The 89073-nt window shown below is 62.6% G+C and carries 67 protein-coding genes and 3 tRNA genes; 21 read left to right on the forward strand and 49 right to left on the reverse strand.

Annotated features, from left to right (window positions below):
* Positions 1 to 560 precede the first annotated feature (560 nt).
* On the forward strand, positions 561 to 5993 hold the full coding sequence (locus AC6R19_RS16505; protein ID WP_500580953.1) for an RHS repeat-associated core domain-containing protein: 5433 nt from the start codon (positions 561 to 563) through the stop codon (positions 5991 to 5993).
* Entirely contained in the window at positions 5965 to 6366 is a 402-nt protein-coding gene (locus AC6R19_RS16510; RefSeq protein WP_500580954.1) for a DUF6984 family protein, read from the forward strand. The genes AC6R19_RS16505 and AC6R19_RS16510 overlap by 29 nt, the downstream gene beginning before the upstream one ends.
* Before the next feature lie 293 nt (positions 6367 to 6659).
* On the opposite strand, the gene AC6R19_RS16515 is transcribed toward AC6R19_RS16510, so the two are convergent.
* The 16 genes from AC6R19_RS16515 to AC6R19_RS16590 form a co-directional block, all read right to left on the reverse strand.
* Positions 6660 to 8870 (reverse strand): response regulator, encoded by a 2211-nt coding sequence (locus AC6R19_RS16515; RefSeq protein ID WP_500580955.1) that lies wholly within the window; start codon positions 8868 to 8870, stop codon positions 6660 to 6662.
* Positions 8871 to 8900: 30 nt separating this feature from the next.
* Positions 8901 to 9104, reverse strand: coding sequence for a DUF2788 domain-containing protein (locus tag AC6R19_RS16520; RefSeq protein ID WP_500580956.1), 204 nt, complete (start codon positions 9102 to 9104; stop codon positions 8901 to 8903).
* A 161-nt stretch (positions 9105 to 9265) separates the two neighbouring features.
* Positions 9266 to 9535, reverse strand: a complete 270-nt coding sequence (locus tag AC6R19_RS16525) for an acetyltransferase (protein ID WP_500580957.1) — start codon at positions 9533 to 9535, stop codon at positions 9266 to 9268.
* A 215-nt stretch (positions 9536 to 9750) separates the two neighbouring features.
* Positions 9751 to 10236: a type II secretion system protein M gene (locus AC6R19_RS16530; RefSeq protein WP_500580958.1), complete on the reverse strand. Its 486-nt coding sequence runs from the start codon at positions 10234 to 10236 to the stop codon at positions 9751 to 9753.
* A 72-nt stretch (positions 10237 to 10308) separates the two neighbouring features.
* Positions 10309 to 11673 carry a type II secretion system protein GspL gene (gene gspL, locus AC6R19_RS16535; protein ID WP_500580959.1) on the reverse strand — a complete coding sequence of 455 codons (1365 nt, stop codon included), beginning with the start codon at positions 11671 to 11673 and terminating at the stop codon, positions 10309 to 10311.
* 18 nt (positions 11674 to 11691) lie between these two features.
* Positions 11692 to 12675 (reverse strand): type II secretion system minor pseudopilin GspK, encoded by a 984-nt coding sequence (gene gspK, locus AC6R19_RS16540; RefSeq protein ID WP_500580960.1) that lies wholly within the window; start codon positions 12673 to 12675, stop codon positions 11692 to 11694.
* On the reverse strand, positions 12668 to 13489 hold the full coding sequence (gspJ, locus tag AC6R19_RS16545) for a type II secretion system minor pseudopilin GspJ (RefSeq protein ID WP_500580961.1): 822 nt from the start codon (positions 13487 to 13489) through the stop codon (positions 12668 to 12670). The genes gspK and gspJ overlap by 8 nt, the downstream gene beginning before the upstream one ends.
* 149 nt (positions 13490 to 13638) lie before the next feature.
* Positions 13639 to 14052, reverse strand: a complete 414-nt coding sequence (gene gspI, locus AC6R19_RS16550; protein ID WP_500580962.1) for a type II secretion system minor pseudopilin GspI — start codon at positions 14050 to 14052, stop codon at positions 13639 to 13641.
* 157 nt (positions 14053 to 14209) lie between these two features.
* Positions 14210 to 14857 (reverse strand): type II secretion system minor pseudopilin GspH, encoded by a 648-nt coding sequence (gspH, locus tag AC6R19_RS16555; protein WP_500580963.1) that lies wholly within the window; start codon positions 14855 to 14857, stop codon positions 14210 to 14212.
* A 170-nt stretch (positions 14858 to 15027) separates the two neighbouring features.
* Complete coding sequence (gene gspG / locus AC6R19_RS16560; RefSeq protein WP_500580964.1) at positions 15028 to 15456, reverse strand: type II secretion system major pseudopilin GspG; 429 nt, start codon at positions 15454 to 15456, stop codon at positions 15028 to 15030.
* Between the two features lie 47 nt (positions 15457 to 15503).
* Positions 15504 to 16721, reverse strand: coding sequence for a type II secretion system inner membrane protein GspF (gene gspF, locus AC6R19_RS16565; RefSeq protein ID WP_500580965.1), 1218 nt, complete (start codon positions 16719 to 16721; stop codon positions 15504 to 15506).
* A gap of 2 nt (positions 16722 to 16723) precedes the next feature.
* Positions 16724 to 18208 carry a type II secretion system ATPase GspE gene (gene gspE / locus AC6R19_RS16570; RefSeq protein WP_500580966.1) on the reverse strand — a complete coding sequence of 495 codons (1485 nt, stop codon included), beginning with the start codon at positions 18206 to 18208 and terminating at the stop codon, positions 16724 to 16726.
* Complete coding sequence (gspD, locus tag AC6R19_RS16575; RefSeq protein WP_500580967.1) at positions 18208 to 20199, reverse strand: type II secretion system secretin GspD; 1992 nt, start codon at positions 20197 to 20199, stop codon at positions 18208 to 18210. Before gspD ends, gspE begins: the two co-directional genes overlap by 1 nt.
* Positions 20200 to 20261: 62 nt before the next feature.
* Positions 20262 to 20945, reverse strand: a complete 684-nt coding sequence (locus AC6R19_RS16580; protein WP_500580968.1) for a type II secretion system protein N — start codon at positions 20943 to 20945, stop codon at positions 20262 to 20264.
* A 229-nt stretch (positions 20946 to 21174) separates the two neighbouring features.
* Positions 21175 to 22104: an electron transfer flavoprotein subunit alpha/FixB family protein gene (locus AC6R19_RS16585; RefSeq protein ID WP_500580969.1), complete on the reverse strand. Its 930-nt coding sequence runs from the start codon at positions 22102 to 22104 to the stop codon at positions 21175 to 21177.
* Positions 22104 to 22853 carry an electron transfer flavoprotein subunit beta/FixA family protein gene (locus tag AC6R19_RS16590; RefSeq protein ID WP_500580970.1) on the reverse strand — a complete coding sequence of 250 codons (750 nt, stop codon included), beginning with the start codon at positions 22851 to 22853 and terminating at the stop codon, positions 22104 to 22106. Before AC6R19_RS16590 ends, AC6R19_RS16585 begins: the two co-directional genes overlap by 1 nt.
* 475 nt (positions 22854 to 23328) lie before the next feature.
* On the opposite strand from AC6R19_RS16590, the gene AC6R19_RS16595 reads away from it, so the two are divergent.
* The gene (locus AC6R19_RS16595) at positions 23329 to 24951 is read left to right on the forward strand and encodes an electron transfer flavoprotein-ubiquinone oxidoreductase (RefSeq protein ID WP_500581016.1); all 1623 of its coding nucleotides are present in this window, start codon (positions 23329 to 23331) and stop codon (positions 24949 to 24951) included.
* Between the two features lie 234 nt (positions 24952 to 25185).
* Complete coding sequence (locus tag AC6R19_RS16600) at positions 25186 to 25833, forward strand: cysteine hydrolase family protein (RefSeq protein WP_500580971.1); 648 nt, start codon at positions 25186 to 25188, stop codon at positions 25831 to 25833.
* Positions 25834 to 25936: 103 nt separating this feature from the next.
* On the opposite strand, the gene AC6R19_RS16605 is transcribed toward AC6R19_RS16600, so the two are convergent.
* From AC6R19_RS16605 to AC6R19_RS16620, 4 genes are all read right to left on the reverse strand, one after another.
* A complete protein-coding gene (locus tag AC6R19_RS16605) occupies positions 25937 to 28567 on the reverse strand; it encodes a TonB-dependent receptor domain-containing protein (RefSeq protein WP_500581017.1) in 2631 nt (876 codons plus the stop codon).
* 199 nt (positions 28568 to 28766) lie between these two features.
* The gene (locus AC6R19_RS16610) at positions 28767 to 30422 is read right to left on the reverse strand and encodes a beta-helix domain-containing protein (protein ID WP_500580972.1); all 1656 of its coding nucleotides are present in this window, start codon (positions 30420 to 30422) and stop codon (positions 28767 to 28769) included.
* Between the two features lie 420 nt (positions 30423 to 30842).
* Entirely contained in the window at positions 30843 to 31397 is a 555-nt protein-coding gene (locus AC6R19_RS16615) for a DUF1285 domain-containing protein (RefSeq protein WP_500580973.1), read from the reverse strand.
* A 30-nt stretch (positions 31398 to 31427) separates the two neighbouring features.
* Complete coding sequence (locus tag AC6R19_RS16620; RefSeq protein WP_500580974.1) at positions 31428 to 32111, reverse strand: TetR/AcrR family transcriptional regulator; 684 nt, start codon at positions 32109 to 32111, stop codon at positions 31428 to 31430.
* Between the two features lie 351 nt (positions 32112 to 32462).
* On the opposite strand from AC6R19_RS16620, the gene AC6R19_RS16625 reads away from it, so the two are divergent.
* Positions 32463 to 34925: a M9 family metallopeptidase gene (locus AC6R19_RS16625; protein WP_500580975.1), complete on the forward strand. Its 2463-nt coding sequence runs from the start codon at positions 32463 to 32465 to the stop codon at positions 34923 to 34925.
* Between the two features lie 107 nt (positions 34926 to 35032).
* On the opposite strand, the gene AC6R19_RS16630 is transcribed toward AC6R19_RS16625, so the two are convergent.
* Entirely contained in the window at positions 35033 to 37984 is a 2952-nt protein-coding gene (locus AC6R19_RS16630) for a TonB-dependent receptor (RefSeq protein ID WP_500580976.1), read from the reverse strand.
* A 130-nt stretch (positions 37985 to 38114) separates the two neighbouring features.
* Between AC6R19_RS16630 and AC6R19_RS16635 the strand changes: the two genes are divergently transcribed.
* The 4 genes from AC6R19_RS16635 (at position 38115) to AC6R19_RS16650 (ending at position 42845) form a co-directional block, all read left to right on the forward strand.
* A complete protein-coding gene (locus tag AC6R19_RS16635) occupies positions 38115 to 39470 on the forward strand; it encodes an MFS transporter (protein WP_500580977.1) in 1356 nt (451 codons plus the stop codon).
* Entirely contained in the window at positions 39467 to 40549 is a 1083-nt protein-coding gene (locus AC6R19_RS16640) for a M24 family metallopeptidase (protein ID WP_500580978.1), read from the forward strand. Before AC6R19_RS16635 ends, AC6R19_RS16640 begins: the two co-directional genes overlap by 4 nt.
* A gap of 76 nt (positions 40550 to 40625) precedes the next feature.
* Positions 40626 to 41933: a S28 family serine protease gene (locus tag AC6R19_RS16645; RefSeq protein WP_500580979.1), complete on the forward strand. Its 1308-nt coding sequence runs from the start codon at positions 40626 to 40628 to the stop codon at positions 41931 to 41933.
* Between the two features lie 48 nt (positions 41934 to 41981).
* On the forward strand, positions 41982 to 42845 hold the full coding sequence (locus AC6R19_RS16650) for a peptidylprolyl isomerase (RefSeq protein ID WP_500580980.1): 864 nt from the start codon (positions 41982 to 41984) through the stop codon (positions 42843 to 42845).
* Between the two features lie 323 nt (positions 42846 to 43168).
* Here the strand turns inward: AC6R19_RS16650 and AC6R19_RS16655 are convergent, their stop codons facing one another.
* From AC6R19_RS16655 to pepQ, 6 genes are all read right to left on the reverse strand, one after another.
* On the reverse strand, positions 43169 to 44545 hold the full coding sequence (locus AC6R19_RS16655) for a DUF3526 domain-containing protein (RefSeq protein ID WP_500580981.1): 1377 nt from the start codon (positions 44543 to 44545) through the stop codon (positions 43169 to 43171).
* Positions 44542 to 45948: an ABC transporter permease gene (locus AC6R19_RS16660; RefSeq protein ID WP_500580982.1), complete on the reverse strand. Its 1407-nt coding sequence runs from the start codon at positions 45946 to 45948 to the stop codon at positions 44542 to 44544. Before AC6R19_RS16660 ends, AC6R19_RS16655 begins: the two co-directional genes overlap by 4 nt.
* A gap of 2 nt (positions 45949 to 45950) precedes the next feature.
* A complete protein-coding gene (locus AC6R19_RS16665; protein ID WP_500580983.1) occupies positions 45951 to 47963 on the reverse strand; it encodes a TonB-dependent receptor in 2013 nt (670 codons plus the stop codon).
* Position 47964: 1 nt separating this feature from the next.
* On the reverse strand, positions 47965 to 48690 hold the full coding sequence (locus tag AC6R19_RS16670; RefSeq protein WP_500580984.1) for an ABC transporter ATP-binding protein: 726 nt from the start codon (positions 48688 to 48690) through the stop codon (positions 47965 to 47967).
* Positions 48691 to 49019: 329 nt separating this feature from the next.
* Positions 49020 to 50264: an NAD(P)/FAD-dependent oxidoreductase gene (locus tag AC6R19_RS16675; protein ID WP_500580985.1), complete on the reverse strand. Its 1245-nt coding sequence runs from the start codon at positions 50262 to 50264 to the stop codon at positions 49020 to 49022.
* Complete coding sequence (pepQ, locus tag AC6R19_RS16680; RefSeq protein WP_500580986.1) at positions 50261 to 51619, reverse strand: Xaa-Pro dipeptidase; 1359 nt, start codon at positions 51617 to 51619, stop codon at positions 50261 to 50263. Before pepQ ends, AC6R19_RS16675 begins: the two co-directional genes overlap by 4 nt.
* Before the next feature lie 148 nt (positions 51620 to 51767).
* Between pepQ and AC6R19_RS16685 the strand changes: the two genes are divergently transcribed.
* From AC6R19_RS16685 to AC6R19_RS16695, 3 genes are all read left to right on the forward strand, one after another.
* Positions 51768 to 52667 (forward strand): dihydrodipicolinate synthase family protein, encoded by a 900-nt coding sequence (locus tag AC6R19_RS16685; protein WP_500580987.1) that lies wholly within the window; start codon positions 51768 to 51770, stop codon positions 52665 to 52667.
* Positions 52668 to 52783: 116 nt separating this feature from the next.
* Positions 52784 to 54361: an aldehyde dehydrogenase (NADP(+)) gene (locus tag AC6R19_RS16690; RefSeq protein ID WP_500580988.1), complete on the forward strand. Its 1578-nt coding sequence runs from the start codon at positions 52784 to 52786 to the stop codon at positions 54359 to 54361.
* Between the two features lie 80 nt (positions 54362 to 54441).
* Positions 54442 to 55383 (forward strand): 4-hydroxyproline epimerase, encoded by a 942-nt coding sequence (locus tag AC6R19_RS16695; protein WP_500580989.1) that lies wholly within the window; start codon positions 54442 to 54444, stop codon positions 55381 to 55383.
* 143 nt (positions 55384 to 55526) lie between these two features.
* On the opposite strand, the gene AC6R19_RS16700 is transcribed toward AC6R19_RS16695, so the two are convergent.
* Positions 55527 to 56402 carry a GntR family transcriptional regulator gene (locus AC6R19_RS16700; protein ID WP_500580990.1) on the reverse strand — a complete coding sequence of 292 codons (876 nt, stop codon included), beginning with the start codon at positions 56400 to 56402 and terminating at the stop codon, positions 55527 to 55529.
* 97 nt (positions 56403 to 56499) lie between these two features.
* On the opposite strand from AC6R19_RS16700, the gene AC6R19_RS16705 reads away from it, so the two are divergent.
* From AC6R19_RS16705 to AC6R19_RS16730, 6 genes are all read left to right on the forward strand, one after another.
* Positions 56500 to 57345 carry an acyl-CoA thioesterase gene (locus AC6R19_RS16705; protein WP_500580991.1) on the forward strand — a complete coding sequence of 282 codons (846 nt, stop codon included), beginning with the start codon at positions 56500 to 56502 and terminating at the stop codon, positions 57343 to 57345.
* Positions 57346 to 57415: 70 nt separating this feature from the next.
* A tRNA-Pro gene (locus tag AC6R19_RS16710) sits at positions 57416 to 57492 on the forward strand.
* A gap of 117 nt (positions 57493 to 57609) precedes the next feature.
* Positions 57610 to 58839, forward strand: a complete 1230-nt coding sequence (locus tag AC6R19_RS16715; RefSeq protein ID WP_500580992.1) for a hypothetical protein — start codon at positions 57610 to 57612, stop codon at positions 58837 to 58839.
* A gap of 611 nt (positions 58840 to 59450) precedes the next feature.
* A tRNA-Cys gene (locus tag AC6R19_RS16720) sits at positions 59451 to 59524 on the forward strand.
* Between the two features lie 99 nt (positions 59525 to 59623).
* A tRNA-Leu gene (locus AC6R19_RS16725) sits at positions 59624 to 59710 on the forward strand.
* 456 nt (positions 59711 to 60166) lie between these two features.
* A complete protein-coding gene (locus AC6R19_RS16730) occupies positions 60167 to 60364 on the forward strand; it encodes a hypothetical protein (protein WP_500580993.1) in 198 nt (65 codons plus the stop codon).
* Between the two features lie 108 nt (positions 60365 to 60472).
* On the opposite strand, the gene pgsA is transcribed toward AC6R19_RS16730, so the two are convergent.
* From pgsA to AC6R19_RS16795, 13 genes are all read right to left on the reverse strand, one after another.
* Positions 60473 to 61042 (reverse strand): CDP-diacylglycerol--glycerol-3-phosphate 3-phosphatidyltransferase, encoded by a 570-nt coding sequence (gene pgsA / locus AC6R19_RS16735; RefSeq protein ID WP_500580994.1) that lies wholly within the window; start codon positions 61040 to 61042, stop codon positions 60473 to 60475.
* A 172-nt stretch (positions 61043 to 61214) separates the two neighbouring features.
* Complete coding sequence (uvrC, locus tag AC6R19_RS16740; RefSeq protein WP_500580995.1) at positions 61215 to 63044, reverse strand: excinuclease ABC subunit UvrC; 1830 nt, start codon at positions 63042 to 63044, stop codon at positions 61215 to 61217.
* Positions 63045 to 63147: 103 nt separating this feature from the next.
* On the reverse strand, positions 63148 to 63801 hold the full coding sequence (uvrY, locus tag AC6R19_RS16745) for a UvrY/SirA/GacA family response regulator transcription factor (protein WP_500580996.1): 654 nt from the start codon (positions 63799 to 63801) through the stop codon (positions 63148 to 63150).
* A gap of 221 nt (positions 63802 to 64022) precedes the next feature.
* Positions 64023 to 64670, reverse strand: coding sequence for an alpha-ketoglutarate-dependent dioxygenase AlkB family protein (locus AC6R19_RS16750; protein WP_500580997.1), 648 nt, complete (start codon positions 64668 to 64670; stop codon positions 64023 to 64025).
* A gap of 58 nt (positions 64671 to 64728) precedes the next feature.
* Complete coding sequence (murB, locus tag AC6R19_RS16755; RefSeq protein ID WP_500580998.1) at positions 64729 to 65745, reverse strand: UDP-N-acetylmuramate dehydrogenase; 1017 nt, start codon at positions 65743 to 65745, stop codon at positions 64729 to 64731.
* A 139-nt stretch (positions 65746 to 65884) separates the two neighbouring features.
* Positions 65885 to 66652, reverse strand: a complete 768-nt coding sequence (gene kdsB / locus AC6R19_RS16760; protein ID WP_500580999.1) for a 3-deoxy-manno-octulosonate cytidylyltransferase — start codon at positions 66650 to 66652, stop codon at positions 65885 to 65887.
* Positions 66649 to 67677, reverse strand: coding sequence for a tetraacyldisaccharide 4'-kinase (gene lpxK, locus AC6R19_RS16765; RefSeq protein WP_500581000.1), 1029 nt, complete (start codon positions 67675 to 67677; stop codon positions 66649 to 66651). The genes kdsB and lpxK overlap by 4 nt, the downstream gene beginning before the upstream one ends.
* Positions 67678 to 67688: 11 nt before the next feature.
* On the reverse strand, positions 67689 to 69518 hold the full coding sequence (gene msbA, locus AC6R19_RS16770; protein ID WP_500581001.1) for a lipid A export permease/ATP-binding protein MsbA: 1830 nt from the start codon (positions 69516 to 69518) through the stop codon (positions 67689 to 67691).
* Positions 69519 to 69698: 180 nt separating this feature from the next.
* The gene (locus AC6R19_RS16775) at positions 69699 to 70118 is read right to left on the reverse strand and encodes an ExbD/TolR family protein (protein WP_500581002.1); all 420 of its coding nucleotides are present in this window, start codon (positions 70116 to 70118) and stop codon (positions 69699 to 69701) included.
* A 14-nt stretch (positions 70119 to 70132) separates the two neighbouring features.
* Positions 70133 to 70753 carry a MotA/TolQ/ExbB proton channel family protein gene (locus AC6R19_RS16780; protein ID WP_500581003.1) on the reverse strand — a complete coding sequence of 207 codons (621 nt, stop codon included), beginning with the start codon at positions 70751 to 70753 and terminating at the stop codon, positions 70133 to 70135.
* Between the two features lie 253 nt (positions 70754 to 71006).
* Positions 71007 to 71771 carry a hypothetical protein gene (locus AC6R19_RS16785; RefSeq protein ID WP_500581004.1) on the reverse strand — a complete coding sequence of 255 codons (765 nt, stop codon included), beginning with the start codon at positions 71769 to 71771 and terminating at the stop codon, positions 71007 to 71009.
* Positions 71772 to 71864: 93 nt separating this feature from the next.
* Positions 71865 to 72677, reverse strand: a complete 813-nt coding sequence (locus AC6R19_RS16790; protein ID WP_500581005.1) for a hypothetical protein — start codon at positions 72675 to 72677, stop codon at positions 71865 to 71867.
* 188 nt (positions 72678 to 72865) lie between these two features.
* On the reverse strand, positions 72866 to 75280 hold the full coding sequence (locus AC6R19_RS16795; RefSeq protein ID WP_500581006.1) for a DNA internalization-related competence protein ComEC/Rec2: 2415 nt from the start codon (positions 75278 to 75280) through the stop codon (positions 72866 to 72868).
* Positions 75281 to 75597: 317 nt separating this feature from the next.
* Between AC6R19_RS16795 and AC6R19_RS16800 the strand changes: the two genes are divergently transcribed.
* On the forward strand, positions 75598 to 76542 hold the full coding sequence (locus tag AC6R19_RS16800; RefSeq protein ID WP_500581007.1) for a porin: 945 nt from the start codon (positions 75598 to 75600) through the stop codon (positions 76540 to 76542).
* A gap of 193 nt (positions 76543 to 76735) precedes the next feature.
* Here AC6R19_RS16800 and AC6R19_RS16805 read toward each other — a convergent pair whose 3' ends face one another.
* On the reverse strand, positions 76736 to 78220 hold the full coding sequence (locus tag AC6R19_RS16805; protein ID WP_500581008.1) for a bifunctional 2-methylcitrate dehydratase/aconitate hydratase: 1485 nt from the start codon (positions 78218 to 78220) through the stop codon (positions 76736 to 76738).
* 313 nt (positions 78221 to 78533) lie between these two features.
* On the opposite strand from AC6R19_RS16805, the gene AC6R19_RS16810 reads away from it, so the two are divergent.
* A complete protein-coding gene (locus AC6R19_RS16810; RefSeq protein ID WP_500581009.1) occupies positions 78534 to 79130 on the forward strand; it encodes a cytochrome P460 family protein in 597 nt (198 codons plus the stop codon).
* Positions 79131 to 79252: 122 nt separating this feature from the next.
* Here the strand turns inward: AC6R19_RS16810 and AC6R19_RS16815 are convergent, their stop codons facing one another.
* The 3 genes from AC6R19_RS16815 to AC6R19_RS16825 form a co-directional block, all read right to left on the reverse strand.
* Complete coding sequence (locus tag AC6R19_RS16815) at positions 79253 to 80188, reverse strand: lipocalin-like domain-containing protein (protein ID WP_500581010.1); 936 nt, start codon at positions 80186 to 80188, stop codon at positions 79253 to 79255.
* A 256-nt stretch (positions 80189 to 80444) separates the two neighbouring features.
* Entirely contained in the window at positions 80445 to 82829 is a 2385-nt protein-coding gene (locus AC6R19_RS16820; protein ID WP_500581011.1) for an FtsX-like permease family protein, read from the reverse strand.
* Positions 82805 to 83491 carry an ABC transporter ATP-binding protein gene (locus AC6R19_RS16825; protein ID WP_500581012.1) on the reverse strand — a complete coding sequence of 229 codons (687 nt, stop codon included), beginning with the start codon at positions 83489 to 83491 and terminating at the stop codon, positions 82805 to 82807. The genes AC6R19_RS16820 and AC6R19_RS16825 overlap by 25 nt, the downstream gene beginning before the upstream one ends.
* A gap of 188 nt (positions 83492 to 83679) precedes the next feature.
* On the opposite strand from AC6R19_RS16825, the gene AC6R19_RS16830 reads away from it, so the two are divergent.
* Positions 83680 to 83868 (forward strand): ribbon-helix-helix domain-containing protein, encoded by a 189-nt coding sequence (locus AC6R19_RS16830; protein WP_500581013.1) that lies wholly within the window; start codon positions 83680 to 83682, stop codon positions 83866 to 83868.
* 217 nt (positions 83869 to 84085) lie between these two features.
* Here AC6R19_RS16830 and AC6R19_RS16835 read toward each other — a convergent pair whose 3' ends face one another.
* The 4 genes from AC6R19_RS16835 to AC6R19_RS16850 all read right to left on the reverse strand — a co-directional run bounded on the left by AC6R19_RS16835 (position 84086) and on the right by AC6R19_RS16850 (position 88960).
* Positions 84086 to 85171 (reverse strand): linear amide C-N hydrolase, encoded by a 1086-nt coding sequence (locus tag AC6R19_RS16835; RefSeq protein ID WP_500581018.1) that lies wholly within the window; start codon positions 85169 to 85171, stop codon positions 84086 to 84088.
* Between the two features lie 201 nt (positions 85172 to 85372).
* Positions 85373 to 86218 (reverse strand): PA4780 family RIO1-like protein kinase, encoded by an 846-nt coding sequence (locus AC6R19_RS16840; protein ID WP_500581014.1) that lies wholly within the window; start codon positions 86216 to 86218, stop codon positions 85373 to 85375.
* Positions 86219 to 86260: 42 nt separating this feature from the next.
* Positions 86261 to 87184: a M14 family metallopeptidase gene (locus tag AC6R19_RS16845; protein ID WP_500581015.1), complete on the reverse strand. Its 924-nt coding sequence runs from the start codon at positions 87182 to 87184 to the stop codon at positions 86261 to 86263.
* A 36-nt stretch (positions 87185 to 87220) separates the two neighbouring features.
* Positions 87221 to 88960: a DNA polymerase II gene (locus AC6R19_RS16850; protein ID WP_500581019.1), complete on the reverse strand. Its 1740-nt coding sequence runs from the start codon at positions 88958 to 88960 to the stop codon at positions 87221 to 87223.
* Positions 88961 to 89073: the final 113 nt, after the last annotated feature.

An 89073-nucleotide genomic window follows, 5' to 3' on the forward strand; every position in this document is an offset into this window, starting at 1 on the left:
GCCCTCACGCAGCGCCTTGACAGCGGCATCCATATCGAACGTAGGTTTGGTCATGAGTCATCTCTTTTTTGCGTATGGTAAAGAAATGACACAGAATTCTGAACACTACCGGCGCCTCCAGCACGCCGCCCAAGATCACCGGCTATCAGCTGTGGCAGTGCAAAGGCACTTGCACCAGCAGTGCGGGAACCTGGAGCCGGGTTTATTCCGCGGCCAACACCAGCACCCGCTCGAAAACCATTCCCTCTACCAATAGCGCGGACAAGCTGGCCAACGGCAAATACCGCTACCGCGCACGCTCCTATGTAACCGTGGGCGGCGCTACTAACTACAGTGACTTACGCTATTCCTCCTATATCACCGTTAACCGCAGTCCGGATGAGGTCACCAACTTCACCCAGCCCGGCTCCGGCACACAGACGACAAATTTCCAGGTAGCCTGGTCCGGGGTCAGTGGTGCCTTTGACCCAGTGACAAGGAATGAGCTGCAATGCAGTATCAACGGCGGCAGTTTCACCTATTCGACCTGCGGCAACAGCAATTTGGGCACGAAAACGTCAATGCCAGTTTCATTGCCCGAGGGCACCGAAGGCGAATACAAGTTCCGCGCCCGGGCCTGTAACGGCCAGGGCTGCGGCCCCTGGACCCGGGCGGCTTACCAGAAGACCGTCCCGGTCAATATCCCACTCTCCCCGCCCGGCACACCTTCATTCACCAACCTGCCCAAAGACAGCGCATTCGGCGATTACGATATCAAATGGACCACTCCGTCCGGTGTGGTTACTTCCTACGAACTGAAACGGGAATGCAAGACGGGCACCGCGACCTGCGGCCAGAGCGGTTGGCACATTATCCCCTTGGCCAATCCCCTGGACAAAACCTATGCGGCCCGCGGTGACGCTGCGGACCAGTACCGCTACCAACTGCGCGCCTGCAACGATGATGCCTGTTCCGGTTGGCTGGCCAGTGATTGGATCGATGTACACAACCTGGACGGTATCCTGCCCGCGGTGTCCCTGGCCGCCGCGAGCAAGCCCGGGAAGATGGCCTACAACACCGACGTCACCCAACAGGGCGATGCGGTGATTGCCATTCCCGTGCAGGCGGCTCCCGGGGTCAACGGACTGGTGCCGGATATCGGTATCCACTACTCCGGCGCCCGCTATCGCGAGCGCAACAACCAGGTATTGCCGGAGGATATCCTCGGCTACGGCTGGCGCCTGAGCGGCTTCGGGGAAATCCGCCGCTGCGTGATCGACCGCCCTAATACCGACAGCATCCAGCTGGACAGTTCCGACTCCCTGTGCCTGAACGGTGAGCCACTGGTGCTGGTATCCGGCAGCTACTGGGGAGCCGGCTCCCGCTATCGCACCCGCCGGTCGCGGTTCCACCTGATCGAATTGAAGGAAAACGCCGAGGGCAAGCAATGGTTCCGGGTGTCCGCGCCGGACGGCCGCGTGCAGGAGTACGGCAACACCCCGGACAGCCGCCTCCGGGTGGGCACCTCGGTACACTTCGGCTGGAGCCTGAGCAAGGTCACCGATGCCTTCGGCAACACCATCGATTACAAGTACCACCGGGATACCGTGGAGGGTATCAACTATCCGCTGGAGGTCACCTATGGCAATGCCGGCGATGCGAAGATCACCTTCGAGTACGGCACCCGCAGCGACGCGCCGCCGCAGCCGTTGGGACCGGACGAGATACAGCAGGAGCAGCTGGTGCTGCTGCACCATATCAATGTCTCCCTGGACGGCAGGCTGCTGCGCGAATACCGCCTGATCTCCGAGGACGAAGGGGAAATCGACAACTACCGCCGCCTGAAGGCCGTGCAGCTGTGCGGCTACGATGAAAACGGTCTCAACCCGGACTGCCTGAACCCGCTGGAATTCGCCTGGATGGAGCCAGACGTCAGTAATCCAGACATCGATTTCGATACTGGCATAGGCCAAGTCACCGACAGCTTGGGTAAGAGCACACAATTTATTCATACGCTGATCCGCAACGGCTCGGATGACGGTCTCTTCCGTGAGCGCCCCTTCGGCGAAGGGATACAGCCTGCAGATGCCAGTCCACTGGAAGCGGAAAACGGAAATTACCGCTGGGTGGTTGCTACACTCCGGCGTTCTAATGGTCGCGCCGACGGCTGGCACGAAACCGCTTACAGCTATCAGGGCACCGGCCTGATCAGTGACAAACGCCGGGGCTTCCTGGGTTACTACGCCCAGAAAGTGCACGATCTCGAATCCGGCATCGTAACCTACCGCCAGTTCCGCCTGGACTTCCCCCACTTCGGCCAAGTGGCGCGGATTCAGCAGTATCAGGGCAGCTACCCCGTGCACAACCAGGTGCTGACCAAGCAGCAGTTCCGCTACGGCGATATCGCCCTCTCCACCGGCGCGGATACCAGCCATTATCCGGTGCTGCTGGAAAGCCTGGAAACCGTCTATGAGCAGAATCAGGTGCTGGGCTACACCTTCACCGGGAACAGCTACAGCCAGCGGGACTACGGCGCGGGTGCCGGCGCCCTGATCGATGGCGCAGTCCAGACCCGCAAAACCGCCACCAGTGCCACCGCCCCCGGCAGCCAGAGCTTCTGGGGCGAAGTGAAGCCCGCCAGTGTCAGTGGTGTGCTGCGCAGCACCGAAACCGTCACCAGCTTCACCAACCGCACCGGCACCTGGCTGATCGGCTTTGTCTTCGGCAAGGAGGTGCGCCACTACGATGGCAATACCGACATTACCGCGGACCGGGTACAGACAATGGCGGCTAGCCCTCATCCAAGCAGCAACAAGGTGGCGAGCCGGACCCTGTTCCCCAGTGATTCCGACTACGAACTGACCATCAGCTACCAGTACGACAGCGACGGCAACCTGACCCACGAGACCACCAGAGGCGCCAATATCGTCACCCGTAGCGCTTCGGCCAGCAATTATATCGACAGGCGCTACCCCGGCACCCTGACCAACGCCCTGGGCCAAGCTATTGCCATCACCTATGATCCCCGCTTCGGGGTCGAGAAGACGGTCACCGACGCCAATCACCGGACGACGACCATCACCTATGACCCTTTCGGCCGCGAAACCGACCGCACCAATCCGGACGGCATCACCTTCAGTACCGATTACGGCTTCTGCCTCGCTGGCACCTGCCCGGTCTACGGCGAGCAACTGGTGGCCTACCGGGCCAGCACCAGCTCCCCGATCACGCCCACAACGGATCGCTACTACGACCTGCTGGGCCGGCTGATCCAGGAAGATACGGAGTCCTTCGACGGCAGTACCGTCTCCCGCCGCGAATACAACTACGACCTCCGGGGCCGCCTCTACCTGGAGACTGCCCCTTTCTTCGACGGAGACTACAAGCCGCTCACCACTTATCAGTACGACCTGCGCAATCGCGTGGAACAGGTGGACAGGCCCGACGGCAGCCAGCAGCGTATCCACTACACTGCCCTGCCCGGCAGCCATCAGGTGAAAGTGCGCATAGAGGAAGACGTGCTGGACAGCGGCGGCGTCGTGCGCCAGACCCAGGTCAAGGAAAACCTGTACAGCCTCACCGGCGACCTGGTCGAGACCAGCGATGCAGTGGGTACCGCCCAGCAGGTCGCCACCCGGTACACCCACGACGGCAGCGGCCTGGTGCAATCGGTAACGGTCGATAACGACCCTGCCACCGAATCCACCTTCCTGTATGACAACGCCGGCAACCGCTACAGCCTCACCGACCCCAACCTGGGGACCGTGATCACCGCCTACGACGCCCTCGGCCAGCTCCTGGGCCAGACCGACAACAAGGGCCAGACCATCAGCTACCAGTACGACAAACTGGGCCGCCTGGTCGAACAGGCGGACGCGGACGGCACCGCGACCTGGGAATACGACCCCGTCAACGCCATCGGCGGCCTCGCCAGCCGCAGCTACACCGAAGACGGCACCCAGGTGTTCAGCGAAACCTATAGCTACAACGGCGCCGGCAAGCTGCAATCCACCGATACCATCCTGGTCGCCGGCGGCCTCAGCAAAACCTATGTGCACGGCTATGGCTACGACACCAGCGGCCGCCTCAGCCGGGTCACCTACCCCGGCGGTGCCGAGGCCCACTACCAGTACAACCCCCAGGGCTACCTCTGGAAAATCACCGACGGCGCCAGCCCCCTCAAAATTTTCGACACCGTCAACGCCCTCGGCCAGGCAGAACAGGAAGTCTACGGCAACGGCGTCGTCACCAACCGCACCTACGACCCGGCCACCGGCCGCCTGGAAACCCTGGTCACCGGCGGCGGCAATATTCAGGACAATGCCTACCGCTGGCGCTCCAACGGCACCCTGGAAAGCCGCCGGGTCTACAACGGCGGCGCCCTGGAGAAAGAGGAGGCCTTCGACTACGATCCCCTCAACCGCCTGACCAGCGCCCAGACCTGGCTCAATGGCGGCAGCCAGCGCACACTCAGTACCCAGTACGACAAACTGGGCAACATCCTCAGCAAAGTCTCCAGCCACCAGGCGGATACCGACGTCACCGGCTATCAGTACGGTGAATTCGGCAATGCCGGACCCAACGCAGTGAGCAATGTTACGATCAGTGGTGTTGCCCATACCCTGCACTACGACGCCAACGGCGCCATTACCCGCTACGACGCGGCCAGCGGTGACGACAAGTGGATCACCTGGAACGCCCGCCAGCTGCCCATTGAAATCACCGTCGGCAGCAGCCAGGCCACCGCAACCCCCAGCGCCCGCGACCGTTTCCGCTACGGCCCCAACGGACAACGCTACTACCGCGAGACCAGTTGGTGGGACGGAGACGCGCAGACACTCAGGACCGAGAAAGCCTTTATCGTCGGTAACTACCAGGACCTGCTGCCCGCCAACGACCCGGATTACCAGCGCATCCAGAAGGCCACCATCGACAGCAATATCGTTCACATAGCGGCCACCGATCACACCGGCATCACCGTCAATATCCTGGAATACCTGCACCGGGATCACCTGGGCTCCATTGAAAAGGTCACCGACGAAAGCGGCGCTCTCTTGCTCGATACTGCCTTCGAACCCTACGGTGCGCGGAGAAAAGGGGACTGGAGCGGTGAACTGAGCGAGCAGGAAATCCAGGACCTGATCAGCGGACAGGGCCTGACCACCAGGAGAGGCTTCACCGGCCACGAGCACCTGGACAGGACCGGGCTGATCCATATGAACGGGCGTATTTACGACCCCACCTTGGGACGATTCCTGAACCCCGATCCGATTGTGCAGGCGCCTGCTTACAGCCAGAGCTGGAACCGGTATAGTTATGTCTTCAACAATCCATTGGCCTTCACAGATCCTAGTGGATACAAGTGCTCCGCCACTTGGGGTATTGGTTATTTCAATATGGAATGTGATAGAGACGATGAGGAGGAAGAAGACGACGACGACTTGTTCTCAGAAGAAGATGACTACGAGCATGATGACCATGACCTTGGTGGTGGCGGTTCTTCTTCTGGTTCTTCTTCTGCTGGCGGTGATGCGGAGAAGGCGAAGGAGCAGACAAACGGGGGACCGGCGTGTGACACCTTGGGTGGTGGGTGCGTAACGGTTACAGCTGATAAAGATGGCAATATTTTATTCAATGGCCAAGAAGCTATGTGGGGTATTGGTCCACCTCTAACTCCTAATGCATTCCGAGGCCTTCTTACAAAGCAATTTTGGAAAAGAGTATTTGGGAAAGACTCGAATAAAACTAGGGTTGAAAACCCAGAGCCAAATATTCAATTTGGAAATAATGCAAATCAGGTAGAGCATGCTTTCAGGCATACCGATAAGCTTGGGTTGGACCGACAGGCAGTTCAAAATGCAATTCGCAATGATCTACGGTCTGCAGCCTCAAGAATGGAGCCTGCGAGACCGTTTAACCAAGTAGTAGAAGTTGGTGGGCAGCGCGTCCAATACACCGCATATGAGCTTCTCGATGGAACAATCAATGTTGGGAGAATTCACGGTGTACCGTAAACCGACTAGCGATGAGCAGCGTCTAATTAAACATTTAGTATCAACGGCTAAAGACTTTACTCTTCCAGATGACTGGGCGGAGAAACTTGCCGTAGAGAGCATGGATGACGGCGAGATGGGAAGTCTGAAATTAGTTATTCAAGGGTTAGATGAATACGATCGAGAGTTTGGTCGGCAAGTAAGTGAGTGTCAGTTTGTGGACGCTGATGACGTTAATGTTATTGCCTCACTTTATGTAGACCAAAACGGGAATTTATTTGAGCTTGATATTTGGAAAACAAATTTCGAGAAGCTGATAAAAATACCTGCTTGTTTTTTACCTCTCCAAGTAGAGCAGGGCCGGACGAAACGGGACATCCAGAGGGATCAATAGGGGCGGAGTCGTTTGATCCGCAACCTCGAAAGCCATCGAAGCCCCGGCAGAGCGATCCGGGGCTTTGTCGTGTGATCGACCGGATCGGAGTCGTCCGATCTGTTCGAGGAATTCGTTGATCCGGCGGGGCAGAACCCCGGTAGCCGAACCTGGGACAGCGGTGTTGGAGTTCGCAGAGCTCACTCCAACCTACACTTGCTCCTACGGGCTAGCGTGGAAAGTCGGCAAGCGAAAAGGCGGGCCTGCGGCCCGCCTGCCGAGCTGGGGCTCGCCACTCCCGGCCGGCACCCGCCTCAGCCGTTGCCGAGCCAGCGCTCCAGGGTCTCCTGCAGCAGGTCCTTGCTCAGCGGCTTGGTCAGGAAGTCGTCCATGCCCGCCGCCAGGCAGCGGCCCTCGAACTGCTCTTCCGTGGTGCTGGTCAGGGCGACGATCGGCAGGCGGTCCTCCGGCGTATGCTCCGCTTCCCAGTGACGCAGGCTCTCGATAATCTGCGCACTGTGTTCGGTGTTCTGCTGGCAGTCGACCAGTATCAGGTCGTAGTTGCCCTCCGGCAGCTGCTCCAAGGCGTCCACTGCGGACGCGGCCACGTCCACCCGGTAGCCGAGCGCCTGCAGCATCTCCTCGGTCACTCCCTGGTGCTGCCGCGACTCCTCGATCAGCAGCAGCGAATGCTGGCGCGGCTGCTCGCCGCTGCTGGAGACGATACGCCGGCTCGCCTTCTTCGCCGCGCCAAACAGCCGCACAATCAGGGCGTCGTGCAGCTCCTTGCGGGTTACCGGCCGCCCCAGGTACTGGGCGCCGGGCAGCACCTGCAGCAACTGAGTGAATTCAGATTTGTGGCCGTAGCCGCCCAGGCAGATCAGCTTGCCGTCTCCGGTATCCATCTCTGTGCGCCGCAGGAATTCAGCGACCGCTTCCAGCAGCTGGCTGTTACCCATGGCCGGGGCCAGGATGACCAGCTGCCGGCGCTCCAGCGCCATGCGCAGTGCCTGCTCAACCTCATCGGCAGTATCCGGTGCCATCTTGACGGTGCCGACCTCCATACCGAAGGAGCGCAGCATCTGCGCCAGGCCGGCGACGAAAAGCCCCTTCTGGTGCAGCAGCAGTACTTCGTGGTCCTGCAGGCGCCGGTCCGGCGTCAGATAGACCCGCTGGTTGGGTTCCATCGTGAACTTCACCACTACCTGGTAGCGGTTGCCCTCCGGCGTCGAGTTCAACTGCAGGTAGCCTCCCATGGCCTCCGCCAGGCCCTTGGCGATGGAGAGGCCGAGACCGGTGGTGACCTGGGCGGTGTCCAGGCGGGAGAAGGCGCCGAAGAGTTCGCTCTCGTCCGGCAGTATCTCGCCGCGGCCGTCGTCGTTCAGGCTGATGGTCAGCTGGCCCTCGGCGTTGTTGATCGGGGAAAAGCTCACCTGCCCCCACAGCTCGCCCACCTGGGCGATCACCGTGGCCGAGTCCACCAGGTTGCGGATCAGCTGCGCCGTCTTGCGGTTGTCGCCGGTGACCATCACCGGCAGGTTGTCGTCGATCTGGAAATTGAACTCCAGGCGCTGGCGGTGCGCCACCCGCGCGGCGAACTTGAAGGATTTCTCGATGGTCTTGACCAGGTTGAAGCTCCCCTGGCGCAGGCGGATGTCCTTGCGCGCCACCCGGGTGAAGAGCCCCACATTATCCACCAGCTTCAGCTGCTGGCTGCCGGCAGTCTTCGCCAGCTTCACCCAGTCGCGCTGCCGTTCGGTCAGCGGCTCCGCCTCGAGCAGCGCCAGGGCGCCGAGGGAGTCGGACAACTGGCTGCGGAATTCCTGGCCGATATTGGTGATGAATTCATTGGTCAGCTCCACCGCCGCTTCCGAGTGCTTGCGCTCTTCCGCCAGGTGGCTGGCGCGCTGCTGCAGCTCCTGCATGGCGGTGAGGCGGTCCCAGTAGTTTTCCGACTCCAGGCGCGCCTGGTGGGCGGTCAGCCACACGAAAGCAAAAGTGAGGGCGCCGTAAATGGTGCCGATAATCTCCCCGGAAATAACCGCCACCGCTGCCGCCGGAAGCAGGGGGACAGAGATAAACCAGGTCAGGAAGCGGTGGTAGGGGGCGAACACCGAGGCGACACTGGAGCAGAAGATCACCGTGTACAGCCAGAGGAAGTGGGTCTCCGGCGCAAAGCCCAGCAGCCACACGTGGCAGAAGAGAATCACCCCCCACCAGGCGGCCCCCAGGGTGGAGACGAAAAAGTAGTGCCGGCGCCAGCGGTGCGGACCGGTGGAATAGAGGTAGCTGAAGCGGAATACATAGTAGCCGCGCAACAGGGTCAGCAGGACGAAGCCGATACCCAGCACCAGCAGCAGCCGCGGCGCCTCTATGCGCATATGGCCGATGGCGGCGGCGATCAGCAGGGCGCAGAGGGAGAGCAGCATGCCCCGCCGGCTGTACTTGGCGATACGCGTGTCGGTCGCCCGGCACACGCGGCGGTCTTTCTGTACCTTGAGTTCGGGGTGATCAAATATCGGCATGGAGATCTTCCCTGGAGGAAGGCAGCGGCCTCAGCCTATGCCCAGCACTTCAACCAGTACTGTTTTTATTAGAAACCCGAGCAATCCGAGGCCCAGCGCGATAAACAGGATCAAGGTGCCAAACCTTCCTGCCTTGGACTCCTTCGCCAGGTTCCAGACGATGAACACCATGAAAAGGATGAGTCCGCCAACCCCCAGCCAGAGGGAGTATTCTTCAAACTGCTCAAACGACATGCGGCTGCCCGACTATCCGGTTAAAAATTGGCGCGCATTGTACAGTGGCCGATGGTGAGTGGCGAGTGATCAGTGGTGAGTGGCCCGTGGTCAGTGATTGGTGGCGAGAGAGGGCTTCCCTTTTCCCACAAATCACTAACCACTGACCACTAGCCACTCCCTCAAGCCCCCTGGTAGTAGTCGCCGTCCTCCGCCTGGGTGCCGCAGCGCAGTCGGCGCACTTCCCGGTCCCGGTAGCGGCTGTCGTGCCAGCAGCGGGGCAGTGCCTCGCCGGACAGGAAGCAGAGCTGGGTCTTGTCGAAAACCTCGGGGTCCTGCATTTCCTCGCCCCAGAGGTAGCGGCCGACTACGGTCAGTTCGTAGGGATTGGCCAGGGTGACGATATCGGCCACCTCGACCAAATGATTAGTGGAGGTATCTTTGAACAGCATCTTGGCACCCATTTCGTCTTACTAACCACAGTATAGGGGTTGTGGCGCCAATTCCTTTTACTCCCCAAGGAAAAGGACGCGTTCGCCTCCGACAAAAATGTTCGAATAAAACGAAAATATACCAAAAATATCGCCAAAACCTATCGATATTCCGGAATGAAAAGCCCAAATATCTCTTTCGAATTATCGAAAAGAGGCAATCGAAGCTTCCGGCGTCAGCCCTCCAGGGTCAGGCGCGCCGAAACCATGCCCTCTTCCTGCAGTGCATCGAGGTTGACGGTGCGAATGCTGAACTGCTGCTGCATCAGGTTGTTCAACCAGGGCTGCAGGTCCTGGTAGCGTGCCTGCTCTATCCACAGGCGGATGCGCCCATCGCCCTCGGGCTCGAAACGCTTAATGGTGATGCCGTGTTGCTCGGCGGCAGCGGTCACCCGCTGCAGCAGGGTGCCCGAGGACTGGGCCGCCCCGGCGACGGGCTCCAGCCGCTCCAACACCGGGCGCTGGGACTCTATCCACGCCACCAGTTGGTGCGACTCGTCGGCGCGGTTGCGGGCGTCGGCGAAGAAGTTCTTGGCCGGCATAAACAGGCCATAGACCAGGAACAACCCACCGAGAAACAGGATCAGCAAGCCCAGCGCGCGCTGGTCATTGGGGGGCAGTGCCTGCCACTTCTGCTGCCATTGTTCGATTTGTTCTTTCATTGCGTTTCTTTCGATTTCTTATGGTGCGCGCGGCGCACCCTACTCACTCACCACTGGCCACTCGCCACTCAATCAGCGCAGCCGGATACGCCCGGAAACGCCCTTCTCCAGCTCGTTGGCCCCCAGCAGGTCCGCGCGAAACTCACCCTCGGACAGGCGGCCGACAAAGCTGTCCAGGTCGGCCAAGTTGGGGGCCTGCAGCTGCAGCACCATTTCGCCGCGGTTGCCGTCGAAGCGCAGGGACTGCAGCTTCAGCTCGCCGCCCTTGTGCTGCCCCCAGACCCGGCTCAAAAGCTGCATCTGGCTGCCGAAGCTGCCACCGCTGTTGCCCGCCCTTTTCAGGTAGCCCTCTATCTGGCGGCGGATGTCCGCGCCGGGCCTGTCCTGCGGGAAGAGTTCACCGAAAAGCGCCCGCGCCTGCTGTTCGGCGCTGTTGGCGCGCCACTGGAAATAACCGCCCGCCCCGGCAAACAGCAGCAGCTGGGCGATAAAGCAGGCCGCCGCAATCTTGGCCGGCCTGTGCCACCAGTCCCGCTCCTCGCCGCCGTCCGCCAACTGGTATTCACCGGTCAGCAGGTTGGCCAGCCGCGCCGGCTTGCACTTGGCCAGCAGCGCCTCTTCCGCCGCCTCATCGATACGCTGCAGCCTGTCCCCGAACAGGGACTCCAGCTCCGCCACCGTCATGTTGTCCTGTTCCCCGGCGCCGAGCAGCTGCAACTTCTGGGCTTCGCCTTCGCTGTCCGTTTCGCCGCCCTCTTCACCACCTTGGGACTCCGCCAGTGGCGCCAGCAGCGGCTGCAGGTACTGGCGGCGTACCGACAGGCCGTAGCCGGCCTTTTGCCAGATATGGGCCTGGTCGCCGTCCAGCCACAGGGCGGTATCACCGGGGAAGAGGCCGTCCAGCAGCTGGTACTCGGGAATAGCCGCGACCAGCGGCCAGCCCAGTCGCACCAGCTGGCTGTGCAGGGCCTCCATCTTGTCGGCGGCTATGGCGTAGACGCTGCACAGGTCACCGCTGCGCGGCTGGCAGACGAAGTGCAGGTCCTCCACATCCTCCGCCAGGCGCTCCTCGACCATATAGCCGACCGCCCTGCTCTGGCGCCGCGCGGCCTTGGGGATGGTCTCCAGGCCGCTCCAGACCCAGTTGCCCGGCAGCAGCAACAGCGCCCGCGCACCCTCGGGAAAGCCGAGCTGCATGGCGTCGGCGTCTGCGGCGGCTTCACCAGAGGCGCCCGCGGCGGTTTCATCTTCCCGGTCCGGGTTGAAGGCCCGCACAAAGGTGTCGTCCAGCGCCACCGGCTGCCAGCCCCTGTCGCTCCAGCAGTGCAGCTGTAGCGGCCGCCCCTGGCCGCCCCCCTCGCTCAGGCGCAACAGCATCAACTGGCGCACCGGCGCGGCTGCACTTGTGTTCGGGCTTAAACTATTGATCGTAACCATAGGATTTCATTGATTTAATTATTCGTCGGCGACTTCATAATCCAGCAGCTCCTGCATCATCGCGCCGGAGAAGGTGCGGCGCTGCCGCTGCACCAGTTTTGCCTGCCCGCTGGTCTCGTCCATCTGCAGGGTGGTCTCCCAGTACTGGCGGTAGTCTCCGTCCGGCCCCAGCTGCACCGCTATGCGGGCGAGGAAATACTGGCTGTCGAACTTCAGCCCAGCCTTGGTGACGCCGTAACCCGTCAGCTGCGAACTCTCGTTGAAGACCCCGTCGGACTCGCGGAAACGGATTATGTCCGCCGCATTGGCCCCAGGATCTATCGCCTCGATCAGTTCCAGGGGCGCGAAGTTGATATTGATGGCCGTACCCGCCTCCGGCAGGGCGCACAGGAAGGGGCGGAGCTTCTGCCAGTCCTCCGCCTCCATCTCCTGCACCGCGGACAGTTCGGAGATGTCGCTGATCAGGGTGTCCGGTGTCCGGTGAGCCAGCTCCCGCCCCAGGTAGCCGTCGTCCTCGGTGCCGGGGGCCTGCGGCGTATCGCCGGCGTCGATCCAGTCCTCTATCGCCTTGGCCAGCTCCGACTTGCCAGTGACATTGCGTACCAGGCGCTCGAACACCTCCCGCTCTTCCGATGAGCCCCCGCCGGCCGCAGCCAGATTATTCACATTAAAACACGAGTTTAAGTCTTTGATATTAATGCGGATCTTACCGTTATCCGGATTGAAGGCCAGGGCCTTCTGGGCCCAGGCCTCGAGCGCCGAATCCGCGGAGGGCTTCTGCTCCCGGTCGGCCTCGTAGTCCCTCTCCAGTGCCACCCGCGCCCAGGCCTCGGCACCCTGCACGAACTCCGCCAACTGGGTGTTCGCCAGCAGCGCGCCGGTGCGGGACACGGCGATGCGGTTGCGGGTGATGGCGTGGGTGACGGCGGCGATGGCGATCACCATCACCAGCAGGACAGTAATCAGGGCGACGCCGCGCTGGCGACCGGGGGCGTTATTCATCGACGCGCCCCCTGCGGTCTTCGCCGTCGCCGTTATCGGATTCGCCGCCCCCGCCGGAGCTATTGCCAGAGCCACCGCCCGAACTGCCCCCGGAGCTGCCCGTGGCCGTGGCGGCGATCCGCGGCAGGGAGAAGACCCGGCGCAGTTCGCCACCGGTGCGGGTCACCAGTACGAACTCAATGGCCCGGGGGAGGCTCCGGTCCACGTCCGCGGTGGAGGTGCGCGAGGTGACCGGCGGCCACTGGTCCAGCCAGGCTTCAGTGTCCGGGTCGTAGTAGCGAAGGTTCAGGCTGTCCACACCCAGCAGCAGCGGCTCCGCCACCGGCTCGGAATCCGGTGCCCGGTCCAGCACGCGCCAGCGGCTGCGCAGCAGCAGGGCGCCGCTGTCCTCGTCGAGGCCACTGCCCTCCTCGTCCTCGACAAAGCCGATGCCGTAGCTCAGCCGCTGCAGTTCGCCGCGGGGCTCGCCAGTCAGGTTGGCCGCGCCCAGGCGGGTGAACTCCAGTTCGTCCGTATCCCCGCGCAGGGCTGGCTCGTAGCCGTTATAGGCGTTCTTTACCGGGCGCACGGTCAATTGGCGCAGGTCGTCGTCGATGCGGTACATGGCCATGGAGAAGCGCCGCAACTCCTCCGCACGCAGTTGCAGCGCCCGGTCGGTGCCGTTGAAGGTGTCCAGCAGCGCGTAGGAGCCGATGCTGATGATGGATACCAGCACCAGCACCACGAGAATCTCGATCAGGGTAAAGCCGGACTGGTGGTAAAAACGGGACTCGGGACTCGGGGCTCGGGACTCGGGAACGCGAGCAGGGTCCATCCGAGAGTCGAAGCTTGTGTCCCGCGCACCAACACCGGTATGAGGGCAAAAAAAATCACTGCGCTCGAAGTTGGCACCCCTCGAGTCCCGAGTCCCGAGTCCCGAGTCCCGGTTGTTGCCCCCCCCCGCCACTGACCACTCACCACTGATCACTCTTCTTCCCTCGCAGCCCAGGCATCCAACGTATAGGTGGGATACTCCGCATCCGGCTGTGCCACCTCGATGGTGATACGGCGCATGCGCTCCTCACTGGTGGCCTCGACGCGGGCGGTCACCTGCCACTCGCGCTCGCCGACGGGCACCCGCTCGGTCTTCTCCCCCAGCGGCGGCCAGGGACTGCGCAGGCGCACTTCGGCCAGCGCCTGTTGCGCCACCAGATTGGCGGCCAGACGCTCTTCCATCACCATCTGCTGGCGAATGCCGTCCTGCATCGTCTTGAGTACGCTGGCGGCGACGACTCCGAAGATCACCAGCGCGACCAACACCTCGACCAGGGTGAAACCTCTTTGGCGGGACTCGGGACTCGGGACTCGGGACTCGGGAATGCGAGCACAGTCCGTCAAGAAATCAAAATTTATACCCCGCGCAACTGCACCGATACCGGTAGAGTGGCAGAAAAAGCCACTGCTCCCAAAGCTGGCACTCCCCGAGTCCCGAGTCCCGAGTCCCGAATCCCGAAATTTCGTCCCGAGTCCCGAGCCCCGAGTCCCGTCTTTACGTTCAATCATCGGCCTGCCACTCGAGCTGCAGCCCGTGCAGGCTGCTGTAGGAGATGGTCGCGCCGCGGCTGATATCGCCCTCCTGGAGCAGGAACATGGCCAGTTCCACCGGCAGCACTTCGCCGCTGGAGAGGGCCACAAACTGCGGCACCGGCTGCTCGTCGCTGTCTTCCCCGGCGGCAAACTCGGTGGCCTCGGCGGCGGGCAGTTCCGTCTGTTCGAGCACTTCCAGGCGCATATTGTCAGGCAGTTGGTGGGCGACGAAGCGCGCCGCCACGGATTTGGCCGCGGCCTCGTCCAGTGACTGCCACTGGAGTTCGGTGGGGTTGTAGCGCACCACGCTGTAGCCGTCGGGCTCCAGCACCACGCCGTAGTGGGCCTTGTCGATCAGCGCCCTGTCCGCGACCAGTTGCAACAGGGCCGCGAGACGCTGCACCTCCCCGCTCCAGGCGCGGGCGCCGGAGTTGCCCAGGGACAGCACCGCCATGCCCGCGAGAGTGGCGATGATGACGATGACGACGAGAACTTCGATGAGGGTGAAGCCGCGCTGCTTGAAAAAACGGGACTCGGGACTCGGGACTCGGGACTCGGGATGGAAAACCGGGACTCGGGGGGTGCCGGCTTCGGGTGCAGCGGCTTTCTCTGCCACTCTACCGATGCAATTGCGCGGGGCATCAATTCTGATTCCACGAAGGACTCTACTCGCGTCCCCGAGTCCCGAGTCCCGAGTCCCGAGTCCCGGCTGTTCGTCCCGAGCGATTTGCCCGGAGGCCAATTCAGGCCCCCGAGCTTCAAGCTGGTGTGCCACCTCGGTCAAACTCAGAGATCTGCGACAAAGATATCCGCCGCCTCGCCCTCGCCGCCCGGCTTGCCGTCGGCACCCAGGCTGAAGAGGTCGTAGGGGCCGCTGCTGCCCGGGCTGATGTACTGGTACTGATTGCCCCAGGGATCCTTGGGGGATTTCTTCAGGTAGGGCTCGTTCCAGTTCTTGGCCTCCGGGAAGCCGGAGGGCTTGGACACCAGCGCCTCGAGGCCCTGGTCGGAGCTCGGATAGACGAAGTTGTCCATGCGGTACAGGTCCAGCGCCGATTCGATGGCGCGCAGGTCCACCTGGGCCGCCTTCATGCGCGCCTCGCCGGTGCGCCCAAGCACGTTCGGCACCACCAGGGCACCGAGCACCCCGAGAATCACGATCACCACCATGATCTCGATCAGCGTAAAGCCGCCGCTCTTTTTCAGGTTTTTCATTTTTTCACCCCTCCGGGATCAGTTCTCTATGGTGCGCAGGGCGCACCCTACACTACAAGCTGGTTCATACTCATGATGGGCATCATGATGGCCATCACGATAAACAACACAATACCGGCCATCAGCAACAGCATGGCCGGCTCGAACAGGCTGACGAAGGCGGTCACCGCCCCCTGCAGATCCTGCTCCTGGGACTCGGCGGCGCGGCCGAGCATCTCGTCCAGTGTGCCAGAGGACTCGCCGCTGGCGATCATATAGATCATCATCGGAGGAAAATATTCCACATCCTCCAGCGCCTTGCGCAAACTTCCCCCTTCCCGCACGGATTTCTGCGCTGCCTGCAGCCGGCCCTTGAGGAATTCGTTGCTCATCACCCCGCTGGCGATGCCCATGGCCTGCACCAGGGGCACGCTGCTGCCGGTCAGTATCGCCAGGGTGCCCACGTAGCGGGCGCTCTGGCTGCCGCGCACCAGCCAGCCGATCATCGGCAGCTCCAGCAGCCGGTGGTGGAAGCGGTAGCGCACCGCCGGTCGGCGCAGCAGGAAGATGGCACCGAATATCAGCGCCGCCAGCGCCGGCGGCACCAGCCAGCCCCAGGCGGAGATAAAGTCGGACAGCGCCACCAGGATGCGCGTCGGCAGCGGCAGCACCTGGCCGGTGCCGGTGAACACCTCGATCACGTCCGGCACCACGTAGACCATCAGGCCGGTCACCACCAGGATGCAGATAAACACCAGCACCGCCGGGTAGATCAGCGCCAGCTGCACCTTCTGGCGGAATTTCTGCTGGTTCTCGGTGTAGTCGCCGAGGCGCTCCAGCACCGCGTCCAGGTGCCCGGAGTGCTCACCCGCCTCCACGGTGGCGCGGTAGAGTTTGGGGAAGGCGCGCGGGAAGCTGCCCAGGGCCTGGGCGAAGCTGTGCCCCTCCAGCACCTTGCCCCGCACCGCCAGCACGATGCGGCGGATCTTGTGGTTGCGGGTCTGGTTGGCGATGGCGCCGAGGGTCTCCTCCAGCGGGATGCCGGCGCGCAGCAGTGTGGCGATCTGGCGGGTCAGCAGGGCCAGGTGCTTGATGCTGAGGCCGGGGCTGCCGGAAAACAGGCGGGCACCGCCCTCGGCGGCCGATTCGGTGGCCGGCGCCACCTCCAGCGGCACCATTCCCTTGGCGCGCAGCTGCTGCCGCGCGGCGCGGGCGCTGTCGGCCTCCAGGGTGCCGCGGCTCTTGCGGCCGGAATCGCTCAGGGCTGTGTATTCAAATGCCGCCACGGTCAGGACTCCTGCGTAACGCGCAACACTTCTTCCAGTGAAGTCACCCCGGCCAGTACCTTGGCCACGCCGTCCTCGCGGATGCTGGGCGCTACCTTGCGCGCCTCGGCCACCAGCTTGCTCTCGGAGGCGCGGTCGTGGATCAGCTGGCGCATGACGTCGTTGACAGGCACCAGCTCGTAGATACCCACCCGGCCCACATAACCGCTGTGGCTGCAGTGGTCGCAGCCGCCAGGTCGGTGGATAACGGCCTGCTCAACACCCAGCAGGCGACACTCAGCTTCGTCGGCAGCATGGGGCTGTTTGCACTCCGGACAAAGGACACGCACCAGGCGTTGGGCCAGTACGCCAATCAGGCTGGACGACAGCAGGAAAGGTTCGATGCCCATATCCACCAGGCGCGTCACGGCGCCCAGGGCGGTGTTGGTGTGCAGGGTGGAGAGCACCAGGTGGCCGGTCAGACTGGCCTGGATGGCGATCTGCATCGTCTCCAGGTCGCGGATCTCGCCCACCATCACCACGTCCGGATCCTGGCGCAGTATCGCGCGCAGGCCGCGGGCGAAGGTCATATCCGCCTTGGTGTTCACCTGGGTCTGGCCGACACCCTCCAGGTTGTATTCCACCGGGTCCTCGACCGTGAGGATATTCTTCTCGCGGTTGTTGATGCTGCCGAGGCCGGCGTAGAGGGTGGTCGTCTTGCCCGAACCGGTGGGGCCGGTGACCAGCAGAATGCCGTGGGGGCGCGACAGCAGCTCGGTCATCACTCGCAGGTCGCTGTCCGCCATGCCCAGCCTGGTCAGGTCCATCTTGCCCGCCTGCTTGTCCAGCAGGCGCATCACCACCCGCTCGCCGGCGGAGGACGGCATGGTGGACACACGCACATCCACTTCGCGGCCGGCCATCAGCAGGGAGATGCGGCCGTCCTGGGGCACGCGCTTCTCGGCGATGTCCAGCTTGGCCATCACCTTGATGCGGGAGACCAGCAGCGGCGCCAGGGCGCGGCGCGGTTCCAGCACTTCGCGCAGCACGCCGTCGACGCGGAAACGCACCACCAGCCGCTTCTCGAAGGTCTCGATATGGATATCCGAGGCGCCCTGCTTCAGGGACTCGGCGAAGATGGCGTTGATCAGCTTGACGATGGGGGCGTCGTCTTCCTGTTCCAGCAGGTCCTCTGTCTCCGGCAGGGAATCGACGATCGCGGCCAGGTCCAGCTCCTCGCCCAGGCCCTCGACGTCCGACAGGTTGCCGCCCTCGCGGTTTTCGTACAGGCGCTGCAGGGCCGCCTGGAAGGCCCCCTCTTCCACCGCCTCTATATCCACCGGGCAGCCGCTGAGGCGCTGCACTTCCGCCAGCACCGTGGGGTTCAGCGGCGCCACATACTGGCAGCGCGGCTTGCCGTCCAGGTCGACCAGCAGCACCCGGTGGCGCTTGGCGAAGGCGTAGGGCAGGCGCCGCACCATCGCTGTTGTCTCTACCGCTTCGGCCATCATTTTCCGTCCACTTCCGCCTCGAGTACCTTGACCGGCGCGCCGTCGTCCCCATCGTCACCCTCATCGTAGCTGCCGGTGGGGGGCAGCAGATCCGGCAACACCTCGCCGCGGTGCCAATCCCAGATCAGGCTGGTCCTGTCTTTCAGGTGAATCTGTTTCTCCTGCAGGTCGAAATAGCGCTTGCGGGTTTCCTCGTAGCCGGCCACCTGGGTGCTGAGGATCTTCGGGCGCAGGAATACCATCAGGTTGGTCTTGGTAACCTCCTTCCTGCTATTGCGGAACAGGCGGCCAATCCCCGGGATATCGCCCAACAGCGGCACCTTGGAGTTGGTTTCAGTAACCTTGTCCTCGATCAGGCCACCGAGCACCAGTATGGCGCCATCGTCGATCAGCACCTTGGTGCGGATCTCGCGCTTGCTGGTCACGATATCCACCGCACCTTCGGTGGTGGGCAGTACGTTCTCCACCTTCTGCTCGATTTCCAGGGTCACCGAGTTGTTGTTGTTGACCCGCGGAGTCACCTTGAGTTCGGTACCCACATCCTCGCGCTGGATGGTGGTAAAGGGATCGTTGTTGCTACCGGACAGCAGCTGTTCACCGGTGACGAAGGGCACATTCTGGCCCACCAGTATCTCCGCTTCCTCGTTGTCCAGCGCCATGATCGTGGGCGTGGACAGGATATTGGCGTTGCTCTCCGAGGCGATGGCATTGATAGCAACGCGGATATCGGTGCCACTCAGGTACCCAAGGTGCAGCGCCCCCGCACCAGTCAGGCTCTCAAGCGGCAGGGAGAAAGGGTTCAGGGTATCGGTGACCAGATTGCCGTCCTCGTCGATACTGCTGGTGGCTGGTCGGTTATCCCAGCCCGCCACAACGTCTTCGTTGGCGCCGGCGATCCAGCTGATGCCCAGTTCGTTGCCGGTACCCTCGGTCACCTCGACGATAATCGCCTCGATCAGCACCTGGGCACGGCGCACGTCCAGCTTGGCGATCACCTCTTTCATGGTCTGCAGCAGCGACGGCGGCGCCGTCAGAACCAGGGAGTTCAGTGACTCGTTGACCTGGATGCTCACCTCGACGTCTGCGACCTGCTGGTCCTTCTCGGTCTTCTGGATACTGCCGCTCATCCCCTCCAGGATCGGCTTCAGGTCCGCGGCGTTGGCGTACTGCACATAGATCACCGCGGTGTTGCCCTCGCCGGACAGCGGCTGGTCGAGGCGGCGGATCACATTCTTCAGTTGCTGGCGGGTCACCGGGTCGCCGGTCAGCAGCACGCTGTTGGAACGCTCGTCCACGGCGATGCGCAGCGGCTGCACCTCACTGCCGGGCGCGCCGCCCTTGCCGCCAGACTGCAGCAGCTCGCTCAGCACCTGTTTGACCTCCTTGGCGGAGGCGAACTGCAGCGGCACCAGCTCGATGTCGATGGCGCCGGCTCGGTCCAGCTGCTTCACCAGGCGCACTATCTGGTCGATGTTGGCCGCGCGGTCGGCGATTATCAGGGTATTGGTGTCCGCGTAGGCGGCCAGGTGGCCGGTCTGGGGGATCAGCGGGCGCAGCATGGCGATCAGCTGCGCGGCGGAGATGTTCTCCACCCGCACGGTGCGCACCACCAGGGATTCCGCCGGGGCGCGGGTCTGCTCGTCCGCCACAGGGATGGCCTGCTGCTTGGCCAGGGCATCCGGCACCACCTTCCAGGTGCCACCCTGCTCCACCAGGCTGAAGCCGTTGACCTGCAGCACCGACATGAAGACGTCGAAGGCCTCTTCGTGGGTCATGGGGTCGCCGGCGACCACCGTGACCTTGCCCTTCACATTCGGGTGCACAATGATGTTCTTGCCGGTGAAATCCGCCGCCCAGTTGATGAGGTCGCGGATGTCGGCGTTATCGAGGGAGAGAGTGACCCTTTCCGGGGCCTGAGCCAGTACTGAAGTCCCTATCAACAAACCCAGGCTGACTGCGAGCAGCCGCTGATAAAACATCCTCTTCATTATTTGTCTGGCTCTTTTAATTTCGTGAATTCAAAAATGGTCTTGGCAAAAGATTCTTGTGATCAGTTCCTGCGTTCGGCGCGGCGCTCCCGCGCCAGGGCGCGCAGTTCCTCCAGGCGCTCGCGGATCGACTGCTGCTTCTCCGAGCGATCTGCGGCGCTGGCAGCGCTGACTTCCGCCGCCTGGCGGGCATAATTGGTGTACTTCTGCAGCGGTACGCTGGGGCGGCCGTCCTCGTCCGGGTAGGTCAGCTTTTCCATCTTGCCGTTGCGGCGCAGGACTATGTGATCCACCGCCACCGAGTAGAGTTCGGCGCCGCCGGGGAGCGTATCGCCGATATAGATCCGCTGCGCCGGCTTGCCCTTCTCCGCCACCAGGGCGCTGGCCTTGTCCTTGCTGCTGTTGTCGAGCACGCCGGACAGCACCAGGTTGAGTTGGGTAATCGGGATATTGGCGAGGTCCACCTCGGGCTGCTTGTCGACGGTCTTGACCGGCGCTACGCCGAAGAAGGGGGTATTCGGCAGTGAAACCGCCCGCTGGGCGCGGGGGGCGCTGCTGCGCTCGGCGAGCAGGGACTCCTCCTCTCCGCCGGGCAGCAGCAGGGAACCATAGGCCAACAGGTTGACTGACAGCCAGCCAACGCCCACGGCAATGGAGGCCACGGCGCTGCGCGGCAACGGCTTGCGCGACTCGCCCGGTGCGAATCTGGCACCGATGGACCCTACGGCTCGCTTTACTGCGGACATGTACAAACCTGTGTATCAGTTCAACGATTGACTGAATTTATCAATTATTGATGGCTATTGTCTTTCGTCATCCCTGGAAAGGCAATGTTCCGGGGTTGGCGCATGATACTGCATAAAATTTGCTCATTCACAGCCAAATCGACCAGTTCCGGGCCTTTCCTGCAAACACATAAAGAAAGGGCGGCCTAATGCCGCCCTTTCCAGTGTCGATCAGTATATTAATCGATAATTACAACTTTGTTTCAAGCTCCGGCACGGCATCGAACAGATCCGCCACCAGGCCATAGTCGGCCACGGAGAAGATCGGCGCCTCCTCGTCCTTGTTGATGGCCACGATCACCTTGGAGTCCTTCATGCCCGCCAGGTGCTGGATGGCACCGGAGATACCCACGGCGATGTACAGGTCCGGGGCGACAATCTTGCCGGTCTGGCCCACCTGCATGTCGTTGGGCACGAAGCCCGCATCCACCGCGGCGCGGGAGGCGCCCACAGCGGCACCCAGCTTGTCCGCCAGCTTGTACAGCATCTCGAAGTTCTCGCCGTTCTGCATGCCGCGACCGCCGGAGATCACCACCTTGGCGGAGGTCAGTTCCGGGCGGTCGGATTTGGCCAGTTCCTCACCGACGAAGGAGGAAACACCGGCGTCGTCGGCGATATCCACGGTTTCCACCGCGGCGCTGCCGCCCTCTGCCGCCACGGCGTCGAACGCGGTGGTGCGTACGGTAATGACCTTGATGGCGTCGGAACTCTGCACGGTCGCAATCACGTTGCCGGCATAGATCGGGCGCTTGAAGGTGTCCGCGCTCTCGACGGCGATGATGTCGGAGATGGGCTGCACGTCCAGCAGCGCCGCCGCGCGCGGCAGCATGTTCTTGCCGGTGGTAGTGGCCGGGGCCAGGATGTGGCTGTAGTCCTTGCCCAGGTCCGCGACCAGCTTGGCCACATTCTCCGCCAGTTGGTGCTCGTAGGCGGCGTTGTCCGCCACCAGCACCTTGGCCACGCCGTCGATCCTGGCGGCGGCTTCCCCGGCCGCACCGCAGCCGGCACCGGCTACCAGCAGGTGGATATCGCCACCGATGGCCTTGGCCGCGGCGATGGTATTGAGCGTGGCGCCCTTGATTTCGGCGTTGTCGTGTTCCGCAATAACCAGAATGCTCATCAGATTACCTTCGCCTCGTTCTTCAGTTTCTCTACCAGTTCCGCCACATCGGCAACCTTCACGCCCGCCTTGCGCTCAGCCGGCGGCTCGACCTTCAGGGTCTTGGTGCGCGGTGTAATGTCCACTCCCAGCTCGTCCGGGGTGGTGGTATCCAGCGGCTTCTTCTTCGCCTTCATGATGTTCGGCAGGGAAGCGTAGCGCGGCTCGTTCAGGCGCAGGTCGGTGGTGACGATGGCCGGCAGCTTCAGCTCAACGGTCTGCAGGCCGCCGTCGACCTCGCGGGTCACTTTCACGGACTCACCCTCTACCACCACCTCGGAGGCGAAGGTACCCTGCCCCATGCCGGTCAGCGCGCCCAGCATCTGGCCGGTCTGGTTGTTGTCGCCGTCGATGGACTGCTTGCCCATGATCACCATCTGCGGCTCTTCCTTCTCGACGATCGCCTTCAGGCACTTGGCCACCGCCAGCGGCTGCAGCTCGGCGTCGGTCTCGACCAGAATGCCGCGGTCGGCGCCCAGCGCCAGCGCGGTGCGGATCTGCTCCTGGCACTGCTTGGGGCCCATGGAAACGGCGACTATCTCGCTGACAACGCCTTTCTCCTTCAAGCGTACCGCCTCTTCCACGGCAATTTCGCAGAAGGGGTTGATAGACATTTTTACGTTGGCAGTATCGACGTCAGAGCCATCCGCCTTGGGGCGAACCTTGACGTTGAAGTCCACAACGCGTTTCACAGCTACAAGAACTTTCATGGAAATCCCGTCTTAAATAAGCTTTTCAGGGCGCCGCGACTGACAGTTCACAATCGCGAACGACTAGGGTTTTCTGGTCAAATAGTCAAACACTTGTTTGAACGGCGTGTATGTTGGCCCTTCTATAGAGCAAAATCAATAGCCAAATGGACGAGCCGACTGCCATTCAGCAAATCTATTTCCAGGCATAAGGATCGGCTATTCAGCATCCCTAAGCCATTGAAATACAGCGTATTTGCCAGGGCAATTGAATAGTCCTGCAATTGGTAGGGCTGTTTGAATCGCTATATACTTCGCGGCCAATGCTATAGCCGGGACTCGGGACTCGGGACTCGGGACTCGGACAGAATAAACGATAGCCGATGCGAAGACCCTGAAGCCGCGAACAGCTCCCGGCAGCAGGGCCGCCCGAGAGCGCGAACAACGCCACTTGGGATCTACAAATAAAGAGGAGAGCGCCGTGGAACGCGAATCAATGGAATACGATGTAGTGATCGTGGGTGCCGGCCCCGCCGGCCTGGCGGCGGCCTGCCGTATTCGCCAGCTCAATGAAGACATCTCCGTGTGCGTGGTGGAGAAAGGCTCCGAGGTCGGCGCCCATATCCTCTCCGGCGCGGTATTCGAGCCCACCGCCCTGAACGAACTCTTCCCGGACTGGAAAGACCGCGGTGCCCCCCTCAATACACAAGTCAAAGGCGACGACATCTACGTGATGGGCAGCGCCGAAAAAGCCACCCGCGTACCCAACTTCTTTGTGCCCAGCACCATGCACAACGAAGGCAACTACATCATCAGCCTCGGCAACCTGTGCCGCTGGCTGGCGGAACAGGCCGAGAACCTGGGCGTGGAGATCTTCCCCGGCTTCGCCGCCGCCGAAGTGCTCTACAACGAAGACGGCTCCGTCAAAGGCATCGCCACCGGCGACATGGGCGTGGCCGCCGACGGCTCCCACAAAGACTCCTATATGCCCGGCATGGAGCTGCACGCCAAGTACACCCTCTTCGCCGAGGGCTGCCGCGGCCACCTGGGCAAGCAGCTGATCGAACGCTTCAAGCTCGACGAGGGCGTGGACCCGCAGCATTACGGCATCGGCATCAAGGAAATCTGGAAGGTCAGCGACGACAAGCACCAGCAGGGCCTGGTGGTGCACACCGCCGGCTGGCCCCTGGACGAAAGTGGCTCCCACGGCGGCGGCTTCCTCTATCACCTGGAGGACAACCAGGTGGTCGTCGGCCTGATCACCGACCTGGCCTACAGCAACCCCCACGTCAGCCCCTTCGACGAGTTCCAGCGCTACAAGCACCACCCGGTGATCAAGCAGTACCTGGAGGGCGGCCAGCGCGTGGCCTACGGCGCCCGCGCCATCACCAAGGGCGGTCTGCAGTCCCAGCCGAAGATGACCTTCCCCGGCGGCCTGCTGATCGGCGACAACGCCGGCACCCTCAACTTCGCCAAGATCAAGGGCAACCACACCGCGATGAAATCCGGCATGATCGCCGCCGAGAGCATCGCCGAGGCCCTGAAGGCGGAGCGCGCCAACGACGAGCTGACCGAATATACCGCCAAGTATCGCGACAGCTGGGCCTGGAAGGAACTGCACAAGCAGCGCAACTTCGGCCCGGCCCAGCACAAGTGGGGCAATATCCTCGGCTCCGCCTACGCCTTTATCGACATCAATATCTTCCAGGGCAAGCTGCCCTGGACCCTGAGCGACAGCAAGGCCGACCACGCTCAGCTGAAGCCGGCGGCGGACTGCAAGAAGATCGACTACCCGAAGCCCGACGGCGTGCTCAGCTTCGACAAGCTGTCCTCGGTGTTCATCTCCAACACCAACCACGAGGAAGACCAGCCCTGTCACCTGACCCTGAAGGACGACGAGATACCCCTGAACCACAACCTGCCGATCTACGACGAGCCGGCCCAGCGCTACTGCCCCGCCGCCGTCTACGAGGTGGTTGAGGAGGCCGGCAAGCTGCGCTTCCAGATCAACGCCCAGAACTGTGTGCACTGCAAGACCTGTGACATCAAGGACCCGACCCAGAATATCGTCTGGGTGGCCCCGGAAGGTGGCGGCGGTCCCAACTACCCGAATATGTAAATTCGGGGCTCGGGAAAATGCGCAGGTTGGGCTGAGTGTAACGAAGCCCAACGCCAGGGCCGGCCGCGACATGTTGGGGTTCGCTGCGCTCACCCCAACCTACGGGCTTTCAGTACCTGTAGGGTGGACAAGCTCTAAGCGAGTCCACGCCGGGCGCATCCACCAACCGCAGTTTTGGCCGCCAGCGAATTCCCAGACTAAGCTTCCACCGGTCAGCACAACGGAAGACCGGCCATGAAATCCGCCCTACTCTGTATCGACCTGCAATACCTGGATGCCGCCCGCGGCTGCGGCGTCTTCGCCGACCCCGGATACAGCGCCTTCGGCGAGGAGGGAGAGGAATACTACTTCGAACGGCTGGAAAAGCTGGTGCTGCCCAATGTGCAGAAGCTGCAGGCGCTGTTTCGCGACAAGGGCCTGGAGGTGATCCATATTCGGGTCATGTCCCAGACCAAAGACGGCCGCGACCGCACCTACTATCACAAGAAGCTCGACCTGCACTGCCCGCCCGACTCGCGAGAGGCGGTATTCATCGAGGCAGTCGCGCCCCAGGACGGCGACCTGGTCATCAACAAGACAGCCGCCGGCCCCTTCGGCAACACCGATATCCACGCCCTCCTCTCCCGCCTGGGAATAGCGCAGCTCTACTGCTGCGGTGTTTTTACCGATGTCGCCGTGGAATCCACCATCCGCGCGGCGGCGGACTTCGGTTACTGCCCGATGCTGATCGAGGACGCCACCGCCACGGCCAGCGATGCCATCCAGCAGGACTGCGTCAATCGTATCGATGGCCGCTTTTGTGAAATAGTGAGAACCCCGGAATTGCTGGAAGATCTCGAACAGCACATCCGTTCGGTACAGAAGCAGACTGGCTACTGGTGACCACTCCATGGAAACTCACAAATAAAAAACCGGATACTGTTGCCAGCATCCGGTTTCAGCAGATCCCTTTTGTTAGGAATTTATTGATCCTGAGTCATTCTATTTAGAATTTGTATTGGGCGCTCAGTGCGAAGGACTGTCCCGGCTTCTCTTCGAAGACGATCACGTCACTGCGCTCGATTTCTATTGCCTCGTTCAGCAGGTTCTGCATCTTGGCCTTGAGGGTAATCTCTTCGGTCGGGTACCAGGAGTAGGTCAAGTCTAGAGAGTGGAACGGCTGCTCGAAAGCGTCCGGGGCGCCATTGCGGCCGGCCAGATACAGACGCTCGCCGAACACGTTGTAACCCAAGGTTGCGGAGTGATTGCCATCGGGACTGTCGAAGCCCAGCAGCATGTTCACCACATACTCCGAAGCACCACTCATTTCGCGCACCGGGTTGGTCGGCGCGTCCGCCTCTACACCAGCGACCAGCTCGGAATCCTGCAGCGTCAGGTTGCCCTGTACGAAGAAGCTCTCCATCAAGCCGCCCATGAAACCGAGGTTTTTCATGCCCTCAATCTCGACACCGGTAATCTCACCGGATTCGGCGTTGATAATTTCGCGGAGCTGGTTGGTATCACTGGTAGCCGCCTGGAAGAACTCGATCGGATCGGTAATTTCCTTGTAGAAGGCAGAGATTGTGAGGCTGTCCCCGCTGTCGAAGAACCACTCGCCGCGGATATCGTAGTTATCGACCTCCGAAGGACGCACATTGGCATTACCCTTAACCTGCTCATCGGTGATCGGGTCGATGTAGATAGCATCGGTAATCTCACGCAGATCCGGACGCACAGCAGTCTTAGACGCGCCGAAACGAAGCTGGAATGTCTCCGCCCACAGGGAACCCATGTAAGTCAGGGACAGCGACGGGTAAATGTCATCCTGCGCGTAAACCGCCTCCGCCAGCTCCTCCGGATCGGTCGGAATCTGTGGATCGGCCGGCGTATAACCGTAGGGATTCCACTCCAGCGCCACCTGGTTGTAATCCTCCCAGCGTGCACCGGCGGACAGGCGCCAGGTTTCGTTCCAGGTCCAGTCAAACTTACCGAACACTGCATCGGTCAGCGTGGCTGCGATATAACTCTGCTTGTTACTACCGGCACGATCGAACGCGAAGTCATTGTCCGCATTGGTGATATTCTCATCGCCGAACACCTGGTCCAATGGGCCGCCGAGGATGGAGTCGTCCACGACATCGAAAATATCCAGGCGCAACTGAGTCTGCTTGTAAGTACGCCCCTTTTCCGTACGGGCAAAACCGCCGCTCAGTTCGAGGCTTGAGGTTGAAAATTCCAGCGGCAGGCTGGCGGACCAGCCGTAGTTACGCACCTCGTCTTCCAGTTCCGTAAAGCGGAAGTCCGCACTGCGGGAACCGGTACTCACGGTTGAGCTGATGGTCTCGCCGGTGGACGGATCGGTGATGTTATCCGCGTACACATTGACTTCATTGGGGATATCCGTGGTAGCCGCAGCATCCGTATAGAACCAGTCGACCCGCAGCTCTTCCGGTACCCAGTCCAGCATGCCAGCGGGAATCAACCTCTTGGTTTGGGGGCCGAGGGAGTGGCTGCCCTTGAACTGGTTGACCTGCATTTCCCGCTCTTCATATTTCAGCGCGTACTCGCGGAAGCCGCGCCCATCGGAGATCTGGCGGTTTTCGTTGAAGTAATCACTGATGGAGGTTTCGTCGTCGGTGTTGCGCAGGAACAGGCTGGTGGACTCCAGCTCGTGCTCGTCGGCGAAGCGTAAACCCAGGTTCAGGTTGCCGCTGATATCCACCGCATAGGTGGATTCGTTACGGGTGTCGGTGCGCTCTTCCGGGAAACCGTGACTGCGCTTGATGCGCTCCGTTTCCCGCCACTTGCTCTTGTAGGAGCCGCCGGCCAGGAAGCCCAGCTCCCACTGGTCACCGAAGTAGAAGCGGTTGCCGACGCTGCCCTTGACATCATAGTCGGGATCGAAGGATTCCTTCTCGACGGCGACATCCCGGTTCAGGTTCAGCGCCAGCTCACGGTTCAGCGCCTGGGCCGCCGCCTGAGCTTCTTGTTCTGTGGCGAACTCGTTGCCTTCTGCGATCAGTGTCTTGCGAATGCCCGACACACTCAGGTCACCCTTGAAGCGCTGCATGGCGGCTTTGATGCCGCCAGACAGGGCGCGGGTACCGTCGTCGGTGCCGAAAGTGTCATCGTCGCCGCCTTTATAGGTCAGCACATCACCGCCGGTTTCGCTGTTGAATCCGCCCCCCATCTCAATGGAGTAGGTGAGACTCTCGGGGATTCCCCTGGTGCGGATATCCACGTTGCCGCCACCGAAGCTGGCAGCCTGGTCGGCGGAGTAGCTCTTCTGCACCGCCAGGGACTCCACTACAGAGGTGGGGAAGAGGTCCAGTGGTATCACATTGCGGGTCAGATCCGGGGACGGCACAGTAGCACCATTCAGCGTGGTGCTTGAATAGCGTTCGCCCAAACCGCGCACATACACAAATTTGTCATTGACCAGAGACAGCCCGGACACGCGGCGCAGAGCTGCAGCCACGGTCGAATCGCCAACGCGTCCGATCATCTCAGAACCGAGAATATCGGTGACCACTTCCTCTTCCAAGCGCTCACTGACCAGCGTTTCTGCAGCACTCTGCAAACGCCCCTGAACCATTACTTCTTCGATTTGCTGGGCTTGCGGCTGGACATCGTCCATTTCCACTTGAGCCCAAACCTGCGGAGCTATTGTGGAGGCCGTGGCAATAGCCAGTACCAGCGGCGCTCTCTGAAAATTTTCTTTCTTAACCATTACCCAGGCCTCTTGTGTTCCTGTTTATCGCTGCAGTAGAAGCAAAGAGGGCGCCGGCTCCCGTTGCGAAGCGGCGCCCTTGCATCGGGGTTAACCCGCTTGCGACTTACTCAAACCACAGCGGCTGAGCGCGACTGCCTTCATGCAGACCGTAGGTCCAGCCCTGGGTCCAGTCACTGCCGTTTACACTCAGAGCGCCCAAGTAGGCGCGCTCCAGCGGTGAAACGGTCACGCCGGCTTGCGCATCGGCAGCTTCGGTGTAGAAGGCCGGTATTCCGCCCAGCAGCACGAAGCCAGTGTCAGCGTTAATTGTCGGGTCCACTGCACCGGAAATGGCGACGAACTGATTGCCGCTGTTTACGGCCCAGGTCTCCAGATCATCGGCACCAACCGGGCCACCCTTGGTCTTGTCTTCACAGGCGAAGATATTGGACGTGATAGCAACTTCAGTGCCGGTTTCCGCTTCAGCCAGAGTCTCATCACTCTCGACGCGCAGGCAGTAGTTACTGCCCTCCGCACCATTTTCATCGGCATTGAAGGAGGCGACGATCATGGAGTTGGTGATCATCGGATAGATACCTTCGCGGAAACGCCAGCCGGCACCCGGATCATGCGTACCTGCCGCCTGGGCAGAGACGATGCAGGTCAGACCGTCGATCACCGGGCGACTGTTGATACCCTGACCGATGATCTCGGCGCGCCGATCAGTTTTTGTGCCATCCGCCATGTCGTCGTAACTGCCGATGCCATCGGACTCGATACAATGGTTGCCGTCGGCTTCACTCTGGATCACCAGAGCATTGGTGATGCTGCCGCGGTAGCCTTCGTCGATATCGATGGAGTCGTCGCGCACATACAGGGCAACATAGTTCTCTACGTTTACGGCGCCCCCGAAGAACTCGATACCGTCGTCGTAAGTGGAGTAAGCCTGCAGGTTGCGAACGATAGTGCCGCTGCCGACAGCATCGAAAGCGACGCCGTTCAGTTCGTCACCAGCGGCAACCTGGGCACCGGTGTGCTTGACGCGTACGTAGGTCAGCTCACCGGAGCTGTCGGCGTTGTTGTCGCCGCCGTAGTAGGACGCCTCATCGTCGGTGGAACCTTCGGCGGCCACATGGCACTCGCCCGTAAGAGCCAGAGTACCGTCATCCAGATTGCCGGTGTAGGCACACTTGTTGGTGATACCAAAGCCGTTGATCACCATACCGCCCCACTGGGAAACGTCTTCAGCACCCACGGTACCCAGCACGTCGGTTTCGGAAGTAAAGGTGATCGGCGCGGATTCGGTACCGCGGGCAAACAGCTGGGAACCACGGTTAACTACCATGAAGGCGGAGCTGTCCTTAAAGGCGATGGTGGCACCGGCCTGAACTTCCAGTTTCACGCCATCGCCGCCCTTGGCGATGCCAGCCGCTTGCAGCTCCGCATTGCTACCGAAGCTCTCACCCACGAAAAGGCTGCCGTCAAAGATGTGGGCACCGCCGTTTGGCAGGGCCGAAAGGTAGAGATCTTCCGTCAGCGGGTTGGAGGAAGATACGAAGTCGGTGCCGTAGCGGCAGTTGGCGCCTTCCGGAGTACCCTGAACACCAGTGCTTTCAATAGTGGCACAAGAGTTGTTGGTGTCACCGCCCGGGTTGGTTACGGAGTTGTCAGTAGAGTTGTCTACAGTAGTCGGCTCAATATCGATACCACCGCTGTCACAACCAGCCAGCAGAGCGGCGATTGCGGCTGCCAGCAGCAGCTTGTTGTTTACTCGCTTCATAGTTCCCCCTAACGGAAGTTTTGCCTAATAGGTGTAATCGTGGGCAGCTAAAAATCTGTTTTTATGCTTCAGCTGTGCGTCCTGAATTTAAAAACGGATTTCCAGGGTGCCCTGAAACCGTGATTTTCTTGTTCGCCTTGGCGATTCGGACGCGAGGGAGTGTAGGAAGGGAATATTGCGAAATTGTTACTTTAGTGGGGTTTTCCCGAAAATTTTGAAATATGTTTCTGTGCCGACGGATTAATTACATTTTTATTGCAAACAGGTTTCAATTAACGACTGAACGGCAGACAAAGTGCTCAATAAAAACACAGGCCCTTTTTCTTCAACTGAATCTTGGTCGGGAAGTAGGGTGCGCCACGCGCACCATCTGGGGGGAGGCAAGAATAGCTCTTATTGGTGCGCACGGCGCACCCTACGTCAGTAGCTTCCGAGCAGGAACTGCTCGCCGTCGCTGTGGAGCCAGAGTTGTCCGCAGCCCTGCCCGCCCCTCTCCTCGGCCCAGTCCACCAACTGGTAGAAGACCTCGCGGGAAACCCGCGCCTCCAGACCGTTGCGGACTTCTATATAGGGGATCGGCTGGGGCGGATCGCCGAAGGGTTTCAGCTGCCAGGAACGGCCGCTGTCCAGTGGCACTATGTCGCCGGTATTGGTGGTAAACAGCAAGCACTCGCGCCCGGCCTCTTCTCCCCTGGCCACCTGGGTGGCGATAAAGGGCGCATCCTCCACCCGGATGCGCAGCTTCTCCACCGGGGTGACCAGAAAATAGTCATCGCCTTCGCGCTTGAGGATGCTGGCGAAGAGTTTCACCAGGGGCTGGCGCCGTATCTCGGTGCCCTCGTGGATCCAGCGGCCGTCGCGGCGAATGACCAGGTCCATATCCCCGCAGAAGTCCGGATTCCACTTGTGCACGGGCGGGTGGCCGCGGAACTCGCGCTGCAGTTGTTGCAGCTGCGCGAACAGTGTCTCAGCCAAATGAGAAGCCCTCAGCTAAATGATGAACCCTCAGCTAAAGGAGGACGTGCCGGCAGCCTCGCCGCCGGGGCGACCTTCTTCCTGGGAGCGGCGGCCGGAGATGTCGCCGATATGCACACCCACGTCCATGATGAACTCCATCAGCCCCTCGCGATCCTCGATCACGTCGGCGAAGGACTTGGAGTGGTAGAGCTCCACCGCGCCCTGCACCAGGGCCCAGTAGGTGGAGTAGTAGTAGTAGGCGGGCACCTTTTTCAGCACGCCCTGCTCCATACGCCGCTCGAACACCCGGTTCAGGGCCGAGGCGTTGGAGTTGCGGATGGCATGCAGCTCCTCGATCATCTCCGGGGCCAGGTTCAGGGCGATGATCTTCTCCTCCAGGCGCTGGAACAGCCGGTCCTTGGACGGGTCGGCCATACGCGATTCGAAGTAGGCCCGCGCCGGCGCGGTGATATCGCCCTGCTCGGCGGCCGCCAGCGCTGTCTTCAGGCGCTCGGTCAGGGACTTTTCGTAGTCCATCAACAAGCGCATGTAAATTTCTGTTTTTGAAATGAAATGCTTGTAGATGGTGCCCTTGCCGATATCCACCCGCTCGGCGATCTGCTCCACGGTGACCTTTTCCTCGCCGTGCTCCAGCAGCAGTTCCAGCGCGGCATCCAGGATGCGCTGTTCGCGGGCGCGAAAGCGCTGAACCTTCTCTTTTGCCTTGTCCATACTTCCGACCTTATCTATCCGTAAATTTGGAGACTGAAATTGACTATCCATTCATGAATGATAGGCAATTCATCCGGCTTGGGAAAGCAGATAGAGAAACCCATTCCATTTTGCGCCAGATCCCCATCCCTAATTTCCTTCCCCCTTTTGCCGATGGTGTCGCAATAGCCGCCAACCCAATCGATTTGTGACAGATAGATCACAAATATATTGCACGCAATAATTTATTATTGCACTCAAAATTAAATTTAACATAGATCCCGACAGACAAGGAGGTGCCTATAGATCACAAAGTCGACCAATAAATAAGCAACAAAAACCAATCCAACAATAAAGAAGAAGAGAACGGCTATGTCTGTTAACAATAAATCGGTGCTCGGCACCGCAGCCGCTGCACTGCTGGGCCTGGCGTTCCAGGTCGCCAGCGCCCAGGCGCCGCTTCCGGCGCACAACCAGGCCACCGACACAGGGCGCGAAATCATCGCCCCGGTGGAACCCAAATATGAGCCCCGACAACTGCGTACCCTGAGCACCGCACTGCTGGCCGCCTGCGATATGGACGGCTACGCACAGAAAACCGGCCAGGCGCTGGTGGACCATATCCTGCAGTCCGAAAGCAGCTGCATCGACAATCTCTATGACGGCAACGCCACCAGCTTCGCGTCTTTCAGCCGGCAGAAGATGATCACAGTCGCCGACGCCGCAGCACAGATGGCCCGCGGCTACAGTGCCGCCGCGGGCGATAGCAGAATCAACAAGCTCTACTACTTCCTGCGCGCCGGCTATTACATCGAGTACTACTATCCGGACGATGTACAGTCCTTCGACGCCAATGTGCAGACTGCGGTCACCGGTGCCCTGGACGATTTCATCGCCAATCCGGATTTCTACAGCGCCAGCAGCAGTAACGGCAGTGCCATCATCGACGCCATTGTCCTGATGGACAGTGCCAACGAGCAGGCCCGCTACCTGCCGGTGGTCAAGGAATGGCTCAGCCGCTGGGACCAGCAGTACGCCCAGCACGGCAGCCTGCGCGGGGCGATCAACGGTATCTTCACCATCCTGTTCCGCGGCCACTACGACTCCGCCTTTGTCGATGCCGCCGGCAGTGACCATCAGTTGATGCAGCTGCTGGGCGGATTCGCCCGCTCCGACTGGATGCTGGACAGCGAGGCGCTATTTATGCAGGAGAATGCCGCCCGCGAGCTGTCGCGCTTCCTGCAGCACACCTCGGCGCCCGCCTACGACACGGTGGTGGCCGAAGTGGGTGCCATCCTCGATCGCTACAGCATGAAGGGCACCGGCAGCAGTGTCTGGCTGGTGACCGCCGGCAATGCGGACTACTTCGGCCAGTGCGCCCGGTTCGATATCTGCGGCTTTGCCGAAGACCTGGAGCAGCAGGTCCTGGCCCACAACCACACCTGCAGCGCCAGCCTGAAGATCCGCGCCCAGGATATGACCGCCCAGCAGATGACCGATTCCTGCGGCAAGCTGGCGGCCCAGGAGACCTACTTCCACCAGATGCTCTCCACCAACTACAACCCGGTGGCGGACGACCTGAACGAAGACCTGGAGGTGGTCGTCTTCGACGACTGGAACGAGTACGACAGCTATGCCCCGCTCTTCTTCGGCATCGGCACCGACAACGGCGGTATGTACCTGGAGGGAGATCCGGCCAACCCGGACAACCAGGCGCGCTTTATCGCCCACGAGGCGGACTGGCTGCGCCCGGACTTCGAGGTGTGGAACCTGACTCACGAATACGTACACTACCTGGACGGCCGCTTCAATCTCTACGGCGGCTTTGGCGATGCGCGCACCGGCACCCACAAGACCGTCTGGTGGATCGAGGGCCTGGCAGAGTATGTTTCCAAAAAGGACTACAACGACGACGCCATAGCCCTGGCCCGCACCGGCCAGTACCCATTGAGTGAGATCTTCGCCAACGACTACAGCAGCGGCACCGACCGCGTCTACAAGTGGGGTTACCTGGCGGTGCGCTTTATGTTCGAGCGCCACCGGGACGACGTCACCCAGATGCTGGCCTATTTCCGCGCCGGCAATTACGACGGCTACCTGAACTACATCAACGCTATCGGCAGCGGTTACGACAGTGAGTGGCAGAGCTGGCTTACCCTGGTGCAGAGCACCCAGGACGGCGGCGATAACGAAGTCGAAAACAACGAGACAATCTCCAATCTCGGCGTAGCCACCAGGGGCGACGACCTGCACTTCTATATCGACGTGCCCGAGGGGGCCTCCCAGTTGAGTGTTGCCATCGACGGCGGCAGCGGCGATGCGGACCTCTACCTGCGTCACGGCGCCGAGGCCACGGACAGCGACTACGCCTGTCGGCCCTATATCGGTGGCAATACCGAGGTGTGCGATATAGACAACCCCGAAGCGGGCCGCTGGTATATCCGCCTCAAGGCCTATACGCCCTTCTCCGGGGTCAACCTGATGGCCAGCTACAATACCGCGGTGGATGCCTGTGCGACGGGAACGCCATTGGAGTACGGCTCCCTGGAACTGAATGCGGCCAGTTGTGTCGCCGGCAGCAATGGCATCCGCTACTTCTATGTCTATGTGCCGGAGGGTACCGCCAGCCTGGACTTCGCCCTTTCCGGGGGCGACGGCAACGGGGATCTGTACGTGAACGACGAGACCTGGGCCACTGCCTCTGACTACGACCAGGTTTCCAGTGGGCCGGACAATAACGAGAGCCTGAGTGTGGTTTCGCCGGATAGCGGTTGGTATTACGTTTCGGTGATCGGCGAGTTTTCCGATACGACGATTCGGGTCACTGCCAACTGATAGAGGATCGCGGCCATCCGCCGTTGGCCGCGATCGATCTTTAACGAATCTCCATAAAAAATCCCGGCACAAAGCCGGGATTTCTCATTGCCTGATCAGATGCCCGATCAAAAATCGTAACGGGCCACCAGGCTGAAGTAACGCTCTCCCACCATACTCTGGGTCAAGCCGTAATCCGGATTCAGCTCACCGGACTTGGTGCGCGTCTCGATAATATCCAGCGGTCCATCGTCGTTCAGCACGTTGTAGACGGTGCCCTTCAGCAGCAGCTCGCCATCGAACAGCGGCATATTGTAGGCCAGCGACATATCCAGCTGCCTGGACCAGGGCAGATTGCCCGCGGAGCCGCGCGGTGCCGGATCGCCCTTCTCGTCGTAGAAGGAAACTTCGCCGTAATACTGGCTGATACAGTCGCTCCAGGGACTGCCCTCGGCACAGCTGTCGACGCCCACCGGGTGCACGCTGAAGTAGTTCTTGGGCCGGCCGGATACCAGCGAGGTGACGAAACCGAAGGTCAGCCTGTCACTGATATCGTAGAAGCCGTTCAGCTTCAGCGCGTGGCGGTGGTCGTTGGGCAGGTCGCCGTAGCCGTGGTCCATCAGGTCGGCGTAATCGTAGGAGGTGGTCCAGCCGGGATCCGCCTGGTTGTTGTCGGTGCGCACCAGCCCCTCGGTGTTGCCGTAGCTGTGGGACCAGGTGTAGGAAGCATCGACGTAGAAGCGATCGGTCACCTGACCGCGCAGTGTGGTCTCCAGGGCCAGGTAGCGGCGCTTCGGCTCCGGCAGGGCCAGTTCACCGGCGGACAGCTTGACGTTGTCGGTGACACCATCGCCGTCGAAGTCGTAGCTGATTTCCACATCCTCGCCCGGGTTCATCAGCACGTAGTAGCTGCTTTGGCCGACATTATCCTCGATACCATTGGCCGCCAGGTAATTGCCCAGCACCGGCCCTATATCCGTATCCTCCACCGAGCGCTTCAGGTCGCGGTAGATGCCGCGCACGCCGAGCACCATATCGTCGAATACCAGTGTTTCGAAACCGAGGGTGAATTCGTCCGCGTACATGCCCTCCAGGTTGGCGCTGGCGATCAGCTCCGGCTCGACGATGCCCTGCTGGCGCACATAGCTGTGCAGCAGTTCGCCGCGGCTGGGGGAGCCGTCGGCCGCCAGCTCCGGGCGCCCGTTCGCATCCAGGTCACCGAGTGCGTAGTAGTCGAAGGTCTCGCGGGAATAGGAGCCCTGGGTGATATTCATATTCGCGGAGACCGGCTGGTAGTAGCGGCCATAGGTCGCAAACGCCTTGCTGTCGCCGTCGCCGTTGAAATCCCAGACCGCCTGGATACGCGGCGAGAAGCCGGTGTTGTCGACGAAGGCCTCGCCGCCGGTGACGGTGTTCTCGAACCGCTCGTAGCGGCCACCCAAATTGAGCGCGAGGGTATCGGTCACCTGCCAGGAATCCTGCAGGTAGAACGCCGTGGCACTGACGGTGGAGTCGGTACCGCGCACGCGGATGCGCCGCTCGACCAGCTCGGTGCCCGCAGGCTGCCTGGACGGATCGTTGACGTCCGCAGTGCGGATAGTCCACCAGCCGTGGGCGTCACCCGCGCCGTTCTGGTCTTCCTTGTAGAAGACATCCACGCTGTTGTAGTCGATACCCAGCTTGATCTGGTGGTCCAGCAGGTCGTAGCTCAGGTCCAGGCGCAGCTGGTCGCGGGTGTACTCCTCGTCGTAGATGGTGGAGTCGCTGTGGTTGCTGTAGCTGACGCAGGTCTCGCGGCAGTCGTACACGGAGGGCAGATCGCTGAGGGCGGAGTTGTAGACCTTTTCCAGGGTGCGGCCGGCAATCACGTCCAGGGACAGCGCATCGGTGAACTGGCCGTTGTAGTGCACGCCGTAGACCTGGCCGCCCTCGCGGCTCTTGGTCGTGCCCGAGTAATCACCGATATCGTTGGTGCCCGGATCGTAGGTGAAGCTGTCGTACTCACCGTTCTCCTCGTTGTTGATCGCGGTGAAGTCCAGCGCGTGCTTTTCATTCACGAACCAGTCCACCTTGACCAGCCAGCGATCCTCCTCCCGCACCCGGTCGTAGAAACTGGAACCGAAGGCCCACTCGTCCCTGGTTTCCCGCGGCGCGAAGAGCGCATAGAAGAACGCCTTGTCCTGCACTATCGGGCCGCTGGCCCAGACCTGCGCCTCGGTAAAGGTGGAGGCATCGCGCTCGTTGTTCAGCACATAGTCACCGGAGCTGCTGCGCACAGAATCGTGCTGGCTGCGCAGCGAATCCGGATCCATGCGCAGCTGGGAGCCGAAGCGGAACTCGTTGTCGCCGGACTTGGACACCGCATTGACAATGCCGCCCAGGGCGCCGCCAAACTCCGGATCGATTGCACCTGTCTTTATCTGGGTCTGGCTGATCGCCTCCCAGGGCAGCGCGATGGACCCCAGGCCCGTCTTGATATTGGAGACATTCAGGCCGTTCAGATAGTAGCCGTTCTCCGCCGAGGAGGCGCCGCCGAAACTGGATGCGCCGTTGAAGTTGGAACCGCCCGGCTGCACCACCCCCGGCGCCAGTTGGGCCATGGCCTCGAAGCCGGTGTTTACCGGCAGCGCCTCCAGCTTCTCCTGGGTAATCACTACCCCTGCGGTGGAGGAACCGGTATCGATGCGGCGCAGCATGCTGCCGGTGACTTCCACCACCTCCATCACCTGGCCGGCGCCCCCGGTTACCACCAGGGTGCCGTCGTAGATCATCGACTGGCCCACGCGCACCCGCACATCCTCGGCCTGCGCGGGCCTGTATCCATCCTTTTCAAACCGGATCTGGTACTCCCCCACCGGCAGGTTGCGCAGGTTGTACTCGCCCTTTTCATTACTCCGAACGGTACGCACCAGTCCCTTGCCGATATGGGTGACGGTGATGGACGCATTGGCGATCACCTCGCCGCCGGCACCTGTCACCTGTCCTTTGAGTGAACCGCCCGAGGTGTCGGCGGCCATGGCGAACTGACTTCCCAGGCTGGCACTGATCGCCAGTGCCAGCAGACTTTTTCTTATTTGCATCGTCTCTCTTCCCTTGGTCGAAGTTGGCTATTTATTATTCAGCACGCAAAATATCTTTGCGCACAAAGGCAAATTAAACATATCTTGTGTACAATAACAACAAATAAGCGATAAGAGAGCGGAGGCAAAAATGCTGGAGGGAAACACGGCTGTCGCGACACCGGCGTCGTCGACAGAGAAAACCGGGGGGCGCGGTTTCAGCCGCAGCTTCTACCTGGCCAACGCCATGGAGATCTTCGAGCGCCTGGCCTGGTACGGCTTCTTTACCCTGTCGTCCCTGTATATGAGCAGCCCGCAGGCAGAGGGCGGCCTGGGCTTCAGCGACGGCCAGCGCGGCTTCCTGCAGGGGGCCATTCCCTTCCTGCTCTACCTGCTGCCGGTATTTACCGGCGCCCTGGGAGACAGGTACGGCTATCGGCGCATGTTCCTGCTGGCCTTTGCCATCATGACGCCGGCCTACTACCTATTGGGCCAGGTGCGCGACTTCTGGGCCTTCTTTGCCGTGCTGCTCGTCGTCGCCCTGGGCGCGGCCACTTTCAAACCCCTGGTGGTGGCCACCGTCAGCCGCACCACCGGCGACCGCAACCGCGGCCTCGGCTTCGGCATCTTCTACACGATGGTGAATATCGGCGGCTTTGTCGGGCCGCTGGTGGCGGGGATGATGCGCGCCGTCAGTTGGGACAGGGTGTTCGCGATGGCGGCGCTGTGGATCGCGGTGAACTTCGCACTGCTGCTGTTCTACCGCGAGCCGGTGACATCCGGCGCGGCACCGGCACGGCGCCCGGTACTGCTCGAAATCGGCGCGGTGCTGCGCAATCGCCCCTTCGTGGTCTACCTGCTGCTGATGTCGGGTTTCTGGGCCTGTTACAACCAGATTTTTATCACCCTACCGCTGTATATCCGCGACTTTGTCGATACCGGTCCCCTGCTGACCTGGCTGCAGGGCTGGTCCCCCGCTCTCGCACAGGCAGTATCCACCGGCGGATCCGACCAGATAGGTCCGGAATTTATCACCGCGTTCAATTTCGCCAGCATCCTGCTGTTGCAGATCGCCATCAGCAGGCGCTGCGAGCGGCTGCCGGTACTGCCAGTATTGATGGGCGGCACCCTGCTGCTCGCCGCCGCTTTCCTGTGGGTCGGTTTCGGCCCCCTGTTCGGCGGCGCCGGCCTGGTCGCCGCGGTGCTGGTTTTCTCCCTCGGCGAGATGCTCGCCTCCCCCAAGAGCCAGGAATACGTGGCCGCGGTGATGCCGCGGGACAGGGCGGCGATGTTTATGGGCTACTACTTCCTGTCCATGGCCCTGGGCTTCCTACTGGCCGGATTCCTGTCCGGCTGGGGCTACGGCACTTTGGCAAAGGACTGGGGCCGGCCGGACCTGATGTGGGGCGGCTTCGCCCTGCTCGGGATCGCCACCGCCGCCGGCCTGCTCTGGTTCGACAACTCCATGGCCAGGCAACTGGCCGCACAGGGAGAGGTTCAGCGATGAAGCGCATTCAGCAATTGCGCGAGCAGTTTTCCGGAGCCGGCATAGACGGCCTGCTCGTGGCCAGCATGTCCAATATCCGCTACCTGAGTGGCTTCGCCAGCGACGAGTGCGGCGTGGCACTGGTGCTGATCGGCAAACGGAAAAAGTACCTGATTACCGACTACCGCTTCGGCGAGCAGGCACGGGAGGAGTGCCCTCATGTAGAGGTAGTGGTGCGGGACAGGGCCCGCCAGGGCCTCGGCGACCTGGTGCGGGAGCTGGCGACCGGCTGCGGTATCCGCCGGATCGGCTACGAGCGCGAACATTTCCCACACGGCCGCTGGCTGGACCTGGCTGCAGAGCTGGATGCGCTGGAACTGACACCGGTCCGCGGGCTGGTGGAACTGCAGCGCCGGGTCAAGGACAGCGAAGAGCTGGACTCCATGCGCCGCGCCGCCGCCATCGGCGATCGCGCGCTGGACCACCTGCTCGGCCTGCTGCGCCCCGGCATGACGGAGAGGGAAGCCGCGGTGGAGCTGGAATACGCCCTGAAACGCTCCGGCTCCGAGGGCCTCGCCTTCCCGACGATTTTTGCTTCCGGGCCGCGCAGTGCTCGCCCCCACGGTATGCCGAGCGACCGGCCGCTGCGCCGCGGCGACCTGGTCACCGCCGACTTCGGCGCGGTGGTAAACGGCTACCGCTCGGACATGACCCGAAGTTTCGTCCTGGGCAAGGCCGATCCGAAGCAGCGCCAAGCCTACCAGCTGGTGCGCGCCGCCCAGGCCCTGGGGGTGGAATCGGTGCGCGCCGGCGTTCCCTACAGCCAGCCGGCCGACGCAGTGGCCCGCTTCCTGGCCGGTAGTCCCTATGCCAAATATGCAGGCGAGGGTCTGGGCCACGCCTTGGGGTTGGATACTCACGAACAGCCCTATCTCGCATCCAGCTGCGACGAACTGTTGCAGGAGAATCATGTAGTCACCGTGGAACCGGGAATCTATATCCCCGGTTGGGGCGGCGTGCGTATCGAGGACGATGTGCGGGTTACCGAGTCCGGTACCGAGCTGTTGACCAAATTCACTCGTGAACTGATCGAGCTGTAGCAATACCGACCATCGGGCGAACCTTGTGTTCGCCCGCCGCAGCCGACGCTCAACCGAAACGTGGAGAATAAACACAATGCGCAATCTGCCCGGGATATTTTTCCTTTGTTGCAGCCTATTAATCAGTGCCTGCGACACACCGCCGGAATCTGCCGGCCAGAGCCTCTACCAGCAACTCAACCAATTGCCCGGCGTGGAGGTCGCGCGGGTAAAGTCGCTGGACGGCTTCACCCAGGGTTACCAGTTGTGGATCGAACAGCCGCTGGACCACCGGAACCCCGCCGCCGGCAGCTTCAAGCAGAAAGTCTACCTGTCCCACCTGGACAGCGCCCAGCCGGTGATACTGGAGACCGAGGGCTACTGGGTGCGGGACTTCCCGCAGAAGGAACTGGCGGACATACTGCGGGCCAACCTGATAGCGGTGGAGTACCGCTTCTACGGCGATTCCGTCAATGAAGGGGATATTCCCTGGCAGTACCTGACTGTCGAGCAGGCCGCCGCCGACCACCACCGCATAGTGACGCTGTTCAAAAGACTCTATTCCGGGCCCTGGGTCAGCAGCGGTTTCAGCAAGGGCGGCGAATCCGCACTGATCCACCGCCGCTACTACCCGGAAGACGTGCAGGCGACCGTCGTCTACGACGCGCCGCTGATACTCAGCACCGAGGACAAACGGGTGGATCAGTTTATCCGCAACAGGATCGACAACAGCGGCCAGTGCGGCCGGGAGCTGGTGCGTTTCCAGCGCGAATTGCTGGAGAGGCGGGATGAACTGATCCCCGAACTGAAAGCGCGCGCCATCGAAAAGGAACTCACCTTCTCCATCGGCGAGAGCAAGGTACTCGAGTACGCCGCCCTGGAATACACCTTCAGCTTCTGGCAGCGCGGCCAGACCTGCGACGAGATTCCGCCGGGAGGCGCGGCGCCGGCGCTGATGCTCGAGCATATAGAAGGCGGCGGCGGCTTCTGGGTCTACAGCGACCAGGGAATCGAAGCGTTGGAACCCTCCATGTACCAGCACCACACCCAGTTGGGCTACTACGGTTTTATGACCCGGGACCTGGAAGACCTGCTGCAGCTGGCACCCCAGCCGAGCAACCTGGAGTTCGCCCCCAAGGGCGTGCCCATCGAGTTCGATCCCGACTTCACCCCGGGCCTGATCGCATGGCTGCAAGAAAACGGCCACAACACCCTCTACCTCTACGGCGAGCGGGATCCCTGGTATGCGGGCGCGGTGGATCACGGCAATTTCACCAACGCCTTTACCCTGGTGCAGAAAGACGGCCACCACCTGAGCCGCATCCGCCAGCTGTCGGAAGAGCAGCGAGAGCGGGCCTATGATGCCCTCAGCCGCTGGTTGAAGATACCGGTCAATCGCAGTTAGCGCCAAGGGCCGCTATCATGGCGGCACAATAAAAACCCAGGTGACATGATGAAAAGAACCATTGCCCTGCTGGCACTCCTGATTATTCCCTGCACCCAGGCGGCGGAGCCGCGGCCGCCGTCCCGGATTATTGCCGAGGCCCCCGCCGAACACTGGCGGCCGGCCGACCCGCAAAATACCCTCTACCTGGACCTGGAAAACGGCCGGGTGATTATCGAGCTGGCGGAATTCATGGCCCCGGGACACGCCGCCAATATCAGGGCACTGGCCCGCGAGCAGTTCTACGACGGGCTCAGCGTCTATCGGGTGATCGAGGGTTTTGTCGCCCAGGGCGGTGATATGGACGGAGATAAGCCGACAGGGAAAGGCAGGCGCACTATTCCGGCGGAATTCTCCCGGAAAAACATCCCGGCGAATCGGTTTACTCCCCTGCCCGGCCCGGATGGCTATGCGCCGCAGACCGGATTTATCGACGGCTTTCCCGCGGCCCGGGATCCGCAGACCGACGAAACCTGGCTGGTGCACTGCAACGGCGCCTTCGCCATGGCGCGGGAACAGGATGTGAACAGCGGCGGTACCGAGTTCTATGCAGTTATCGGCCCGGCGCAGCGCTACCTGGACCGCAACACCACGGTATTCGGCCGCGTCCTCGAAGGCATGGAGGTGCTGCAGCAATTGCAGCGCGGTACAGAGGCGGGAGGGATTCTGGAGCAACCGGAGAACAACCGCATAGTGCAGCTGCGCCTGGCCGCGGACCTGCCGGAAAAGGAGCGCAAAAGCATCGAAGTGTTGAAGACAGATTCACCGAGTTTCGAGGAGCTGATCGCCGCGCGGCGCAACCGCCCGGAGGACTGGTTTGTCGCCCGGCCGGATTATGTCGACGTGTGCAGCGTTGGAATTCCCACCCGCTAAATAAACCCGCCCCAGGGGCGAACGAACTTTTGTTCGCCCCGACAATCGGGCGCAGTTCAAAGCGCCATCCAATCGATGCTGCATCTTTTGAAAAGACTTGTCGATCTGCAGCCTCAAGCGACTTCACGGGGTGAGTTCTGATACGAATGGCACTAAGTTAAGCGCGCAGTTGGCACAATGTAAGGCCCTGCCGCCGGTGGCCGCCCGGGAAAAGCGCCTGCGGCTGGTAAACAGACCGATGAGGCTTTTTCCCGGGCGGCCACCGGCGGCAGGGCCGAGTCGGAGCCCTTGACTTGGCGGCATTCAGTTCTGATACCGCCCGTTTACCTCAACACCCGCAGTTTCCTCCAGGCCGCGAAGCCGAACAGCGCCATCAGTAACAGCAGCGCCGTCATCACCTGCAGGATCACGGCTCCTGCCCCCGCCCGCTGGTAGCTGAACCGCGGCAGTGCGGCCAGGTTGACGCCGTCCGCCGAGCGCTCCTGGAGAAACAGCAGCGGAAAGTAGAAGTCCCGCTGCAAGTCGCCGTGGTAGGACACTATCTGGTCCAGGTAGCGCTGGTAGGCGAGCGCGTCCGTGTCGGCCAGGCGCTGCAGCGCCATCTGCAGGCCCATGACCGGCGACAGCCAGCTCCAGTTCAGGCCGGCCCGGTAGTGCTCCAGCCGTTTTTCCCGGTAGGCATCCGCCTCGCCGGCCACCGCCTCGTCGCTGCGCTGCTGCATGGCGTAGTACCACTTCCAGTCGAATCCGTCGCCCAGGGGTGCTGTCTCAGCCCACTGCGGATGCTCGGCGAGGTAGGCGGCGAACTCCGCCCGCTTGTCTTTGTCCCAGCTGCCGTTCATGGACTCCCGCTGCTCCACCTGGGCGGCGATGGCCAGGCCCAGTTCCCCGCTGTCCATGCGCGCCAGGTAGGAGATCCCGGGGACCAGGAACGCCAGGGCGATCCACAGCGCGCTGTAGTAAACGAGGTTCTGGCGGCGGTTGCCGTTGAAGCCGATCAGCCAGGCCACCAGCGCGAACCAGAACAGCTGGTACAACACCAGGAGCGCGGCGACTGCGGCGAACCCGGCGGGATCGGCGATCCCCAGGATCAGGCAGGCGAGTCCCAGCACCGTGAGGTTCAGCGCGAAGAGCGCAGCGAAGCGCACCGCCAGGCGGGTGAAAATCAGCCTGCCCGGCGAGGGCGCGGACGCCGCGATCAGCGGCCAGCGCCGCGCCTGCTGGTCGTCGGCGACGATATTGACCGCGAGCACGCCGATCAGCAGTGGCAGCAGGTAAACCCAGATAAATCCCAGGTCCAGGCGCCCGGACGGGGCGCGCTGGTAGTTCTGCAGGGCGCTGTCGTTCATCTGCCCCTGGATCGCCAGCAGGCGCACGCGCATGCTGTTGTTGTAGTCCGCCCGCTGGCCGGGAAAGAGCGCGTTCCACGCAGTGGGCTGGTGCCGGGTGGGCATGGCGGTGTAGTAGCCCACCTGCCCCGCGGTGTACACCGGATCGCCGCTCTCCGCCAACACGTCCGACCAGTGCGCGCGCTGCTGCTCGAAGCGCTGCTCGGTAACCGCGAAGTCGGCGGCGGACTGTTTCAGGGCCTGGTGGCCGGCAAAAATGGCCAGCAGGCACAGCAGCCCGTAGAAGACCAGCAGTGCGCGGGTCACCGCCGAGCGGAAAAAGACCAGTGTTTCAGACTTCACCAGGTTCATGCTGTCCTCCTGCGAAAAACCACGATTGCTACAGCCGCCCACAACAGCGCCGCCACCGCCAGCAGGGCCAGCCGCTGCGGCGACAGGTCCAGGGTTGGGCGTCGGTACTCAAACGGGGCGAAGGCTTCCCAGTGGCTGCCGTCGAGCCGGGTATCTCTGTCGGTGTGGTAATCGAGCTTGCCGGCGTGGAGCCCGTTGAGCTCGCTGATCATGTCGAAACGGTAGGCCTCCGCCTGGCGCTCGAAGTCGTAGTAACTTTCCGCATCGGTGCCGGTGATCTCGGTGGAAAGCCTCGCCACCAGGGCGTAGGGCGATATCAGTGAAAGCCAGTCGTAGAAGCGGTCCTGCCGCCGGTAGGTGTCGATCAGCCCGCGGTAGTGCTCGTCGAACACCATGGTGCCGATGCGCTCGCCCTCCTGCATGACGATGCCCCGCCAGTTGACGGGCAGGTCCTCCACCCGTTCGACGCCGTAGCGGGCGAGGACACTCTCGCGGAAATCGTTGAAATAGGGATCGTCGGGATTGTGGGAATCGCCGATCCGGGCGATGGCGTTTTCCACCTGGATGTCGAAGGCCGAGCGCGAGGGCGCCGGGTAGACGACTTCGCTCACCGTGGTCAGCGTCCGCGGCACCAGCACCACCCACAGCAACCAGAGCCCCAGCGCAAACAGCAGGCTGCGGGCACTGGAGCGGCTGTGGTAGGACACCAGCAGAATGGCCAGTATCCACACCAGCCAGTAACCGAAGTAAAGCAGCAGCCCAATCCCCAGGCGCAGCCACACGTCGCTATCCGCCGCCACCGGCGAGGCGAGCACGAAGGCCCCCGCGATCACCGCCAGGAACGCCAGGTAGAAGGCACTGATCAACAGGAACACCAGTCCCTGGCCGGCGAGGAATTGCAGCGGCCTGACGCCCAGGCTGAGCAGCAGGTTGAAATTGCCGTTGGCGCGCTCGTCGCTCACCGCGCCGTGGGCCAGGGCAACCAGCACCAGCGGCCACAGCACCAGCACCAGGGTGGCCACCGACAGGTAGCCCAGCCCCAACTCGCGGGCGCTCACGGTGAACTGGCGCAGCCCGCTGCTGTTCTGCCGGTGGGCCTCCAGGAACAACACGTTGCCCACGTAGGGGTTGACCCCGGCATCGAGAAAAGCCAGCGGCGAGCTGAAGCGGAACGCCAGGCTGCCGTAGTGGGACACCCGGTGCGGGTGGCGGTCGGGCTGGGTGCGGAACAATTCGTCGTTGACCTCCTGCCAGTGGGCCTGGGTGGCGAAAAATGCCTGTTGCTGGTGCCAGTGGACAAAGGCCACCGCGGCCGCCAGCACCAGGCTCAGGGGCAGGAGAATCCGCAGGGTGCGGCTGCGCCACTGCCGCACCAGTTCGCGTCTGAAGATTGCACTGATCATGGTTAGAGCTTCCAGGTCACGGAGAGGTTGCCGTTGCGGCCGTCCAGGGGGGAGTGGATGGTGTCGGTGCCCGCCTGGGCGAAGTCGTATACGTATTCGGCGTAGCGGTCGAACAGGTTGTTGAGCTGCAGGTCGATCGCGCCCCAGTCGGTGGCGTAGCTGAAGTTGACCCCCACTCGCGTGTAGTCGCCGAAGCGGCCGCCGGCGTTGGCCTCGTTGACGTAGTAGCCACCCTGGCTGTCGAGGTGCAGCTTGGCGGTGAGCCTGGCGGTGAGGTCGGCGTCGGCGCCCAGGGAGGCGGTGTGGTCCGGCACCCCGCGCAGCTGGTTGCCGACGTTGGCGGCGTTGGCGCTGTCGGTCCTGACGATCGCGGTGTCGATCCAGCTGTAGTTCGCCCACAGCGACAGGCGCTGGTGGAGCTGCCAGTTCACCCCCAAATCCACGCCGCGGCGCCGGGTCTCGCCCACGTTGCGGGCGTCGCCGTCCACCACCACATATTCGTCGCTGGCGGTCTGCCCCCAGCGCGACAGCCGCCACTCCAGCGATCCACTCGGCAGCCAGCGCAGGCCGCCCTCCCAGCCGTCGTTGACCGACACTTGCCGCGCGCCGGTGTCGCCCGCGGTATAGGCACTGGCACCGGTCGGGTGCTGGAAGCTGCGGCCGCCGTTGGCGAACAGCGTCAACGCCGGCATGGGGCTGATGAAGAGGTTGAATTTCGGCTGGGCGATCCAGCCGAAATCGTAGATGTCGCCGTCGGCCTGCGCGCCATCGGCGGATGTGCGGGTGAAGTCCCCGTCGATATGGTCGACGCGATAGCCCAGGTTCCAGCGCAACCAGTCATTCGGCCTGTGCTCCAGCTGCAGATAGGAGCCGACCGAGTCAAAGCGGTAATCGAAGTCGCGGATCACCGCCGCCGAATCGCGCCGGCGGGTTTCGCCCCGGGTGCCGAAGCGCTGCTCGACGATGTCCTGGCGCTCGACGTCCAGGCCCCAGTTCAACTGCCACTGCTCGCCGAGGCGCCACAACAGCTCGCTGCTGAAACCGCTGTGGTCCTGATCGTCGTAGCGGTTCTGGACATCACCGCCGGCGCTGAAGCGCACCCAGCGCTCGCGCTCGAAGTTCTGCCGGTACAGCCGGGTCTGCCAGTCCAGCGCCGGCGTCAATGCCGTGTCGATATGCAGGCTCAGGTGCCCGACGGACTTCTCGCCGCCGTCGCGGCCGGCGTAGTCGGCGGAGGCGCGGGGATGGCGCCGCGCGGTGTCTTGGTCCAGATATCCCGGCGCATCCCCCTGGTAACCCGACAGCCTGGCGATCAATGCCGCCTGTGTGTTTTCGCCGACCTGGTAGGCCCAGCGGCCGGAGAGTGCGTATTTGCGCAAGTCCGTGTGGTCGCGGTAGCCGTGGGCCTCGCGGTAGCCGAATCCGTAGCTGTGGCTGAGGCGGCCGTCCTCCCAGCCGCTGTAGCCCTGCAGCTCCCTGCTGTCGTAGCTGCCCGCGGTTGCCTGCAGCACCGTCCCCACATCCGAGCGGGTGGTGACATTGTTGTTGCCGGCGATATTGAACAGGCCGTAGCGCGGGTCGCTGGTGCCCTTGAACACCTGGATATGGTCGATCATCAGCGGGAACAGCTGATCCAGTTCGGAATAGCCGCTGTGCAGGTTCGACGGGATGCCGTCGATCAGCAGCTTGGCGTGCGGGCTTTCCCCGTCGGTGGAAAAGCCGCGGATGGACAGGGCGGTATTGATGATGCCCTGGTTGAAGCGGTAGAAATAAACCCCCGGTGCCTTGTTCAGCAGCTCCAGGGTGTCGTTGACGTGCTCGTAGTCGAGCTGGTCCCGGCCGATCACGTCCAGGGCGCCGGCGAGATCCTCCCGCGCCTGCGCCGGCTGTTCGCCGATCACCACGACGGTTTCCAGGCCGGCGCCCTGCTGCTGTGCGGCGGCGACACCGGGCAGGGACAGCAGGGCCCCGGGGCAAAGGGTGCAGAGGAAGCGGGCAAGCGGTTTCATCTGCATCTCACACCTCCGCCAGGCCGACGGCCGGCGCCAGCTGTTCACCGAAGTAAATGCGCTCGACGTCCTCCAGGCGAATATCGGCCGTGGGGAAAACCGCCTTCAGTTCCCCCTGGCGCATCACGCCGATGCGGTCCGCCAGCAGGTGTGCGCACTGCAGGTCGTGGGTCACCATCATCACCGCACAGCGATTCGCCCGCAGTGTCTTCACCACTTCGATAAAATCGCGGGTGGCAACCGGATCGAGTCCTGAAGTGGGTTCGTCCATCAGCACCAGCCGGGCGTTTTTCAGCAGCGCAAAGGCGATCACCACTTTCTGGCGCATGCCCTTGGAAAACTGGCCCAGGTGCCTGCGGTGATCGGCGGGATTCAGCCCCACTGTATCTAACGCTTCGGCAATCGACTGCCGATTGAGGTGCAGCGCCGAGACGGCAGCCAGGTATTCGATATTCTCGATCGCATCCAGGTCGTCGTAGAGGCTGACGTTTTCCGGGATGTACATCAGGTGGCCCCGGCTGGACGACGTCGGCTCCAGCAGGCTTTCCTCACCCAACAGTGCCTCGCCACTGGTGGCGGGAGTCAGGCCCAGCAGCATTTTCACCGTGGTGGTCTTGCCGGCGCCATTGGAACCCAGCAGGCAAAAGACCTCGCCGGCGTCGATTGAAAAGGAAATCCCCTTGACCACGGGCTGGCCCCGGTAGGACTTGCAGAGATCGGTAACCTTCAGCATGTACATCCCCTGTTGGAAGAAAGGTGAGCGGAACCGCGGCCCGACTTTGGAACCCCCGTCGGACGGTGCCCGCGGCTGCGCTGAAGGATACGTTATATCATAGCTCAAATAAACCCCAGCGGATGCGCGCTCGTATTCAACTTCCATTCGGACTCCTGCCCGAAAGCACGCCACGCATTCCTCACTGCACATTTCTCACCAAGAGAAACGCGGGCAAGGACCAATACTGTTAAGTTAATCCTCCCGTAGGAGCCTGCCCTGCAGGCGAACAAGAGCGGAGCTCCGTCGCCGTTCGCCTGCAGGGCAGGCTCCTACAGAACGGCTTGGGACTAGAACCTGTCCACCGCCAGGGGCCGCAGATCCACTTCCGGCTCCCGCCCCGCGATCAGGTCGTCGACAATCTCCGCCGTCACCGCCGCCTGGGTCAGCCCCAGGTGCTGGTGGCCGAAGGCGAAGTAAATATCCTGCTGCCGCGGCGCACGGCCGATTACGGGAAGCGAATCGGGCAATGACGGGCGGAACCCCATCCAGCGCTTCGCCTCGCCCAACTGCAGCCCCGGAAGAATCGTCTGCGCATGCTCGTACAGGATATCCGCGCGGCGGTAATCGGGCTCGGCCTGCAACCCCGCCAGCTCCACGGTGCCGGCCAGGCGCAACCCCTCCTCCATCGGCGTCATCACGAAGGAGCGCTCGAAGGACACCATCGGCCGGGTCAGTTCGACATCCGGCTCGGGCAACATCAGGTGGTAGCCGCGTTCGGTATCCAGCGGCACCCGGTAGCCCAGCTGTTGCGCCAGTGGTTTTGACCAGGCGCCGGCGGCGACTATCACCCGGCGCGCAGAGAGGGTTTCGTTTTCCAGCAGAACGCCGGTGCGACCGTCGGCTTCGGGCTTCAGTTGCAGCACCTGGCCCCGCTCTATTTCTCCGCCGCTCTCGCGAAAACAGCGCGCCAGTTCCCGCACCAGCCGCAGCGGATTTACCGTGTGCGCGGTATCGGGAAAATAGAGGCCGCCGGCAACGGCGTCGCTCAGCGCCGGCTCGAGATCGCGCAGTGGTTCCGTATCCAGCTCCTCGACATTCACTCCATAATCGCGCAACAGCTTCACCGTGGCTTTGTTCGCCTGTCGGCCCCTATCCGTCTGATACAGGGTCAGGGCGCCGCGTTTGACCATCAGTTCCTGCAGCCCGGTGCGCGACAGCAGCCGCTCGAAGCTGGGAATGGAGCGGCTGTTCAGTTCGCGCAGGCTGGCCGCCGAGGCGCGCGCGTTGGCGGGCAGCGCGGCGCGGGCGAAGCGCAACAGCCAGGGCAGCATGTGCGGGAAATAGGACCAGCGGATCGCCAGCGGCCCCAGCGGGTCCAGCAGCAACTTCGGGATGGACAGAATCGTCCTGGGGTTTGCCAGCGGCAGCACCACGTCGGTGGCGAAGTGGCCGGCGTTGCCGGACGAACATTCCTCCCCCGGCGCGCCGCGATCCAGCAAAACCACCCTGTGACCCCGGCTCTGCAATCTTTCGGCGATGGCGGTGCCGACTATGCCGGCACCGACCACCAGGGTTTCCACTTCGCGCCTCATATATGGCTCCCGGCACCTGCATCGCCCCCGGCGATTGCCCGGAAGGCATTGCGGCTCTGGTTCTCCACGCCGTCTTCATGCACCACCACACAGTCCTCCACCCGCACGCCGCCATAGCGGCGGAACCGATCCACTTTTTCCCAGTTTACGTGCCGGCTGTGGAGGCTGCGCGCCAGCTCGCCCATCAGCATATCCGAGAAATAGATGCCCGGCTCTATGGTAAACGCCTGGCGGGGCTCCACCACACGCACCAGGCGCAGGAACTGGGCCCTGGGATCCCGCTCGAACTCGTCGCCGGCCGGGCTCTTCAGGTAGCCGCCCGCGTCGTGCACCTGCAGGCCGATAAAGTGACCCAGGCCGCAGGGGAAGAAGTAACTGCTGATACCCCGCTCGACAATATCCGCCGGCTCCAGCTGCACCAGGCCGAAGCGCGACAGCAGGTGGGCCAGGCGCAGGTGTGCGCGCCAGTGCAGGTCGGCGAAGTCCATGCCGATGCGCACCTCGTCCACCAGCGCGCGCTGCTCCTCGTCCACGGCCACGACCAGCTCCGCGTACTCGCCGCTGCGATAGGCGTAGCTGCGGGTGATATCGCTGGCGTAGCCGCGGAAGCCTGCACCGGCGTCGATCACCAGGGAGTGGATGTCCCGGGGCTGCATGCGGCTGCGGTCGGCGCCGTGGTAGTGCAGTATCGACCCGTGATGGTTCACCGCGACTATATTGGCATAGGGCAATTCGCATTCGAGCACCCCGGCGCCGCGCAGGTAGGCGTGGTGAATATCCAACTCGGTGCCGCCGTCCAGGAAGGCGTCGCGGGCGGCGTTGTGACCCCGCGCGGCGATCAGGTTGGCGCGTCGCAGGCAGTCGATCTCGTAGCCGGTCTTGTAGGCGCGCTGGTAGTGCAGCTCGGCGATCAGCCGCTTGGGGTTGACCTGCTCCGCGCCCAGGTCGCCGAGCAGTTCCGGAACATCACCGATATAGGCGGTGCCGCTCGCTATTGCCGGCAGGGCCGCCCTTATCTGTTGCGGCGACCTGGCCAGCACCACATCGAAGTGCTTGACCCAGAAACCCTCGGGGTCCTCCGGCGGCTTGTGCCAGTAGTCCTCCGGCTGGAAGTAGATCAGCCGCGGCCTGGCATCGCCCTCGATCACCAGCACCGAGTAGGGGTGCTCCAGCAGCGGCAGCCAGTGCTTGAAATGCGGATTGACCCGAAAGGGGTAACTGTTGTCATCCAGGAAAGGTGCACCGGGCGCGCCGGCGTGTATCAGGACGCGGTCGAAGCCGCTGTTTCCCAACGCCCGCGCGTGCCGCGCCCGCAGTTCGGCGATATGTTCGTGGTAAAGCAGGTCCAGGTTCATCGTAAAGCCTCAATTATTTTGTAACCGGTTTTTGTTGACAGCCTTCGCAAACTTTATTTATTGTACACAATAACAACTCAGCGAAAAGTGATTTCTTTACCGGCCCCGGCCCAACCGCCGCGGGCAATACCAATGATGAGGAAGTGTTATGCAGATCGAATGGAGCGGCGTTTTCCCCGCGGCGACCACCCAGCTCAACGCCGACGAGAGCCTGAATATCCCGGCCACCATGGAACACCTGGAAGTGATGCTGAATGCCGGTATCAACGGCCTGGTCATGCTGGGCACCGTGGGGGAGAACTGCTCTCTCTCCCTCGAGGAAAAGATCGAGGTGCTGGGCGCGAGCGTGAAGCAGGTGGCCGGCCGGGTACCGGTGCTGACCGGTGTGGCCGAGTACACCACCACCGGCGCCTGCGCCTTCGCCCGCGCCGCCAAGGAGGCCGGTGTAGACGGCCTCATGGTACTGCCGCCCATGTCCTACAAGGCCGACAGCGATGAGGTGGTCGCCCATATCCGCGCCGTGGCCGAGGCCACCGATCTGCCGGTGATGATCTACAACAACCCGGCCTGCTACGGCGTGGACATCTCCGCGGAAACCGTGGCCGAACTGGCCAGGGTGCCCAACATAGTTGCGGTGAAGGAATCCTCCGACGACCCGCGCCGCCTGACGGATATCGCCAACCTGGTGGAGGAGGATTTCGTGCTCTTCTGCGGCGTGGACGACCTGGCCCTGGAGAGTGTGGCCCTCGGCGCCCACGGTTGGATCTCCGGCCTGGTCAACGCTTTCCCCCGGGAAAACCGCCTGCTGTGGGACCTGGCCACCAGCGGCAACTACGAGGAGGCGCGCAAGGTCTACCGCTGGTACACCCCGCTGCTGCACCTCGATACCAAACCCAAGCTGGTGCAGTACATCAAGCTGGCAGTGCAGGAGTGCGGCTACGGCAGCGAAGTCTGCCGCAATCCGCGCCTTCAGATCGACGGCGCGGAGCGGGAAGAAGTGCTGGAGATTATCCGCAAGGCGATCGCCACACGCCCGGTAATTAAATAAGGACCACGGACTGTAGGAGCCTGCTTGCAGGCGAATAACCAAGGTGGCTACCTGCTCATATCCTTCGCCTGCAAGCAGGCTCCTACAAGTGTTCCCCCTCAAGGCAGGAACAAGGAATGACATTACATCCCGTACTGATCGCGGGCGAGTGGCGCCAGGCGGCCGGGGAAGGCCGCTTTTCCCCCGACAATCCCGCCACCCGCTCGCCCATCGACCAGCAGTATCCGGTCTCTGACTGGAGCGACTGCGACCAGGCGCTGGACGCGGCCACTGCGGCGGCGCGGGAACTGCGCCAGCTACCGGCGGAAAAGCGCGCGCGTTTCCTGGAGTGCTACGCCGACAAGATAGACGCGGCCAGGGACGAAATCGCCACACTGGCCAACCTGGAAACCGCCCTGCCGGTGGCCCCACGCCTGGCGGAAGTGGAACTGCCGCGCACCACCAACCAACTGCGCCAGGCCGCCGCAGCCGCGCGCGAGGGCTCCTGGGCCCAGGCCACCATAGACACTCAGCTGGATATCCGCTCGCAACTGGCCCCGATGGGCCCAGTTGTCATCTTCGGCCCGAACAACTTCCCGCTGGCATTCAACGGCGTCTCCGGCGGCGACTTCGCCGCGGCCATCGCCGCCGGCAATCCGGTGATCGCCAAGGGTCACTCCGCCCACCCGGGCACCTGCCAACGGCTGGCGGAACTGGCCCTGGCCGCGCTGGTAGAAACCGGGCTGCCCGTCGCCACGGTGCAGCTGATCTACGCCACCGCGAAGGAAAACGGCCTGCGCCTGGTCAGCGACCCGCGCACCGGCGCCAGCGCCTTTACCGGCTCCCGCCCGGCGGGCTTGGCCCTGAAGCGAGCAGCGGACGAGGCCGGCAAGCCCATCTACCTGGAACTCTCCAGCATCAACCCGGTGGCGATACTGCCCGGCGCCCTGGCCGAGCGCGGTGCGGAAATAGCGCGGGAATTCGCCGACAGCTGCCTGCTGGGCACCGGCCAGTTCTGCACCAACCCCGGCCTGGTCATAGTGCCCGCCGGCGAGGAGGCAGAACTGTTTGTCGCCCGCGCGGCGAAACTCTTTGACCAGGCTCCGGCGGGCACCTTATTAGGCGCCGGAGCCAAATCCGGCCTGGCCAGCGCCATCGCAACCCTGCACAGTGCCGGCGCCATGCCGTTGACCGGCACAGGGGGCACGGACAGCGGCCGCTACTGCCTGCCCAACACGCTGCTGCGTGTCAGCGGCGAGCAGTTCCTGCAACAGAGCCACAAATTGCAGACCGAGGCCTTCGGCAATGCGGCGCTGGTCGTCGTGAGTGAAAATAGCCAGCAGACCCGTGCCATCCTGGAATGCCTGGAGGGCAATCTGACCGGCTGCATCTATTCCCATAGCGGCGGCGAAGACGAGGCCGACTACGCACTGCTCGAACCGCTACTGCGGGACAAGGTCGGCAGGCTGCTGAACGACAAGATGCCCACCGGGGTGGCGGTATCCCCGGCGATGAACCACGGCGGCCCCTACCCGGCCAGCGGCCACGCCGGCTTTACCGCGGTGGGCATACCGGCATCGCTGCGCCGCTTTGCCAAGCTGGAGTGCTACGACAATGTGCGCCACCACCGGCTCCCGCCACTGTTGCAAAACCAGAATCCAGGTGCTGCCTGGCGGCTGATCGACGGCAGCTGGACCCAGCGCAGTATTCTGTAATACTCACAGCCACCGCATGCGGCGGCTGACAATGATGCGAATTAGCGGAAGAATAAGAAAATAAACTGGAGAAATTCACCGTGCACAGCATTGAGGTTATCGATTCCCATACCGGCGGCGAACCCACCCGCGTGATCGTCAGCGGCGGCCCGGACCTGGGCTCTGGCAGCATAGCGGAGAGACTGGAAAACTTTCGCCGCGACCACGACCAGCTGCGCACAGCCCTGGTGCGCGAACCGCGAGGGTCCGATGTCCAGGTAGGCGCCCTGCTCTGCGAACCCGTCGACCAGGGCTGCGCGGCCGGGGTGATCTTCTTCAACAACGTCGGCTACCTGGGCATGTGCGGCCACGGCACCATCGGCCTGGCGGTGACCATGGCGCGGCGCGGCCTGATAGGCCCGGGCGAACACCGGCTGGAGACACCTGTGGGCGAAGTGTCCTTCGTATTGCACAACAACCACCGGGTCAGCATCGACAATGTGCCCAGCTACCGCTATCGGAAATCTGTTGCCGTGGACGTGGATGGTTTCGGCACGGTGCGTGGAGATATCGCCTGGGGCGGCAACTGGTTTTTCCTGGTGTCCGAACACGACCAGCTGCTGGACGCCGACAAAATCGATGCCCTGACCGACTACTGCTGGCGCATCCGCCGGGCCCTGGAGCGCGACGGCATCACCGGCGAAAATGGCGGCGAGATAGATCACATAGAACTCTTTGGCCCGCCCTCCGACCCGGCAAAAGCAGACAGCCGCAACTTCGTCCTCTGCCCCGGCAGGGCCTACGACCGCTCCCCCTGCGGCACTGGCACCAGCGCCAAGCTGGCCTGTCTCTATGCGGACGGTGTGTTAAAGGAGGGCCAGATATGGAAACAGGAAAGCATTATCGGCAGCGTCTTCGAGGGGCAGGTGCGCGTCGACGGAGAAAAGATCATTCCCACCATCACCGGCAGCGCCTATATCAGTGCGGAAACAAAACTGGTGCTGGAGCCGGAAGACCCGTTCGTGCACGGCATCAACGGATAACCCAGGAGCCGGAAATATTAGCTCCCTCTCCCGCTTGCGGGACAAATTTGAAGGGATCAAATTTGGACACCGAAAGCGCCCGAAGGGTGCGCGCCATGGGGAGCGCGCATCACTGGGGCCAGGGGAGAGGGCCAACCCCCGCGCTACGAAGCCAACTTATTGCTGTTCAGGTAATCAATCATCCGCGAAACCGCTTCCCGCTGCTCGCGGATATGGTGCGACAGCGCCTGCCGCGCCCCCTTCCAGTCCTGAGCCAGCAAACACTCGATAATATCGCAGTGCTCCTGCGCCATTTCCCGTTTCACCTTCTCGTCGATCACCGCGTAGTTGAACAGCGCATTGTAAAAGGGACTGTAGCGGGCAAAGAACTCGCGGATATAGCGGTTGCCGCAGCGCTCTATCCAGTAGTCGTGCAGGTCGAAATCCAGCCGGGATCTATCGCTGCCGCGCGCCGGGCGGTTGGCCTGGAGCATTTCCCGCAGCTCGCCCTCGTCAAAATGCCTGCGGGCCAGATCCAGGGCCTTCAGCTCCAGCATCTCGCGGATCTCCAGGTAGTCGTGCATATCCTGTTCGCTGAAGGCCCGCACCCGCCAGCCGCAGCGCGGCACATGCTCGATCAGGCCGGCGCCCGCCAGGCGGGAGAAAATCTGCCGCACCACCGTGCGCCCGGCACCGTACTTTTCCGCGGTGGCCTGCTCGCGCAGGTACTCGGTGTCCTGCTGCAGGCTGCGGGCGATCACATCCTTGCGGATCTGCTCTTCCAGGTTCTTTTCATAGGCCGCCGGCGCCGGCGTCTCCACCTTGATTCCCTTGACGGCATCCGGCACCACTTCCAGGCGGCCGTTCTCCTTGCGCCGGATAACGCCCTCCTCCACCAGTTCGTCGATCGCGTGGCGCACCGGTGTCAGGCTCACCTTGTAATGCTCGGACATGGCTCCAAGGGTGAGTTTGTAGGGCAACCTGCCCTGCGCCTGCAGCGCTGCTTTGACATCGGTCTTGATAAATTCGGTAATGGTCATAGCGCCAACTGTTGCTATTATCCCCGCGCTGGAACACGCCCGGGCAGTGTTCCATACTATTGGACTGATTTTTTTGGAATAACAGGCAGTATCGCCCATGTTGGAAAAGCTGAGCAAGCTACTCGATGTCGAAGAGCTGGACCGCAACCTCTTTCGCAGCCGCCACCACGTGGAAAACTACCGCAAGGTGCTCTTCGGCGGCCAGGTACTGGGCCAGGCCCTGATGGCAGCCAGCCGCACCGTCGAGGAGCGGCTGCCCCACTCGCTACACGCCTATTTCCTGCGCCCCGGCAGCAGTGAACTGCCGGTGATCTACGACGTGGACCCGATCCGCGACGGCGGCAGCTTTACCACCCGCCGCGTGGTGGCCAAGCAGAAGGGCCGCGCCATCTTCAATATGTCCGCCTCCTTCCAGATCCGCGAGCCGGGCTTCGATCACCAGGTCGATATGCCCACCAGCGGCATTCCCGAGCCGGAGAGCCTGAAGAACACCCAGCAGCTGGCCCAGGAAGCGGGACTGGTCAGCCCCCAGCACGACCAGCGCCGCTTTATGATCGACTTCCGCCCGCTGGATCCGCACAGCTACTTCGGTGCCGAGGTGCGCGAAGCCCGCTGCATGTTCTGGCTGCGCGCCGAGGGCGAGATGTCCGACGACCCGCTGGAGCACCGCAGCGCCCTCTGCTACGCCTCGGACATGGCCCTGCTCGGCACCGCCCTGCAGCCCCACCCCATCTCCCTGTTCGACCCGCACCTGATGCCGGCGAGCCTGGATCACGCCATGTGGTTCCACCGCGAGTTCCGCGCGGACGAATGGCTGCTCTACGTCACCGACAGCCCCTCCGCCAGCGGCGCGCGCGGCTTCTGCCGCGGCCAGATCTTCACCCGCGAGGGCGTCCTGGTGGCCTCCACCGCCCAGGAGGGCCTGATCCGAAAAATAAAGTAAATCAGTGGTTTACAGCGGGGAATTGGCTGATATAATGCGCCCCGCTTCGCTGATGAAGCACTTCAAATGTCGGTGAGTAGCGCAGCCTGGTAGCGCACTTCGTTCGGGACGAAGGGGTCGGAGGTTCGAATCCTCTCTCACCGACCATTTTCCCGCTCTCCTCCGCCATCCGGCAGTTTTTCTTCCAGACTTGAATCCCCACCCGGGGCACCGTTACGCTTGTCCGCTGTCCAATCTGTCTCAAGTTTCCGGATAGGCGTTTCTATGCTGTTGCGATCGGTTGTCACCCTTCCTCTCCCCCTCCTTGTCCTGCTCCTGCCCCTGGGTGCGCTCGCGGACAGCTACAAGCTGCTCTACCGGGCCGAACTTGACCCCGAGTCCGGCATGGCCGAGGTGGAGATAAGGCTCGAGGGTGAGACACTGCCCCGCAAGCTGTCCCTGAACCTCTCCTCCGGCCGCTACTCTGATCTGCAGAGCGAGCAACCCCTGGAAGTAAGCGAAAAGCGGGCCGTGTGGCGCCCGGAAGGCACCAGCGCGAGCCTCAGCTACAAGTTCGCCATCAACAACCGCAAAGACAGCGGCAGCTACGACTCCCGTATCACCAGAGACTGGGCGATACTGCGCAGCGACAAGCTGATACCGTCGATGTCGGTATCCGGCAAGGGGCGCTCCAGGGCGGAACTCCAGCTGGTACTGCCGGAGGGCTGGTCCTCGGAACTGCCCTATCCAGAGATCGAAGAACACCGCTACAAGCTGCGCGACCCGGGCCGCCGCTTCGTGCGCCCCAAGGGCTGGATGATCGCCGGCAAGATCGGCAGCCGCCAGGACATCATCGCCGGCATCGACGCCAAGGTGGCCGCGCCCCTGGGTCAGGACATCCACCGCCAGGACACCCTCGCCTTCCTCAACTGGAACCTGCCGGAACTGGTAAAGGTATTCCCAAAATTCCCCAAGCAGCTGCTGATCGTCAGCGCCGACGATCCCATGTGGCGCGGCGGCCTGTCCGGCACCCGCTCCCTGTTCATGCACGCTGACAGGCCCCTGATCAGCGGCAACCGCACCAGCAGCACCATCCACGAACTGGTGCACGTGGCGACGGGCATCAGCGCCGGAGACAAGCAGAGCGACTGGATAGTAGAGGGCCTGGCCGAGTTCTATGCCGTGGAAATCCTGCGCCGCTCCGGCGGCATCAGCGAGCGCCGCTATGACGAGACCATGGACAAACTGGCCGAATGGGGCCGCGAGGCCCCCAGCCTGCTGGTCAAACGCTCCTCGGGCCCCATCACCGCCCGCGCCGCCGGCGTGATCCGCCAACTGGATGAAGAGATCCGCGAGGCCAGCGGCGGTGTGGCCAGTATCGATGACGTAGCCCGCGGCCTGGCCGAGAAGCGCGGTGAAGTGACCCTGGAGAGACTGAGGAAGCTGGCCGAGGAAGCCGCCGGCCGCCCCGTCGAAGCCCTGGCCATAGAGAACCTGCGCGACGAAGACGCATAAGCGGCCAAATTGCAGGCAAAAAAAAGCCCTGACGACGGGGGGGGGGAGAGCGTCAGGGCCAAGACCATTAGGAGTGAAACTTGGAGGATTTCATCCTTACCACACAGCGGGCGACCACCTAGCGGAGCGCCCTACCGGCGTTACTGAGCACGTTTGGGGGAGGTCGTGCTAGCCAGTTACAGAGAAGTATCGAACAAGGCCGCCAGATTGCCAGCCGGCCCCCAACAGAAATTTAGAACGATTGGAAATAGTTTCGGCGAATCTCAAGCAAAAAGTTATTAGACCGCCGATTTTTGTATAAAAAATCGGCACCCCTCCCCTCTCAAGCTAAGCCCCCTTATCTCGCCCCAACCCGAAACTCCGAAAGATTAGCGCCCCTCTCCCGTTTGCGGGAGAGGGGCCGGGGGAGAGGGCGCCTGCCGAAGCCTCGCGGCCAATACGCTTCCCTTCTGTACCAGCCACCACAACTCCGCTTGACTAATCCCGGGCAGTCTCTAGAATAGCGCCCTCTTACACGCCCAACCGCGCGTAAGTATAAGAAAATGCTGGGATTTTTCGATCCAATCCGCTAGAATCCGCGGCGTTTTCACTTCCGCTCAGCGCGGAATAAAGGCTAGGTGGCAGAGTGGTCATGCAGCGGACTGCAACTCCGTGTACGCCGGTTCGATTCCGACCCTAGCCTCCATTTTCCCCATCGCCGACCTGCCCCCTGTGAAGTCCGGCGATCAGCGAGGGCCCGATCCAGGTATCGGACTCAATCAGAGAAACCCTCGCACACCTCCCCGCCCGGGTGGTGGAATCGGTAGACACAGGAGACTTAAAATCTCCCGGCTTTACAGCCGTGCCGGTTCAAGTCCGGCCCCGGGCACCACATCTTCTGAGAGTTCCCCTGCCGCTATTTTGGCACACCTAAAGGTCCTCAGGTTTCACGCCACCTCTGAACAAGTGCATTTTTCTATCTATCGCGTAGCGGAAGTTGCCTGCCTCGCCTTCTCCGCAACTTTTTTGGATCAATTTCGCCTGGAAGTAACGCGCCGCTCGCCCACAGAGCTCCGGAGTCCCCCAGCACTCACTTCCTTCATTCTTATCAACTCACAATTCCCCATGAATAGATGCCGAGAGAGTTGCGGGGCTCTGGCGATAGGAGCCTCGCCGAAAAGCTTTCAGCAATGAATTCACCGCACACCCCTAAAATAGCGCCATGAGGGTTAAGGCATGCTGGGCTAGACGCCAATTTAGACGAGGAAGAGCGAACCTCACCAACTCCTATACTCGAGGTAACAGCCACCGCAACTGTGACCGGATGCAGCAAACGGAGTTAGACACCATGGCAACAATCACCTGGGCATGCCTAGAATGTGGCAAGGAGAGCCTGAAGCCAATCAATGTCGGAGATGAAAATGCGGCAAAGGCCCTGATCCGGCAATTGAGAGAGGACTTTGACAACGGGCAGCACCTGTTTATCTGTGCCGTAGAGTTATGCGAAGGGAAGATGTATCCAGTCAGGATAGAGGGGATCGGCTGAACCTCGCCCGGGAGACGCCACTCCAGACAGCCTGTCAAAAGGGCCAGCGGGCTTCCATCGGCCGGAGCCGACAATTGCCCGGCACGCAAATCTTGCCGGGCATGAATCTCAGGACTTACCGCTGCTCTCGTCACTCATCAACGTCGGCCAGGCCGCGCGCAGGTAGAGCACCATGCTCCATAGCGTCAGCGCCGCGGCGATGTAGAGCAGTACATAGCCGATCATCTCCATCACCGGATACTCGCGCACGTCGAAGGCCAACAGCACGATAATCGCGGCTATCTGCGCGGTGGTTTTTATCTTTCCGATATAGGAGACGGCCACGCTGCTGCGTTTGCCCAGTTCCGCCATCCACTCGCGCAAGCCGGAGACGGCGATTTCGCGGCCGATAATGACGGCGGCGGCGATGGTGAACCAGGCGTTCTGGTGCAGGCCCACCAGCAGTACCAGGGCGGTGGCGACCATCAGTTTGTCGGCGACGGGATCGAGGAAAGCGCCGAAGGGGGTGCTCTGGTTGAGTTTGCGCGCCAGGTAGCCATCCAGCCAGTCAGTGGCGGCGGCCGCCGCGAAAATGATGGCGGAGGCGAGGTAGCTCCACTTGTAGGGGAGGTAGAAAACCAGCACGAAAACGGGTATCAGTGCGACGCGGAGGAGTGTCAGTTGGTTGGCTAGTGTCATGCTAACTGCTGGTCCTTTTTTCGCCTGCGGGCAGGCTCCTACAAACTGGGGCGTAACTTACCAAGCCAGGTGGCAAATTGGAACTCGGGCTCTCTTGGTGCGCACGGCGCACCCTACGACTGCGGGAGCCTGCAGGACAGGCTCCCGCAAGGTCAGTGCAGCGACTGTTTAATTATTCGCTGTGCAATGCCGAGTATATATCCTGAGCGAGTTTCCGGCTGACGCCTTCGACGCCGGCGATTTGGTCGACGGAGGCGCGGCGGATTTCCTGCAGGCCGCCGAAGTGGCGCAGCAGGGCGCGGCGGCGCGCCGGGCCCACGCCGGGGATGCCCTCCAGCGGGGATTCGCGGCGCTTCTTGTCGCGGCGCTGGCGATGGCCGGTGATGGCGAAGCGGTGGGCCTCGTCGCGCACCTGCTGAATCAGGTGCAGCGCCGGCGAATCCGCCGACAGTACCAGCTCTCTGTTCCCTTTATTATTATTACTCGCAACCACATGCAGTGTCTCGAAGCCGGCCTTGCGGGTGGTGCCCTTGGCGACGCCGATTATCTGCACGCCGACGACGCCCAGTTCGTTGAGGGCGTCCACCGCCTGGCGTACCTGGCCCCTGCCGCCGTCGATCAGCAGGATATTGGGGAACTTGCCCTCCCCGCCCGCCAGGCGCGTGTAGCGCCGCTTCAGGGCCTGGGCCATGGCCGCGTAGTCGTCGCCGGGCTGGATATTTTCGATATTGAAGCGGCGGTAGTCGGACTTCACCGGGCCGCCGGTATCGAAGACCACACAGGAGGCGACGGTGGCCTCGCCGCCGGAGTGGCTGATATCGAAACATTCCAGCCGCTCCGGCAGCTGTTCCAACTCCAGGGTCTCCTGCAACGCCTCGAAGCGGTCTTGCAGCTTCTGCTGCGCGGCGGTGCGACTACCGAGGTTCTGCTCCGCGGCCTGCTGGGCCATGGTGACCCAGGTGGCGCGGTTGCCGCGCAGGCGGTGCACGATACTCACCTCGCGGTCGCTCTGTTCCTTCAGCGCCTCCTGCAGCACCTCGACATCCTCTATCGGTTCCGAAGTGAGAATTTCCCGCGGCACTTCCCGCTGGCTGCCGAGATAGAACTGCGGAATAAAGGCGGACAGCAGTTCCGCGCTGGAAAGCCCCAGGCGCTCGTCGGGGAAATAGCTGCGGCTGCCGAGTATACGCCCCTGGCGGATAAACAGGATGTGCACACAGCAGGAGCCGCCCTGGCTGGCCACGCCCAGCACGTCCACGTCGCCGTGGGCGCGCTCGGCCACTTGGTCCGCCTGCAGGCGCCGCAGGGCGGAGATCTGGTCGCGCAGGTGCGCGGCCCGCTCGAATTCCAGCTCCCTGGAGGCCTTGTCCATCTCGTCCGCCAGTTCGCGGATGATCCTGTCGCTCTTGCCGGTCAGGAACATCTCCGCATGGCGCACGTCCTGGCGGTAGTCCTCCTCACTGATAAAGTCCACACAGGGCGCGGTACAGCGTTGTATCTGGTATTGCAGGCAGGGGCGCGAGCGGTTGCGGAAGACGCTGTCCTCGCAGGAGCGGATGCGGAAGGTCTTCTGCAGGAAATTCAGGCTGTCGCGCACCGAGGACGCATTGGGAAAGGGGCCGAAGTACTCCCCTTTTTTTCTTTTGGCACCGCGGTGAAAGGCGATGCGCGGAAAGGTGTCCCGACTGGAAAGAAAAATATAGGGGTAGCCCTTGTCGTCCTTCAGCATGACGTTGTAGGTCGGGCGCTGGGACTTTATCAGGCTCTGCTCGAGGACCAGGGCCTCCGTCTCGCTGCGGGTGACGGTTACCTCGATATTTTCGATGCGCTGCACCAGCGCCATGGTCTTGGCGGTAAGGCCGGAGGCGCGGAAGTAGCTGGAGAGACGGTTGCGCAGGTTCTTGGCTTTGCCCACATAGAGGATGCGGCCGTCGGCGTCGAACATCTGGTAGACGCCGGGCTTGCGGGTGACGGTTTGCAGGAAGCGTTTACTGTCAAACATCTGGTGGTAATTGGAGAGGCATTGCCCGGCGGAAACCATGATCGCGGCCAACGGCGGATGGCCGCCCCGCCGCTCCTACAAAGGTGGATTCTACCACGGGGAGTTATAAGGCGGCTTCCGGGTCCAGTATCTGGTATTTCACCGCCAGCAGGGTCAGCTCCACATCACTGTGGATGCCGAGCTTTTCGAAGATGCGGTAGCGGTAGCTGTTGACGGTCTTGGGGCTCACCGACAGGGTATCGGCAATCTCCGCCACCTTGTTGCCGTTGACGATCATCACCGCGGTCTGCAGCTCCCGCTCGGACAGGTCATCGAAGGGCGAGGTCTTTTCGGCCTTGCCGCTGACATTGCGCAGGGCCATCTTGGTGGCCATGGAGCTGCTGATATAGACATCACCGGAGTAGACGGTACGGATGGCCTTGACCATTTCCTCCAGGTCGGCACCCTTGGTCACGTAGCCCCTGGCACCAGCCTGCATCAGGCGGCCGGGGAAGAGGTCGTCGTCCAGCGCGCTGACGGCAATCACCCTGGCTTCGGGGTAACGGGACAGCAGCTTGCGGGTGGCTTCCAGCCCGCCCATGCCGGGCATCCTGACGTCCATCAGGATGACATCGACTTCCGCCTGGCGTGCGAAAGCCAGCGCCTCTTCGCCGCTGTTCGCCTCGCCGACGACTTGTATATCACTGACGTCACCCAGCATGCGCGATATCCCCATGCGCACCAGGTCGTGATCGTCCACCACTAAGACTTTGATCAATTTAGCCCCAACTACGGATAAATGCAGTGGCTGCGCTGGGCACATCTCCAGCCGCACGCGCTCTTTTGACTGCGTTCTTGTTTTTGCCTGCGGGATTGGCAGCCCGCCAATCCCGCGTAGATCCATCCACAGAGCCTTCTCGCAACATACCAGACAAATTCGCTGCTGCAAAGCGAGACAAGCGTGTCAAATACTGCCAGATAGACAGATAAGGCCAGGTTTTAACTGTTGATATAACGGCCATTTATATGACGAAACGTCAGACTGATTCGTCCCTCCAGTTTGCGCGCGCTTTTTGCTACCCCGTGCAGCCAGTGATGCTGTACGGCGCCCGAGGTCAGCAGCAGCGAGCCATCGGGGAGATCGATGGACAGGCGCCCTGCCCCGTCGCGGCGCTTGAACCCCAGCCTGCGCTCCTGGCCGAGACTGACCGTCGCCACCACCGGCCAGTCCCCCAGTTCCCTCTCGTTGTCGGCGTGCCAGCCCATGCTGTCCGCGCCGCCGCGGTAGTGGTTGGCCAGCACCGAATTAAAGCGCAAGCCGGCCACCTCCAGCCGCGACCGAAGTATAGCGAGAGAGTCAATCCAGGGATGTGGCCTCTGTTCCAAACCGGACCACCGGTAGATCACGTCGGGATCGCCGACAAAGGCATGGCGGCGGGGAATGGGGTGCTGCTTGCCGAAGAGGCGCACTTCGGGTTGCTCCCAGGGAAGCTGTTGCAGGCATGACTCGTAGATGGCCGCCGACTCCTCCGGTGTCAGCCAGTGGGGAGTCAACAGGGCCTTGCCGGGGGACAGATCGATCCACTCGGTGTCCGGGAAGGTCGCTGCCAGGTCGGTGGCGCGGGCGGTGAAGCTGGTTTCGTTCAAGGGCCCTCTCCTCCAGCCCCTCTCCCGCAAGCGGGAGAGGGGCGCTTTCTATTCGGATTCAGGGGTAGTAGCGGGGTTCCGGCTCCAGATCCACACCGAACTTGGCCCGGATATCGGCCGCAATCTCCTCGGCCAGGCTGGTGACCTCGGCACCGCTGCCGCGGCCGGGGTTGACCAGCACCAGGGCCTGGCGGTCGTGGACGCCCACCGAGTTGCGGCGCCTGCCACGCCAGCCGGCGCGGTCTATCAGCCAGCCGGCGGCCAGCTTCCACTGCTCGCCGGACGCGAAGGCCACCAGATCCGGGTGGGCCCTCTTCAGGCTCTCGTAGCAGTCCGCATCCACCAGCGGGTTCTTGAAGAAGCTGCCGGCGTTGGGGATATCGTCAGGCGATGGCAGCTTGCTGTTGCGGATATCGATCACCGCCCGGGCCACCTCCGCCGGGGTGAGATTCTTGACGCTGTGGCCCTGTTCGGCCAGGTGCTGCTGCAGCGTCGGGTAGTCGAGGCGTGGGCTCCAGTCCCGGGGCAGATGCAGGCGCACCCGGGTGATGATGTACTGATCCCGCGCCGGGCCCTTGAAGATGCTGTCGCGGTAGCCGAACTTGCACTCCGCGGCGGAAAACTCGCGCAGCTCGCCGGTGGGAATATGCATGGCCTGCAGGTTCACGAAAGTATCCCGCAGTTCCACGCCGTAGGCACCGATATTCTGGATGGGGGCCGCGCCTATCTTGCCGGGGATCAGGGCCAGGTTTTCCAGGCCGCCGAGCCCCTGCTCCACCGTGTGCATCACCAGCCGGTGCCAGTTCTCCCCGGCCGCCGCTGTCAGGTTGGTGCCACCGGAGCTTTCCTCCAGAGTAAGGCCGTGCAGCTCCATATGGATCACCAGGCCGGGATAGTCGCCGGTCAGCACGATATTGCTGCCGCCGCCCAAGGGCAGGATCGGCAGTTTTTTCCCGCGGGCATACTCCAGCGCCTCGCGCAGCTGCTCAAGGCTCTCCACCCGGACGAAACGCGCCGCACGGGCGGCGATGGCCAGGGTGTTCAGGGGCTGCAGGTCTACATCGGTTTCTATCATCAACTACCAGCTCTAACCCGAATGGCACTTACTCAAGCTTAAAGCGCTGAATCTGTAGGGTGGATAAGCCTCTGGCGCATCCACCTGGGAGCGGCCTCGACGGTGGATGCGCCGGAGGCTTATCCACCCTACAAGAGTTCTAACCCAACAACTCGCGCATGCGCTGCAGGTCCGCCTCGGTGTCCACACCGCCGGGGACTTCCTCACAGGCATCCGCCACATGGATGTTTTCGTCGTGGTACAGGAAGCGCAGCTGCTCCAGTGCCTCAAAGTGCTCCAGGGGCGCCACCGGCCAGGAAACGAAGCGATTCAGCAGCGCCACCCGGTAAGCATAGATTCCGACATGGCGGCGCGGTTCCAGACCCTCGGGCAGTTCCGGCGCATTTGAGGCGAAGGCGTCCCGTGGCCAAGGCACCGGCGCGCGGGAGAAGTAGCGCGCGAGGCCGGATTCGGCCGCGACCACCTTGACGATATTGGGATTGCGGAAGTCCTCCAGGCTGTGAATCGGCTCCGCCAGGGTGGCGACGCCGGCCCCAGTGTTGGCCGCCAGGTTGGCCGCCACCTGGTCGATCACCTTGGGCGGTATCAGCGGCTCGTCCCCCTGTACATTGACCAGGATACGGTCGGAGGCCAGGCCCAGGTTTGCCGCCACTTCCTGCAGGCGGTCGGTACCGGAGACGTGATCCGCAGAGGTCATGCACACCTCGCCGCCGAATGCGCGCACCGCTTCGGCCACGCGCATATCGTCGGTGGCGACGATCACCCGCTCGGCACTGCTCTGCCGCGCGCGGCGGTAGACGTGCTCCACCATCGGTTTGCCGGCGATATCGGCCAGCGGCTTGCCCGGCAGGCGGCTGGAGGCAAAGCGGGCCGGGATAACGACATCGAAGGAAAGGCTATTTGTCATCTTCGCTCAAATTTTCGCAGGTGCTGGTGTATTTTCTGGTAGAAGAGATCCGGCAGTTGCGCGCGCACCTCCAGGGCCCACCAGTGACTCTGCCAGAAGTCGCGGCACTTGACCGCGTCCTTCATGGTCATGATCACCGGCGTCTCGCCGTCGAACTGCAGCTCCTGCTGGCTGAACTGGTGGTGGTCGGCAAAGGCCTGCTCCATCACCCGGTAACCCAGTTGGCGCAGCTCGCGGAAAAAACGCTGCGGATTGCCAATGGCGGCCACCGCGTGAACAGGCCCTGGCTCGGGGCCGGAAGCGAGTTTCAGGGTCGAAGTCTGGTCCAGGTTGAACTGGTGCCAGTTGGCCGGCTCCAGCTTCATCTGGAACTCCAGCAACTCGCCGCACTGCTGTTTCACCCGCTCTTCCGGCTCGCCGTTGACCACCACCAGGTCCACTTCGCGCAGCCGTTCCGCGGGTTCCCGCAGTGGCCCGCGGGGCAGCATATGGCCGTTGCCGAGGCCCCGGTGACCGTCCACCACGCATATCTCCAGGCTGCGCCAGAGTTTGTAGTGCTGCAGGCCATCGTCGGACAGGATCACATCGCACTGGTGGTAATCGATCAGCGCCTGGGCCGCCTCGGCGCGGTTCGGCGACACCATCACCGGTAGGCCGGTGACCAGGTGCAGCATCAGCGGTTCGTCGCCGGACTCCAGCGGGTGGGATTGGGCGGTGACCTGGTAGGGATACTGTTTGGCACGTCCGCCGTAGCCGCGGCTGACGATGCCGGGATTCCTGCCCCGCTCCCGCAGCCAGCGCGCCAGCTCCGCCACCAGCGGTGTCTTGCCGGCGCCGCCGGCGGTGATATTGCCAACCACTATCACGGGTACCGCCAGGGGCGCCGGCGGTTCGCTCTTGCTCACCCGGCGGTGGCTCGCACTCACCCACCGGTACAGGGACTCCAGGGGCGCCAGCAGTGGCAGGGTCCTCACCTTTTCCCCTTCCGGATACCAGCGCTTGTTGAACCAGTCTTCCAGTGACATTCCGTTGAGCCTTATCCGGCGGTTTGCTGTTGCAACAGGGTGGCGTAGCGGCCGCCCCGCTCGAGCAGTTCTGCGTGGCTGCCGCTCTCGACGATTCTGCCCTGCTCCATCACCAGGATGCGGTCCGCATTCTCGATGGTGCTGAGGCGGTGGGCTACGACAAAGGTAGTCCGGTTTTTCATGACCTCCGCCAGGGCCAACTGGATGGCGCGCTCGGATTCGTTGTCCAGGGCCGAAGTGGCCTCGTCGAGAATCAGGATGGGGGCATCCTTCAGCAGGGCGCGGGCAATGGCCAGGCGCTGGCGCTGGCCGCCGGAGAGCATCTGCGCATTGTCGCCCAGCACCGTCTGCACTCCCTGGGGCAGGTCGTCGACAAACTCGCTGGCGTGGGCCAGTTCCACCGCGCGCCGCACCTGTTCCGGGGTGGCGTTCTCCAGTTCGCCGTAGGCGATATTGCGATAAACGGTATCGTTAAACAGCACGATATTTTGCGACACCATGCTGATTTGCTGGCGCAGGTCGGCGAGCGGAACATCCGCGATATCCACGCCATCCAACAGTATGCGGCCGCTGGTCGGCTGGTAGAAACGCGCCAGCAGGCTGACCAGGGTGCTCTTGCCGGAGCCGGAGGCGCCCACCAGCGCCACCGTCTGCCCCGGCTCCACCACGAAACTGATATCCGTCAGCACCGCCGGCGCCGACTCGTCGTATTTGAAACCCAGGTTGTCGAAGGTCACGGCGCCGCGCACCGGCTGCGGCAGCTTCGCCTCGCCACCCTGCGGCTCTGCAGGCGAATCGATGACTTCGAAAATACTCTCCGCCGCGGCTATGCCCTTCTGGATATCGGCGAACACCTCCGACAGGCTGCGCACCGGTTTGGCCAGGGAGGCGGCGGCGCCGATATAGGCGGCGAAGACACCGGCGGTCATCGCCTCCACCATGCCCGGTGCCAGTGCCAGCCAGACGATGGTGGCGGTGGAGAGACCGACGAGTATCTGGATCACCGACACACTGGCATTGTTCGCCACCACCAGCTTCATAAACTGCTGGCGATTGTTGTCGCTGGCGGACTCGAAACGCGAATTTTCGTAGGTCTGGCCGCCGTACATGCGCACCACCTGGTAACCGTTGATCGCCTCCTGGGTCACGTGGGTCACGTCGCCCATGGTGTTCTGGATGCGGTGGCTCAGCTTGCGGAAACGCTTGCCGACGCTGCGCACGATAATTGCGATCAGCGGTGCGAACAGGAAGAAGGTCAGGGTGAGCTTCCAGTTCACCAGCAACAGGTAGACGAGCAGGCCGATGGTGGTAAAGGACTCGCGGATCAACACCTTCACCGCCTTGGTGATGGAGTTGGTCACCTGCTCCACGTTGTAGGACACCTTGGAAATCAGGTAGGCGCCGGTGTAGCGATCGAAATAGGCGCTGGGCAACTGGCCGATCTTTTCGAACAGCTCGGTGCGCAGCAGATGGATCACCGCCCGCGCCACGTAGGCGAGACCGTAGCTGCCGATAAAGTTGCCGCAGGCACGCAGGAAGATAATCAGCAGCATCGCCAGCGGTATCAGCCAGCGCGCCGTCTCCTGGGGCATGACGCCGCCGGGGAACCAGGCCGCGACATACTTGGCGAGAAAGCCGCGGCTCTCCTGGATGCCGGCCCCAACGGTATCGAGCAGCAGCTCGGTCACCGCGATCAGGGTGACGTTCATGGTGGAAAACAGCAGGAAGCCCAGCACTGCCAGGGCGAAGATCGGCCAGTGCGGCAGGGCGTAGGTGAGCAGGCGGCGGTAGGTTTTCGCCCCGCGTTGCGGTTTGCTCGGGGGCGTGTTGACTCTATCCATACAGACTTTTGGCTGGGCTCGCCCTGTAAAAGCGAACTTGCTCGCGGCTGTTCATCTACGGAGCGTAGGGTGGATAAGCGTCAAGCGAGTCCACGCCGGGCGCATCCACCGACCGTCGCAGGCGGATGCGCTTAGCGCTTATCCACCCTACAGGAGTAAGGACGCAAAGGTCCGCGAGCGTTAATTTTCTTCCGGTTGCCGCGTGGTGATGCTGAGGTTCACGAAGCCCAGCTGTCCGGCGGCATCCATGGCCCGCACCACGGCCTGGTGTTGGGCGGTGGCGTCGGCGGTGATTACGAGGGGGCGATTGTACTCGCCCGCGGAAACTTCCGACAGCGCCGATTTCAGGGTAGCCAGTTTTTTGTTGATCAGGGCGCGGCCGTCCACCGAGTAGGAGCCGTCCGCATTGATCAGCACCTCCACGGCGCGGGGTTGCTCCTGGGCCTGGGGACCCGCCGCTTCCGGCAGGTTCAGCTTCAGGTGGCTCTCCTTGGTGAAGGTGGTGGACACCATAAAGAAGATCAGCAGCAGGAAGACCACGTCGATCAGCGGTGTCAGGTTGACCCCGTCCTGCTCCTTGTCCTGGCGGCGAAATTGCATCTTGCGCTCTCCGCTCAGGCCGCTTCGATACGGCGGTCGCTGTGCAGTGCATCCACAAGCTTCACCGCCTCCTGCTCCATGGCGACGACGATGCTGTCCAGCCGGCGCTGGAAGTAGCGGTGTGCCAGCAGTGCCGGAATCGCCACGGTCAGGCCGGCGGCGGTGGTGATCAGCGCCTGGCTGATGCCGCCCGCCAGCACACCGGCGTTGCCGGTGCCCTCCAGCATGATGGCAGTGAACACCTGGATCATGCCCAGCACCGTGCCCAGCAGGCCGATCAGCGGCGCCACCGCGGCGATGGTGCCCAGGGCGCCGAGGAAGCGCTCCAACTCGTGCACCACCTGGCTGGCGGTTTCTTCAATGCTGTCCTTCATTACGTCGCGGCCGTGGCGGGAATTGGAAAGGCCGGCAGCAAAGATGCGCCCCAGGGGAGAGGAATCGCGCAGCTCCGTGAGTTTTTCTGCATTGATTTGGTTGTTTTTCAGCCAGCCCCAGACTTCGCCGAGCAGGGTGCGCGGCGCAATGCGGCGCGGATTCAGGGTCCACAGGCGCTCGATACAGATGGCGATAACGGCGACGGAACAAAGCAGGATGGGCAGCATCAGCCAGCCGCCGGATTTTATTATCTCTAACACTTTTCTCAGGTCCCAAGACTGCGGATGGGGAAATTTGGATGGAGACTCTACCACAGCTGGTCGCGGCAGCTAAGACCGGGTGGGGCGTCTTTTTCCTCTATGTGATGCCCATAACACTAATTCGCCGGGAGCAAACTGGGACGCCGCAGGCGCCCGCAGGGTGAGCGGTTCGGCGTTCCGAGCCACGGACGGCCCGAATAAAAAGCCGCCGGCATTGCTGCCGGCGGCCTTTGCGTCGCGGGTGCGGACTCAGTTAGCGCGACGGGCGCTCGGGGCGTGCCGGCTTTTCCGGGCGCTCCACTTTTTCCGGACGCTCCAGTTTGACCGGGCGTTCGGGGCGGTCGATCTTCGCCACCTTCTCAACCTTGTCGGTCCTCTCCACCTTGCGCGCGTGTTCCGGTCGCCCGCCCGTGTCGGCCTTGGCGTTCTCCACCTTGTCCGGGCGGTTGGAGCGGATGCCGCTGATCACCTCGCCGAGGTTCACATCCATCTCCCGGGCGATCTGGCCCCAGCCCATGCCCTCGACCTGGCGCAGGTAGAGTACCTCGTTCAGGGACTCCTCCGGCGTCATGCCGGTCTCGCCTTCCAGCGCCTCGGCGGCGGAGGCCATGGCCAACTGCTCGGCCAGTGCCAGGGTGATGAACACATTGCCGTAGCCCATTCCGGCAGCCGCCTCGCCGGCTTCGCCCTCGACATCGTCGCCCCCGGTACCCTCACCGCCGTCGACAACATCCTCGGCCGCATCGCCTTCGGCGCCATCCTCGCTATCCTCCGGCGGCTGGTAACTGATCGAGCCGTCGCGCAGGCCCGCTACCGTGAGCTGGGATTGTTCTTCCCCGCCGAGGAAATCGCTGAAGAAGCCGGCGATCTTGCCGGAGGGTACCTCGGACACCGATTCCACGACTTCGGTGTCCGCCGGATCGGTTTCCGGCATGTCGTCATCGGCCCAGGCGAAAGTTCCCGCCAGCACCCCGGCCAACACTGCCGGCAGCACACGGGCCTTGAATGGTATTCTCATCGTTGTTTTCTCCTGTGCAATTAATTGGTCCGCCGGGGCGTCTGGACTTAACACGTATCCCCGCCGCAAAAGGATCCCGGCAGTTCAAAAAAATCAGTCGCCGGGGCGATAGCTCAGCTGAAATCCAAAACCCTGGTCCGGGCTGCCGTCCGCGAGGCCCAGATAGGCGTACACCATGCCGCTCCACTGGGCATTCAGCTTGTGATTGAAATAGCCGAACAGCTCCGTGGACGGATCGCTGCTGGCGGTGGTCGCCTGCTGGTAGTCCAGCGAGGCGCCCACACTGCTCTGTTCGTTGAGGCGGTAGCCGCTGCCCACGGAGGTGTACCAGACATCCCGGATCTCGGCTTCCGGCAGGTCGCCCTTGAACTTGCGCGCCACTGTGGCAAAGGGGGTGAAATCGCCGACCAGCGTAAAAACCTCGGCCTGCAGGGTGTAATCCGCCTCGCCGGTGCCCAGGCCCTTGCCCTCATCCGCGGTGGGCACCTTGTATTTGGCGGACAGGTCGAAGAACCAGCGCTCCGCCACCGGCTCCAGGCTGTAGGTGCCGGTGAGCCACAGGTCGCCGATACCCGATTCGCTCACTGTGCCTGTCTCCGTGTCGCCGCCATTACCATTGCCGCGGCCATTGCCGCGCCCCACGATCACCCCGCCATCGCCACCGGGAACCACCCCGCCCGGACCCTCGACCTGGGTCCACGGCAACGAGGCCTTGAAGGTCCAGTTGTCTGACGGCGAGTAGCTGACGGTAAAGGGGCTGCTGACGATTTCGGTTTCGGAGGTGTCGCCGTAGTCGCCACTGCTGATATCGGTCCCCAGAGTGTATTTCCACTCCGACGCAGACGCGTGGCTGGCGACGCCAGTCGCCACTGACATCATCACGCAGCAAAGCATTTTCTTATTCATGCAAAAACCCGGTACTTCTAATTCAATGACTTCCGGACACTAGCACAGGCCCGGGAGTACATTGCGACCCGCCTCGCAATTATCAGTTCCGGAAAATGCCACTTTCGCAGAAATTGAAGGGCTGCCCAGTTTTACCGTGTCCTGCCGCAAAGTCCGGCACCGCGCACATCTCGCTGAAGAATAAGCAATTATTCATTGCGGGATGCGCGATACCAGAAGCGCCTGCCGTCGCGGGCCAGCGAAACCCGCAGCTCCTTTGCGCCGGACCACGCAAAGGTGACGGCACCGCTAGCCGCGGTATTCCAGGTGCGGGCGCCGGTATCGCGATAGCGCGCCACCACCTCTGGGTGCGGGTGGCCGAAGTGGTGGCGGAAACCGGCGCTGAAGATCACATTCGCCGGTTGCGCCCAGCGAATTAACGCCGCCGAGGAGGAACTGCGGGAACCGTGATGAGGCGCTATCAACAGGTCCACCGGCGCCAGGCCCGGATAATTCAAGGCGAGCTGCTGCTCAACCCGGCTGGAGATATCCCCGGCCAGCAGGATACGCACGCCGCGCCACTCGACCAGGGCCACGCAGCTGTGGTCGTTTTCCTCCCCGGAGACCTCCCCGTCTTCGGGCCAGAGCCACAGCAGGGCGAGATCACCCAGCGTTTCTCTCTCTCCCGCCTGGCACAATTCCGCACCCGGCCCACTTTCGTTGCGGAATCGTTGGGTCAACCGGCCCGGCGCAATCAGGTGCTCCAGGGGCAGCGACTCAGCCAGCCCGGCAAAGCCGCCGGCGTGATCCCGGTCGCCGTGGCTGACCACCACAGTATCCAGCGCCGGTATCCCCTCCCCGAGCAGATAGGGGGCGATTATCTGGCTGCCGGCGCTCCACCCCGATCCGGAAAGAGGCCCGGTGTCATACAGCAGGCGCTGCTGCGGTGTGCGCAGCACCACCGCCAGGCCCTGCCCAACGTCCAGCACCGTCACCCGCAGGCCCTCCCCCTCATTTGTCTGCGGCAGGAAGGGCAGCAGCGGCGGCAACAGGAACAGCCAGCCCAGCCGCCGCCCGGGCAGTCCCGGGGGTAGCAACAGCAGCAGCGCGCCAAGGGCGGCCAGTACCAGCAGCGGGAATGCCGACGGCGGCCCCAGGGTCTGCCAGGATGGCAGGAGATTCCGGCCTGCTTCGAGGAAATGCATCAGCAGATCCAGCTGCCAGGCGGCGAAGTCGATGCACCAACCGCCGGCTGCCGTACCCATCATCAGGGCACCGAGCATCAGCGCCGGCAGCACCAGGAATCCCAGCCAGGGAATGGCTATTAGATTGAGCAGCACGCCGCCGGGGCTGAAGCCGGAGAAGAACGCCAGCGACGGCAGCAACAGCGCCACGGCCACCAGCCACTGGCTGCGCAACAGCCCCATTCCGCCGTCGAGCAGCCGCCGCCCCGACTGCGGCCGATCCTCGCTCCGATCAGACAGGTGCAGGCGGCCGCTGAAACCCAGCAGCAGCGCACCCACAGCCATAAAGGACAGCCAGAAACCGGCGCCGTAGAACGCCAGCGGCTGCAGTGTCAGCACCAGGGCCAGCGCCAAGCTGTAGGCGAAACCGGCACCGATGCGGCGCCGCCACTGCCACGCGAGCAGCAGCACCCAGATCATCACCAGCGCCCGCCGCGCGGACAGGGGCGCGCCGGCCAGCAGTGTGTAAGCGAGAGAGCCCGCGAGGGCAAAGATCAGGGCCACTGCCCGGGGTGTGGCCCCGGTGAACAGGCCAATCACCCGCCCCAACAGACTGCCCAGCAGCAGAAAGAAGCCGGCTACCATACCCACATGCAGGCCGGAGATCGCCAGCAGGTGGGCGGTACCGGTCTCCCGCAACAACTGGCGATCGCCGTCGCTCAAACCGCTCCTGTCACCCAACAACAGAGCGCTCAGCAACTCCCCCCTGCTCTCCGCCTCCCCCACCAACCGGTCCCGCAGCCAGTGGCGCAGCGCCGGCAGGCCCGGCTCCTCACCAAGGAGTTGCGGCGGGTGATTCCGGGGCCGCACATAGCCGGTGGCGTAGACACCGCGCCGCAACAGCCAGCCTTCATAATCGAAGCCGTGAGGGTTGACGCTGCCGCGCGGGCGCTTCAGGCGCAGCGGCAGCAGCCAGCGGCTGCCGGCGCGCAGCTGTCCTTGCAGTTTTTCATCGACGCGGTACGAGGTGAGATCCAGCAGCTGCCCCCGCAGGGATGGCGACGTATCCCCATCCAGCGACTGAAGTACCCGGGCGGAAAAACGCAAGCTGGTGGCTTCCCCGGCGTCGCCGAAGGAGAACTCGGACGTGCGGACCTGCGGCAGGGACACCACCTCCAGTTCCAGCAGGAAATCGCCGCCGTGGGCGCTGAACGGCAGGCGCTGCTCCAATGCCCGGTGGTTGTGCCACAGGCTCCAGCCGGCACCGGCCAATACAGCGAAAAGAAAAGGCAGCAGCCGCGCCCGCGCCGGCAACAGCAGGGCGCCCCCGAGGAGCAGCACACCGAGCCAGGCCAGTGCGGTATAGGCGGGAAGTCGCGGCAGACTGCCGACGGCGACGATCGTCAGGGCATAGACCCACAACAATGCGGCCGGGGACAATCCCCTCTCGTTACCTGTACCGGCCGCCGACTCCATAGGCTCCCTGCCCCACTCCCTGTGTAGGAAAGACGTTTTGCCAGATTTGCCGCCGCGGCGCAAAGTTGTGCAATTGGTACAAGGAACAGCCAGCCGGCCCCTCAAACTGTCGTTCCTGTATAAAATGGCACCACGCGGTCATAAAATTTTAAGAAAAATGCCATCTTTAACATGTTTGTAATATTCGGGTCGCAGAATCCGCACCAACTCGAGGCAGGACCGGGATTCGGACAATAAACGGCCCTCCTCAGCCCAAAACCATAAACTGTGCGAGACGACCCATGAAAAAGACCGCTATCTCCCTGGCCATCGCCGCCATGGTGCCCGCGTTTGCCAGCGCCCAGGAATCCGAACTCCTCGATATCTACGGCAAGGCCAACGTGGACTTCCAGTCTTCCGATGAGGGCGAAGGTTCCATCACCGATATCAAGAGCAACGCCTCCCGCCTGGGCGTGAAGGGCGAACTGCCCCTCGACAATGGCCTCAAGGGTATCTACAAGATGGAATACCAGGTGGATATCGACGGCGACGCGGAGGAAACCTTCGAACAGCGCAACATCTACGCCGGCCTGGAAGGCGGTTTCGGCCAGGTGATCGGCGGCAAGTTCGATACCCCGCTGAAAGTCGCCCAGAAGAAGGTCGACCTGTTCAACGACCTGGAAGGCGATATCAAGAGCGTCATCACCAAGAGTGACAACCGCGAGTCCAACAACCTGCAGTACACCACCCCGTCCTTCGGCGGCTTCAAGGTCTCCGCGGCCTACATCAGCAACCGCGACGAAGTGATCGGCATCGACGAGTTGGGCGAGGACATCACCCGCGACAACGGCACCTCCGTGTCCCTGGCCTACGACAACAACGGCATCTACCTGGCCTACGCCTACGATATGGACGTGGAGGCCAACGACTGGGATGTGCAGCGCGTCGTGGCCCAGTACAACATTGGCCCGGTACAGGTCGGCGCCCTCTTCGAGGAGCAGGAAAAGGCCGACGGCAGCACCCAGGACGGCTGGCTGGCCTCCATCGCCTACAAGATCGACCGCTGGACCGCGAAGGCCCAGTACGGCCAGTCCGATATCGTCGTGGCCGACGGGGAAACCTACAGCCTGGGCCTGGACTACAAACTGTCCAGCGCGGCCAAGGTGTTCGGGTTCTACACCGATGAAACCGCGGCGGACGATTACGATCGCAGCTATTTCGGTATTGGTACCGAGCTCAAGTTCTAAACCGGGTTTTGAGCGACACGAAAAAGGCGGCCCATGGCCGCCTTTTTCATTTGGGCGAACACAAGGTTCGCCCCTACAGATCGGCTGAGTGGCTGAAATCCACTGCGGCGCTTGCGGAGCGCAGAGGGCACTGGACCTCCTGGAACCACTGCAATATTTCCGTAGGGGCGAACCTTGTGTTCGCCCGCCTAAGTCAGATAACGAACAGATCCATAAACTCGTGCACCGGCGTCTGCTCCAGCTTTTCACGGTCCTTGCACAACGCAAAGATACGCTCACAGCATCCGGGCGGGAAGCGCGTCGCCAGGTTGGCCTGGAATTTTGTCTCTAGCAACGGAATCCCCTCTTTCCTGCGCCGCCGGTGCCCTATCGGATACTCGACCTCGACCTTTTCCGTCGAAGATCCATCCTTGAAAAACACCTGCACCGCATTGGCAATGGAGCGCTTGTCCGGATCCAGGTACTCCCGTGAATAGCGCCTGTCCTCGACCACCTCCATTTTCCCGCGCAGTTCATCTATCTCCGGATGCGCCTCGTGGAAACTGTCCTCGTAATGCTCCGCCACCAGGTCGCCAAACAGCAGCGGCACCGCGGTCATGTACTGCAAACAGTGATCCCGGTCCGCGGCATTGGCCAGCGGCCCCTCCTTGGAGATGATGCGGATGGCGGACTCGTGGGTGGTGATCACCACCCGGTCGATTTCATCGATGCGGTCCCTTACCTGGGGGTGCAGAATCACCGCCGCCTCGCAGGCGGTCTGGCTGTGGAATTCCGCCGGGAAGGAAATCTTGAACAGTATGTTTTCCATCACATAGCTGCCATAGGGCCGCTGGAACTTGAACTGCCTATCCTCTTCCGCCTTTAATTTCAGGTCCGCATTGGTCACACTGAAACACACATCGTAAAAGCCCCACTGCTTCGCCGTCAGCACGCCGGGAATGCCCATCTCCCCGCGCATGGCAATATCCGCGAGGCGCACCCCGCGGGAGGTCGCATCTCCCGCAGCCCAGGACTTGCGCGAGCCGGCGTTGGGCGCGTGGCGATAGGTGCGCAGCGCACTGCCGTCCACCCAGGCCTGGGACAGCGCGGCCATCATCTGCTCCCGATCGGCGCCCTTCAGCTTCGCCGCCACTGCCGTAGAGGCCACGCGCACCAGCAGCACATGGTCCAGGCCGACGCGGTTGAAACTGTTCTCCAGCGCCAGCACGCCCTGTATCTCGTGGGCGCGGATCATCCCGTCCAGCACATCGCGCATCACCAGCGGCGCCCTGCCCCACGCGATATTTTTCTGCGACAGGTAATCCGCCACCGCCAGGATGGCGCCGAGATTGTCGGACGGGTGGCCCCACTCCGCCGCCAGCCAAGTGTCGTTGTAATCCAGCCAGCGCACGATACAACCGATATCCCAGGCCGCCTTGACCGGGTCGAGGCGCAGCTGGGTGCCGGGCACCCGCGCGCCGTTGGGCACCACAGTACCCTCGACGATGGGCCCCAGGTGTTTGCTGCACTCCGGGAAACGCAGTGCCAACAGGCCGCAGCCGAGGGTGTCCATCAGGCAGTTGCGCGCCGTATCCCAGGCCTCGTCGGAGTCTATGCGGTAATCGAGGACATAGTCGGCGATGTCCTGGATCACCCGATCGTAGCCCGGACGGATGTTCTGGTCGACATTAGCACTCATACGCTCCCCCTTTCGAAAAGGTCACCGCTACATTGCAGAGCCCCTGATTGCAGTGGCAGTGGGTATAAAAGTAGCAAGGATCCAGATTACCGCGGCTCTCGCACAGGCCAGGCAGGTCCTTTGCGGCAGCGATCTATCGGGAATTTCGAGGCAATAGAGAAACGGCCGTGGTCTACACTTCCCGGTAAGTTGCGCCCGGCTGGCACTGCGTCTCTCGGGCACCAGACAAAGCAAGCAATTGATAAACCCGTCAGCCCTAAACAACGTCGATTTTTCCGCAGGCTACAGGGGTCTGATAAAAGGAGAGAGATGGATGAACTGCCGCTTAGCCTTCGTCGCCGGTGCGGTCTGCCTGGCCGTCGCATCATTTGGTGTACTGGCTGAATCGCCGACTTACTCCATGACATTGAAGCAGTATGTCAAGCCTGATGGCACTATCACGGTGCCGGAAGACTACCGAACCCGATTCACTTTCATCGGTACCTTCAGTGTCGCGGGGGGCGACCAGGCCGGCGGGCAGGCCCAATTTCACCAGGTTTACATGGACCCGGATTCCATCGAGCAGTTTCGCCGCACCGGAAAATTTCCGGACGGGGCCATGATCGTCAAGGAGCTGCAGAAGACCCGTGCCTTGAGGATGACCACCGGCCATGTCTCATCCTGGAAGGAAAACGCGGGTTGGTTCGTGATGATCAAAGATACCGAGGGGCGCTTCAAGGAGAGCGGCCTGTGGGGCGACGGCTGGGGCTGGGCGCTGTTCGACGCCAGCAGCCGGGTCAAGCCAACGACTAAAAACTACAAGAAGGAATGCATTCCCTGCCATACTCCCGTCAAGAATACGGACTGGGTGCATGTGTGGGCCTATCCGCTGCTTGGCGCAGAGGAACAATTTGGAGAATTCAAACAGTGACACGCGGTCCGGGCATTCGACTGCGCAGGAAGCCGTGTCAGCAGCCGTCGCGCGCGGGGCTCTAATAAAGTACCACGCGCTGTCGGCTCTTCATTCGCTTTTTTAACCTTAGCCCGCCAGCCTCAGTCTCCGTACCCAGTCATCTCCAGATACCCCTCGCCGGTCTGACTGCCACTGACGGTGACAGGCCCTTCCCAGTAGCGCAAGGCTCCCGGATTCCAGTAATCGCCCGGCCAGGAGCGGATTTCGAGATCCAGTTCGGCCGACGGCACTTTCAATTGCCAGACCACCGGCACCTCGCCGAAGCGGCTGTCGCGATACTCAGCTGGCTGCAGGCTGAATGCTTCTGCATCCAGTGTTCGGGCGCTGCCATCCGGAGCGACCAGTGTGCCGGAATAAAAGTCTTGGGTGCCGCGCACGCGAAATAGCATCAGGTGGCGGCCATCTTCCAGGTGCAGTGCCATCCAGTCCCAGCCCTGCTGGTCCGGCGTTAGGTACTGGCTGCTCCACTCCCGGTCGAACCAGCCCTGTCCGCTCACTTCGAAACGCTCGCCGTCGATGATCACGTCGCCTTCGATCGCCGGCAGCGGATAGCTGAAATACATGGAACCGCCGGCGGCCGACTTGGCGCTGAAGCCGCGCTCGCCATTCAGCACCGGGGCCGGGCTCGGCTGTACTTGCAACCGGTAGCCGAAGCCCTCGGCATCCACATCCAGCTGCCAGGTACCGGCATCGCGGCTTTCGAGCTTCCAGTGATCGATCCAGGCCTTGAACGGCTGTGCGGTGACACCAGCTTGCCTCGTGCCGCCGCGGGCGCTGCGGGATGCGAAGCGGTGATCTTCCGGACGGCTCAGGGCCGCGTGGGCCAGCCAGATTTCGTTGCGCTGCCAGCCGGGCTCCTGTTCCTTGTAGGGCCCGGGCCGCAGGCCGTTGCGGAACAGGGTCCACTGCACGCCGAATTTTTTGCCATCGGCGCTGTGCAGGTTGGCGGTCAGATACCACCACTCGAGGCGGTATTGCGGATGTGGCCCCATATCCTGCGGCAGGCTGACAGTCATACCCGGCGCAGCCTGGCGGAATCCTTCCGGCGGATCCCTGAGTGCACTGAAAGAAGTTTCGCGTCCGGTATCTTTGCCGCAACCAGTCAGCAGCAAGACGATCAGCAGGGCACTTATAAAAATTGCACTCGTAGGGTGCGCCGTGCACACCGAAAGGCCTGGAACCCATGCCAGCCCCGATCGGTGCGCACGGCGCACCCTACCGCACAAACCAGATCCGCAATTATTAGAGGTGCCCGGCAATATCCGGCCCGGCTTATTCATTCTTCAACGTCTCCAGCCGCACCGGATTGCCCACCAGCACTCCGACAAAAGCCCCGATCAGCAGGCACACCAGCCACACCTGCAGCCAGAAGCCCGGATAGAAATGCAGTGGCAGCGCCCAGCCAAAGGCCGCGGGATTGACCCGCGCCACCAGCACCCAGCCGAGGAAAATCCCCAGCGGTGTCGCCAGCAGCGCCAGCAGGCCGGTAACCAGCATGCTGTGCGCTATCAATCGCCGGCGCAGGCTTTTCCGCTGCACGCCAACCACATGCAGCAGGGTATAGCTCCCCTGGCGCAGGCGGAAAATCACCAGCCCCATCAGCGCCAGCGCCGTGCCCGCCAGGGCCAGTGTCAGGGCGTTCAGCATCTGGGTCATTTGAAATGTACGATCAAAGGCGGCGTTGGCCGCCCGTTTCAGCCCCGCCTGGTCGCGCAGGCGGCTGCCGGCCAGCCACGGGTATTCCTCGGGCCAGTCCCGCCAGGGGACTTTGTCGAGTTGGTTTACGCCCAGCACAAAGGTGGAATAGCGATCGGGCAGCGCGTCCGGAACAATCGCGAGTGGCAACATCAACTCGCCTTCGGGCCTGCCGTAGTCGGCATAGATGCCGATCACCTCGCGCGAATGCCGCTCTTCCCCGAGACGGAAGCGGATGCGGTCACCCACGGCCAGGGACTGCCTGCGGGCCAGTTGCTCGTTGATCAGCACTCCCCGCGTTGGCAGTGCGGCCCAGGGGTTGGGCACGGCAGCGAGGAAAGGCCAGTCCTGCAGCAGCGGCGAGGCCGGGTCGACCGCCAGCAGATCCACCGGCAAATTCTCCACCGACAATTCATCCAGCAGCGCGCGGCCGCGCACCATTGGCAATACGCTCGTCACCCCGGGCAGGTCCCGCAACCGCTCGCCCCACTCTGCCGTCACTACCGGCCGGCCGGAATCGAGATAGAGATCGCCCTGCAGGCGCTGGTCGAGCCAGCGGGCAAAGGTGGATTCGAAGCCGGTGACCATGGTCTGCACCCCGATGGCGGTGGCGATGGCAAATGCCAGTGCCGTCAGCGGCAGGCTCAACAGCCGGCACAGGGCGCGCATTTCGGAGCAGGACCATTCCAACAGCGGCCGCCGGCAGTGGCGTTCCGCCCGCGCCAGCAGCCGGTTCAGCAGCTCGGGCAGCAGCAGGCCGACACCGATCAGGCAGCCCAGGGTGGCGAGGAATATCAGCCACAGCTTGCCCGTCGATAACAATACCAGCAGCGACACGGTGACGAGCAGCAGCGCCCCCAGCCAGCGCCAGCGGAGCATCTGCTCCCTGCCCCGCTGCTCCCGCCCCAGCATCAGCAAATCGGCGCAGGCCCAGCCGACCACCAGCGCCAGGATCAGCACCATGCCGAGCCAGGTTTCCGCGCTGGGTGCGCTCCTGGCCAGGGTATCGACACTGAAGAGCCCACTGAGAGTCCCCTGGAACCCGTCGGCCATCGCCGACGCCAGCCGCCCGCCCAGCCACAGTCCCAGAGTGCCGCCAACCAGCGCAACCAGCAGCACTTCCACGATCAGCGCCAGGCGCAACTGCGCGGGCCTGACGCCGAGCCGCACCAGTATCTCCAGGCTGCGACGCCGCTGCTCCAGCGCAAAGCGGTAGACGCTGCGCACCAACAGTGCCGCCACCAGCAGCGCCAGGGCCCCCAGCGCATCGATACTAAGCAGGAAGGCCTCCACCAGCGGGTCCGGTTCCACGCCGTAGTCTTCAACCTGGCCGCGGTAGCCCTCGGGGAGCGGCAGCCTTTCCGTCTCCGCCGCCGGCAGCAGAATCTCCAGCCTGCTGCGCCCGGCGCTCGCCAGCTCGGCGGCTACTGAAATGTCGGTGAGCAGCTGCCCGCGCGGCAGGCCGTCGAATTCGTCGAATCGATAATCCCCGCTGCCCGGCAGCGACAGCTGTTGCCAGCGCGCCAGGTCCGCGGCACTGCCGAGCAGGGTTGGGTGATCGAAGCCGGCGAACAGCTGATCGATAACCGGCGCGCCTTCATCAAGCTCCTGCCTGTACCGCCGCAGGCAAGCGGCACTGAACGGATCGATACCGATAACGGCCGGCGCCTCGGGGGCCCTCTCATTTGCTCGGAAGCGCACCTCCAGCCGCGGCGACGCGCAGAGCCCCGCCCGGCGCAGCCGCACGAAATCCCCCACATCCACCGCACGGCCATCGACACGCACCACACTCAACAGCGGCTCCAGCGCCGCCCTGGACCTGGCCACCGCATTCTCCGCCGAGCCCGTCAGTGAGCGGACCCCGCTCCAGAGCATGGCCGCACACACCAGAATCAGCAGCAGCCCGGCCAGCTGGCCCGGATGGCGGCGGTAATGGCTCAGGAAGACTGTGCCGAGTCCCATTGGCGCAGGGCTCCCTCCCGCAATTCGAGAATCCGGTCGCAGCGCTGGGCCAGCTCCGGGTTGTGGGTGACGATCAGCGCGCCCAGCGCCCGCTCGCGTATAGCATCGAAGAACAGCGGCGCCACGCGCCTGGCCGTCCCGTAGTCGAGGCTGCCGGTGGGTTCGTCGGCGAGCATCAGTTCCGGCTGCATCACAAAGGCACAGACCAGCGCCGCCCGCTGGCGCTGGCCGCCGGAGAGTTGATCGGGATAGCGGTGTGCCGTGTCGGCAATACCCAGACGCTCCAGCAGCGCCTCGCCATCGTGCTGTTGCAGACCGGCAAGCCCGGCGCGAAAAGCGATATTGCGGGCGACAGTGAGTGTGGGGATCAGGTTGCCGTCCTGAAACAGCGTGGCGATACGGGTGCGGCGCAATTCGGCCCAGTCGTCGTCATCCAGTTGGGACCGATCGCGGCCGAAGACCCGCAGCTGGCCACTGTCGGGTGCCAGCAGGCCGTTGAGCAGGTTCAACAGGGTGCTCTTGCCGGAACCCGAGGGTCCGATCACCGCCACCGCCTCACCGCGGCGCAGCCCGAGGGACAATCCGCGTAGCACGCTGATCTGTTCGCGGGCGGTACGGTAGGACCTGCTGAGGTTGTGGGCCTGGATCAGGGCGTCATTCATCAGTTGTCGGGCACTGTCTGATGGGTCATTCCGGCCAGTTTATCGCACCGGAAAGATACCTGTCGGACAGATGACCAGAAAAGGCGTTATTGAATGCCTTATGGGTTTATTTTGCTCCATCAAAACTACACTCTGCCCAGATATACGCATAAAGTTGCATCAAATACGCATCACTCAGGAGGCTAACCATGGCAACTCGCGCCAGCCTCTCCCTCAGCGAACCCAACGAGCGCTGGATCCAGGCGCAGATCGACAGCAAGGCGTTTTCCAGCCGCAGCGAAGGCATCAATGACCTGATACTCGGGCCAGGGAAATGGAGGCGCTTCGTGGGAAGTTGGCGGATGCCGAATTGTCCAGCCAGCAACGGGGTTGGGTGACGCAGTCGGCCAGCGACATGCTGCAATCCTTCAAGATCGCAGCCAACTGGGTCACTGCCTGAGTCTGGGCCAACAAAACTACCGCTACAGTTTTATCTCAATATCGGCAATAACCGCATTGGCGGTATTGCGCGCAGTCGCCCTGCGTCTCGCACACGCCCCGGAAGGCGTCGTGCCGGTAACCCGCGGATCAGATACCGTGCCTGACGGGCAGACATCACTTCGCCGGGGCGGCCTGAAGGAACTTGAACGGTGTGGCCTCCGCGAAGTGTTCCGCGGCATTGCCCGCGTAATACTTGCCGCCGGCAATCGCCAGCTTCTTCGCCGGGGCGCCTTCTGAGAGATCCAGATCTGCCATCGGTACCCAGAACGCATTCGGGGCCGTTGACGAGTCGAAGTAATATACCTTGTTCTTCTGATCAGCGACCGTGCGCCACAGGGTGGAAGCGATGTTCGGCGAACCGGGTGTGGTGATGCCCAGCGGTACGCTGACCGCACGCATCACCGACATCACCTCGGCGATCGCCTGGTGGGCGTAGGTTTGCTCGGGGACCGCCGAAATGAAGTTCGGATCAGTCTTTACGGGAACCGCTCCGAGCAGGAAGGAGGCGCGGGCGAAACGGTCGGCGGCGCTGTTGGTACCGGGCAGGAACTTGAGCCCTCCGATCCTCTCCCAGTAGCTGTTGAGAGCCAGCTGCTGGTCGTAGCTCGGCGAGTTGGTCATCACCGTGTACTGTTTGCCGTGATGAATGACGAGTTCGCCATCGAGGTACTCGAAGATCGCCGAATCGCCGGAAGGGTCGGAGATGGAGAGATGCAACTCGGCGGGGGAACCATTCGGCAGCTTCGGCGCGATGATGCGGAACGGCTGCGCCCGCAGCCCCTCTACCGCTTCGGCGACCGTCGCGTAATTGTCGAGCACGTACTGTGCCCACAGGCCGATCGACATTGGCGGCTTATCGTTTGGTTTGCCGTAGTCAGACTCGGCGAGATAGAGCAGGTTGGCGACCAGTCCCTGATCGTTCAGGCCGTCGGCGCTGGCGATATTGTAGGCCGAGGCGATAACGCTGCCGTATTTGGACACCCATTTCGGCGAATCCGGGCCGGCCGCGCCGTTGCGCGCCATACCGCGCGGAAACGCCCAGAGGTCCGTCTGCATGTCCTCCATCCAGTCCATCGACCGGCCGGTGATCACCATGTTGTCGGACCCGGAGTAGAGCGTGCGGGTACAGGCCTGGGTCATGGAGGAGAGCACTGCCGCGGTCGAAAGCAGGGCTAGCACAACCCAGGACAGGGGCTTCATCTTTTTCAAATGCATGTTGCTTGCTCGTCTCCATTGAGGCGCGTCGCGGGCGCCGATTGAGGAAGATCGCGCGCGATCAAATGGCGTGAACGGCCGGTGTCACACAACTATAAGTCGCACAAGGCGGAGTATAGGGAGAATAAACGCCCTTTTTGCCAAGGTCCGCCCAGGTCCGGCGGTAGTTTTCCGTCAATCGTCGTCCTACTCGTCCCAAACCGGCGCCATGCGCTCGGCCTGCTCTTCACGAACGTCATCGATGACGGCCATCAGGTCCCCGACATCGACGCTGGTGGTGTCATGCTCGAAATGCCCGGTCAGAGCGCTGTCCGGGTGCAGTTCACCCGCCTCATAAAGCGCCCAGATCTCCTTGCCGTAATCGGTCGTCAACAGCTCCGGGGCGAAGCGGCCGAAATAGGCACGCATATTGTTGACGTCGCGCTCCAGCATCGTGGCGGCGTTGTTGTTGCCGGCCGCATCCACCGCCTGGGGCAAATCGATGATCACCGGGCCGTGGGGGTCCAGCAGCACGTTGAACTCGGAAAGGTCGCCATGGACCAGGCCGGCACACAGCATGCGCACGACGTCGGCCATCACCTGGCCGTGGTAATCGCGGGCCTGCTCCGCGCTCAGCGTGACGTCATCCAGGCGCGGGGCGGCGTAGCCCTCGTCGTCGGCCACCAGCTCCATCAGCAGCACGCCATCGACGAAGCCGTACGGCTGGGGAACGCGCACGCCGGCCGACGCCAGCCGGTACAGGGCATCGACCTCGGCATTCAGCCAGGCCTGTTCCTGCTCTTTCTGGCCGTAGCGGGTCTTCTTCGACATAGCCCGGGCGCGGCGGCTGTTGCGCATCTTGCGGCCTTCCTGGTACTGCACCGCCTGCTTGAAGCTGCGCTGCCTGGCTTCCTTGAAGACCTTGGCACAGCGCAAGTCGTCGCCGCAGCGCACCACATACACCTGCGCTTCCTTGCCGCTCATCAACTGGACGATGACCTCGTCGATCATGCCGTCGTCGACCAGCGGTTGTAATCTCTTGGGTACTTTCATGGTTTCTGGTAATCAGCCCTCTCTCGCCGATTCTTGTCTCCCTTACCGGTGCGCCAACGCGTAGTCGATCGCCGCACACACCGCGACAGCCTGCGCGGTGTTGCATTGCTCGGGCGTCGCGCGGGGGCTGTCGGGGTAGACCTCGGTGGTGGTCTTGTAGGGGGCGTTGGTGATGCTCGCACACAGGCCCAGCTGCTTGAGCGGGTACTGGATCACGCCCGGTGCGACTACCGGCGAGCCGATGATCTCGCCATTGCCATCGGCCGGGGCGATATGGGTCACCTGCTCCACCGCCGCGATCACCGCCTGCTGGAATTCCGGCTGCGGGCTCTCGCTGTCGTCGACCAGATAGAAGCCATCGGGAATCCCGCCGGGCGCGAACGGCTTGCCGTCGCGGGCGGCCAGCGCGGGGCGGAACTCGGTTTCGTCGGTATCGGTGGTCTCGTGCAGGTCGATATGCATCAGCACACGATCGCGGACCGGCGCCACCAGCCGCATCAGCGCCGCCGACTCCTCAGCCGGGCTGTTTTCGCGGAAGGAGCGGTTCGGGTCGACCGCGTGCGGGTTCCAGCGATGGATGCGCTCGTAACCCCAGGGACTGACGCAGGGCGCCACCAGCAGATTCACCCGGCCGGCGTAGTCCGCTGCATGCTGATCGACGAACTGCAGCGCACCGTGTACACCGCTGGTTTCATAGCCGTGCACGCCGCCCGTCACCAGCACCACCGGCAGCTCGTCGCGCCAGTCGCGGCTGCGGATGGCGAACAGCGGATAGCTGTCGGCGCCATAGTCCAGGCGGCCGTACTCCTCCACGTCGAAACGATCACGCAGGCGCTCGATCGCGCTCAACACCTCCGACTCGAAGCTGCGTTGACGGCTCTGCCGCGACAACCACTCGGCGCGCTCCGCGTCGCCCCAGGGCGTGCCGGGGGTACCGATTGGATAGGGTGTGGGGGCCGTGTTCATTTCGCTTGTTCTCCAGTGATGAGCGAGGGAGGTATTCTACACTCCGAACAGACCCAGCTGGCCATCCACCAGACTGTCGAAATCCAGCTCTATGAAGGGCAATATGGCATCGGCCACCGGCTTGAGCTGCCTGTCGATATAGTGCTGGTAATCCATCGGTGACTGACGGTGATCTACTGGCTCCGGGCCATTGAGGGTGATCACGTAACGAATCCAGCCCTTGTTCTGGTAGCGGGGCCGCAGCCCCTGCTGGCGACGCATATCGTCAGCCAGTCGCGCCGCGCGTACATGGGGTGGCACGTTTTTTACGTATTGCTCCAGCTTGCGCCTGAGCCGCTTGCGGTACACCAGCAGCTCGTCCATGTCTCCAGCCCGGGTTTTCTCCACCGTCTCGCGGATATAGTCGGACGGATCTTCACCGTGAAACACCATCCCGTAGAGTTGGGTCTGGAACTGCTTGGCCAGGGCGGTCCAGTCGCTGCGCACTGTTTCCAGGCCCTTGAATACCAGCTTTTCCTCACCCCCTTTCACCACCAGGCCCGCATAGCGTTTCTTGGAACCGGCCTCCGAGCCGCGAATGGTGGGCATCAAAAAGCGCCGGTAGTGGATTTCAAATTCCAGCTCCAACTCGCACTCCAACGCCAGCTCTTCTTTGAGCTTGTGCCGCCAGCGCCCGTTGATCTCACTGGCCAGGCCCTTGCCGATCGCATCCACCTCTTCGAGGCTGGGCCGGCCGCTCAGCCACACAAAGGTCGAATCGGTATCGCCGTAGATGACCTGGTGGCCCATTTCCTCGATCCAGCGGGCGGTCTGCTGCATGATCTCGTGACCGCGCAGGGTGATGGAGCTGGCCAGGCGCGTGTCATAGAAGCGGCAGCCCCCTGAGCCCAGCACCCCGTAGAAGGAGTTCATGATGATCTTGATGGCCTGGGAGCGGGCGGCGTCCCGCTCCCGCTTGGCGATGTCCCGCTGTGCCCAGAGGTTGGCAATGATGTCCGGCAGGAAATGCCTGTCGCGGGAAAAGCGCGCGCCGCGAAAACCGGGGATGGCATCGTCCTCCGCCAGGCCCTCGACCAGCCCCATGGGATCAATTTTGAAAGTGCGGATAATACTGGGGTAAAGGCTCTTGAAATCCAGCACCAGCACGTTGTCGTAAAGGCCCGGCCGGGAGTCCATCACATAGCCGCCCGGACTGGCCAGGCCGCCGTCGGCCGGCAGGTTAGGCGCCACATAGCGGCTGCGGTGCAGTTTGGGCAGGTAGAGGTTGGTGAAGGCCGCCACGGAGCCGCCACTGCGATCCAGCTCGAGGCCGGTGAGCTGGGCCCGCAGGCGCAGGTAATCCAGCAGCCGGGTGTGCTGGAAAATGTCCCAGACCAGGCGGCAGTCCTCCAGGTTGTAGGCGGCCAGCTTGGGTTTGTTGTGGCGAAAGTCGTGTTCAATCACCGCCAGGCGGTTGTCCACGTCTTCGGTGTCTTTGCCCCTGCCCAGCAGGGTTTGTGCCACGAATTCCAGGCTGAAACTTTCGAAGTTGTAGGTGGCACTCTTCAGTCCGTCGATGCCGTCCAGTACCACGCGGCCCGGCAGCGTCACGAAGCCCTGGCCGCCTTCCCGGCCATCCCGCCAGCGGGCATCAGCACCACCACGCCCCAGCTTCAGGCGCAGGCCGTGGCGCCCGGCCCTTTTCAGCAGCAGCCGAAAATCAAAGTCCACCACCGACCAGCCGATGATGATGTCCGGGTCCAGTCGATTGAACCTGGCCTCCAGCGCTTTAAGCAGGGTGTAGTGGCATAGTGAATCTGGTCACCTGGTTTTGAGTGTATGATCACTCACAGAGAAAGTCAGGTGGATATGATGACGAAGAAGAGAAATTTCAGCCCGGAATTCCGTCT

It is taken from the genome of Microbulbifer sp. SE14, assembly GCF_059834885.1.

What these genes read in the sequence shown, in the direction of transcription:
- AC6R19_RS16505 (WP_500580953.1), top strand. Translation starts at nt 561, where the DNA reads ATGCCAGTTTCATTGCCCGAGGGCACCGAAGGCGAATACAAGTTCCGC.
- AC6R19_RS16510 (WP_500580954.1), top strand. Translation starts at nt 5,965, where the DNA reads ATGTTGGGAGAATTCACGGTGTACCGTAAACCGACTAGCGATGAGCAG.
- AC6R19_RS16515 (WP_500580955.1), bottom strand. Translation starts at nt 8,870, where the DNA reads ATGCCGATATTTGATCACCCCGAACTCAAGGTACAGAAAGACCGCCGC.
- AC6R19_RS16520 (WP_500580956.1), bottom strand. Translation starts at nt 9,104, where the DNA reads ATGTCGTTTGAGCAGTTTGAAGAATACTCCCTCTGGCTGGGGGTTGGC.
- AC6R19_RS16525 (WP_500580957.1), bottom strand. Translation starts at nt 9,535, where the DNA reads ATGCTGTTCAAAGATACCTCCACTAATCATTTGGTCGAGGTGGCCGAT.
- AC6R19_RS16530 (WP_500580958.1), bottom strand. Translation starts at nt 10,236, where the DNA reads ATGAAAGAACAAATCGAACAATGGCAGCAGAAGTGGCAGGCACTGCCC.
- gspL (WP_500580959.1), bottom strand. Translation starts at nt 11,673, where the DNA reads ATGGTTACGATCAATAGTTTAAGCCCGAACACAAGTGCAGCCGCGCCG.
- gspK (WP_500580960.1), bottom strand. Translation starts at nt 12,675, where the DNA reads ATGAATAACGCCCCCGGTCGCCAGCGCGGCGTCGCCCTGATTACTGTC.
- gspJ (WP_500580961.1), bottom strand. Translation starts at nt 13,489, where the DNA reads ATGGACCCTGCTCGCGTTCCCGAGTCCCGAGCCCCGAGTCCCGAGTCC.
- gspG (WP_500580964.1), bottom strand. Translation starts at nt 15,456, where the DNA reads ATGAAAAACCTGAAAAAGAGCGGCGGCTTTACGCTGATCGAGATCATG.
- gspE (WP_500580966.1), bottom strand. Translation starts at nt 18,208, where the DNA reads ATGGCCGAAGCGGTAGAGACAACAGCGATGGTGCGGCGCCTGCCCTAC.
- gspD (WP_500580967.1), bottom strand. Translation starts at nt 20,199, where the DNA reads ATGAAGAGGATGTTTTATCAGCGGCTGCTCGCAGTCAGCCTGGGTTTG.
- AC6R19_RS16580 (WP_500580968.1), bottom strand. Translation starts at nt 20,945, where the DNA reads ATGTCCGCAGTAAAGCGAGCCGTAGGGTCCATCGGTGCCAGATTCGCA.
- AC6R19_RS16585 (WP_500580969.1), bottom strand. Translation starts at nt 22,104, where the DNA reads ATGAGCATTCTGGTTATTGCGGAACACGACAACGCCGAAATCAAGGGC.
- AC6R19_RS16590 (WP_500580970.1), bottom strand. Translation starts at nt 22,853, where the DNA reads ATGAAAGTTCTTGTAGCTGTGAAACGCGTTGTGGACTTCAACGTCAAG.
- AC6R19_RS16595 (WP_500581016.1), top strand. Translation starts at nt 23,329, where the DNA reads ATGGAATACGATGTAGTGATCGTGGGTGCCGGCCCCGCCGGCCTGGCG.
- AC6R19_RS16600 (WP_500580971.1), top strand. Translation starts at nt 25,186, where the DNA reads ATGAAATCCGCCCTACTCTGTATCGACCTGCAATACCTGGATGCCGCC.
- AC6R19_RS16605 (WP_500581017.1), bottom strand. Translation starts at nt 28,567, where the DNA reads ATGGACGATGTCCAGCCGCAAGCCCAGCAAATCGAAGAAGTAATGGTT.
- AC6R19_RS16610 (WP_500580972.1), bottom strand. Translation starts at nt 30,422, where the DNA reads ATGAAGCGAGTAAACAACAAGCTGCTGCTGGCAGCCGCAATCGCCGCT.
- AC6R19_RS16620 (WP_500580974.1), bottom strand. Translation starts at nt 32,111, where the DNA reads ATGGACAAGGCAAAAGAGAAGGTTCAGCGCTTTCGCGCCCGCGAACAG.
- AC6R19_RS16625 (WP_500580975.1), top strand. Translation starts at nt 32,463, where the DNA reads ATGTCTGTTAACAATAAATCGGTGCTCGGCACCGCAGCCGCTGCACTG.
- AC6R19_RS16630 (WP_500580976.1), bottom strand. Translation starts at nt 37,984, where the DNA reads ATGCAAATAAGAAAAAGTCTGCTGGCACTGGCGATCAGTGCCAGCCTG.
- AC6R19_RS16635 (WP_500580977.1), top strand. Translation starts at nt 38,115, where the DNA reads ATGCTGGAGGGAAACACGGCTGTCGCGACACCGGCGTCGTCGACAGAG.
- AC6R19_RS16640 (WP_500580978.1), top strand. Translation starts at nt 39,467, where the DNA reads ATGAAGCGCATTCAGCAATTGCGCGAGCAGTTTTCCGGAGCCGGCATA.
- AC6R19_RS16645 (WP_500580979.1), top strand. Translation starts at nt 40,626, where the DNA reads ATGCGCAATCTGCCCGGGATATTTTTCCTTTGTTGCAGCCTATTAATC.
- AC6R19_RS16650 (WP_500580980.1), top strand. Translation starts at nt 41,982, where the DNA reads ATGAAAAGAACCATTGCCCTGCTGGCACTCCTGATTATTCCCTGCACC.
- AC6R19_RS16655 (WP_500580981.1), bottom strand. Translation starts at nt 44,545, where the DNA reads ATGAACCTGGTGAAGTCTGAAACACTGGTCTTTTTCCGCTCGGCGGTG.
- AC6R19_RS16660 (WP_500580982.1), bottom strand. Translation starts at nt 45,948, where the DNA reads ATGATCAGTGCAATCTTCAGACGCGAACTGGTGCGGCAGTGGCGCAGC.
- AC6R19_RS16665 (WP_500580983.1), bottom strand. Translation starts at nt 47,963, where the DNA reads ATGCAGATGAAACCGCTTGCCCGCTTCCTCTGCACCCTTTGCCCCGGG.
- AC6R19_RS16670 (WP_500580984.1), bottom strand. Translation starts at nt 48,690, where the DNA reads ATGCTGAAGGTTACCGATCTCTGCAAGTCCTACCGGGGCCAGCCCGTG.
- AC6R19_RS16675 (WP_500580985.1), bottom strand. Translation starts at nt 50,264, where the DNA reads ATGAGGCGCGAAGTGGAAACCCTGGTGGTCGGTGCCGGCATAGTCGGC.
- pepQ (WP_500580986.1), bottom strand. Translation starts at nt 51,619, where the DNA reads ATGAACCTGGACCTGCTTTACCACGAACATATCGCCGAACTGCGGGCG.
- AC6R19_RS16685 (WP_500580987.1), top strand. Translation starts at nt 51,768, where the DNA reads ATGCAGATCGAATGGAGCGGCGTTTTCCCCGCGGCGACCACCCAGCTC.
- AC6R19_RS16690 (WP_500580988.1), top strand. Translation starts at nt 52,784, where the DNA reads ATGACATTACATCCCGTACTGATCGCGGGCGAGTGGCGCCAGGCGGCC.
- AC6R19_RS16700 (WP_500580990.1), bottom strand. Translation starts at nt 56,402, where the DNA reads ATGACCATTACCGAATTTATCAAGACCGATGTCAAAGCAGCGCTGCAG.
- AC6R19_RS16705 (WP_500580991.1), top strand. Translation starts at nt 56,500, where the DNA reads ATGTTGGAAAAGCTGAGCAAGCTACTCGATGTCGAAGAGCTGGACCGC.
- AC6R19_RS16715 (WP_500580992.1), top strand. Translation starts at nt 57,610, where the DNA reads ATGCTGTTGCGATCGGTTGTCACCCTTCCTCTCCCCCTCCTTGTCCTG.
- AC6R19_RS16730 (WP_500580993.1), top strand. Translation starts at nt 60,167, where the DNA reads ATGGCAACAATCACCTGGGCATGCCTAGAATGTGGCAAGGAGAGCCTG.
- pgsA (WP_500580994.1), bottom strand. Translation starts at nt 61,042, where the DNA reads ATGACACTAGCCAACCAACTGACACTCCTCCGCGTCGCACTGATACCC.
- uvrC (WP_500580995.1), bottom strand. Translation starts at nt 63,044, where the DNA reads ATGTTTGACAGTAAACGCTTCCTGCAAACCGTCACCCGCAAGCCCGGC.
- murB (WP_500580998.1), bottom strand. Translation starts at nt 65,745, where the DNA reads ATGATAGAAACCGATGTAGACCTGCAGCCCCTGAACACCCTGGCCATC.
- kdsB (WP_500580999.1), bottom strand. Translation starts at nt 66,652, where the DNA reads ATGACAAATAGCCTTTCCTTCGATGTCGTTATCCCGGCCCGCTTTGCC.
- lpxK (WP_500581000.1), bottom strand. Translation starts at nt 67,677, where the DNA reads ATGTCACTGGAAGACTGGTTCAACAAGCGCTGGTATCCGGAAGGGGAA.
- msbA (WP_500581001.1), bottom strand. Translation starts at nt 69,518, where the DNA reads ATGGATAGAGTCAACACGCCCCCGAGCAAACCGCAACGCGGGGCGAAA.
- AC6R19_RS16775 (WP_500581002.1), bottom strand. Translation starts at nt 70,118, where the DNA reads ATGCAATTTCGCCGCCAGGACAAGGAGCAGGACGGGGTCAACCTGACA.
- AC6R19_RS16785 (WP_500581004.1), bottom strand. Translation starts at nt 71,771, where the DNA reads ATGAGAATACCATTCAAGGCCCGTGTGCTGCCGGCAGTGTTGGCCGGG.
- AC6R19_RS16790 (WP_500581005.1), bottom strand. Translation starts at nt 72,677, where the DNA reads ATGAATAAGAAAATGCTTTGCTGCGTGATGATGTCAGTGGCGACTGGC.
- AC6R19_RS16800 (WP_500581007.1), top strand. Translation starts at nt 75,598, where the DNA reads ATGAAAAAGACCGCTATCTCCCTGGCCATCGCCGCCATGGTGCCCGCG.
- AC6R19_RS16805 (WP_500581008.1), bottom strand. Translation starts at nt 78,220, where the DNA reads ATGAGTGCTAATGTCGACCAGAACATCCGTCCGGGCTACGATCGGGTG.
- AC6R19_RS16810 (WP_500581009.1), top strand. Translation starts at nt 78,534, where the DNA reads ATGAACTGCCGCTTAGCCTTCGTCGCCGGTGCGGTCTGCCTGGCCGTC.
- AC6R19_RS16815 (WP_500581010.1), bottom strand. Translation starts at nt 80,188, where the DNA reads ATGACTGTCAGCCTGCCGCAGGATATGGGGCCACATCCGCAATACCGC.
- AC6R19_RS16820 (WP_500581011.1), bottom strand. Translation starts at nt 82,829, where the DNA reads ATGGGACTCGGCACAGTCTTCCTGAGCCATTACCGCCGCCATCCGGGC.
- AC6R19_RS16825 (WP_500581012.1), bottom strand. Translation starts at nt 83,491, where the DNA reads ATGAATGACGCCCTGATCCAGGCCCACAACCTCAGCAGGTCCTACCGT.
- AC6R19_RS16830 (WP_500581013.1), top strand. Translation starts at nt 83,680, where the DNA reads ATGGCAACTCGCGCCAGCCTCTCCCTCAGCGAACCCAACGAGCGCTGG.
- AC6R19_RS16835 (WP_500581018.1), bottom strand. Translation starts at nt 85,171, where the DNA reads ATGAAGCCCCTGTCCTGGGTTGTGCTAGCCCTGCTTTCGACCGCGGCA.
- AC6R19_RS16840 (WP_500581014.1), bottom strand. Translation starts at nt 86,218, where the DNA reads ATGAAAGTACCCAAGAGATTACAACCGCTGGTCGACGACGGCATGATC.
- AC6R19_RS16845 (WP_500581015.1), bottom strand. Translation starts at nt 87,184, where the DNA reads ATGAACACGGCCCCCACACCCTATCCAATCGGTACCCCCGGCACGCCC.